This window comes from Lacticaseibacillus huelsenbergensis, from assembly GCF_029726355.1.
Lineage (GTDB): Bacteria > Bacillota > Bacilli > Lactobacillales > Lactobacillaceae > Lacticaseibacillus > Lacticaseibacillus casei.
The window spans coordinates 1-115343 of sequence record NZ_CP120687.1; the positions used below are offsets into that span (position 1 = coordinate 1).

Consider the following 115343-nt stretch of genomic DNA (forward strand, 5'->3'; position numbering starts at 1 on the left):
AGCGTGGCAGCTTCCTACCCTCGCAGGCAGTTTCCCACCAACTACTCTCGGCGTGAAGAAGCTTAACTTCTGTGTTCGGCATGGGAACAGGTGTATCCTTCTTGCTATCGCCACCACACTTATGAGAACTTTGCGCTCTCAAAACTGGCTATCATTGTTGCTGGTTTGCTTTGCTGAGAATCGGCGTATTTCATCGAAACGCGTTCACCGGCGCAGAAGCCTGCGTGTAAGGACCTTGGCCGCCATGGCAAAGACCGCCATAACGTCCAAGCCCGCTTACACTCCGGCTTCTAACCGCGCCGCTTCACGCTCTACTTGGTTAAGTCCTCGACCGATTAGTACTGGTCCGCTCCATGCATCGCTGCACTTCCACTTCCAGCCTATCTACCTGATCATCTCTCAGGGGTCTTACTTCCATATAGGAATGGGAAATCTCATCTCGAGGGGGGCTTCACACTTAGATGCTTTCAGCGTTTATCCCTTCCGTTCATAGCTACCCAGCGATGCGCCTGGCGGCACAACTGGTACACCAGCGGAACGTCCATCCCGGTCCTCTCGTACTAAGGACAGCTCCTCTCAAATTTCCTGCGCCCGCGACGGATAGGGACCGAACTGTCTCACGACGTTCTGAACCCAGCTCGCGTACCGCTTTAATGGGCGAACAGCCCAACCCTTGGGACCGACTACAGCCCCAGGATGCGATGAGCCGACATCGAGGTGCCAAACCTCCCCGTCGATGTGGACTCTTGGGGGAGATAAGCCTGTTATCCCCAGGGTAGCTTTTATCCGTTGAGCGATGGCCCTTCCATGCGGAACCACCGGATCACTAAGCCCGACTTTCGTCCCTGCTCGACTTGTCAGTCTCGCAGTCAAGCTCCCTTCTACCTTTACACTCTGCGAATGATTTCCAACCATTCTGAGGGAACCTTTGGGCGCCTCCGTTACATTTTAGGAGGCGACCGCCCCAGTCAAACTGCCTACCTGACACTGTCTCCCGCCACGATCAGTGGCGCGGGTTAGAGTGTTCATACAGCTAGGGTAGTATCCCACCAACGCCTCCATCGAAACTAGCGTTCCGATCTCTACGGCTCCTACCTATCCTGTACAAGCGGTACCAACACTCAATATCAAGCTACAGTAAAGCTCCATGGGGTCTTTCCGTCCTGTCGCGGGTAACCCGCATCTTCACGGGTACTATAATTTCACCGAGTCTCTCGTTGAGACAGTGCCCAAATCATTACGCCTTTCGTGCGGGTCGGAACTTACCCGACAAGGAATTTCGCTACCTTAGGACCGTTATAGTTACGGCCGCCGTTTACTGGGGCTTCAATTCTGGGCTTCGCTTGCGCTAACTCATCCTCTTAACCTTCCAGCACCGGGCAGGCGTCAGCCCCTATACATCATCTTTCGATTTAGCAGAGACCTGTGTTTTTGATAAACAGTTGTTTGGGCCTATTCACTGCGGCTGACCTTGCGGTCAGCACCCCTTCTTCCGAAGTTACGGGGTCATTTTGCCGAGTTCCTTAACGAGAGTTCGCTCGCTCACCTGAGGATACTCTCCTCGACTACCTGTGTCGGTTTGCGGTACGGGTAGTTTATTTCTCACTAGAAGCTTTTCTTGGCAGTGTGACATCAGGAACTTCGCTACTTTAATTTCGCTCCCCATCACCGCTTGTCCTTATGGTCGCAAGCATTTCACTCGCCACCAGACTTGCGGCTTGGACGCACTTTTCCAGCCGTGCGCTTTCCTTAGCCTCCTGCGTCCCTCCATCGCTTAAACAAAATAAACTAGTGCAGGAATCTCAACCTGCTTGTCATCGACTACGCCTTGCGGCCTCGCCTTAGATCCCGACTAACCCTGGGAGGACGAGCCTTCCCCAGGAAACCTTAGTCATACGGTGGATCAGATTCTCACTGATCTTTCGCTACTCATGCCGGCATTCTCACTTCTAAGCGCTCCAGCCGTCCTCACGATCGACCTTCAACGCCCTTAGAACGCTCTCCTACCGCGCACCCTGACGGGTGCACCCACAGTTTCGGTATTATGCTTAGCCCCGGTATATTTTCGGCGCAGTGCCACTCGACTAGTGAGCTATTACGCACTCTTTAAATGGTGGCTGCTTCTGAGCCAACATCCTAGTTGTCTGTGCAACGCCACATCCTTTTCCACTTAGCATAAATTTAGGGACCTTAACTGGTGATCTGGGCTGTTCCCCTTTCGACAATGGACCTTATCGCTCACTGTCTGACTCCCGGAGTAAGATCGATGGTATTCGGAGTTTATCTGAATTCAGTAACCCTTGATGGGCCCCTAGTTCAAACAGTGCTCTACCTCCATGATCCATCCTCCGAGGCTAACCCTAAAGCTATTTCGGAGAGAACCAGCTATCTCCAAGTTCGTTTGGAATTTCACCGCTACCCACAACTCATCCCAGCATTTTTCAACATACATGGGTTCGGTCCTCCAGTGTGTTTCACCACACCTTCAACCTGGTCATGGGTAGGTCACTTGGTTTCGGGTCTACATCTGCCTACTCATTCGCCCTGTTCAGACTCGCTTTCGCTCCGGCTCCGACTTTTCATCTTAACCTCGCAGGCAAACGTAACTCGCCGGTTCATTCTACAAAAGGCACGCCATTACCCCTTAACGGGCTTTGACTAATTGTAGGCACACGGTTTCAGGAACTGTTTCACTCCCCTTCCGGGGTGCTTTTCACCTTTCCCTCACGGTACTGGTTCACTATCGGTCACTAGGGAGTATTTAGCCTTGGGAGATGGTCCTCCCGGATTCCGACGGAATTTCACGTGTTCCGCCGTACTCAGGATCCTGGACGGAGGGTCCGCCGTTTCGCTTACAGGGCTTTCACCTTCTATGGCGCAGCTTTCCAGCTGACTTCGACTACGTCGAACTTTGGTAACTCCAATGTCCAGTCCTACAACCCCGAGAAGCAAGCTTCTCGGTTTGGGCTCTTCCCACTTCGCTCGCCGCTACTATGGGAATCGAGTTTTCTTTCTCTTCCTGCGGGTACTGAGATGTTTCAGTTCCCCGCGTCTGCCGCCAACAAGCTATGAATTCACTTGCAGGCAATACACTGATGTGTACTGGGTTCCCCCATTCGGAAATCTCCGGATCAAAGCTTACTTATAGCTCCCCGAAGCATATCGGTATTAGTTCCGTCCTTCATCGGCTCCTAGTGCCAAGGCATCCACCGTGCGCCCTTTGTAACTTAACCTGTACTGACTTGCGTCAGCGGTTATGCGATGCGAATTTCTATATTAGAAACTCATACAAATACGCTGTGTTCTCGGCAATTTAAAACATTTACAACAATGATATCCAGTTTTCAAAGAACAAAGTCGCCGACTTGCGTCGGTGAATTGGCCTGATGGCCAATGGAGGATAACGGGATCGAACCGATGACCTCCTGCTTGCAAAGCAGGCGCTCTCCCAGCTGAGCTAATCCCCCATAAGGGTTGTTCAATTAACAAGCGAACGCTTGATGGGCCTAGATGGACTTGAACCATCGACCTCACGCTTATCAAGCGTGCGCTCTAACCAACTGAGCTATAGGCCCGATAGGCGTAAAAAGAGAGGTCGTCCCCTCAAAACTAAACAAAGTTTCGTGTGTGCAGGTTTCCGTCAGACTTTAAGTCTGTTTCCTTAGAAAGGAGGTGATCCAGCCGCAGGTTCTCCTACGGCTACCTTGTTACGACTTCACCCTAATCATTTGTCCCACCTTAGACGGCTCGCTCCCTAAAAGGGTTACGCCACCGGCTTCGGGTGTTACAAACTCTCATGGTGTGACGGGCGGTGTGTACAAGGCCCGGGAACGTATTCACCGCGGCGTGCTGATCCGCGATTACTAGCGATTCCGACTTCGTGTAGGCGAGTTGCAGCCTACAGTCCGAACTGAGAATGGCTTTAAGAGATTAGCTTGACCTCGCGGTCTCGCAACTCGTTGTACCACCCATTGTAGCACGTGTGTAGCCCAGGTCATAAGGGGCATGATGATTTGACGTCATCCCCACCTTCCTCCGGTTTGTCACCGGCAGTCTTACTAGAGTGCCCAACTGAATGCTGGCAACTAGTCATAAGGGTTGCGCTCGTTGCGGGACTTAACCCAACATCTCACGACACGAGCTGACGACAACCATGCACCACCTGTCATTTTGCCCCCGAAGGGGAAACCTGATCTCTCAGGTGATCAAAAGATGTCAAGACCTGGTAAGGTTCTTCGCGTTGCTTCGAATTAAACCACATGCTCCACCGCTTGTGCGGGCCCCCGTCAATTCCTTTGAGTTTCAACCTTGCGGTCGTACTCCCCAGGCGGAATGCTTAATGCGTTAGCTGCGGCACTGAAGGGCGGAAACCCTCCAACACCTAGCATTCATCGTTTACGGCATGGACTACCAGGGTATCTAATCCTGTTCGCTACCCATGCTTTCGAGCCTCAGCGTCAGTTACAGACCAGACAGCCGCCTTCGCCACTGGTGTTCTTCCATATATCTACGCATTTCACCGCTACACATGGAGTTCCACTGTCCTCTTCTGCACTCAAGTTTCCCAGTTTCCGATGCGCTTCCTCGGTTAAGCCGAGGGCTTTCACATCAGACTTAAAAAACCGCCTGCACTCGCTTTACGCCCAATAAATCCGGATAACGCTTGCCACCTACGTATTACCGCGGCTGCTGGCACGTAGTTAGCCGTGGCTTTCTGGTTGGATACCGTCACGCCGACAACAGTTACTCTGCCGACCATTCTTCTCCAACAACAGAGTTTTACGACCCGAAAGCCTTCTTCACTCACGCGGCGTTGCTCCATCAGACTTGCGTCCATTGTGGAAGATTCCCTACTGCTGCCTCCCGTAGGAGTTTGGGCCGTGTCTCAGTCCCAATGTGGCCGATCAACCTCTCAGTTCGGCTACGTATCATCGCCTTGGTGAGCCGTTACCTCACCAACTAGCTAATACGCCGCGGGTCCATCCAAAAGCGATAGCTTGCGCCATCTTTCAGCCAAGAACCATGCGGTTCTTGGATTTATGCGGTATTAGCATCTGTTTCCAAATGTTATCCCCCACTTAAGGGCAGGTTACCCACGTGTTACTCACCCGTCCGCCACTCGTTTTAAGTTGAATCACAGTGCAAGCACCGTTCATCGACCAAAACTCGTTCGACTTGCATGTATTAGGCACGCCGCCAGCGTTCATCCTGAGCCAGGATCAAACTCTCATATAAATATGAGCTGTTCGAATAGCTCGATTTGTTGTTCTAGCGAATTGACTTCGCAAATGTTACTTTTTGCCTCGATACCGGAGTATCAAGGACCCTGCACATTTAAACGAAACTTTGTTCAGTTTTCAAAGGACGACCTTGTCAAAAGACAACTTTGATAGATTATCATGACCAGCAAATCATGTCAACAACTTTTTGAATAAACATGCATTTGTTGAATGTCCTGATGTGCTACCAATTTGACAACGAAGAATATGATAGCAACTTTGTTGAACGCCGTCAATACTTTTTAAATGAGGTTTTACTAAGAAATTGAAGGCCGAACATTCAATCAAAAATGCAGCGAATTATTAACAATTCGCTGCATAAACATGCACTTTTTCAATTAGTCTTCTTGTTTGATGACAGTTTGGCCATGCATGTAAGGAACTAAGACATCTGGAATCTTAACGGTGCCGTCTTCTTGTTGGTAATTTTCAAGAATGGCTGCTACCGTTCGGCCAACTGCCAATCCTGAACCGTTGAGTGTGTGGACAAACTGCAACTTGCCTTCGTCGTCGCGATAACGGATCTGCGCACGACGCGCTTGAAAGTCTGTGCAATTGCTGCAGCTCGAAATTTCTCGGTATCGGTCTTGCGCTGGCAACCAGACTTCAAGGTCATTTGTCTTTGCACTGGTAAAGCTGGCGTCGTTGCTGGCTAACGTGATGACATGGTAAGGCAATCCAAGCTTACGCAACAGATCCTCAGCGTCATGAATCAGATTGGTTAACTCTTTCCATGAATCCTCTGGTTTACAGAACTTCACCATTTCAACCTTATTAAATTGGTGCATGCGGATCAAACCACGAGTATCACGACCGGCGCTTCCGGCTTCGGAACGAAACGCTGGCGTTAAAGCCGTAAAATTAATTGGCAGTTTATCCGCATCGATAATGTCACCACGATAATAGTTTACCAATGGCACTTCGGCTGTCGGAATCATAGTTAATGGCTCGCCGTCATTTGTAATGGTGTAAGTAGCATCGGTAAACTTAGGGAACTGGCCAGTCCCAAACATGGAATCGTTGTTAACCAAGTAAGGGGGAATGATTTCCTCGTAGCCTTCCTTTTGATGTTCATCTAAAAAGAAATTGTAAACGGCACGTTCTAAACGGGCTCCTGCCCCTTTATAGTAAACAAAACGGCTGCCCGAAACTTTTGCGGCTCGTTCAAAGTCCAAAATACCCAGACTCTCCCCGATGTCCCAGTGATGCTTCGGCTTAAAGTCAAAACTTGGGATCTTACCCCATTTGTATTCTTCCCGGGAGTCATCTTCATTAAGTGACATTGGTACGTCATCTGCCGGAAAATTCGGTAACCGCACAAGAATATAAGTCACTTTGTCATTAAGTGCCGCCAATTCTTTGTCTAAAGCACTGATCTTCTGGCCGACTTCACGCATCGCTGCAATTTGGTCATCCGCATTTTCTTTGTTGCGCTTCATGACGGCAATCTTCCCGGAAACTTCATTACGTTGGGCTTTTAGTTCCTCGGTTTGCACTGTCACTTTTCTGCGCTTTTCATCTAGAGCCAGTAGCTCGTCGATTTCTTCACCCTTAATCGCCCGGGCGGCTAATTTCTTCTTCGCCCATTCAGGCTTTTGCCGAATCAATTTCAGATCTAACATACTTTTCCTCCCTCATCATTTTGATGTATCTGACACGTCAAAGTTTGCCTTGCCGCGTTTGCCGGCGAAGCGCCGGTTCACGCTCAACACAAAAAGCCCTTCATCTCCAATGGGACGAAAGGCTTCTTTCCGCGGTACCACCCAAGTTTGGCGTAGAACGCCACCCTCTTAGCCGATAACGGTCGGCTTCCGTGCAGCTCATCACTGCCCACTCATGCGCTGGAATAAGGATGATTGTCAGCTTGCACCAACCGCTGGCTCTCTAAAACATCCACTTAGGCGCTTCAGACGTGTTAACTATACATTGCTAAAATACCGCATCTCGACATAGGATACAAGAAATTTTCGGATTTTTAGGATGAAGATTTTCGGATTTTTAGGATGAAGACGTACCCTACTCCAGTCAATTGAACGGATTGCATCGCGTTCTAGTAGATAAACCGGGCTTCTTTGAGCATCTTTTCATCCCAAAGTTCACGTAGCAAACTATAAAGCTGGCCGTAGTGGTCATTGGTGACATTGATGTGCCACGGGAAAATCTGCGTCTTACCGACATTGTCTTGAATGAGCCCTACCGAAGTCGTGATGACCAGATCAACATCCTTGAGATTAGCATCAGGCGACGCTAACTCAACGAACGGGACTGCATGCAAAAACGCCAAGAGATCGATATATCCAGTCATTGTTTGTTCGATAATCGGAGCAACCAACACTTTTTTGCGTGGCTGAAATTGAACTACAAGTTGATGCAGGCTGCGATAAAATGCCTCTGTCAAAACTTCTCGGCAATTTCGAAACGATGACAGCTTCTTGCGCCCAATCACTTCGTCAAGCGTGACCTTAACCTGTTGGTAAAATGCCGGATCATCCTTGGTTTGCTGAATGTTTGAACTGAACTCGGCTAACAAACTGGTCGTAAAATCCTTATTAAACGCCAGCACACTCACCGTCACACTTAGCATATTGACGAATAGCAAACGGTAAGTATCATCGGGTAGGTGAATATCACGCTTGAAGCTGTATGGAAAATGCTCGAAAAATCCACTGATCAGTTGATAAATCTCGGGATTATAGTTGTTATAGCGCTCGATCATCCGCTTTTCAACTTGCTCATCCGTGATAATATATAGCGGTGCAAAATTAAATAGAAAATAAAGCGCGTCACTTTCGCTCTGTTGCTGCTGGGTGGTCAAATGCTCAAATTGTTTTGATTTATCCAGTAGTCGCGAGGCCGCGTCGCTGAATAAATTGGGAACCGGGTAATGCAGCACCTCCGATTGCGAATCGTGCACCAAAATGTGGCCGCTTAAAATGCGCTGATGGGAAATCGCCACATAATACATTAGTAACTCACGCGTGATGGTGTTGACCTTGCCGCTATCGAAGACGACCAGTAAGCCATCTAGAATCTGGCCAGCTTGCTGGTGCGTTAAATTTTCAAAAGGCCACGCCACGCCATTGGTTGCCAACCAATAAGCAATTGTCATAAACAGCCGGATATTTAATTCCGGGCCGGTAAATGATAGTGTTTCATACGAGAACTGCACTCCGCTTTGCCGCGCATAACCCCGAAGCGCCTTTAAATGGCGCAAAACCGTGGCTTTAGAGCTATCGCAGGCTTTCAAAAAATCATCAAGGTTCTCATACCGTTGATATAAGACAGCGTCTAAAAATTTGTATGGATGTGATTGGGCAACAAGATGATAGCGAAATTCGTCAGGTGGCACCGCAAATAGTGTTTTCACCGAACTATGGTGCCGGCCAAGCATTGCCTGTAATGAACTAATCAGGCCGTTATAAGTATTATAGACGCTGCCATAATTGCGGTTCGTAAGTGCCGCTATCTGTTTGAGATTAACCTCACTTACCAAGGGCCGATGACCACGATAAGCCGCTAATTTTGCCGTAACTGGTGTCTGCGCTTCCCGTACCTCGATAATGGTACGAAACAACCCCAGTTTCTCAGCGTCAGACATTGACAAAAAAATATCATGATTGTCTTTCATAAAATCTCCCTACTTCAGATAATTTACCCCATTTCCCATGATTATACTTCATCGAACATACAGCGTCAGGTTTCAAGCTCGGCACAAAGCTTGTCTATACCATTTTTATAGCAGTTTCTTATCTTAACAGATGGTTTTACGCATGTTTAAAGTTCAATAGTTCACTAATAAAACGTCATACTCGTCATTCTTTGTTATAATTGATATTGAAGCGAACAAAATTGTCTTCAGATTGGGGGATCACGATGCTTTACGAACAAACTTTTCTTGACCGTGCTGATTTCCAAAAATACCAAATGTTTTCAGCTATCAAGGATAGTAATGTCCAAACTTACACCATTAATACCCTCAGTCGGCACCTAGACCTTTCTTATCAGCAGGGCTACAACATCTTACAGGAACTCTTTCGTGATTTAACCGAATTAACGGCGCATCCGGAAAACCTTAAACGTAAACAAATCAACCTTTTAATGGAAATCGACGTAACGGTTGATGATTATCACCTTTATTTGCTAAAACATGCGATTGCGTTTCAATTTGTTGACTACATTGTTCAGGCTAATCATCCCTCTACCGAGCAGTTTTGCCGGGCCCATTTCATCAGCCGCTCGACGTTGGTGCGGAAAACCGTCGCCTTGCGCGCACTGCTCGAACGGTTCCAAATCAAGTTGTCCTTTAGTGATTTGTGCTTTATCGGTGAAGAAAGCCGAATCAGGCTGTTTCTGTTTGATTTTTACTGGCTAGGTTACCATGGTGTTGACTGGCCATTTAAAGTCTTGGATGAAAAGCAAATCGTCAAAGAATACATGGCCTTACCCAACGCCAAAACCAATCCGGTCGATATTCTTGAAGAGATCCTCTTTTGGGCAATTTGTCGGGTGCGGATCAGTGGCAACCATTTTGTTACCGGCAACGAACCGTTTGACCGGATCTTCAAGGATTACCCACCATTTCAGCATTCCGTTTATACGCAAGAAATGTTCCCGGCGTTCAATAAACAATTCATGAAAGCTGAAAATGATTTCTTCTATTTTCAGCAACATCGAACGATCACCTTCTTACCTGACACACCAGCCGACAAAGACTTTATTCATTATGTTCTTAAGCAAAAAACGATTACGGCGGATTTCGTGAAACGACTTTTGGCCTTCTTAGGTGATCATATTCGGCATCACACCGTCTTTGACCTTCAGCATGAACAAGGCTTAATCCTCAATTTAACCCGAATCGCCTTGAACAACGAAATCTTGGGCGGCGACTTCATGCATTTAGTCGACTTTTTCAATCCCCGCGCGCTGAATTACACCAAAACCAATCTTTATCAAGGACTCGAGGAATTTATTGCCACCCTGCCTGATACGCCTGCATATCGGCATTTTCTTGGTCAGCAGCATCTATTCTTACGGACACTTTACTATTTGTTGACACCTTATCTGCGCTACTTCGCCGAAACGCCTACCGTACGGGTCAGATTGGCCTATCTTGATCATAATTTGCTGAACCGGCGCCTCGTCAATTTCCTATCCGATCTGCCAATGGTCCACTTATTGCCAGAACGTGCCGTTTTCAAAACAGCGGACCTCGTCATTACCAGCGTCGATAATGAGCAGGCCATCAAAGCCGCTGCGCCTGCCGGTTTTCACGGGCACATCATTTTGGACAGCCGAAGACAGCGATGACGCCATCTTCCAACTGTATTTGTTGATTCGCCGCTTGTACCTAAAGAAAACCGACGCCTCGTTATCAGCCCAAAATGTCGATCCCCCTTCGTAGGCTCCCGTCGTTCGAATAAATTTTGACAGTTAACCATCAAAAAACGGCTCTAAAACGCAGCAATTTGCGTTTTAGAGCCGTTTTAGTTTAGCGAGAATTCATAACTATGGCGAGAAAAGCTGCAGTCAGAAAGCCAATCAGGTAACCCGTTAATTACGCTCACTTGGTCGCCTGATGCTCGCGGTGAGGTGAAAGATCGACTTTTTCTAGCGGAATCAGTTTGGTCTTATGCTTCACCTTGTACCAAACAAATAAAACGATAAAAAGTGGAATCGACATGTAGGAAATCAGTAGGCGTCCCCATGCAAAATGTTGCACCGCTTGCAAATCCTGACCCACAATCACAATTAAGCTCATGATAATCGCCAAAATCGGGCCAACCGGGAACCATTTTGCATGATATTTTAACTCATGAACATCATGCCCTTGCTTCACAAACGCACGGCGGAAGCGAAAATGCGACACCGCAATCCCAAGCCACGCTAGGAATCCGGTCAGACCGGATGCGGCGACCAACAGTTGGTAAACATGGGGTCCCATGATGCTGGTTAAAAATGTCAAACCACCGACCAGCGTCGTCAGTAGTAAGGCTGCAATCGGAATACCGCGCGTATTCGTTTTTTGAAAAACGCGTGGCGCAAATCCGGATCCGCCCATGGCCCACAACATTCGGGTTGAAGCATACATGCCGGAATTGGCAGACGATAAAACCGATGTCAGAATCACGGCGTTCATCACGCTGGCCGCTCCGGCGAGGCCAATTCGATCAAAAACCAGCGTAAACGGAGAAATTGCCACTTGATCAACACTGGCGCCTAACAGGTTCGGACTGGTATAAGGAATGATGGCGGCAATGACAGCGATAGACAAAATATAGAACAATAAGATCCGCCAAAACACCTGCTTAATCGCCTTGGGAATGCTGGTTTCCGGGGTGGCACTTTCGCCCGCCGTAATTCCGATTAGCTCGGTACCTTGAAAAGAAAACCCTGCAACCACGAAAACCGCTAATGTTGCCGGTAACCCACCAACAAACGGCGCCGCCCCGGTCGTATAATTTTTAAAGCCGATGGGACCGTGTCCGCCCATGATCCCCAGAATGGTCAACAAACCTACGACCAGAAAGACCAGGACAGTGATCACTTTGATTAATGACAGCCAATATTCGGTTTCGCCAAACGACTTAACGGAAATAATGTTAATCGTAAAAATGAGCGCCAAAAAGCCCAGCGAAAACAGCCAGCCCGGCACATCCGGCAACCAGAAGTGCATCACAATGGCCGTTGTTGAAACATCGACGGCAACGGTGATCGCCCAGTTAAACCAGTAGTTCCAACCTAAGGCAAAGCCAAACGCCGGATCAACAAACCGGCTGGCGTACTCTGAAAAGGAACCGGATACCGGCACATAGGTGGCCATTTCGCCTAAACTGGTCATCAGAAAGAACACCATTAACCCGATACCAATATATGCCGCGATAGCGCCGCCCGGGCCGGCAGTTGCAATCGCGCTGCCGCTGGCGACAAAAAGTCCGGTGCCAATACTGCCGCCGAGAGCAATCATTGAAAGATGCCGGGTTTTGAGTTCTCGCTTTACCTGATTCGTTGCTGACTTTGCCACAAATGTACTCCTTTGCTGAATGGGTGAGATGTTAAACGTTGGGTTTGTTACGGTTACAGGGCGTTTAAGCACCAAAAAAACCGGTGGGTGTCAGTAACTAACCCATCGGCTTATTCTACTTCTCGTCATGAATAAACGTGATCCGATTTGTTAGCGCCCCGCGATAGTCGCGACAGTCCAGCAGATGTTATCCACTGACCCAACACCGCCTTACTGAACTAAGCCGGCATTTCGGCACCTTTCCCTTTAACAACTGCGCATCTGGCGTTCAGGCCATTGCAGTTGCGACTGATGAGCGGTGCGACCTCTAATCTTGATTATGGTTCACGTTATCATGTCTTGTTTCTAACGGCAACCGGCTCTCACCCGGTTTTAACTCAATTTTCAGCTTTGCGGATGTCATCGACTAAACTAGCCGTGTCAAAGTGCTGCTTTAAGAACGGTTCGTCATCGGTTGGCAAGTGTAACTGAAAGTCGCTAAACTTTTGTAAAAATAATTCGCCACTGTCGAGCTCAAATCCGAGAATGTGCCCGCCCATGTGATGATCAGCCGACAAAAAGTGCAAATGGAAACCCGGCGATACCGCACCGGCATAAAGATCCGGTGAAAAGTACCCGATCAGCGTGCCTTTGACGTTATCGGCATGGAATTCTTTTTGGCCCGAAGCCGTCTCTGTCAACGTCGGGTAAGGAGGTTGTTGCGGCAACACAGCGCGCGTGTGCATTTGCGTGAAGGTCCCTTCGACCCTAACTGCCGCAAAAAGATTGCTCGTTTGTAACCGATCAAGAACCGCTTTCTGAAACCCGGTCAGATCCAACCCCTGAAGCTTCCCGGCCGAAACATCGTCTTGATAATGAACATTCGCAAACGGCACTTTCTCATCCGCTGCAACTTCACGAACAGTCCCCTGTGCATTCACCTGATAAACTTTGCCGGCTTGAATAATCAACTCGCCATCAAGGCCGGTCAACGTGCCAATACCAGTGTCACCGTGTTGCAACAACGCTTCAATTGTCTGCGTTCCGGCAAACAAACCAGGCACTAACATTGCCAGTGTCCCATGTTGATACAATCGATCCGTTTCCAAAAAGAAGTCCCTCCTTTTGCGCAGGGTTGGGCCTGCAGCCGCCCAGAATCAACCTGCCGCCAACGATTAATAAATCTGGTCAGGCAGCATTGCCGCGCCGAGTTCCGCATTGTCGGAATAATCGACCGGAATGTCAACCAGCACTGGCCCTTTAGTCGCAAACGCTTCATCAAGCACCTTGCCAAGTTCACTCGGTTTATTGACCCGCAGACCCTTGGCACCAAAAGCTTCTGCATACTTCACAAAATCAACCGGACCAAAGTCGACACCTGCTGCCCGACCATATTTCATCTCTTCTTGGAATTTTACCATATCATAATGGCCATCGTTCCAAATAATATGAACCAAATCAGCCTTCAAACGAACGGCTGTTTCTAGCTCTTGCCCCGAGAAAAGGAAGCCGCCATCGCCTGACACTGAAACTGCTTTTTTGCCCGGACGTACCAAAGTCGCCGCAATCGCCCAAGGTAAAGCAACCCCTAGCGTCTGCATCCCATTGGAAAACAGCAAGTGGCGCGGTTCGTAACTCCGAAAATGGCGGGCCATCCAGATATAGTGACTGCCGACGTCCACAGCAACTGTCATATCGTCAGTCACGCGTTTTTGCAATGCGGCCACAATACTGAGCGGGTGTAAGACTTTTTGATCTGAGAGGGCTGGCGGAACATCACTTTCCTGTAATTTGGCCTGTAACTCTGTGAGATACTGCTTGCTTTCAGGCGCAACCTGATAACCCCGCAGTAACGGGACTAAAATATCGAGTGTCTGGGAAATATCACCAATCAGCTCTGTTTCTGGCTGGAAGTTATGATCGATTTCCGCTGGCACATCGTCAATGACGATGATGCGCGACTTGCCATCCGCGTTCCAGTTACGTGGTTCGTATTCAACCGGATCATAGCCGATCGCAATGACAAGATCGCTGTGTTGCAATAACATATCCCCCGGTTGGTTGCGGAACAAACCCACCCGGCCAAAGAAATTGTCGATTTGGCGGTGAGAGATAATACCTGCACCTTGGAAGGTTTCAACAACCGGCAACTCGGTGACTGACAACAACTCGCGAATCTCTTCGGTTACGTCGCTTGATGACGCGCGCATTCCCAAAAGTAAGACAGGCAGCGATGCCTCTTTAATGGCATGCGCCAGGTAAGTCATATCACTAGGACTCGCCGGCCCTAACTTTGGCGCCACCAGCGGCTTAATCGGTTCCGAGTTCACCGGTGAATCAGTGACGTCTTGAGGAATCGACACGAAGCTTGCCCCTTGCTTGCCGGATTCCGCGGCTTGATAAGCATTGGCAATGATTTCACTAACATTGTCCGGATCCTGCACTTCAGCGGCATATTTGGTAATCGGCGCAAAAAGATCGGCGTTACGCATGCTTTGGTGGGAACTACGCAACAGATCCGCCCGCTTTACCTGACCAGACAAAGCCAAAACCGGATCACCTTCAGCGGTTGCGGTCACCAGGCCAGTTGCCAGGTTTGAAGCACCTGGTCCGGAAGTTGTCAGGACAACGCCGGGTTTGCCAGTCAAACGCCCGATCCCGGCAGCCATGAACGCAGCGTTCTGTTCATGCCGTGCCACGATTAATTGCGGACTCTTTTCCGATTTGGGATGCTCCAAGGTTTCAAAAACCCGGTCGATTTTGGCGCCGGGGATACCAAAAACATAATCAATCCCGTGATTTGCCAAACTTTCGACAATTAAATCTGCGCCATAGCGCTTCTCTTCTGCCATTTCGCCACTTCCTAAATTATTGATGTGTTTCATAATACGCTTTTTGTGTTCCGTTTCAAGCCTAGTTTTTTTGAAAAACACTGACTAAACAGAAATGTTCTGTTACATATTTTTCATCAATCTGTATCAATTATAAAATTGGTCGAGTCGGTCGGGAGTCACTTAGCTGATGTTTTTTAGCATCATCTTGATTTTAAACGAAACGGCATAAACTTTGCTTAAAAACTGCTCACAAAGTGCCGTGGGGACGGGTCAGATTATTTGTTTGCTTACAGGTGTTCTATTTTAGGGCAATTAACGGCCAAACTCCGGTTTCTATAACGCGCTCAACGGCGCAGAAGCCTGCACATAAGGACCTCGAGCCAAAATGGCCAAAGACCAGCCATTTTGGCTCGAGGCCACTTATGCTCCGACTTCTTACCGCGCCGGTTCACGCTCATCAAAAAAGCACCGCCACAATAGGCGATGCCAACTCAATCATACAACTTCCAAATAACGACTGCTTTCAAGACTGCATGGAACGACTGATTTTGCCGATGCCGGTCTTGGGGTCTGTCATTTTCATATTAAAACCGAATTTCGTGAAAATGTGGCGTAACTTGGCTAAGTTAACTTTATCAAACGAACTGATCGTGCCGTCGACTAAACCGATATCGGCTTTCATCGCCAAGTTAAGAAATGCTTTTAACGCCAGCTGTGCTAGGCCCAGATTCTCAAAATCGTAAAAAGCCAGCCGACTTTCAGAACCCAGTGTTTCCAAGACGGTGATGTGCATCACATTATCCCAGCGATTGGTTTCAAACAGGAGCTGTGCTTGATAATCCGCTTTCGAATGGCCATACTTGTCAACATTTTCAAATGGTGTGTAGACGTAAATCGAGTTCGTTTTTTGCTTTTGTTCGTCGGATTTAAAGTCAGTGAACACAATATATTGGCTCACTTTCTTTTGCGCCGGATCCTGCGGCTGATTCATGCTTGACAACACGGTGAACTGCGGATCGGCTTCGATTGCTGCAAGCCGCTTCTTATAGGCCTGCTGGTACTCTGTTTGCACAGTCATTTTGAAACCTCCAGACTATTACTCGTTTTTCATTATAGCATTTTTCAATCCGATGCCTACACAAAAGAAAAAAACCGCGTTGAATTCACCCGGCTTTCAAAAACTGATTAAAGAAAATCCTCATTTTTCAAACTGTTTCGGCAAAAGTCGAAAGTACTGTTCATCGCGCGGCTGGTGCTCGGTTAACCCTCGTGGCAACGGCACCTCAAACTGAAAAATAAAGCCTAATCTTTTTAATAAATGAATGGACGCATGATTGCCAGGAAAAACGCCTGCCCAGATGGCCTTGATGCCATGAGCAAATTGATCAGCGATGACAAGCTGCAGGCCCTCGCGCATAAGTCCTTGATGCCAAAAATCAGGATTAAGGATATACCCGATCTCACGCGTCATGTCATCACCTGTTTCCGGCGACAAGGCACGGGGATAGACGCCAATATTGCCAATCACATGCATTTGGTAAACCAACGCCAGATCCTGCTGCTCGCGGGCGAAGCGTTGAACATGATTGGCCGCCGCCTCCCGCGTCAGTAAAGGTGTCATCCCCGCGGCCATGGTCACCTGTTTCAGTCTGGCATAAGCAAAATAATCATCCGTATCTGCCAGTACAAAAGGGCGAACTGTCACCCGTGGTCCTTGTAACATGGTTCCTCCCCCTGACGCTTGTCTCATTTAGTGGAAAATTTTTTCCATTTATTGAGATGAACGTCCTTCCCATTTGAATTAAAGCCTGCATTTTCTTCGGCGGCAAACTATTTATCTTTTCATATTATCGAGTATTCGTGACGCGAAGACAAGCCCCGCCCATTGTGACTCATGCGGTCGCGCAACCATGCACAAGCATTTTATGCTGGATGAACGTTGCTTATCAGTAAAATAAAGTTGTTATCTGAAAATAATTCAATATAACAATCAGACAAGGCGATGCTCGATTTACTAGCAAACCTCACCCGCGTCTGACATGCAGCGATAAATGTGATCGCACTCGGTGGCACCTGTTGCCACCTACATATTACAGACAAAAGGTGAGGACACATGAAAAAGCTTGTACGTAACATTTTGTTACTTTTTATATTCATGGCTTTTATCTGGCCACTCCGCATCGTCAACGCCGCAGTTGCGCCAAAATTCACCGTCACGCCGATTTTACCGGCTAATCAACGTCAGACAGTTACTGGCTATTTTGACTTGGAGGTTCAACCCGGTCAGCAAGAAGACTTACAATTGCGGATCGCCAATCAAACTGATGAAACCCAAACGTATACGCTTGCCGCAAATCCTGCTTACACCACCAATAGTGGCATGATCGCCTTCGATCAGAGCCGGCCGTCGTTGGATCAAAATGCCATTCGCCTGAATACGTTGATTAAGGGACCGACCTCGGCTACGATTGCCGCGGGAAGCAACCAGGTGGTCACCTACCATTTGCAGTCCCCAACTACGCATTTTATTGGCATTATTTCTGGTGGCTTTTATGTTTTGCAAAAAGGCGGCACAGCGGCGACGTCATCAACTGGCGGCGTCCGATTCACAGATCAGTTTGCAATTGGCATCCCAATTATCTTACGGCAGGATCTGAAAACCCCTAATCCGCCACTGTTGGAACTCACAAAAGCCAGTATTGGGACTGCCAACCATTATCCGGTGGTGAACGCCAACATTTATAATCCTTCAAGCAATCAGTTTGGCGAAATCGCGACTGATTATACGTTATTCCCAACAGGCGGGAACAAGGCCGTATTGACCGGACATTTTGCCGGCTTGGCGGTTGCGCCGCATTCCCGCTTCACGCAAAGCATTCCACTAAACGGCAAGCAATTGCAGGCTGGATCTTATACCTTAAAGTGGACAGCGAAATCCGGTTCGTATACTTGGAGCAAGCAGGTTAATTTTCGGTACAACGGCCACCTGCCAAGCAATGCCATCGTCTCCCGACCGCAGACCCCTGCTGCGTCGCAAAACAGTTTAACCCTTCCTTGGATTATCGCCGGTATCGCAACAGGATTGCTCATCATTATCCTGGGTATTTGGCGCTGGACGGTCGTTCGACACAAGCAAAATCAGTAGAAAAGCGTGCCGTTACTGCTTCTTTGGCTTATGATAAAGGTAGCGCACAAACACCGGCCTCAAGGCATCATGGTTTTAGCGATTGCTTAAGACCGGTTGTATTGACTGCCGCATAATTGAAACATGGTAGCGCCAAGAACGCGTCCGCAGTGCTGTTTATTGCCGGAGATTTAGCAAAACTGTCCGGGTTTTGGTTACGCGCTTGGTAACCGGGCTGGCTCGCGCTCACCATAACGCGCTCCCCGGCGCAGAAGCTTGCGTGTAAGGACCTTGAAGCCTAAATGGCCAAAGCCCAGCCATTTAGGCTTCAAGGCCACTTACACTCCAGCTTCTAACCGCGCCGGCTCGCGCTCACCATGTTTGAAGGAGGAGTTTCCCATGTCAAATAACCGCATGCTTGGTAATGAATTTCAAACCGCTTATGAAGATGCCGGCGGGACGGATATTTTAAAGTTTTTGGCGGATGTCAAACAGGCTTACCGCTGCATTAGCGATCTGACCGCGCGGATTACGGCGATGCCGGATTCGGTCAAAACCGAGTCGGTTCCGCAGCTCTTGGTTCAGCAATTGGATCAGACCACGTTTGCCGAAAGTTCCGTTCGCAAATGGGAAGATGATTTGCGGCGATTTGCTGCTTATTTAACGCCGCTGGAACCGCCAATTGCGATTCTTGACAGCTGGGACACACTCACTGATTTTCTCGAAGCCAACCAGGCATTGCTAAGTTCATTGCAAAATGTACCGTTATTGCACCAAGACACACAGGATGTCAAAACGGCCACTCAGCTGCTGGTTTATCCGGCCGAACCGCTTTTCCAAGTTGTGCAAGCCGATACCGGTGAAAGTGACGCTATTGATTTACCTGGGTTAACGGCTGCTGATCCCGATGGTGTGGCTGAAATTGCTAAAACCCATGGCGTGACGCCACTTGCCGCCTTTACGGTTCAGCCTTGATTTTGCCCTGTCAATCCTGTATGCTTGACAGGTTAAATCATGAAAAAGCGAGGTGCTGAAAGATGCGGAACAACATCATCTTAGGTAACAATGAAACCGGCGAACGTATCTATTTAACTTCTAAGAACAAGCGGAACACGCCTGATCGTCTGCAACTCAAGAAGTATTCACCAAAGCTGCGCAAACGTGTGGTCTTTACCGAAGTTAAGTAGGCTATAAGCCGTCAAATGTCAAAAAAGTACCTTCTTACCGAGATTGTCGGCAAGGAGGTACTTTTTTTGAACCCCAAATGGTATGGCTAGCATTTGGCAATTTGTTTAGCATCATTTTTCGTTCAATAGTGTCTCAAACAAAGACGGAATGGGCAGCGCTGCGTGAATTTGCTTTTTTGAAAATGGATCGACAAAGCTTAAACGCGTGGCCTGTAACGCCTGATGGTCAATCAAAGTGCTTGGTTGACCATAAAGCCGATCGCCAATGAGCGGGTGACCGAGACTGGCAAAATGGACGCGTATTTGATGAGTGCGGCCGGTTAACAATTGCACATCAACAAGGGTGTTGGTTGCCATTTTCAGGACTTTATACCTGGTTTGAGCCGGTTGACCAGCATCGGCAATGATTCGGTGAATCCCATCCGCCCCCAAGCCGATAGGAGCATCAATCTCGCCTTCTGATTTCGTGAGCTGACCACTAACAACGGCGACATACTGTTTTTCCAACGTTGCGTGTTGCGCCTGATCAAAACGGCCTTGCGCGTAAGGGTGCTTGGCTGCCAGGACAAGTCCAACAGTATCGCGATCCAGCCGAGTGATGATAGCTGGCTGCGGTTCAGTGATGCCCTGTTGCTGCAAATACCACACGATCCGATTTAACAAGCTATGATTAGGTGCATGCGGGCCGGGAACACTGGTCACGTTGGCTGGCTTGGCTACGATTAGCCAGTTGTCGTCTTCGTATAGCACATGAAGCGGCACCTTTTCCGGCGTGACCGTTTTGGTGGTTGGAATCGCAAAGCGCACGACCTGCCCAGCGTTAATCGCAATATTGCCGACCGCCTGACCATCCACCCACAGAAGCCGATCACTCAGCATCTTTTTGAATAAGCGATGGCTGACGCCTTGCTTGGCCAACAGACGTTTAACCGTGGTGGTGGCTGTCGCTTTTGAATCAAATGTATATCGCATGGTTTTCCCTTCGTCATAATCAGCATTCTGCGCCTTAAAGCCGAACGAATTTTTTGGAAAGTTTGCATTCAAACGGCTTTTGGGACTATGGTTAGAGTATAACTAATGTACAAGAATAAGGAGGAACAGGCAAATATGCAAGTAGAAAAAGATGTGATTTACGATGAGGCCCATAATTTACCCGCTGATATTTATGTGCCAGAGGATGCCAATGGTGCGGCCATCGTGTATGCCCAGGGCGGCGGCTGGTTCCGTGGAGATAAGAAAAATGAAGATGATTTAGGTGAATATTTTGCCAATGCCGGTTATCTCGTGGCGATTCCCAATTTTCGCCTAGCACCGAAGTTTTTGTATCCGACAGCGCAAAACGATTTCGATCATTTTGTCGACTGGCTGCTTGCTTCCCCTTATGACTTCGATCGCAAACGTCTGGGCCTGTTAGGTGCCAGTTCAGGCGGTACCATGGTTTTGCAAAACAGCCTATCTTCCGGCTATCCCGTGGTTGCGTGGTCACCGGTTGTCGACTTTGCCAATTGGGTTCAGAAAAATCAAATGGTGAAAGCATCGGTTGATGCCAAAAGTGAATTTGGTCTCACTGAGATTCATGAAATCCACGATGCTTTTTATAAGTACTTTATTCAAACATATTTAGGCGGCCTGGATCCGCGGCTGTTAACAGCGGTCAATCCAACGAATCATTTGACCGACCAACTCGGGCCAACGTTGCTCTTTAACTCCGCAGATGAGCTAATGCCTCTGCCAAGTGCCTTACATTTCGTGCAACAGGCAGCTATGTTTGGCCGCGACATTTCATTGCATGTGGTGCCAGGTACCGGTCATGCACGCGACTACACCAGTTTCGCATTACCTGAAACCAAGGGCTTCCTTGATGATCATCTCTTTACCAGCGTTGAAGATAAAACGCTCAACAAGGCGACAGATTAAGTTTTTATTTGTAAAATCGGCGAGTTGCCAAATTAAAAAATCGTCTCCGACGTCACACAGACGCTAGAGCCGATTTTTTTATGTCTTTATGTTTAAGCGTTATGGCCGAAGTATCAGTGGGGTGGTCGCTCCCGGTGCAACCCACTGGAGTCCACCGTTTACTGGCACTAAATAAATGGGATCTGCGGCAACATCGGTCGGCGTTAAAATCACGCCGTTTCCCTGTTGTGCTGCCGTGTAACCAGAAGTCGTGTTTACCCCTGCTTGGGTAATGGTCATCTGGTCGCCGGTAATCGTCAGTGTCACGTGCTCATTGTGCCATGTGCCAATATAAAACGGCGCTTTAACCGTGGGCTGACTGGTTGCTGAAAACGCTATTGCACTAGATGAATTGACAGCATCAGTTGAAGTGCTGGCAGTCGTAGTGGCCACATCCGTTTTAACTGAAGTCGTCACACTCGTCTCACTTTTACTTTCTGATGTACTGGCTTGCGCGCTAGTCTGACTGGTCAGTGATTGATGCGTCGCTGTTTTTGTTGACGCAGTTCCGGCATCTGCCGTTCTTACCTCACTTTTAGCACTGACTTGATGCTGATAAAACGCGGCGCCGGAAAGTCCGCCAAGTGTTACCAAGGCTGCTGCTATCATCATCCATTTCTTCATGTCAACCACTCCCACTCAAACCTGATCAGCATTTTGTTTCTTTCAACATTTTTAGTCTAGCATGCAGATCATTCTTAATGTTACAAAAAGATGTCAAAGCAAACAAATCTTAATATTTACAAGGCTTTGGCATGTCATCTTTTTGTAACTTAGTAAAAATAGTACGAATAGCTTGCAAAAGCAAACATATGTTCGTAAGATTGTTCTGAGGTGATTTGAATGACGTATGAAGATAAAATCGGCGAGCAAAAGTTTGCGGCGTTGGTCGACGATTTTTTTGCCAATCGATATATCGACCGTGGCATGCGCAAGTGGCAAGGCTATTACCTCTCTGACCATACCGCAGCGTTAAAAAAGCAGGCAAAAGCCGAAAGCATCACCTATCCGCCGCTTTCTTTACAAGAGCAGCCTTATATTCGCATGATTTTGTTGCGCGCTTATGCTGAAGGCCAATCCGTCACCCTTCAGCTTGATTTGCAAACACCAAATGGCCAGATGTTGCCGCCAATCACCGGCAAAGTGGCCGGATTAAGCGATAGCGATGTGGTCAATGTTGACGGTCAAAACATCAGTATCGACATGATTCGGCATATCGATTTGATTCCTTTTCCGGTTTGAATCAAAAACGGCACCCGCTATTACCACGAGTGCCATGCTTTAGCTTCTTATTTTGGAAACTGAATGATCTGGTCAAGCTGGCTTGGTTCCCAGGAGCGTCAATGCGTCAAAAAAGTATGCCAGACTCAGATAATCGGCCGTACCACCCGGACTCAGATTCAGGGTGATCATTTCGGCGTTCAAGGTGCGCAAGGCATTGGGTAACTGCGTATCGGAAACATGCAGCAACGTCTTCGCCGCATCCTGAACAAATCGCAAACCGGCCGGACCGCCGCGATGCAAAAGATTGGCATCTTCAACTTGCGCCATCAAATGCACCATTAAGCGCAGATAACGCAAATCGCCCTGTGTCGTCGTCTGTCGCAGATATGGCAACATGTGCTCACGAATGGTTGGATAACCGGCCAAAGCCTCACCACGGACTCCTGTGACGCCGTGTTTCACATATAAAGCTTCGCCGTGGCTTAGCTGCGCTTTGTCACCTAAATGGCGAAAATCGCCGGCGACACCTTGTGCAACTTGCGCAACTGCCGGAAAAAGCGGCGCAAATTCCGCCGCCGCCAAATCATGCAAGGAATTCTGCTGCAACAACCAACCAAGTGCCCCTAGTAAAAAGCCAAAAGAAAAGTTGGCACCACGATGCGTATTGACGCCGTGCGTTGCCGTCAGCATGGCACTTTCTGCGTCCATGCCAATCGTACGTAACTCCTGATAAAGTTGCGGCACTGTTTTAGCTGCCAGACCAGCATGCAAGTATTGCGTGAAATAAGGTGCCAACGCGTCAATGCTGGCCTCAAATGTGGTGACATCCATATCCCGGTGGGCCCCGTTAGACTCGGGATCGACTAAGCCTGGCTTGGGTGCAAGCAGCACTTCCGCATGTAAACTGTTCACCGCTGCTTGAGCGATACGTTGTTCATTCAATGTGTTTGGCCTTCATGACTTTTAGAATATATTGCAATGAATGTTCGAGATGTTCCCGAGTGATGAGCTTGATCTGATCATCATCCCGATTTAACATGCCGCGATAAAGCAGCCAATGTTCCTGAATCGCTAAATTCCGCCGATCATCACCATTAATACTGATATCACGAAAATAAATCAAATAATTTTGCAGCTGATTGACAATCATTTTCAACCGCAGCATATGACTCGCATCATAAATAAAGTTGTTAAATTCGGTAAACTTAGCCATAACTTCCGAAACCCGTCCAGCATCGTTTAAGCGATCCGTCTCCTCCAAAAGCGCCCGCATCTGCTTAAATTGATCAGGCGTCATCAGGCGCATCGCCTTACGTATCGCCAGAACATCCAATTCCTTGCGAATATCAAAAATCTCGTAAGCATCATTAATCGAAATACCCTTCACAACAACCCCAATACCGGTCTTGCGTTCGACCAGGTCCTCTTCATCCAGACGTTCAAGCGCATAACGAATAGGTGTGCGACTAATGTTGAGATTTTCGGATAGATTCTTCTCGTTAATCCGTTCACCGCTGGGTATTTCACCCAGCAAGATGGTTTTGCGCAACGCTTCGTAAACCGCTTCTTTAATCGGCCGGTTCTGTGAAAGATCCAAATTTTTCTTAACGGCTGGCACCACTTCATTCATCGTTCGTTCCCCCTCGTCCTGAGGGCCATTATACCAAAAAAAGCCATTAACTAGTCGGTTAACGGCTTGACCCATGTTTCTTCCAGCGAAAATCGATTTATCCGCAAAATGGCACAGGTCATGAAACTCAGTTATGGGTAGGATCAAACGTCAAATCAACTGTTTGAACCGGAACATCGTAGAATGGATCTTCACGCCGACCTAAGAAGTCCTTGGCTTGATCAGGGAATAAAGCATAGCTCAAAACGTCTTCTTCTGAATGAGCGTATTGGGCAATTGCTTTACGGAATCCCGGCATCTGCGGCTCGATTAAATCAGCCGGACGCGTCGTCACGATCGATGCATCACCGATGATTTTCTTGGTTATTTCCGGAGAAATCGGTACAGGCGGGCGACCATAGAGACCGCGAACATAATCTTTGATTTCTTTTGGAATCAACTTATAACGCTCACCGCTCATGACATTCATCAAGCTCTGGGTGCCGACCATTTGTGATAATGGCGTTACCAGCGGTGGGTACCCTAAGTCGGCGCGGACGCGAGGCACTTCTTTTAAAACATCCCCGTATAAGGATTCCTGCCCTTGATCCTTGAGTTGAGCCAGCAAGTTAGACAACATCCCGCCTGGCACTTGATAAATCAATGACTTCGGTTCAACATCCTTGACCCGCGGGTTTAGTTGTCCGGCATCGCGGAATCGATCACGAATCGGGGCAAAATAACTGGCGATATCACTCACTGTATCCAGCTTGACGTCGGTCGGATAACCGAGATCCTGCAAGGCAACCAACATTGATTCAGTCGCTGGCTGACTGGTACCGCCGGCAAATGGGGAAACGGCGGTATCAATGATGTCAGCTCCTGCGCGCACGGATTCGAGATACGTCATTTCGGCCATTCCCGCGGTTGCATGCGTATGCACTTCAAGCGGCACGGTAATCTCCTGCTTAATGCCGGTCACGAGATCAAAAGCTTTCTGTGGCGTCAAAATGCCTGCCATATCTTTGATCGCAATCGAATCGGCACCCATGTCTGCCATTTTCTTGGCTAACTTGATGAAGTAATCAACCGTGTGAAACTCACTGGTTGTATAACTAATCGCCAGTTGTGCGTGACCGCCAGCATTTTTGGTGGCTTCAAGTGCAGTCTTTAAGTTACGTGTGTCATTTAAGGCATCAAAGATCCGAATAATATCAATGCCGTTTTCGACCGACTTTGTGACAAAGTCGGTGACAACATCATCGGCGTAATTTTTATAGCCAAGTAAATTTTGGCCGCGCAGCAGCATCTGGAGCTTGGTATGCTTCACAACTTGACGAATCTTGCGCAGACGTTCCCACGGATCTTCGTTTAAGTAACGGAGGCAGGCATCAAAGGTGGCCCCACCCCACATTTCTAACGAATGATAGCCGGCAGCATCCATTTTGCCTAAAATTGGCAGAATGTCGCTTAACGGCATCCGCGTGGCAATCAGACTCTGCTGACCGTCACGCAAGACGGTTTCCATAAATTGGACTTTTTGTTTAGCCATGTGTGGTCCAACCCTCCTTTATGATTGCTTCAACCACTTGCTGAACTTCAGGCAGCCCGTGACGACGTGATCGAGCACAGGCCTTGGCATCCCCGCCGCAAACCAGGCAGGCGCGCGGCGGCAAGTCAAGATCAGCGCGCGAAATCTGGTGGAGCTGCCCGTTTTTTAACGTCACCACGTCCAGATCCAGTAAGTCGCAAAAACGCTGTTGCTGCTCAAAACCGACCATCAGTCGCTTCAAGGTAATCGGTGACAGCTGAACTGCTAAATAAGCTTCGGGGCCAGTTGCCAAGGTTTCGATTTGGCTTTCCTGCACTGCTTCACCCAGTTGATCCTCTAGCGCTTGCATCGCTGCCGAAAAGACTGCGACCACTCGCTGGCCAGTCTTAACCGGACCTGGAATTCGCAAAGTCACATGCAACAAAACGGTTTCGGGATGAGCGGTCAACCATTCACGTTCCTTGACGATCCTGGCATCTTTAGCTGCGAGCATTTGTCCGAGATCAACTTGTGGACCGTCTAAAACTGACAACTTAAACATTGTGGACCACATCGATCAAGGTACCATCCCGATATTCGATCAACGCAACGACCTTGTCACCATACTTAATCGGTTCAGGCGTTCCGGTAATCTTGTATGCCATTTCTTTAAGCGCTTCAATCGAAAATTGTGGCACTTTCAAGTGTTTGAACATCTCGATCAAGTCCGTCCGCGCCGGGTTAATCGCCACACCGACTTCGGTAACCACGACATCAACGCTGGCGCCTGGCGTCACCACCGTATTGACACTTTCGACGATCGTTGGAATCCGGCCCCGAACCAATGGCGCAATGACCATACTCATTTTGCAGGCAGCACTTGTATCACTATGACCGCCTGATGCTCCGCGAATAATGCCGTCAGAACCGGTAATGACATTGACATTAAAGTCGGTATCGATTTCCAATGCTGATAAGATCGCAATATCAAGCTGGTTAATCACCGCGCCTTTGCTCAGTGGCGATGCATACATATTGGCATCGATTTCGTAATGATCGGCGTTTTCTCCAAGCGAAACCGCTGAAGGATGGTCAAAGTCTTGGACATCGATGATCTTTTCAACGAGTCCTTCTTTCAGGAGTTCAACCATGGAATTGGTAATCCCACCTAGTGCAAAGCTTGCTTTAATGTCTTGCTTCAGCATCGCTTCCCGCAAGAAACGGGCAACGGCAAGTGATGAGCCGCCTGTGCCGGTTTGGAAGGAGAAACCATTTTTAAAGTAAGCCGACTTGGTAATTACTTCTGCGGCATATTCCGCAATTTTTAATTCTTTAGGATTCTTAGTGAAGCGGGTCGCCCCTTTGGCAATGCCGGTTGGGTCACCAATAGAATCAACCTGAACCACATAGTCAACGTCGGTTTGTGGAATGCTGATCGGTGTATTCGGGTAAGGAACCAGACTATCGGTAATGGCAACGACTTGATCGGCATACTTGGCATCAATCATGGCATAACCTAAGGAACCACAAGTTGCTTTTCCTTTAGTGCCATTGATGTTACCGTATTCATCACTGCTTGGTGCACCGAGGAAAGCCACGTCAATGTGAATATCACCGCGTGCAATTGCCCGCGCCCGACCACCATGGGACCGGATCACAACCGGATTTTCCATGATACCGCTGGAAATCGCGGCACCGACTTTGTCACGCAAGCCAGAACTGGTGATGTTGGTGACCACGCCATTCTTAATGTGTTCGATAAGCGGTTCGTGCACGTTGGCAATTGAACTTGGGGCAATCGAGAGATTCTTAATTCCCATTTTGGCAATTTCTGCCATGACCATGTTCATCACATAATCGCCTTCGCGAAAATGGTGATGAAATGAAATAGTCATGCCGTCTTTTAAGCCAGTGGCCACAATGGCATCGTGAATCGAAGCAACCAATTTACTATGATCGGGCTTCACCGGCTTGATGTGGCGCGCGTGTTCATCGTAAGGCTGAATATTGGCAAACTCGCCACCATAAACCCCATACTGATCGGCGTATGGCGCCGGGATCTCACGATTAAGCTTATTCTTGACCATCAGTCTACCTCCATTCCTGATGCCTTAGCGAGCGCAATCGTATATTGAGCCCGTTCGACCACTGGCTTATCAACCATTTGACCATTGACAGAGACAACGCCGGCCCCTTTAGCTTCGGCTTCTTTCAAGCCGGCAACAATTTCGCGGGCTTTTTGTACTTCAGCCAACGCCGGAGCAAAGACACTGTTGATCACTGGAATTTGCCGCGGATTGATGACTGATTTACCGTCAAATCCAAGTTGTTTGATTAACTCGGTTTCATGGCGCAAACCCTCTTCGTTATCGACTTGCGTGTAAACCGTATCAATAGCAGAAATGCCGGCTTCTCTAGCTGCATGCAGAATATAGTTACGGGCAAAAGACAATTCTGCCCCATCAGCAGAACGGTGCGTGTGCTGGCTGGTTAGATAGTCCTCAGCGCCAAGCGCAATACCAATCATTCGCGAAGAAGCCTGCGCAATTTCACGGGCATTCAAAACGCCTTCTGCGGATTCAATCGCAGCCATCATATGCGTGGTGCCGACTTCAATGCCGTATTTTTCTTCAACTGCCGTGATCACGGCATCGACATCGCGAATATCTTGCGCGGTTTCCGTCTTTGGTAACCGGATCACATTAATGCCGCCAAGTACCATCGCTTCGATATCCTGATCGCCACCAGCATCGAGTGCATTGACCCGGACAACTGTTTCAACACTGCTATAGTCAAAAGTTTTCAAAGCTGAGTACACCAACATCCGGGCCGTATCTTTTTCTTTTAATGAAACGGCATCTTCAAGATCAAACATGATGGCATCCGCACCGTAAATGGGGGCATCGCGTAACATTCCCGGGTTAGCCCCTGGGACAAACATCATGGTTCTTCTTAATTTATCCATGCGTTGATCTCCTCCCAGTCAAATGTCTTGTTATCCGCTGCACGGTAGGCTGCCGCAATGGTCCGTGCTTTGATGGTACAATCCAAAGCACCTTTGTCGTTTGCTTCTACCGCAACCCCTTCGATACCCAATTTTGTCAAAGTTGCTGCGATCACGGCACGGATCTGCTCGCCAAACTGCTTTTCAACACTGCTTTGCAGTTGGATCGTGGTGCCGCTATCGGCAGGGGCCAACGTGATTTGGATATCACTTGACTCTAATGTCCCAGCCGTTGCGGGATGATTAATTTTCATGAGTTGATCGCTCCTTTATTTCTGTATAAACCTCCGGATAAACCAGTTGTTCGACCGTGGCCCAGTCATGGTGCTTGATCGCGGCACGAACACGGGTGGCGCTGACCACCGAACCGCCAATCGTCAAACGCGGCACCACAATTAATTCAATGTCATCAGCAAAAGTCGCTGCCAATTGCTGATTGTAAATCGCCGTGACCGGCGAAAGCGGTTCTTCGCCAACATATCGCCGGGTGATGCCAAGAATCGGGGCAATGCGTTGTTTAAAAAGTGCCGCGTCTAGTCCGGCTTGCGCGGTCGCAATCGCCGCATCTGCCCGATCCTTGAGAAAATAACTTGGAAACGTGGTACTGGAGACCATGTAGTCCTGTGTCGGCAAAACCACCACGTTGGACCAGCGTGCCGCCACCTTTTTGACTAAGGCCAGACGCTCTGTTGCCGTGAACATCGATCGTTCGGCTGATAAGACAAAAACGTAAACAACTGCATTATTCTTTGCTGCTTGTTCGATTAAATAGGCGTGGCCGCGGGTGACCGGATTCGCATTCATCACAATGGCTGCAACAGGCTTTCCCGATTGGCGAGATTCTTCCAGCAGCTTGGTATAGTCGGCAAAGTTAGGATAGCCCCGTTCCAATAAAACCACTGAATCGGTGGCCGCCAGCTGTTTAAATCCCAGTGACTGGAAAAACTTCAGCGTGCTCGGTTTGGTATAAACAAAGCTATGCGTGATGGCTTCATCATCCAGCCGATCGAGCAAGGCCTGAATAATTTGCGCCAACAGATTCTCATGTTGAGCTGTCGGTGAAATTGCCACTTCTTTGATAATATTGCCCGACAATGACCCCGTCGCCAGCAAGTCGTCTCCTTCAAAAATGCCAACTGTATAATCGACTTGGCGATCCGGAGTCAAGCCAGCATCAACCAGCAACGTCTGCCAGGCTTCAGCGGCCTGCGGGTTCAAATCGAACCAAATGCGCTTTAACCTCGCCATTTTATTTTGCCGCTTTTTTGGCTGGTGCAAATTTAAGCAATAGTTTGGCGACAATGTAGATGATGAATAAAACAATAAACACGCCGCCCATACCTACCAGCATCAATTCACCAGCCTGTTCAACAGCAGTCGGATCAAATTTCATAACGCAAAACCTCCCAAGGGTGTTCAGACTTCTCAACTGACAGGTGCATTGATGTTAAGCACCAAAGAATGACAGCAAGAGACCGCCAGCAATAACCGAACCGATTTGACCGGAAACATTGGCCCCAACGGCATACATCAATACAAAGTTCTGCGGATCTTCATCCGTCGCCATCTTCTGAATGACCCGGCTTGACATCGGAAAGGCCGAGATGCCTGCCGCACCGATCATCGGGTTAATCTTTTCTTTGCGGAACAGATTCAATAGCTTAGCGAAAAGAACACCGCCGACAGAATCCATGATGAAGGCGAAAAGCCCAAACGCAATGATCATCAATGTTTGAATATTCAGGAACTGATCTGCTTGTAATTTAACCGAAATCGTCAACCCTAACAGGATCGAGACAATGTTGACCAGCTCGTTTTGTGCGGTGTTGGACAATCGATCCAACACGCCACATTCCCTGAGCAGGTTGCCGAACATCAGGAAACCTACTAATGGCAGGGAAATCGGAGCAATAAATCCAGCGATGATGGTGATGATAATCGGGAACAGAATTTTGGTTGTCTTGGAAACCCCTTCTGCGCGATAGGTCATCCGGATGCGCCGTTCATGCTTCGTCGTGACTGCTTTGATTGCCATCGGTTGAATGATTGGCACCAACGCCATGTACGAATACGCCGCGACCGTAATGGCCCCCAGTAAATTCGGTGCCAGCTGGTTAGAGACGAAAATGGATGTTGGGCCGTCTGCTGCACCAATGATCCCGATTGACGCCGCCTCTTTAATGTTGAAGCCGAAGAAAACGGCAACGAAGACGGTGGCGAAAATACCGAACTGAGCGGCTGCGCCGAAAAGTAACATAAATGGATTTTGTAACAACGGGCCAAAGTCAATCATGGCGCCGATCCCAATGAAAATCAGTAATGGGAAAAGTTCGGTGTTGATGCCGGCTTTGAACAGGACATCCAACACCCCTTCCGTCTTAGTGCCGCCAACAACCTGGGTTAAAACCCCGGTTCCGGGGAAGTTCACCAAAATGGCGCCCAATCCCATCGGAACCAATAATGTTGGTTCGTATTCTTTCTTAATACCCAGATACATCAAGAGCGCACCGATCAGCATCATTGCAATTTGGCCTAGCGTAATGGTTGTGATTCCGTGAATGAGCGCTTCCATACCTTCACTTCCCTCCTTTTTATTTGTTAAATAATGCTGATCAGTCCATCACCCGAGTTTACATTTTGATTCAGCGTTGCGATGATCTCGCCAACAGTACCGGCTTTGGGTGCCACAATTTCGTTTTCCATTTTCATGGCTTCGAGAATCATCAGTGGTTGGTTTTCGGTGACAGCATCACCGGTTTTAACCAGAATCTTGGTAACGGTGCCAGGCATTGGTGCCGTTACAACTTCACCTTCACCACTCGGGGCAGCCGGAGCAGCAGGCGCCGGCGCTGGTTCAGGCGTTGGTGCTGCTGGTGTCGGGGCACTTGACGCAGCCGGGGCAGCAGGTGCTGCTGGTGCGGCCGGTGCTGCTGGCGTACCGCCGATTTCTTCCATTTCGACCAGATAGGTTTTACCATCGATCGTGATCTTGAATTTTCTCAACATCTTTTTCAGTCCACCTTTTTCTTAATTGATTTGACCACATAATGCCCATGACCATCACCCGCCGCAATCGCGCTGGCAATCAAGCCAACCCGTTTGGCCTCGGGATTTTCAACATACAAATGTTTAAGCACGAGTTTGGCATCAGGCGCAGCGTCCGCAGTAACGGCAGCAGCGATCAAACTGGCAGTTAATTCGTTAGTTGGATCAACTTCCAGATAATTGGGTACTTCTTCCCATTCATGCACCTGAGCTGCTTCATCAGCATTCACCGATTTAACCGGCGCCGATTCAACTGGCGTTTGCGGTTGTTTTCGCCGATGCAACCATTTAAACATTTTCACACCCCCTAAGCGTGAGCCGGTGCGGGTAAAAGCCGGGAGTAAGTGGCCTTTGACGTGTTACGACGGGGTCCCTTACAGGTAAGCTTCTGCACCAGCAAACGCGTTAATGTAAGCATGAGCCGGCGTTGTTAAATGCCGAATCAAGCGTTATCGTCATGCATTTTCTGGTTCTCATCAACCTTATAATACGGGGAAAAGCCAATCGCGATTGGCTTTTCGGTGTCTTTTTAAATTGGTGCTTATTTTTGTGGTAGATAGAATGGCACATGACCGAAGAGCATAACAGTTACCACGAAGATGGCGAAAACGCCTAATGCATATTTTCCAGCTTCGCGTTGCCACTTACCCATGTCCAAACCGGTGAGCCGGAGCAATAGATAAATGAAAGCAACTAACGGTGAAAGCAAGTGGAATGCTTGCCCCATTAATGAAGCTAAAGCCATCTGCATATTGGTAAAGCCGTATGCGCGTCCCGCAGTTGCCAGCACCGGCATAACACCGAAGTAGAAGCCGTCGTTACTCAAGAAGAAGGTCCCTGGTGCGGAAATCAACGCAATAACCAATCCCCAGAAGCCAGCCATGGAACTTGGGATAATCGCGGTGAAACTCTTGGCAAGTGCTTCGGCCATCCCGGTTCCCTGGAATAAGCCCATGAAGACCCCGGCAGCAAAAACCAGAATAACAACTTGCACGGCATCGCCGCCGTTAGCACCGATTCGCTTGCTTTGGTCGCCTAACTTAGGATAGTTAGCCATCAATGCAATACAGGTACCAACCAAGAAGAGCAACAGCGGCGGCATCGCAATCGCCTTGATAAAGGAACTTGCCACCAGCCAAGCAATCAGCACAATGGTCAAAATGCCGTTAAAGGCAAACATATTCGGACGGCGAATTTCGGAAACTTCAGGATCAACCACTGACGTCATCTCATCGATTTCTTCATCGGTTAATTCCCGAACACCCAAGCGTTTCCGTTCTGCGCGACCCATGTGCGGTGCAACGTAGAAAACAACATAAGCCAAGGCCAGAATCATACCTGGCAATAAATACGTCAAAATGTCGGCATCAACCTTCAAAACGGCCATGGCCCGGGCAGTTGGCCCGCCCCAAGGCAACAGGTTCATGATGGTATTTTGCAAAATAATTAAAACACCGAGATTCATCATATTCATGTTGAGCTTCTTATAGATTGGAATAAATGCCGAGCAGCAGATCAAAGTCGTCGTGGTGCCATCCCCGTTAAGTGAAACTGCCATCGCAACAATCGCGGTTGCCATCAGCACTTTCATCGGGTCGCCTTTCGCGATCTTGATCATCCGGGCTGTAATCGGATCGAACAGACCGGCGTCGAGCATAATGGAAAAATACAGAATAGCGAATAAGAGCATGATCCCTGTGTTAGCGGTCGTTGTCAGACCCTTCAACACAAAATCGCCGATCGTCCCTTTCTTCGCCACGCCTGCCACCATCGCAATAATTGCAAACAGCAGCGGGATCATCACTAAAGAAGTGAATGGTGAAAGCTTCTTGGTCATGATGACGTACATGAAAACAATAATCATGGCGTAAGCAATGACGGTGAGTAACATAGTCCCAACCTCTTTTCATAAGTTTTTGTCGCTATCCACATGATACGTGATTTCTGTCACGAAAAGGCCGATTTTGCGTCTTTAGAACACCAAAAGAACAATTGTACGGTTAAGGGAAAACTAAAATTTTCAAGAAACAGAAAACGCCTTCATTGGCTTAAAATTCGGTTTTAAGTCAACGGAGGCATTTTTAAATGATACGATTGTAACGATTGAAAAAGAACACTTTTCAATTGATACTTATTTCACAATAGACTAACACAGAGACGTTTTTCTGTGTTAGTCTACCAATCCTGAAAGCGTTCGTCTTCCAACTTTTTCAACAGTTGGTGAAAGTTTTCCCGTGACGGAGCGTGGTCCAATGTTTCTTGCTGCAACTCATTAAACCGCTCTGCTAAGTAATAAGCAGTGAGATAAAGCGTTAGTTTTCGTTTGACAATGGCTTCCGGATCTTTGTCGTCCGGTACTTGGTGTGACCCCACAACAAGATTGGCGAACTGTTTCGGATTTAACCGTAAATCATCAGGTGCATCAGCCTTCATGATAGAACCTCCTTTTTTAAGTATGCCTAATACTAACATAAAAAAACGAACGTTTCCGACCAAAAGCGGGCGTTCGTCACGATGTTGGGGATGTTGTTCGGGTTAAAAATGCCGGGGGAACTGCATGCACCAACCAAACCTGACTTCCTGTCGGATAAAAAATTTCACCGGCAGCTGCTGCCGATTGCGCGGCCACGCGATAAATAACCGGATGAGGGTCATGCCGCACGCCAACTTGCCAAGCCATTTTCGGATTCTCGGAAAGATGGACAAAATCGCGGTCCATTGGCTTGAGTCCTTCAATGTCAATCAATGCGGCTGCTTGATGGGATGTGCCATGATATAACCAGATTGGCGGACGCCGCGCCGGCATTAACGGCAAGACCGGGACGCTATGGCCGTACACCGCTCTGATGGTGCTTCCCTCAATCGCAAACCGCTGCTTATCGCTTTGTGTCATAATGTCATCAAGCACCTGGCGATCAAGGTGCATCTGATAATGCGCATTGAATCGCCGAATCAACGTTTCCAGATTCGTGCGGCCATAGCGATCCAATATGATACCGATTTTTTCCGGATGGTGCCGCAAGATCAGGCTTAATGTTTTACTGATTCTGACGAGTCGCTTACCCATTAATGACCACCTCGTTTTTCAAATTGACAAAGCAAAGAAGGCATGACATTGAAATTGCATTTTTCTACAGCGAACTTAACCGATCTTGACGCCATTATGCGAATCGAACAGGCGGGCTTCACACCCCAGGAGGCTGCCAGTCGTTCCAGCATGGCGGCTCGCATCATTCATTATCCTGACACGTTTATTGTAGCGCGGACTGATCAAAAAATTGCGGGCTATATTGTTGGACCAGCCATTTCACAGTCAACCATTACCGATGATTTATTTGTCACCAGCCAGCCAAATTCGCCAGCTGCACCGTATATTGCGATTCTGAGTCTTGCGGTTGCGCCTGCTCTGCAACATCACGGCATTGGCCGCCAACTCTTAGCCAAAATGAGCGATGTCGCGCGCAAGCAAAACCGCATCGCCATTACCTTAACCTGCCTTCAGCGCCTTATCCCCTTCTACGAGCACGCCGGCTTCCACAATGATGGACAGGCAGCCTCCACTCACGCAGGCGAAGTTTGGTTTAACATGACAAAAGTTGTAACACCAGTAAGTGACTCATAAGATAAGAGTGATGTCTTATGTTCCATTAAAATTAAGAATATTTATTTTCTTTCAAATTAAAATATGGGAACCTTGGCCGGCGATCTTCGTCGGCTATTTTGCTTTACACACTAGTCGTTTCGGTTTAAACTACTAGTGTGCAAAACATATTAGGCGAAAGGATGATACTGATGGCGAGAGACGACAACAGCCAGATGCTAAAAGGCATTTTACAAGGGTGCCTGCTCATCTTGCTCGCCCGCAAAGAACAATACGGCTATGCCATCAGCGAATCGCTTAATCTTTTCGGCTTCGAAAATGTTCCTAAAGGGACGATCTATCCCCTGCTAATGACAATGGAAAAGAAGGGCCTCTTGACCAGTCATATGCGCCCATCCCCGGACGGACCAAGTCGCAAGTATTATGCGATCACGGCAGATGGCGAAAAAGCCAGGCAAACATTCATCTTGCAGTGGCATGATCTCAAAAGTCACGTTGATCAAATCATTGCGAACCAACCCAGACTTGTGGTCTGAAGTCAAGGGAGTGATTCAAATTATCTAGACTTGTTTCATTTTTCAGAGGGTATACTTCCCCCAGCCCAGGGATTTAGTAATTTCTCTAGGTGAATCTAAAGCCCTAACTTGACGCTTGGCGCGCTAGACCGCTTTGGCTGGTTTATACAACTCGTGGTTTTTAAGTAATGCATAGATCACGCGTACCAGCTTTCTTGCAGTCATGACACAAGCACGTCGGTGTTGATATTTTGGCACCTCCCGGTATTTCTTGTCGTAAAATCTGGCAAATGTGGGATCATGCGCTCTTACCGAGTTGGCAGCTTCAATTAGGTAATAGCGTAAGTACTGATCGCCGTTATGCGTGCGCGGCGTTAGTTGCCGCTCACCGTTTCCGGATTGACTTCTGCGCCAAACCAGTCCGGCATAGCTTGCCAAACTAGCTTCACTCGGAAACCGTTCAATCTGACCAATTTCAGCCAGTAGTCCAGCCGAGTAGACTGGGCCAACGCCTGGAATACTTTGCGTTGACTGTGAGCCATCAATGACGGCACACAGGTCGGTGATGCTCTTGTCTAGGGCTTTTAGTTGCTTTTGTAACATCCGGATCTGGTTGATGTAAATCGCCATGACCTGGTCAACAGAATCGGCAACCGTCTTGCTCAAGCGATAAGAGCTACGGATGGCTTTTTGTAAGGCCTTAGCGATCGCCTCTGGGTCACCAAAGCGACCGTGGGACAATTGGTTAAGATCTTGAGTAAGCGTCTGTAAGGGCATCTGAGCGATTTCGTCCAGTGTGTACTTTTCACCGCTAAGCACCGTCATCATCGTGTTTCCGAACACAGAAGTCGGTAGCTCAGCTTCCAGTGTGTTCAATCGGAAGTACAGATTGTTGAGGAAGTGGTTTTTGCCATCTGTAATTTGTTTGACGACGTGATACCGTTCGCGGGTGAGCCGCTGTAAGGCAATGTGTTTCTCGTCGCGGGTCACTGGCACTTGATACCGGCCAATGCGCAGAAAGTCTGCGATGTGGAAGGCATCAATGGTATCAGTCTTGTCGTCATCGAACAATTGGCTGTAACGATGAGTCATCTTGGGGTTCAACGTGACGACAGTGGCATCCAACGCACTGAGCGCTGAGCTTTGTTCAAAGTAAAGTGTGGGGTGGATGTTGTACACCGAGGTGGCTTCCATGCCAATCACGATCTTTAGTGAATCATCTTGGCGTTTAGCCCATTCCAGGATTAATTTCTCAATTTGGCCGGCCCCGTCAGGGGTATTCGTGGTCTTGTCCTGGAAAATAACCTTCTTGGCAGAATCCAAGCCACAGTAATCAAGCTTTGCTTTTGAAACATCAATACCAACATTCAAGTTCATCGAATTGGACCTCCTTTCTGTTCTGATTTATGGATAGGCTTGGGCGCTGCGCGATATTCCCTAATTATGAACCTACAGTACTTCCTCGCAGTATGAGCAGTCTGTCTGAGGATCAGTAGCTGCTCGGTGAAACGCGAGTCACCGAACTGATCTCCAGCCCCCGCAGCTTGTGGTTTGTGCTTGTTCGATTCATCTGGGCGGCAGTCTCGGGGTGAAGTCTAGCAATAGCTAGCAACAGGAGGGAAAAGCCTATACCAGTTGGACCCAAATCCAATGAACAACTAGAGAATATCACGCAACATCCAAGTACGGAGCTATCCAAGAACTTGGTTGTAATTTAAATATACGAGGAGGGATTAGCCATGAACAAGCGCACGGAAGCTGTCAATAAAATAGCAGCTGAGAACAATCAATTACGTAAACAACTGACAAAAGCCAACCGCGACTACTACGAAGATTTGCTGGTTTACATGCGGGGCAAAAACTTGTTCCGGGACGACTATCAACTTGAAGAAAGTTTGCTAGGTATTCTCCAAGACCTCATTGACGCGCAAAATGATGGAACGGATGCAATGACTTATTTTGGTCATGACCCCAAACAGACGGCAACTGAATTACTAAAGACAATCCCCCTGCGTATCGGCAATTTTATCTGGTTTAACTTAAAATTGGCAGCAATGATGATGTTTATTTTGTGGCTGCCGCGTCTGACCTATCCAAACGTAACCTTCGATGCCGGAAGTTTGTTGCTGGCTTCCGGCATCGCGATTGTCAGTGCGTGGGGTGCGCTTTGGTACGTCGGCAGCCACGCTTTTGCCAAGCCATCCCGTCTTCAACTAACCGCAATTATTATTCTCGGTGCGATACTGTTTGGCATCATGGTCAGTGTCTTGCTATTTCTCAAAACCAGCTGGCAAATCCGCCTTTCTGCTCATACTTCGTTCACCGTCATTATTTCAGGGTTGATCATTGCGGCAGTTTTGCCGTTTATCCATCACCTCACTGAACTTGAGCGCCCGATTTACTACTTCAGCTTGTTTATACTCATTCTCGGTTTGCTTGTCTATTTGCGAGCCACACGTTCCTTTTTCAGAACCAAGATCGACTTTGGAAAGTGGCAATGGTTGTTTTATGTCTTCATAATCCTCTTGGGAGTCGGCATCGGCGTGTTAATCTGGTGGCTGGGAGAACGACGGCATCGTCATTAAAAAGCCTGTCGTCACCACAAAGTCCTTAACGGTAAGTTATCTTTTCCAACTAAAAGTACATCTCCACCACAATATTCAGCTACAATAGATGGCATACGCATTGATTGAAGGAGTGACCTTCTTGACCCAAAACGAAACCATTCGTCGTCAGCTCCATCACCGCTCTATCCGGCAATTTAAACCTGAGCACCTCAGCCATCAGACGATTCAGACGCTGCTGGATGTTGCCCAGCACACCGCAAGTTCCATGTATTTACAGCTTTTTTCGGTCATCCATATTCTTGATCCGAAAATCCGGGCCAAAATTGCGGCGATGAGTACGCAAACTTACCTGAACGGCCCGGGTGAACTGTTTATTTTCATTGCCGACTTGCACCGCGTCGCCGACTTAACCAAGGCGGCACAGCAACCCCTTGACCGCCTCGGCCGGATGGATAAGTTCTTGCAGGCAAGTGCCGATGCCACCTTGGCGCTGCAGAACATGGTTGTGGCAGCTGAAAGTCTCGGCTTGGGCACGGTCACATTAGGCAGTATTCAAAACGACGCGCAAGCCTTGATCGATTTGCTGCATTTGCCTAAGTATACGTTCCCGTTATTAGGGCTCGCAATCGGGTTCCCGGATGAGCATCCTGATGAAAAGCCACGTATGCCCGAATCACTGGTTGCGTTCACGAATCACTACGGCGAACCGGCACCGGCTGCCGATGCAATGGCTGCTTATAATCGAACGGTCCACGATTATTATGCGACCCGTCACGGCAATCCACGTGAAGAAACTTACACTGATCTGGCGGTCAGCGCAGCCACGCACACGCCAGCCAAACGTGATGACCTATTCAAGGTGATGCGGCGTCAGGGCTTCTTCCCGGAAAGTTGAAAATTGCTTTTTGCATAAAAGTTTTAAAATGCGCACAAATTACCGACACGTCGGCTGCTTGATGAAATGATCAGGCGGTCGACTTTTTTGCCGCGACTTTAAAAGACGTCGGTTCCATAATTTGATGGCTTCCACCCTTCATAGTTGGTTCAGCATGACGCTTTAGACTGCGCCTATCGAAGTTCATTGACCAATCAGTCAATTTCCTATTGACCCGTCAGTCAATCACAACTATACTTCAGGCGAAAAGGAAAATACGACGGAAATATGAGCCGCAATTCCACCTTTCACGCAGAATGCCAGCATCTTTTAAAAAGATCGCATTCATAGGAGGCTACCATGGCAACCAATGTCATCGAATTAGATCACGTTCAAAAAAAGTTCGGCAAGTTTGAGGCGTTGAAGAATGTCAGCTTCACGTTGAGCTCAGGACAGGTACTCGGCTTCTTAGGGCCTAATGGTGCAGGCAAATCGACGACAATTCGCATCATTTTAGGCATGTTAAAGAAAACCGCCGGCAGCGTCACCGTATTTGGTCACGATGCCTGGCGTGATGATGCCGTCATTCATCCCCGGATCGCTTACATTCCCGGCGATGTTTATTTATGGCCGAATCTATCCGGCGGCGAAATTATCGATTTGCTGCTTAGGTTAAACGGCCGCGACCATAACCAGAAAACCGATGACTTAATGCAGCGATTCAAATTTGATCCAACCAAAAAAGCCCGCACCTACTCCAAAGGTAATCGCCAAAAAGTCGTGCTGATTGCCGCTTTGTCGCAAGATGCGGACCTGTATATTTTTGACGAACCGACTTCCGGCCTTGACCCACTTAATGAGCAGACTTTTCAACAGGAAGTCCTTAAACTTAAGCAGGCAGGTAAAAGTGTTTTGCTATCGAGTCATATTTTGTCAGAAGTGGAGCGGATGTGCGATTCGATCGTGATTATCCGTGACGGCAGTGTGATTGAAAGCGGCAATTTAGACCAGATGCAGCACTTGGCGCGGCTAAAAGTCGAAGTCACGACAACAACAGCCAATGATGATTTAGCTCGGGTTGCTGGTGTTCACGACCTGACATTTGCAGCGGCCGACCACACCAAAGCGGTCTTCACCGCCGATCGCGATGAGTTGAGTCGCATTATGCAGACCTTAGCGACCACCTCGATCCTAGACTTGCGGGTCTCACCGCCAACGTTAGAGGATCTGTTTATGCGCTATTACGGAAAGCCAGGTGAGCCCCATGCGGCGGAATAATCGGCATGCTGGCTATCTTTTAAAAGCCAACCTCAAACAAAATCTCAAATTTTCGGTTGTCTGGCTAGTCATTCTCATCATGATGATTCTCAGCGGTGCCGTGAAATTAGAAGCAGCCTTCGTCAACGGGGCCTCCGGTTCAAAAGACATTGTCAAAATGCTGCAGGCACCGGGGATGGCCGCGATGTTTGGCGCAACGCCTAAGGTTATCACTTACAACGCTGCCATCATTTTTGCCAGTGTAATGGTCGTTTCCATGATCATTTTGCAAGCCTTGTGGGTCATGCCGCTGATGATTCGCGACACCCGTGGACAGGAAGAAAGCGGCTTGTTGGAAATGGTCCGGGCGCGCGATGTCGGGCGCCCGGCGGATGTCGTCGCTGCCATTTGGGAGCTGCTACTGGTCAGCTTTGTGCTGGCGGCCGCCTACTTCGCCTCGCTGCTCGCTGTCAACATGGACGGGACTGACATGACCGGCGATTTGTTGTTCGCCATTGCCATGCTGATCGCCAATTTGGTTTTCGGCAGCATGGCTTTGCTGTTCGCGCAGTTAGCCAACAATACCCGCACCGCCAGCATGTTAAGTTATATGGTCTTAGCCGCCGCCTATCTCATTCGGCTCGTCACCGATCTTAACCACCAACAACTCACCTGGCTTTCCCCAATCGGCTGGTTTGAAAAGGTCGACTTTTATACGAAAAATCAACTCATGCCGCTGTATCTCGGCCTTGCTTGCAGCATCCTGCTTTGTGGTGCCGCCATTGCTATTGCCCAAAATCGTGATCTCGGCGCCGGTGTACTGGCGGAAGGAAAAGGTCGCGCCACCGCAGCGCCGTGGTTACGATCGATGCCGGCTTTGATCTGGCGTACCGAACGCGGTCTGCTGTCCGGGTGGCTGATTGGTGCGGTTATTTTCGGCGGCGTCATGGGCAGTGTTCTGGGCGGCGTTGGCGATATTCTTAAAACCAACCCGATTTATCGCCAGCTCTTAGACGTCAAGCAAATTCACGCCGCCAATCAAACCATGGTACTTTCGTTTCTGGCGATGTATATGGCCATTTTTGTCGCTTTGGCCGTCACCGCGGGGGGTCAGATTGCCTTTCGCCTTAAGCACGACGACCGGCTGGGCTATCTTGGCATCATTCACGCGGAAAAGCCAACGCGAACCACGATCAGTACCAGTTACAACTGCTGGGCCTTACTCGTGGGCATTTCGGTGTTTTCTGTCGGGTTGCTCGCCTTATTTTTGACGGGCAATGCGGTCCTAGACCAACCGCTACCGGTAAAGTATCTCGGGCGACTCTTCATCGGTGGTCTGCCTGCAGTCCTGGCATTTATCACGTTAGGCATTGCGCTAGCCGGTTTGTGGCCAAAACTAAGCAGTCTCTTCTGGCTTTATATGGGCGCCGGGCTGATCGTACAGGTCTTTCATGGGTTGTTTTCACTGCCTAAGCACGCTGGCGATTTTACTCCTTTTGGCTGGATTGCTGATGTTCCGATCAAGGCTTTGGGCCAATCGTGGCTTGCCATCATGCTTGTCAGTGCCGTGATCCTCTTCATCATCGGCGTTGTCGGATATCGTCGACAGGATCTGAGCGTATGAAAAAAGTCGTCACCGACCCGCAAAAAGTAACCCGAATTTTACAAGCAGCAACTGACGCCTTCGGACAATTAGGCTTTGCAAAAACCAAAACCGACCAAATTGCTGCAACTGCCGGCGTCTCAAAGGGCTTGATTTTTCATTATTTTGGCAATAAACAAGCCTTATACCTCGACACCTTTAAAACCGCTTATCAGCGGATCTATGCCCATATGGATCCGCACCACTGGCAAGACGCTCCGGGTTTAGCCGCCATGATGTCAGCAGCAGTGAAATATGAGATGAAACTCCAATTGGCCTTCCCAGCTGAGTACCGCCTCATGATGCAGGCCTACGCAGATTTACCGCATTTTCCCCAACCCTTGCAGCAACAAATCCAACAGGAAACCCAAGCCATTTCCGTGGAAGCCAATCGAATATTTCGCGAAAAAATCGAACAATTACCTCGCCGACAAGGGATTTCCGTTGATGACATTTTCAGTGTGGTTTCTGCACTCATTGCCCAACAAACTGCGGTCACAACACAGCTAATCGCCACTGGCAAGTACCGCAACTTTGAAGACCTGCAGGCGGTGGTGGATCAGATGAATCGCCAGTTGAAGATCGTCGAGCATGGCTTTTTGCCAGACTAACTGCTTGTTTAATGAAAAAAACTCAGACAACGCCTCGCAATAGATTTTGGGGTCAGTTGTCTGAGTCTTTTTAACCTGTCATCAAGCTTTTGCTTTCGTCAGTTTAAACAAACGCACGTAAAAGCCGAAGTTGACCAAGCCGATCAAGAGTAGTAGTGCAAAAGCTAATTGACTGCCAATGCCGACGTTCTGGGCATGGGTCAGACCGGGCACCGTGACCGCGGTCATCATCCCGGCCAAGACGGTGGTGCCGATCGATCCGGTGACTTGTTGGCCGGTGCTGTATAAAGCGTTGGCGTCGCTTTGATACTGGTGGGCCATGACCTTCAAGCCGTAAGCCGTGCTGTTGCCAAATGCCATCGACCGACCAATGGCGAAGATCAAATACAGGATCGTCACGCCTAATACACCGATATGGCGACCCCAAATCGTAAAGCCCAGCATCCCGACCGTAAACAGGCTGTTACCCAGCAAAAGCGGCAACCGCCCACCAAAATGATCCAGCATCCAGCCATAAACCGGCTGACCAAGGCCATTAAAGACACTGCCTGGTAGCAAAATCAACCCGCCGACAAACGCACTGGCACCATCTACAGTCTGTACATAATTCGGCAGCAAAAAATTAATCCCCACATTGGAAAACTGCATCAAAATATACGGCAAAAAGCTGTACAAAAAGCCGCCATCATGGAAAACATCCAGCTTAAACAATGCTTTGGCATGATGCTTGGACAACCATAAAAAAGCGCCCATCGCCACAAGCACGACAGCACCGGCCACACCTGCGATAAGCCAGGTATGCTCGCTGATACCGTTTAAAGCGAGCGTCAAACTAATCAAAGCAACACCCAGTGTCGCAAACCGCAGCCAGTCAAATGCAAACGCAGAAGTCGGCGTATATTGCTTAATACGCCCTTGCCCCAATACGAGCAGCAAAGTCGCAAACGGCAAGGTGCTCCAAAAAATCATCCGCCAATCAAAAAAGTTGGCGATGGCCCCGCCAAAAGTCGGTCCCAAGGCTGGTCCGATGAGAATGATGAGATTCGCGATGCCCATATATGTACCCAGTTTGCTAGTGGGCACCGTGTCCAAAATAATGTTGACCATCAATGGCCCACACAAGCCAACACAGCCTGCCTGAACCAGCCGCCCAAGCAACAACACCCAGAACACCGGGGCTAAGGCACACATCAGATCGCCGATGATGAAAAGTAGCGCCGCCGTAATAAAAAGCTGGCGATTGGTAAAGCGCCGTTTCATGTATGCAGAGCTAAGCATCACGAGTGCTGCCGCCAAAAGATACCCTGACGTCACCCACTGCACAGTTGTCAAAGAAACATGAAAGTCATGCATTAACGTCGGAAACGTGACATTCATGGATGTTTCCGTTAAAACCCCGAAAAACGACATAAGCGCCACAATGGTGATGACAAACAAGGCATGACGCGCGTTCTTTTCCTTTTGCTCGATGGTTGTTTTTGCCATGATCGGCCTCCCTTTATCTTCCATGATAAGCCGGGCCATTTTCAGTAACAATATTGAAATTTAAATAATTCCGTGAAAACCAGAATTTTGGCTAGCACTTTTTCTGAAAGTCAGCGCAAAAGTGCGCTAATATGGAATCAATTAATAAAAATTATTTTATCAAGCATGCTTAGCGAAACATGCTGTGCGGATACCCGGCAATCACCGGGCATCCCACTTGGAGGAAATTTCATGACAATCGTTTTGATTCTCCTCGGCTTTTTGGTCGGGGCTTTTATTATGACAATGGGCGGCGGCGGTGGCGCTTTCTACCTCGGCATTATGACCGGTGTCGCACATTTGTCGCCAAGTACGGCTGCCGCAACCTCACTTTTTACCGCCATTCCGGCACTGGCGGTAGGCTGTTACAGTCACTATCGCACCGGCAATATGCGATTTCACGCCGGCAATAAGATTCTACTCACCGCTGTTCCCGCCACAATTGTCGGCAGTTTGGCAGCGCCTTACATTCCTGAACTGATTTATTCATGGGCCATCGCCATCATTTTTGTCGTGCTCGGCGTGCAGATGCTGCGCCAGTCCTTTGCCCGTCACGCCAAAAAGACCGGCCAGCCCACCTGGTTCGCCTATGTGCTAGGCATCATTAGCGGCTTAATGGTGGGCATTGCCGGCTTAAGCGGCGGTGGACCGATTATGGCCGGGTTGATGCTAATGGGTTTGGATATGCCCCACGCGGCAGCCACCTCCTCTTATGCGTTGGTTGCATTGTCTATCATTGGCTGCCTTCTGCACGCGACCCAAGGCACAATTGCCTGGACGGTGGGCGGCTTGCTAATGCTCGGATCGCTGGTAGGCGCCGCCATTACTCCACGCATCCTCAACCGTTTCGATCCGCGGTTACTCACCGCCATCTTGCGCCCGGTTCTCGGTGTTTTACTGATCGTAATGGCTGTCAATCAGGTGTGGTAACCACATTGCGGCAACTTAACCAGCAGTTAAAAATTTTGCCACGAACTTGAAAGCGCCTCCATTGTTTTTGCTGACGCCTCTCTGCATAATGAACCTAAAGATCATTAAAAAATGAGGGGTGAACATCATGCAACTGAGCCAAATAATCCGTAATAAGCGGCTAGCCGCCGGGTTAACGCAAGAAGAACTCGCGCAAAAAGTAGGTGTCTCCGCGCCTGCTGTCAGCAAATGGGAAAAAGGCACATCTTATCCTGACATTACCTTGTTACCTGTGTTGGCGCGTAACCTCGGCACGGACATCAACACATTGTTGGACTTTTCTTCTGACTTAGATCCAGTGGCTCTCCAGGACTTTAACGCCAAGCTAACCATGACAGCACAAAAAGATGGTTGGCAAGCCGCCGTTGCGCTGATTGATCAAGAGTTGCGCGACTATCCATCAGTTTCACAATTACAGATGATGGCGGCACCTTTTCTTGACATGCTGAAGCCCCAGATTCCCAAAGACGACTGGCCTCCTGTACAACAACGGATTATTAAGTTGTACAAGGCGGCTGAGCAAAGCTCCGATTTGCAACAGGCACAACTTGCTGCACTGGGTCTTTTCAATTTTTATCTCAGTGAAGAGCAATTCGACGCGGCGGAAAAGCAACTTGCTGCGTTACCTACCGAAACAGTGACTGCTTGGGCTTTAAAACCTAAACTGCAGTTAAAGCGTGGTCAATTGGCTGAAGCCTATGTTGAGGGCGAGAAACTGTTGGCTAACGATTATGGTGCTCTGGGGCAAGTACTCAGCTTGTTAAGTCAGGTGGCTATCGCTGACCACCAGCTGGCAACAGCTGAGGAATATGTGACGCTTGCAAAGGCGTTGGACCAAGCGATTCACGTGAACAGTCCGTTCGTTTTTGGTGACGAATTGCAACTCGCCAAGGCGACTAAGGATATCAAACGCGCAGTGGCAGTTATCCGGCAATATGCTGACAATTTGGGTCAACCCTTCCCAAAGGTTTTTCAGCATCTGCCCCAACCAAAACCGCGAGAATCGCTAGCTGCGGCACGCAAGCAATTCGTTCAGGACATTGCGCTTGATCCGGACCTAGCATTTTTACAAGATACCCCTGAATATAACGAATTGCTTAAGCAGTACGTCGATTAACGCCTTTTGTTTGAATGTTTTAGCATGCGATTCACGTGCCACCTAAAAAGCATCGTCCGCAATCTTGTGTGGACGATGCTTTTCTACGTTTTACGAATTAATGAACCGGACCATTCAAAAACAATATCGATCTGCCCAGCTTTAAAAAGTCGAAAGATGACACTAATCCAACTGCATATATAAAAGTGGATATGGGTTACCTTGTTCGTCATAATCGGTTCGGTTATAAACTTGAAACCCAAGATGTTCATAAAATCCTTTTGCTTGGGGATTCTGCTCGTTGACCGCCAATCTCTTGATGCCATCGTTTTCTATTCCGAATTGTACAAGCCGCTTTCCCAGACCTTCTCCTCTTTTTGCAGACGCCACAAATAACATTTCGAGCATTTCATTCTCTGTACCCATAAATGCTACTGGAACACCATCTTCCTCTGCGATGATGAGATGCGCAACCTGACGCAATGCTTGTGGAACATATTCTTCAATGCTTTTCAATTCTTCATCAGATAAGAATGAATGTGTCGCCCTGACGGATTGTCTCCATACTGCTAAAAGTTGCTGAATTAACACAGGTTGCCTGTCTTTGACTTCAATTATCTTCATGTACCACCAATTCCTTCTCAACAAATACCGACCAGAATCGCTTATGGATCGGTAATCTTACCCGTGCTCAAAAACTCATACAGATACCGGTTGACCAACGGATTGTGCTCATGCAACTTGCTGTGTTGCGCCTTGCTGTTGGTAATTTCCCGCTCGGAGTAGCTTTTGGCCCGGCCTGCCACAATATACCGCAGTGAGCGAGCGGAATTGACGGGGACGCGGCCATCGGATCCTTTGCCCAGATTGCCAAATAGATTCAAAACTGCCGCTGTCTTGGGAAAATTGCGCCGATTTTCATACATCGGCTTATAACGGTCAGACATCACGCTAGGGCGGCCATCGCTCGCCAACTTGATGTCTTGTCCGCTGTTCATCCCCGGCATACCGGGAAAACCGTTGAACGGACCGGCAATGGTGATGAGCCGTTGCAACGTTGGTTCGCCTTTTTTGTCTTTGGTGACTGCCCAATCGGCCCAAGCCGCGGAACCGGCAGAATGGCCAACAGCATTAAAGTCTTGAATGCCGTAACGTTTTTTCAACTGCTTAAGAATCTTGGTCAGCGTGGCCGCATCTGGCCGCCCGCTACTGAACACAACGGCAATCAGCGGATGACGAACGCTCGGCGACCACGAACCGCTCACACTAAGCTGGCCGGTATTCGTCACGGTGTAACGCAAAACCTGACGATAACCGGGATGCTTGCTAAGGTCATTGATCATATCTTTTTCCGAGCCATAACCGCCACCAAAACCGTGAACAAACAATGTCGGTGTTTGATATGTCCCGGCAACGCGTTTGGTCGAAGGCGCTTCGCCGCGGTTCACCCACCACCACGCGCCGCCACTCACAACCAGAAAGATGCCGATGATGAGCATCACTTTGCCCCATTTTTTCGTCATCCCTCGCCTCACTTTCTCGTGCTGGTTCTTGCCTTGCATTGTACCACGCAGCGGCGATTTTGGAACTTAGAAGCCACTCTCGCCGTTAAAATACTGGCTATTGATACTTGGCAAACAAGAGGATTATTGATACACTGTGTTAGATAGCTAATACACTAATAAGGAGGCACACCGTGGAATTTGACGATAAAGTTCCGATCTACTTGCAAATCAAGCAGTACCTTTACCAAGCCATTATCACGGATCGGCTCAAGTCCGGTGCGCAATTGCCGGCTGTTCGGCAACTGGCTGCCGAGCTAACAGTGAATGTCAACACGGTTCAACGCGCATTAAGTGAACTGATTCAAGAAGGCGTGCTCGTCACCCGCCGCGGCCGCGGTAATTTTGTGACCGACGACATTAAGGTCTTGATTGAGTTGAAAAATCGCGTCATCGCCACCGAACTCGGCACCTTGTATCGCCAACTGGCTGACCTGAATCTTAGCGCCGCGGAAATGAAAGACGCTTTTGCCCAATATGTTGATGAACAGGAGGCTCACCATGACCACGAATAAGATTTCCGCAGAACACCTAACCTATAAACGCAATCGTCAACTCATTCTGGATGATCTCAATCTTGAGGTCCAGCAAGGTCATTTCATCGGGTTACTGGGCGCAAACGGTGCTGGAAAAACCACGTTGATGCGACTTTTAAACGGCGTCGCAACCAATTTTACCGGCACCATCCAAATCGGCGCCTCGGAAAGCATTGTCGACCGCAAGCAACTCAGCAGCTTTAGCGAATCGCTTAAAGGCGTCAACGCCCACCGCACGTTGCACCAAATCGCCACCGATTACGCCATCATGTATCTCGACTTTTCGGAAAAGGCGTTTGAAAATTTCACCAATAAGTACGAATTGGACTGTCACCAAAAATTAAGTGCACTCTCCAAAGGTAATCGGAAAAAATTTGCGACCGCCCTCACCTTGTCCCGCCAAACCCAACTCTATTTACTTGATGAACCATTTGAAGGCATTGACAGCATGACGCGCAAACGCCTTATCAGTAACATGATCGCTTGGAAGCCTGCTGCGGCCACGGTGATGATCTCGGATCACCATGTCAACGATGTCGTGAACATTCTCGACGAAATTGTTGTGTTAAAAGACAAGCACGTTGTCGCGCATCGGAATACGGAACAACTCCGCGAAGAAACCGGCATGAGTGTCGAGGCTTACTATGAAAGTCTCTATGAAGGGAGCACCACAAATGACTAATACTTGGACCATGACAAAAGTCTTGATTCGACAGCGAATTCAAACCGTGGTCAACACATTGGTCGTCACGATCGTTGCAACCATCATCACGGCGATTTTAATGTATTTTGGCGGTAGTGCCCGCTTCTCCATCGAACTTTTCTACTATGCGTTTCAACCATACTTAATTATTGGCGGACTTTACTTATTTATTCGACTCGCCATCAGGCAGGAACATACCTGGGTCGATAATTATTACCGGTCTGTGCCGATTACCAACCTAAAACTCTATTTGGCCAACCTTTTCAGCACCATCTGCAACTTTGTTATTTACTGTCTGGCCCAGAGTCTAATTTTCACCATCCTGCAAGTGGCCAGTCATGGCATTCACTGGCCAGAGACGTCTGTCTGGATGGATGTCGCGGAAGGCGTGATCATTCTTGGCTTAACCTGCCTATTCATTTGGACATTTGTCAGTCTGGTCCACCTGCTCTCCGTCACCATCATGGCCTTCTTACCCGAAACCCAGATTCGTCTCGCACAGTGGGCCATTTATCTAGTCGTGATCATCACGGCCTCTTACTTGTTCAACCAGCTATGGCAGCTATTCTTAATGCCTTTTAGCAACTACAACATAACCGCCATTCTCGGCGTTTTCCTAGTGATCTTCGCCCTCATTTCCAGCCTTAACGTCTACCTGTTGGACAAATGGGTTGAGACTAAGTAGGTCGGGTATTGGCATATGCCATCGTTCTGCGCTAAAAGCTTTTATGAGTATTCACATAATAAAAATGGACTTTCAAGCGGCATCAGCTGTCACTTGGAAGTCCATTTTTGTGATAACCCGTAAAAGATCTTAAGCCTAAAGCGCCAACACCCAGTGGTCTGGTGCCGCCTCGGTTAAGGCCGCACCAGCCGGAATCGGTGTGCGATCAAAATGAACACGTGGCTTTTGCTGCTCAAACAGCGGATCTGCTTGTGGCACCGAAGCGAGTAGCGTCTGCGTATACGGATGCAACGGATGACGGTAAACGGCTTCGGTAGCACCGGTTTCCACAATTTGCCCTTGATACATAACGACGATCTGGTCGCTGATGTAGTGCACCATGGACAGGTCATGGGCAATGAAAAGATACGTTAGATGCTGGGCTTGCTGAATCTGCCGCAACAGGTTCACAATTTGCGCTTGGATTGACACATCCAAGGCAGAAATGGGTTCATCCAATACCAGAAATTTTGGTTCAACCGCCAATGCCCGGGCAATGCCGATACGCTGCCGCTGACCACCGGAAAATTCATGCGGAAACCGATTAATCGCATCCGGCGGCAAACCGACTTGCTCCAGCAACTGCAAAACCCGATCAAGCCGCTCCTGTGTTGATGATGCCAAATGAAAATTATCAATGCCTTCCGCGATAATATCGGCCACTTTTTGGCGCGGATTCAACGATGCAAATGGATCCTGAAACACCATCTGAACCTGGCGCCGAAATTGCTTGCGTTCAGCATGCGAAAAATGTTGAATCGACTCACCTGAAAACAGTACATCCCCGCCTGAAATCGGTCCGATGCCGGCAATCGCACGGCCAGTGGTCGTTTTTCCCGAACCTGACTCGCCCACCAAGCCAACGGTGGTGCCGGAAGCAATTGTAAAATTGATGTGATTCACTGCTTTGATGAGCCGCTGATCTTTCCGGAAGTTGACGCTTAGATCTTGAATGGCAAATAACGGTTCTGTCAAAAATAACCATCTCCATTTGTAAAAGGCTTTGAATTAGGCCTGATTCACCGCGACCGCCAACGACGGCTCCTTGGTGAGTTCGGCAAACCGCGCCCACCGTTTTTGAATCGTGACCGGCGGCTGATAACTCGGCGTTCGCGGATCAAGCAGCCAGGAACGGACAAAATGGGTAGGTGACACCTGAAACAGCGGTGGCATTTCCTTGAAATCAATTGCCAGCGCATAGGGATTGCGGGGTGCAAATGGGTCGCCTTTGATTGGCTTCCGTAAATCCGGCGGTGTCCCCGGTAAGGTAAATAGCTCCTTACGCTGATCGTCCGAACTTGGCACCGCATCCAGCAAGCCCCAAGTATACGGGTGCTGCGGATTATAAAAAATTTCATTTGCCGTGCCAGTTTCGACAATTTTACCGGCGTACATAATGGCTACCCGATCGGCAATATTTGCCACCACACCTAAATCGTGGGTGATGAAGATCACGCTTAAATCGCGCTTGGCCTTCTGTCGCTTGATCAAGTCCAGCACTTGCGCCTGCAGGGTCACGTCCAAAGCAGTGGTTGGTTCATCGGCAATCAGAACCTTGGGCTGCATGATCATCGCCATGGCAATCATGGCACGTTGTCGCTGACCGCCCGACAGTTCATGCGGGTACTTGCGCGCTATCAAGGCCGGATCAGGCAAGCCGACATCTTGAATCGCCGCGTTGACCGCCTGTTTTAAAACGGCCCCGTGCAGGTGTCGGTGCGCCTTAACCCCTTCGCCAATTTGCCGGCCGATACGCATGGTTGGGTTCAGCCCACTCAGCGAATCCTGAAAAATCAACCCAAGCTCCTGTCCGCGCAATCGCGTATAAGCCTTCTTACTGGCGTGCAGCAGATCGGTTTCACCATATTGCATGGCATCAGCCTTGACCTCTGCATCTTTGCCAAGTAAACCCAGTAGCGCATGCGTGGTCACTGATTTACCCGAACCGGACTCGCCAACCAATGCGAGCGTCTCGCCTTGATGCAGCGTTAAATCCACCCCATTGACGGCATAGACATTTTCGTTGGCCTCATGAAACGTCACGGTTAAGTTTTTAATTGAAACAATATCAGTCATGCTGCGCCCCTTTCAAAATTCATTTTTAATACAGAAGTAAATCAATCACGGTGCCGCCAATAAGATTCACGGCGACCCAAATGCCTAATTGCAAGTTGCCAGGCAACGCCCGGAGCATCTTGCTGGTTAAGTTAGCATGCGGGCGGCGGGTGTGCAGCAGCAATTTAATCCCCACGGCAAGGATCGCCAAACCCACCAGCAGCCAAAACGTCTGGTGTAGCCCCCACAATATGGCCAGGGTCAGGCCTTCGCGCGTTAACGACAGACCAGTGGTGACGACCAGCAAGCCAATGAAAAGCGCAGCGCCGACCTGCCAAGGATGTTTTTGGATCATTTTGACACTTCCTTAAAAAGGTTGTGCTGACTACCAATGCAGCGGCTTTTGGGTGAAGCCTGCAAACAAGCTTCTCGCTGCTGGCAGTCAGTTGAGTTAACCTTGAAATTTTGGATCAAGGGCATCGCGCAAGCCGTCACCTACGATATTAAACGCAAAGACGATCGCGACTAAAACCATGATCGGAATGTAAAGTTGCAGGGGATGTTGAAGCATCTGATCCTGACCACTGGCAATCAGGATGCCAAGGCTCGTGTTCGGAGCCTGAATCCCCAGTCCCAGAAAACTAAGGCTGGCTTCACCAAAGATGTTGCCGGGGATGCTTTGGCCAATATCCAGAATCAGAATACTCATCATATTCGGTACCAGATGCCGCGTCATAATCCGCCACACCGGCGTATCCAGCATCACGGCAGCCGTCACATAATCGAGTTGCCGCAATTGCATCACCAGTCCCCGCGCCTGCCGCGCCGCATCTGACCAACTGGTGAGCGCAAGTGCAAACAACATCGTCCACATACCATTGCCTAAAACGACCATGATCAGCATGGTGATCAACAGCCCCGGAAGCGAATTAAACACTTCAATAATCCGCATCATGATTTCATCGACCCAGCCACCAAAAAACGCCATGACCATGCCATAAATTGTCCCAAAACCAATTGCCAGAACGGTACTGAGAATCGCCACCAAGAGCGAAACCTGAATGCCGATGCAGGTGCGCGTAAATAAATCCCGCCCCAAGCGATCAGTGCCAAACCAATGAGCCGCACTCGGCCCCACATTTCGCGCATTGACTCGAATCAAATTGGGGTCATAGTGCTGAAGTTGCGGGCCAATTAAGGCCACTAACACGATGAGAATCAAAATAATACCCCACGCGACTGCTAAGTGGTCTTTTAACAATTTCTGCCGCGCTGATGCCCAGAAACTGATACTTTTGGGTGCATTCGCCTCATCCACCGAGATGGTTGGTTGTTTCGTCAGCACAGTTGGCATACCGGCGTTGTCGGTTCCTTGAACAAAATGAAAATCCGTATCACTGACAGCCATTCGCCTGACTCCCTTCAGTTGTCATATAACTTAATCCGCGGATCAACCACGGTATACAGCAGATCGGTGATGAACATCGTGACAATGTACAAAATCGCCAGCAACACCGTTTCGCCCATAATAATCGGCACATCACGATTCGTCAGCGCCGTCACAAAATACTGCCCGATGCCGGGAATCACAAAAATGCTTTCAATGAAAATTGATCCGGTGATGCCAAAAGCCAACGTCACTGGCAACGAGGTAATAATCGGAATGAACGCATTTCGCACAATATGGTGCAACACGATTTGCGGTTCCGATAATCCCTTGGCGCGCGCCGTCATGACATACTCGCTTGAGGCCACATCCACCATTGAATTTTTCAACAATCGCGCGTAACCGGCAATGTAGCCGACCCCGCCGGCAATCGTCGGCAAAATGGTGTAAATCCAGCCGCCCCACCAGAGTTGATCGCCACTGGGCCACCCGATAATCGGGAACCAGCCGAGTTTGCCGCCAAAATAACTTTGCAGTAACAGTCCCAGCACCAGACTCGGAAACGACATCAAAAACAGTGCCAGAATTGTCACCACCCGATCAATCCAGGTGTTTTTATACACAGCCGCCAGAATCCCCAGCAGTAGCCCCAGCGGAATGCCTAGTAGCATTTGCTGGATACCTAGACGCGCCGATGCCGGCAGACGATCGCGGATCAAGTTCGACATGGTCACAGACGGATCGGCAATTGACTCGCCAAACTGTCCATGCAACATGTTGTTCATGGTAATCACATACCGTTCCATCACAGGTTTATTGAGGCCTGTGTTCTTGTAAACCTGGGCGCGGGTCGCCGCTGGTAATTTATCGGTTTGGGCACTCAGCGCATCACCAGGCACCGCCGAAATCAGGAAAAAAGTTGCCGTGGCAATTAGGAACGTCGATATTAACAGTTCGATAAAACGTCGAACGATCAGCTTGATCACGGTTGCAGCCACCTTCTTCTTGAATCAAAATGAGTCATTTTGCCATCTCCTATTGACCTTATGTACATTGGCCGTGTTTATGGCCAATGTGGCTAGCTAGCTATTCTTTTGACGCATAAGTGTAGTTGAACGTGGCGCCAAAGACGGTTGATTGAAGGTTTTTAACTGACTTGTTGATATAAATACGTGATTCCGAATTGGTTAACGGCACGACGCCGAAATCCTTGGCAACCAGTTGTGTCTCCAGTTGCTTATAAAGGGCCAGCCGTTCTTTCGTACTTAAATTGGCATTTAACTTGGCGTCGAGATCGTCAAACGTCTTGCTGTTATACCCGCCGAAGAATTGCTGGAAGCCGTTATTTGAATCCCACAGGCTCAAATACGAATTCGGATCGGCGCTTCCTGACCAGCCATTGTCAAGCAAATCATACTGATTATCATTTCTGGACTTCACAAAGCTAGGTACATCGGGGGCAGTTTTGATCGTGACTTTGACGCCTAACTGTTGATCAAGCTCTTGTTTCAGCCAAGTACCGGTGTCATCATCATCGACAGTCAGGTAAACAAAATTCAGTTTACTGAGATCCGTTGACTTACCCAGTTCCTTCAAGCCCTCTTTCAACAAGGCCTGACGCTTAGCCTTGGTGTTGTACTGTGCCTGTAAATCTTTCAGTGGATTACCGACATACTCACCGTAGTTTGTTGATCCAACGTTCACCGATTGCGGCACCATGGTATAGGTTGGCTGGTCTTTGCCGTCATTGACCGCCTTGTTGTAACTTTGGCGATTAATCGAAAGTGAGACTGCTTCACGCACCTTCGTATTTTTGAAAAGTCCCTGCGTCCCACCATTGTGTTGATTCATGATTAAAACGGTCGTCCCAGAACCATCTTGTTTTCGCGAGACCAGTTTGTTACTTTTAGCCAATTTGTTGAAGTCACTGATCTGTTTTCCGGAAGCAGACAAGGCGTCCAACTGGCCACTTTGCATTAACGAAAGCACAGTCGACGGCTTGTTTGTCGTGGTGTAGGTGATGGTTTGCAGCTTCACCTTTTTGGCATTCCAATAAGTGTTGTTCTTCTTCAGCGTGATCTTGTCATTCTTTTTCCAAGATGTCAGCTTGAATGGGCCGTTAAAGACCTGATCCTTCACATCCGTTTTCCACTTTTTATTGCCAACCTTATTAATTTTGTCGAGGCGGACAGGGTAATAAGTGACAGATGCAAAGTCGGACAAAAGAGACGGGTAAGCATAAGCGAGCTGAACCTGGAGCGTCTTGGCATTCAAGGCTTTCACACCTAAGTCCTCAGCACTGCCTTTACCAGTGTTGTATGCTTCAGCACCCTTGATGAAATAAGCATTCGTCGCCTGCGAAAAGGCATTCTCCTTTTTCAAAAGCCGGCGGAATGAATCCACATATTGTTGGGCGGTGACTTTCTTGCCGTCTGACCATTTGGCATCGCGCAGCTTGAATGTATACGTTAAGCCATCAGCTGACTTGGTGTAGGATTTGGCCCCAGTTAAAACGACTTTATCTTTGCCGTTTTTCGATTCAATCGTGGTCAAGCCTTCTTGAACTTCTGAAAGAATATCGTTCTCGTTAGTATTGCGCATATCATTCACATCTAACGTCGTCGGATCAAGCTCTTCGGTTAAATTCAACGTCTGAGCGCTGCTTGATGATGCAGAACCTTTACTGCCGCAACCGACAAGTAAGGTCGCCAGCGCAACGCCGGTAATAAGAGCTGTGAGCCAATGGGACTTCTTCATACATGCCATCTCCTAAAGTAAAATAAAAACTGGCGGTGCATCTAGGATTCTAGATACACCGCCAGTTTTGTCCTTCGTTCAAGTCACGTTTGTCCGTCACCCAAGCCGATATCCAGCCATGTAAATAGAACCGCTATATTGTTCATAGCAGCAGCACATGGACATGAACATGACTTGGTTGAACTGGGTCATCACATTGACTCCTCTCGAAGAAATTAGCATTAGCATACTTTTAAAAATATTATTCGTCAACGGGTAATTTCTTAAAACCTGATTGGCACTTGGTGATTTCATGGCGTGATGCCGCGTGGCTACGGGGTTTTAGCTTACTCACAGAATTTTAATTTTGGTTAACTGCCGTTGTGATTGAGTGGTTGTTAAGAAAATAATGGCAATGGCTTCGGGAATGGCTTGACCGTGGCAGCAAAGTGAAGAAGAAAAAGAAACGCCATAATATAGTTTCAATTAAAACAGTCGTCTCTAAACTAGATCGATATCCGGCTTTCATTCAAGTTTGCTGCGTAACTCATATCTGCATTTCCTGGTATTAACCATTTGTTTACGGTTAAATGGGCAAAACATACTGCGCGCATATGATTCATTTGAAACTATTTTAAATTTTGCAATCACAAAAACAGCCAACCGGGACGACTTACTTTCCCAGCCGACTGTTTTCAGTTTAACCAGACACGCACGTTATGCTTCTGCGCGGTGATGCATCAATACCCACAGAAGTGCAGCGCCGGCGCCGATAAACAGCAACGCCGATACCCCGTTGGCTGCGGACAACATGGCAAATGCCATCGTTGCAAAGAGGCCGCCAATCGAAAGGCCAATCCCCCATTTTTGAATCGGTGTCAGGCTGGCAAATGAAGCGCGGAACCCCAGTGCTAACAAGAGCGATCCGACAAATGAGATCAGGCCAAAGATAATGTGCCCTAAAATCAACCAGTTAAACATCTTATTCCCCCTTTCTGATAAGCAATTCGCTACGTTCAGAAATTGGTGTCAATGGCCTCAAGTTCGGCGACCGTTCATCCAGTCACAGTGCCCGAAACCAACACCCAAGTCTTTGCGCAGGGAATCGCGTCAATACGCTTTTACTATACGTGAGATAGTAGCGGTTGCCAACTATTTTGGCTTAGCGAGACTTTCTTCGTTTAAGCGGCCATTTTCTAGGCGCAAGGCCCGATCCCAAAACCGCGTGATATCCAGTCGATGGGAAATAACCATCATGGCAATTGGTAATGACTTTAAGCCTTGACTCAGTGCTTTTGCCGACGCGGCATCTAAGTTGGCAAACGGTTCGTCTAGCAATAACATCGCCCGTTTTGCGACAAGCGCCCGCGCCAAGCCGATCTTTTGCAATTCACCTGCCGACACATTGGCTTTCGCCTGGCCGTGCAGCTGCGTGGTGAGTCCTTGCGGCAGACGGTCAACGAATGCCTGCAAATCGGTTTGGGCGAGCACCGCTTCAATTGCTGCCTGGGTAACCGGGCGACCGAGCGTGATATTTTGTAACAAGGTATCATCAAACAGCGCCACGACTTGCGGAACAAAACCAATCTTGTCGGCTAGTCGCTCCGAAGCTACGCCTGCCGGTTGCCCTTGAATCATGCCGGCTTGTGGAATCAGCAAGCCTAAAATAATCTGAATCAACGTCGACTTCCCGCCGCCACTTGGGCCCGTGACCAAAATCTTTTCATGGGCCGCAACATCAATCGTTAAATTAAGTTGCTGCAACACTGGCTGGTGCGCAGATGGATAGGTGTAGCTTAGATCCTGTAAAACCAGTTGCTCTCCAGAAAAGGAGGAGGCAGAGGTGTACTGTCCGGATACTTTTTGCGTTAGATCTGAATGTTTTTGTTCCGGCAATGTCACTAATGCGAGCAAGCGTTTGGCGGCGACCACCTGCCGTGAAAGTTGGGCATACTGGCCTGGCATGCTGTAGAACAACCACGTAAAGCTCGGTGTTAACATGGCAAACGCCGCAAATTGACCGACCGTGATCATTTTGAAACCGACAAACCACAATTCAACGCCTAAAATTGCAATGTCAACGAACAACCCCAGCGCAAAGCCAAGTACAATGGTTCCCGTTTGCTGAATGCCCATGTGATATTGGGAGTCTGCAAAAGTTTGGTAAGCCTTCCGAAAAAGTTGTAAACCAAACTGTTCACTTTGATAGTCTCTTAATAGTGTTCGTCCTGCAAGTACTTCCAATAAAGCTGATTGCATGCGGCCATTTTCGACTTGTTGGGTGTCCTGTGCCTGAGTTAAGCGACCAGCCATGAAGCGTGGGATCAATAAGGCAGTCAGGCACAATCCTACGATCACGACCATCAGCAGCCATGAGCTCAACCAACCGAATAAGCTGGCGGCAAGGAACGAAAAGGTCCCAACAGCAAGTGCAGTTACCGACTGAATAAACAAGGGGGCGGCCAAGGACGCTTCGGTTGTCATACCATTGAGTCGTTCACTACCGGTTTGATCGTCCGTTGCAACCGGGCCAGTCATGAGTGCGGCCATTTGTTGCGTTTGAAGTCGCTGGACCAGCCGATACTGTGCTTGCGTCTGCCACCGCCCAATCAACCAGCGTCCGAGCCCTATCATTAGCGCCGCACCAAGCGCAACGACAAATAATCTGATCGTTAACATGCTTTGTTGGGTCACATTTTGAATGATACGCGCTAACGCAAACTCGAAGCCGGCGCAGATTAAGGCAATCAACCATAAAAGCGGCGCGATCCGCGTCCCGACCAGTTGCCAGATTTGTTTTAGCTTAGTCATGCTGCTCACCCACTTTAATGATGTGATCGGCGGCCGTGACAAAATCGAAAGTATGCGTGATCACGATAATCCCGCGTCGTCGTGCTTCTTGCCGCAGAATCTGCATGACCATCGCCTGATTCACCGTATCAATATCGGAAAAAGGTTCATCCAAAACCAGCCAAGGCCGCCCCGAAAGCAGCGCACGCGCGATCCCGAACCGCCGCTGCTCGCCTGGTGAGAGTTGCGCGGGATGTAATATTTGATCGACATCATCCGCATATTTTTCAAGCCCAAGTTGGTGTAGTAGTGGCATGACCCGTTGTGACGAGTGATCTTCAACCAAAAGCAAGTTGGCTGCGACAGACGCCGTGAACATCACGCTGCGCTGCGGGACGAATGCCACTAACTCGGACGGCGAGGTGGCAGTTGGACGGCCGCGAATGTCGATGTGTCCGGAAGTAGGCAGTAACTCACCTAAAATCAGCTTCATTAGCGTTGTTTTTCCAGCACCGTTTGCGCCAATGATAAAAGTGATGCCGTGATTATCAATCTGAAAATTCAGATTGTGCAACAGCTGTCGTGAGCTGTTCGGGTAATGAAAAGTCACCCGCTCGCCGACAATCGTCATGGGCTGATCATGAGTCACCGCTATTTTGGTGTTAGTCGTGATCGGAACTTCAGACGCGACCTGTAGCCGCGGCAAAATGCGTTGTAGCGACGTTTTCTGTTGGGCAAGATACGCAATTGTCGGTGCTAACCCTAAAAACGGCCACAAAATCGAGCCGACACCGGCATTCCACGCGCCTAACACGCTCGCTACCGACTGCTGCGTCAGTGGCAACAAGGTAAATCCCAGTACCAGCGTTAACACTTCCGCCAAATAGATCCCGCCGTTAAAAATACCGGACAAGGTACCGGCAGCACTTGCCAACTGCATAAGGCTTGGCGTTGCCTCCTGGAAAAAAACCTGATGCCGCTGCTGGATATACGAAAAAACATGAAGATTCCGCACCATCGCAAAATTCGCCAAGAAATCATTGAAGAAGCCTTTATGGCGATCATCAATGCCAATCAAATTTGTCTGCGCCCGATTTTGGTAGCGAAAAAGTTGCCGAGAAACCACTGCGAAACCGAGACCAATCAGGATAAAAACGACTGCTAATTGCCAGGACTGAGTGGCAACATACGCGATGCCCAAGATGACGGTGATGCCAAAATCAACCAGCGGCAAGACGCCGGTATCCAAAAACTGCATGATATTTTGGGTGTCAGTTACCATTAAGTTCATCGCTAAACCACTATCAGGTGCCTCATCAGCCTTCCCAGCCAAAAAGCTACTCACTAAAGCAGTGGCAATGGCTAGGCTCAAGCGCCGTTTTAGCCGTTCCACAACCACTCCTGATAACCAGTAAACACCCGTATAAACAACCGATGCACCGAGCATCCCACCAAAAATACCCAGCAACAAGCCAACCTGACCGGCCAGCGCCGCAGTTAATCCTAGCTGAATCAACATGGAAATGGCGACGTTGAAGCCATCAACCGCGACCCGCAAGCCAAGCAACCCTACTAACCACCGTTTTTTAATTGAACCGATTTGAAAAATTGTTTGCATTGAAATCGTCTCCTCGTCGTGACTGGAGAATCCAGTCAAAATTTTGGGGACTACGTTGTCACAAACATGAACGTATGCACAAAAAGACGGCCTCCTCAGCCGTCCTTTTAATACATCCTATTTGATCCGACTAGAAGCTCATCCGCGACGCACACCAAAGAACCCTGCACCAATCGCAGCCCCTGCATTCAATTTTGATGGGGTAAATCGGTCTTTGATCCGCATGTTAGGATGCCTCCGTTCGATTTCGGTTTTGATAGCGTTAGCATAACAGGTGGTTCCTGAAAAATCAATGAATTATATCTGTGTTTTTTTAATTTTTCATCGAGTTAACAAAAAAGGCACTAGCGCCAAAAATTGATCCGCTACTAGTGCCGATTATTTTAAAAATTCAGTTACCAAACAAATTATAACTTGCTTTGACTCAGCAAGTCGCGCCGCTCATCAGGATGCCCTTTTTGAATGCCGCTAACACATCTGACCCCTTTGCAATGCGAACGCTGCCGTCTAAATAAGCATGCGCGTCATCTTTGATACTGATGGCGCCGTTTTTAAAGTCCATGGCCAAACCGCTGGCAAAGAAAATCATGTCATAGTCCGAAGTGTACAGCTTCAAACCGGCGTCATTGTCCAACTTCACTTGATAATCCGGATCCGGCTGATCGAGCACAATCAAGGTAAACTTCGTGCCGATGCTGCAGGCACCGCCTTGTAACGAATACCGCCCGCCGCCGTCATCGGCAATCAACAGCAAAACCTTCTGATCAAAATGCTTCTTCTTCATCAAGTCAACAAACGACTGCGATAACTTAATCGATGCCATCATACCGTCACCTTTCCTGTTACTTACTTTTAGTGTGACACTTATGCGGGACAAAATCAATTGTGCGCGGTTAATTACCTTGTATTATCGTTGAGCACCCGCTGCATTAATGAGAACTCCTTTGGCACGCTCAGTCTTCATCGCGATAAAGATCCTCAAATTCTTGCAACGAATGGAGTTCTTGAATGGGAACGTGTTGTGTAGCATTGATCATCCGCACATTAACAGTTTCTGTATCGGCATCTGTATGACTGTTAACTGCATTTTCAATTCTTTTCTCGTTATCTGCCTCGGCCATGTTGCCTATCTCCTTTAACTTCGCGATATGAAGTGTCTCTTTACTTGACAACTCTCATTATGCAACATCACGAGATGGCATGGAACTCTTTTGCAATCATGATGATAAGTTACCAACCAACTGCACTCGATCCCAAAAATTTTGAACATGTTCCGGCGCTTTCTCCACTGCAACTAACATCCCCTTTACTAGCCACAACTGAACAGTCGCCAAAAAGATGTGCTGATCCTGCTCCTCGATCCCCGCCAAGTCGCAAAAACGATCCTTGTACACCTTGACTGCATTCTTTTCTCGCGGCATGAAGCTATCAAAGAGTGCGGCAAAGTCCAGAAACCGAGGGCCGCGACGTGCCTCGCCAAAATCGATAATCGCAACTTTTTCGTTGGCCAGCGAAAGTAAATTCCAACGACCGAGATCGCCATGCACCCACGTTCCCTGCTGGCGGTCAATTGTTTCGAGTTGCGTGATCATCGGTGTCAGTTGTTCATAAATGCCGGGCCAATTTTGGGCTAAGCTAGCTCGCTGACTCTCCCAAAGTCGATCCAACGACTGGGAATCGTCAGTCGACCAAGCATATTCAAACCGATCCAGTGCAACTCGAATCTTTCGGTAACATGCTAACGTTGCAGCTAATGACGGTTTTGTCGCGGCTTGTTGCCAATAATTCTGGACGCGATAGACCTGGTGATCTACCATCACAAACGGGTGTCCCTCTGTGGTCGACAAAATTGCTGGCGTTACATCGCGGTCTTCTTCCTGAATCGCCTGTGTCAAGGCAAATTCGAGAGAAGCGCGGGCGGTATCGGCAACCGTCTTCACCAAAACAGTGGACGCATCAGTCTCTACACGCCACGCACGACCACTTTTTCCATTGGTCATCGGCGCCACTCTTTTGATTTGTCCAAGGTCATAAGCATTTACAATCCGATCCAAATCACTCATGATTCTCCTCCATACATTTCTGCTAATGGCCGTGGCGGAGCTTTTCCCATGACGAATAAGCCGTTATCAGGTATGATCGTCCCACCACTTGCCAATCGAAATGTCTTTCAAACATCAGCCTAAAGCTTCACGACAAGTCTTCCAAATTAGCATAGAATAACAGTAGATCTTCGGCAAACTTCTTTTAGAAACGAGGCCATCCATGAAACACCGCAACCGCTTATTCTGGGTGATCGTGCTTGTGGCGGGAGTCTTCTTAATTTATAGCACAGAGAGTCCGCTGCCAATTGCGACGCGCGAAACTGTCAAAAACGGCATCGCCCAAGTCTGGAACACCGCCACACGCACGGTCTCTGGATGGTTGAATGACAATAATCAAGCTAACCAGGCCAGCCAAGCCTCATCTGGTAGCCTGATAGCCAGCAACACCAGCCAATCAGCCACTTCGACCAGTACCTCAGCCGACACCACCCCTGCCTTAAATATCGTTCAAGGCCGTCACCTCAGAAAAACTTATTTCTATCACTTTGACGCCAACTTGCCGCAGTCAGAACACAACGTTTTCAACGAAGCTGTCCGCGCCTATAACGCAACCGGCATCGTCAAACTCATCCCTGGCAAGGGTCAAAAGAATGATAACCAAATTACCTTTTCAAGTTACCAAAAAGGCATGAGCGAACAAGACCTCGGTGCCACCGAACTTGGCGAAGGCGGCCCGACCATCATTGTTGAAACCATGGGTACGCAGGTCACGGTCATCAACCATGCCCGCGCCAGTCTCAATCTCACCTATCCGGCCCAATCCATCAACGAAGCCGTTGCCATGCACGAATTGGGCCACGCGCTCGGCTTAGATCACAGCAAGTCCCTCGACTCGGTAATGTACCCGATCACGCGCGGGGTCACGCAACTCTCAAGCGGTGATATTGCTGGGTTGAAGGCGATATATGGGCCATGAAAAAGAATGGGTCAAAAAAGGCAACGTCACCGGCTTTTCCAGCTGGCGGCATTGCCTTTTTATAATTTCAGGGATGCTAAGACAGAAGCCTTTCATCAGAGCATCTTTTAAAAACAAACATCTCTACAACAATCCATTAACCCCTGTAGACACTGTCATCACCTGTCGCAACAGTAGACGAAGCAGCGTAGTAGAAACCGTTGTCGGTCACATAGATCCCAATGACGATGTTCTTGTAGTTAGAATTAATGATGTTTTGATAGTGACCACCTGTCTGCCCATTATTGTTTTCAGGACGTTCATCAATGATGTACTGCTTGAACATGGCGTTGGCAATCAACGTACTCAGCTTATCGGCATTCCCATCGACGTCTGACTTAAGAATAGAAGAAGTCGAAATATTTTCGGTGTTCAGTTGCATATAACCTTCACCATCAGCATAGCTAACAGCCTGAGTACCTGATGGCGCAGGATTGGTTGGACGAACATGCGCAAACTTGTACATGACCTCGACTGCCCGCTGTGCCACAGTTTCATAGGCTTTTTGATAGGTGGTCAGGGTTGTTTGTACGTGGCCTGTTCGTGCCTGTTCACCGTTTACCAAAACGTTGAATTTCTTTGCCACGGCCATTGTTAAGTCATTGTCCGTATACTCTTGTCCCTGCTCAACAGATACTCGCTCATCCTTGACTTTGACTTGATCTTGAATGAGGGTTGTCACTGCATCGTTGACACTCTTGATTTTGCCAATAATAGTCCCGGCAGCCGCAACATTTCGCCAAACATTGGTTGTGGTAATCGTTGTCACCGTATCCCCATTGTTAGGATCAGTGGTAGTGACCGAGGTTGGCGTTGAGGAAACCTTTGTATAACCAGTGGTATTGGTTAACGTATAACCGCCTTCATCCACGTCAACTTCTTTATTAACGGTCTTGGCTCGCGGCTTGTGGTAAACATAAGTTACAGTAACCATCTTCCTGGTCCAATTACCGAGAGTAAGCGTGCTCGTACTTGTTGATGAGCCGATGAGACGATAACCGTCAGTTGAGGTTAATACATTTCCCTCGTCGTCTTTATTGACGAAGCTGTTGGTAATCGTCATTCCCGGGTCTGTGCTCTTTTCCCAAACAATGGTGATTGTGTATGTGGTCGTCACATTTCCAGATTTTGGATCGGTATCCTCTGAAACCTGAACTGACCGACTAACTTGTTCGTAATTATCAGTATTTGTCAAAACCTTGCCAGTCTCATCAACATTTACCATGACATTACGGATAAAATGCGTTGGTGTTGTTTCATTCTTCTTCCAAACAACCGTTGTCGTAATGGTGGTGGTAACATTTCCTGTTGTTGGATCGGTTGTATCAGACGAGCTCTTAGAACTGGAGACTTGTGTATAGCCCGTTGTATCCGTTAAGACATTACCCTTTTCGTCCACATTCACGGTCTTGTTGACGGTCTGATGAGTCGGGGCCGTATTCGTCTTTCTCCAAACAATCGTGGTGGTAACGGTGGTGGTGACCTCACCGGTATTTGGATCAGTGTCATCAGCAACCTGCCTTGAAATGGACACTTGCGTATAACCCGTTGTATCCGTTAAGACATTACCCTTTTCGTCCACGTTCACGGTTTTGTTAACTGTTTGATGAGTTGGAGTGGCATTCGTCTTTCTCCAAACAGTCGTAACGGTAACGGTCGTAGTGACGTCGCCAGTTTTTGGATCAGTGTCATCAGCAACCTGCTTCGAAATGGAAACTTGTGTATAGCCATCGACATTGGTCAAAGTATGACCAGCCTCATCGACGTTCACCGTCTTATTAACGGTCGTGTGAACAACCTTGTGATAAGTATTCATTGTCGTATAAGTGGTGATCGTATCACCATTAGCAAGTGTTTGGACAGATTTAACCGGTGTCCCTGTCTTCACTAATTTATAACCATCTAAATTAGTGATTGTTTGGCCACTTTCATCTTGGTTAATCGTGACATTCTTTTCAGTGTCATGTGGTACATGAATAGTTGGCACTGTCTTTTGAACTTCAGCCACTGTCTTCTGGCCTTCTGCCAAAGTGCCATTATGATCGGTGGCATCGACTTTAGCCGTTTGATCTTTCGTCTTCGCGATATTGGCATTTGCCGTATCAACATTGGTTTGCGCCGTTGCTAACTGTTGCTGCCAAGCTGCGATCTTCTCGTTCAAACCGGCAATTGTTTGATTCAGTTGATCTAATTTAGTATTCAAATCAGCTAAATGCTGTTTAACAGTGTTGGCCGCCTGACTATCGGCACTTGTGACTGAGGTTGGCAAACTTTGTAATGTTGTCTGCGCTTGATTAAACTCATTTTGAGCGGCCTTTGCTTCATTGTCGACAGCTGTCAGATTCTGATTAGCCGTCGTCAGATTTTGGTTGGCTTGACTCGCTGCCTGTTGCGCTTGCGTTAATGCACTCTTTGCATCAGCTAACTGGCCTTCATAGACCGTGATCTTTTCTTGAGCAACTGCGAGTTTAGCCTTAACATCGACAACTTGGGCTTGTGACGTTGGATCGTTTTTGACCTGACCCGCCAATGTATTCAGCTGTGTTTGGAGACTCGTGATCTGGTCGGTTAGATCCTTGACAGCTGAATTTGCCTGATCAACCTCGTTCTGCTTCGCGGTCACGGCAGCATTAGCCTGATCAAAAGCAGCTTGGGCTTGCTTGGCCGCAGCTTGGGCGTTTTTCAACTTGTTTTGGGTTGCATCGACTTTAGCCTTCGCAGCATCAACCGCGGTTTGTGCTGCCGTGCGCTTGGACTGTAGCGACGTTAGCGTCTGATTGTTCTCTTCATTGAGCAGAGCGGTTAATTTAGCTTCTGCTTCTGCCTTGGCTTTTTCTGCAGCCGCCTTTTCAGCTTCGGCTTTTGCTTTGGCTGCCGCTGCCTCTTCTAGTGCCTTTTTGGCTGCAGCGTCATCTGTTGGCGTTTCTCCATTGCCAGTCGAATTAGGCGTCGTTGTCGTGTTCCCTGATTGTCCAGAATCAGCTAAGTTCGTGGTTCCAGTCGGGGATGAGCCGTTCGATCCGCCAACAACAGTGTATCTTGTTTCCGACTGTTGTGCGCCACTTGCGATCGCCGGTTTCGCTGGATTTAAGTTAAAGGTCTGATTCGTTCCTGCCGCATTTTGTGTGGTGACGGTTGCGTTTGCGCCATTACCTTGTAAAGCTAACTTAGCGCCAGCATAAATCAGGTCAACATTTGCAATTCGGTTAATCGCTGCCAGTCGCTCAACTGAGGTCGTGTAACCACTGTTGTTCATGGCCTCGCTGATGGTTGAAAGGGTATCGCCCCACTGAATATCATAAACCGTGTTGCCTGAAGCCTTGAGTTGCGCCTCGATTTCACTAACAGGCCGCAACTTCCAAACCCGGACATTATTTGTTTGCGTTTGTTGCGCGGAAGGCTGTTGCTCACTGGCATGTACGACTTGCCCTTGATTCGATAAGCCAACACCAGTAACCCCCAATGCAAAAGCCGTCAAGCCAACTGCTAACCAGCCATGATGTTTGCTGTGAACCAAGGTGACTTTATGTGCGCGATCCCCCACTGCTGCCAAAAACCGTTGCTGTCTTCCCATTTCTTGCTCCTCCATATCTTAATGTTTTATGAAACATATACGGTCACGTTAACCAACCCCTGTGACCAAGAACATGATAGCATTTACAAAACAAAATTTATGAAAATTATTTGTAAATTTGTCAAAAAGGCTAATGCTACTTTTTCTACCTAGTGTATCCGGTCATGCTTGTGCAAACTTCTTTTAATTTAGCAATGCAAAATAAAAAGGCTTGAGACAACGAGTCCAAGCCTCTTGATGATGATTGACGAGGTATCTTTTATAAGTAAAAACACATAGCCCTGTCAAACATCTTGATGTTGGCCAACACTCAGCCTAATGATGCATAAGGCTCTTTTTAAGAATGACTAATCAGTATTCGCAAAAATAGTGGCCAACATAAATGGTTAAAGAGACCGATCCGACCTTAAGCGATTTAACTTGATTATGTCAGCTAAAATGACCTGACGGATTACCTCTATTAACCCCCCTTTTTTATAAATTATTTGATGAGCGCCTCATAAACGGTAGGCAACATTCGCCCCAAGCGATGTTATTTTCCAGTAAATGAGATTTTATTTATGTTTAGTGACCAAAAGCAACGCAACAATCGTCAACCCCCTGTTGACTAAAATCGTTGCCATTAACCACCACCAAATGGAAGTACCCACTACTATCCCAGCAGCATGTTAACCTGCCCCACGCATGATTAACATGCAAAATACAGCTTCAAAGTATGATTTTTTGGTTAAATATTGTATCCATAACCAGGTCAAACGCTTCGTGATGGTTTCTCATCACAATCGTTATTATACGTCTTTATGGTCTAATAAGTCTATTTATTTTTTAAATATGTGCCAACCAGCACTAATCCTTCAATCCGGAGTCAGGTAGCGTTGATGTAATGAGCGAGCCAAATAGGGGGTTAAAGGTTGCCACTACAAGAAAGAGTTGCAAAACGGATCCACGAATTAAGACTCAGCAAAGCGATGACCCAAGAGCAGTTAGCCGAAAAAGCCAACATGGATGTTTCCATGCTGGCCAGAATTGAACGCGGCAGTCGCGGTGATATTCGAATGGGTACCTTAGACCGGATTATTAACGGCCTGGGTGTCACTTACCAAGAGTTCTTCACGTTTGGCGATGACGAAAATCAGGCAACCCGACTTGCTTCTTCAATTGCTTTAATCCAAGATCCGGATATCCTCACTGCTTTGCAGAAAATTGTTGATTCGATTATTAACCCGTCAGGCAAACATTCATGATGACGGTTTTTAAAACATTTGAAAATATTCATATTTTCCAGATACCAATCCATTCAAAAAAGCGCTAAGTCATCGCAGCAACAACAACCGTTGCTAGCGTCATGACTTAGCGCTCCTTTTTTGGCAGAAAGCATTCATGTCACAGAACTGTTCGGGCGCCACGTGAATCCCACCGCATCTTAACTTGGTTAATAAAGTAAAACGATCCCACTGCAATATAGACCATCTCGTCATCAGCATTCGCACTTATATAGTCAACTGCGGCACTTGCGTTGGGTGCGTTGTAAACCTCATGATCCTGACGCATTTTGTCATTCTCGTCAAAAATACGATACAACTCATCAGAAGACATTGCGCGCTCCGGGTTGTCTGGCGTTGAGACCACAAAAGTCGCATGAGGTAAATCAAGCAGCCTGTCCACACACAACGCAACTTGTTTGTCGCACAAGAAACCAACGAGAACCGTCAACTTGCGGTTGGGGACGGCTGCCAGAAGCGTCTTAACCAACGCATCAATCCCGTTAACATTATGCGCGCCATCAATGACGAGCGTGGGCTTGCTGGAAAGCTCCTCCATTCTGCCTGGAAATGCCACTGAGTTGATCATCGCTACAATCGAGTCGTCCTTAATTTTGCACGGTTCACTTGCATTAAAGGCGCTGCACCATTTAAGCACCGTCGCAAGATTGTTGATTTGATATTTTCCCGCCAACGAGAACTTTAAGGCGCGATGCCAGTGATCATTGAGGCGAACATCAATTAAATTAGACGTTAGATCACTGGAAACTAGGTTGATTTCGAAATTCTGATCCACCCACAACTTTGCGTGCTGTTCTTCTGCACGCTTTGCGATGATATCATGAGCAACAGATGCCTGCGCAGGATAATCGATCACGATCATCGAATCCGACTTAATAATTTTGGACTTGGCAGTCGCAATTGCTTCAATTGTGTTGCCGAGAATTTTCATGTGGTCGAGCGCAATTTTGGTGAAGACAGCGAATTTGACATTGCTCGTTGCATTCGTCGCATCAAGTTCGCCACCCAACCCGCATTCGATAACGGCATAGTCAACGCGCTTCTGCGCAAAAAAGATAATCGCCACCAAATACCACGTTTCAAAAAAAGAGATGTCAGCCTGCGTCAGATTCATCCCAGCCATTCCCTGAATCAAAACTTCGTACGCAGCGAGAAACTCATCTTCAGCAATCATCCGCCGATTGTATTGAATATCCTCACGCTCATCAAGAAGCGATGGACTCGTAAACAGGCCGACCCGATACCCCTCATTCTGCAGTATCTGGGCAATCATGGTTGACGTTGAACCTTTGCCATTCGTACCGCAGATATGAATAGTAGGAAACGTCATATCCGGGCTTCCCAACTGCTTCAAAATCCTTCTAAGCAAATCAACCCGGTTCAAGGAATCATCATACAGCATCACGCGGGGAATACGCGCTAAAAACTTACGATAGCTATCATGCTCAGTCATGAGGTCACCTCATTGATTTTTGATTTCCTGCAAGAATTCCATTCGGTTGTCCTTATTTTTAAACGCGCCAGAGAAGAAGGACGTGAGCGTGTGACTGTTCGCCTTCTTGATGCCACGCATTTCGGTGCACATATGCCGGGCCTTCACGACCACCGCTACGCCTTGTGGATCGACTAATTTTTGCAGCTCCAAGCCAATTTGACTGGTCAGGTTTTCCTGCACGTTAGGCTTTTTGGCAACATAGTCGACGAGTCTGGGAATTTTGCTAAGTCCAATAATCCGGCCATTCTTCGGCATGTAGCCAACCGAGACACTGCCGAAAAAAGGAAGTAAATGGTGTTCACACATCGAATAAAACGGAATATCAGCGACAACCACCAATTCCCCATCATTCGCCAGGGAACTGTTGAAGACTTTGCTTTCGGTGAAAGCTTTCTGATGCAGCGACGAAAACATTTCTTCATAGGCGCTCGCAACTCGTGCAGGTGTTTCCTTTAAGCCCTCCCTATCAGGGTCATCCCCAATCGCAATTAAAATATTGCGTACGCTCGTTTCAATTAACGCCCGATCAAACGGCTTCATGTGAGCACCTCTTTAATTCTCTATTTTTCTAATCTGCTGTGTCCCCTGAATCTTCGTGATGGCATCATGTATGCGACGGGCCGTTTCAGCGTTCCCATCGTAAACTTCTTCAAGTGGCTCTAGAACAAACAACCGATTAAACATTTCATGGTGAGGAATCTCGAGGCGCGAAGTTCGGATCGTCTCCTCATCATAAAGTTCAATGTCCAAATCCAATGTCCGTGGCCCCCAATGGATCGTGCGCTCGCGTTTGAATCTTTTTTCAATTTGATTTAAGGCATCCAGTAGCTCGAGCGGTGTGTAACTGGTCTCAATTTTGATGACACCATTAACAAAATTCGCTTGCGCTTCATAACCAACGGGGCTGGTATCATACCACGAAGAGCGGCCGGTAACTTCAATTTGCGGATCCGCGTCAATCACATCCACCGCCGCCCCGACCGTTTGCAGGGAATCGCCGAGGTTGCTGCCAAGGCCAATAAAAGCCGTATGCTTCAAACCAGCGCTCATATGGTGATGCACACCTCCGCATTATCAACGATGCCGTTAATTGGAAGGGCGATTTTCTTAATCGACAGTGTCAGCGAACTGAATTTATCCGCAAATCGGGCCTGCAGCGCTTCAACGATTCTGACGCCCAACGTCTCCAGCAACTTGTCCTGCGACAAAGAAACCTCATGCGCGATAATTTTATAAACCTCGCCATAGCTGATGGTATTGGCTAACTCGTCAGCTTTTAAAATCGCAAGATCCGTTAACTTCAGCGTGATTTCCGCCGATATCGCGATATCTTGGCCGATAGTGCGTTCTTCCGGATAAACGCCAATGTGCGCATGGAATTTTGCCGAATTGAGCCTGATCACAACTGTCATCCTAAGCCCTCCAAATCTGATTCAGCATGGTCAAAAGCTGCTTGGCCTCTGCCACTTCATGCACCCGCACAAAGTCCACGCCTTGAGACGCCAAGTGCGCCGTGATAGCCTGCGTACCCGCCAATCGCCCGGGAGCGATATTTTCGGTTAAATCGCCGATAAACTGTTTTTGGGAATAGCCATAGAGCATTGGAAAATCATCACTTAACGTCTTGGATTCGTTGATGACTTTCAAATTCCCGGCCAAATCCAGTCCATAGGCATAGCCAAGTGCCGGATCAAACAAAACCCGCTCGGCCCCAATGCCATATCCTTGCAAAAGCTGTTGTTGCGCATTGAAAAAGTCTTTCAACTGCTCAAGCGCTCGGTCAGGATCCAACATTCTCGGGAATGAACTGTGAGCAAGCACCAACCCCATCGAAGTATCCGCAAGCATGTCAAGGATGACCTTTTCGGATGCCTCATCCTGAAAAATCAAGTTGATCACATCGACGCCAGCCTTGATCACACCCTCGACCACTTGCGGCTTATAAGTGTCCACGGAAATCGGAACGTCCAGCTTCCCTTTTAACGCCGAAATCACCGGTAAAATACGCGCCAATTCGGTTTCTGCGCTAATCGGCTGGCTTCCGGGCTTCGTTGTCTGCCCGCCAATGTCGATCATGTCAGCGCCTTGCGCCACCAAAGATAAGGCATGTTCAACCGCCAACTCAGTGCTTTCATACTTCCCGCCATCATAAAAAGAATCCGGCGTGACATTAACAATTCCCATAACCTTCGTCGTGCCATCAAGCGGCAGTTTGAAGCTGTTCGCAGTAAAATAATCTGGTTTCATCGTAAACTCCTTTGAGACCCATATGGATTGATCAGGACGTGTGCCATAATTCTGGAACGAAATTGCAATGGTGATCGGTGTAACAGGACTTGTGAAGCATTTGTTGCCAATTGTGGTGAATTGAAAAGCATCCCTCTTCATCCAAAAGTGACAGGAAGCGAACTATCAGCCTAAACAGCAAATATCAGCCATTTTTATAATCAATTGTCCACAATGGAAACAAGAATTAATGTACCATGCAAAAAGAGTTACCGCAATTTTTTGATTATTTTTTTAATCATAAATGGCGGAACCTCGATCCTGTATAATGATCTATAAGGGTAATAACTTTGGAGGAATATCATGAAAAAATCAATGATCGGCGTTGCCACGCTCCTTTTCGCATTGGGCTTATCAGGGTGTGGCAGTCAGCAAAAGACAAGCCAAAAGACAAGCACACCGAGCAAGACACAGGTCTCCAGCAGCAAGGCTTCCGCTTCATCGGCATCGAAGCAACCATCTGCATCAAGTCAAAAAGCAGCAAAGTCCAGTCAGAGTGTCAGCTCAAGCAGCGAACAACCCGTGTGGTCAAGCGCCAAGGGTCAGCAACTTGCCGCGTTCATAAGCGAGTGGGAAAAGACAATGGGCCAGCAATACGAAAGTTACTGGCAGGGAAATAGTGCTGATATGTACGGTCTGAAAATTCCTGACGAATTATCCCAACCAGATGGCACAAACGGTAAGATGGCGATGGCAGTCGGCGACAAAGCCGTCACTTGGGCACTAAGCGCAAACGGCCAAAGTAATGCCGAATATACCATTGTCGCCATCTATTCAAACGCAGCGCATGCACGTTACGGCGGTAAATACGTCTACCTATTTACGTTGCACAATGGCCAGCCTGAGGTACTTGTTACCGGGCAAAATCAAGGAAACGAGAATAACTGGATATACTTTGGTGAAACGCGGAATGAGGCGTTGCGTGAGGGTTTTGCTAAGATTGTAAAGGGTGATTAAAGCCGTACACGTTTCGTTTTGGACCATTAATGTACAAATGGCTCGGAGAACTTGTTGCCCGGTCTCCTAAATCTGCCCTGCTTTTTCTTAAATCAAACAAACACTTGTAAAAATTTTTAAGAGAACGCAAAAGAGGATCCGCAACGATTCCTCTTTTTGTGTCATTTCATTAATTTTTCTCGCATTTAAACAAAAGAGCCAGTCTCGAGAGTTCCGAAAAATGACGCTCACAAACAGTGGGACATCTCTATGCCTTAAGTGAATTCAACTTTGAGTTTCTTGCCAAGTGCAAAGGCAATTTTGCTCACAAGCCACTGACTTTAGTCAGTGGTGATTGACAGATTGACTCCTTGGATGCCATTCGTATAGGTCCAAGCCAATATTTCGGCCATGTCCCCGCTGCGATAATATTGGCTGATGAGATTATTCCAGTCCGGCCACTTATCAAGCGGTACGTTGATTAGTCCTACGCCATGGTCAATCATCAACTTATTAACCGTTAGCATAGCGGTGCGCTTGTTTCCATCCCAGAAAAGTTGCCCACGCATGTTGTGATAAAGCAATCTTAACGCCCGCTCAGTGTCACTCATGGCGGCATCATTGAGCAAGTCCGCCAACCACTTTTCTTCAGCGGCAACGTCAACATCCGGTGGCACAAAGTCTTCTTTGCTACTGATTTGGACCGTGCTATTACCTGTGCGAAAATGACCGGGATCCAGTGAGTCATGTAACGCGACGATTTTGTTGATATGGCGTTCCACCTCAAGCGTGAGCGGGTGATCGTCCGTGGTGATATATTGCCACCCCCGTTTGAGTTGCACAATCACGTTGATGTCATCAATTGGCACACCATTGACACCCAATCCGTCCATGATCGTCTGCGTTTGGGACAGCGTGGTGGTGACGCCTTCAAATCGAGCGTCAGTGTGCACAAGCTTAACAAAGTTAGCTCTGGCAAATCGTCTATTTTGGTCTGGCGCGATTTGAAATTTGTCCCGGATCATTGGTACACTCCCAAAGAATTTTCTTGAACATAGTTGAATTATACCGCATATCACCGGCAGTCGATGATTACGGCATCCTTGCAGTTTTTCACCAGATACTACTTATTCATCTAAATTAAATCTTAAAGATGGTCAAAGTGATATCTGATAACTGAAAAGTTCTTGTCGCTATCAATAATCTTATACTTACGAGTAACAGTTTGACGTTTGGAGGAACTATTCTTAATTTCTTCAAACAAGTAAAAGTCTTTTGAATGTGAAAATTTTCCTTTTGCCAAAAAGAAGTTTACACTGCTGACGGATTTATGATTTATACTAATAAAGTTAGCTTCTAGTTCCTCTGAAGTGTTATATCGGAAAGTGTTTGTCCCTTCAGAAAGAAAAAGCGCACGCAAACAATACCAGGCCAAAACACAAACATTCCCCCAAAAGAAAAATGTGTCACCTGTAAGAAAATTGTTGAAGGCAAATGCTCCTACACTCGTTTCGGATTGCATAAGTAATTTAATACTAAACTTTATGATCCACAATGATCCGGCAATCCATATAACAAAACGAGTTAATCTTTTAATTGCAGCAATAGCACTGTAGGCTCGCCATTCTCCATACGCTGTCTCAGTTGACTTTAATTCGTATGCCCACTTACTGCTAGCAAAATTTATTAAACCGAGAGAAAAGACAAAGAAGGAAAAGAACACCCATGGATTACCACATATTTGATAGAAAGAATCTATTAAACTAATGAATGCATTGCAGATATTCTTTGGGAAATATTTCTGAATCTTCAATGAGTTCAAAAACGATGTTTGAGTTGATATGACAAGTAAAATTAAAAACCAAGCATAAATGACGGGAATATGAATTCTTTTGGGAATCTGTTTAACCATTTTACTATCTGCCATGCTGTTTATTAGCGATATTAGTGTGCTCACGTTTATTTTCTCTCCTTACTTAGTGGCTGATGAACTAGCCTGCCAATTTTGCCTCAGATCCCATCATTTGGTACAAAACATTGATTGTTTGGCGTCCATCACGCACGCAAATTAAAAATGGGTCGCCAAGAAGATCCAACAAGAGATCAAGATTGGCGTCGACTAGGGCAAAATCGATGGTAACGGCAATGCTTTCAATGCGTTTTGCCCTCACCAAACTAAGCCCGTCTTGAAACTTCAAATGCGAGATACGCCGCTCGATGGCGCCGCAGCGATTCTCAGCTTCAATCATGGCTTTCTTTTTGGCGGGATCAAGGTGTTTCGGCGGACGCCCCGGCTTCGACCCTGGCATTTCAATATCGCGTTCCTTGCAATAAGCGCGATTAGCCATCGTGCGATAGATTTTGTCCACCAAGACGCGTTCCGGGAAGGTGCCGTAGATATCCCAGTGATGGTCAATGGCGGCTTCTAAGTCTTGGCTTTCCTCGTTTAATCGGCCGAATAAATGTCTGGTTGAGACTGATAATTCGGTCTTCGACACGGTGGGTCTGGTTTTCAAACATGTAGCGTTGTTGGGCGTAAACTTTTTGAATCGTTTCGAGGCGCTCTGCTTGCCAATCGGTCAACTTACCGCCTTGTGCGCGGAGTTCCTCGACATGGCGCAGATCGCGTTTGACGTACCGTGGTTGGTGCTGGATGATGGTCCGGCGATGCTTGCGCTGCTGCTTGAGATGACGCGAGTAGTTGTTCCATTCTTTCTGCGAAATCCGCTTGTAGGTGCATGGTGGCGCGACTTTCAACTGTTTCCGCATATCGTCGATCAGGGCTTCAAGATTGAGGCGGATTTGATTGAGCAAGTGGGTGTCCTGAGGAAACTTGATGTTAACCGGAACTGCGGTCGCATCAATGATTAACTCACTGACATCAACACCGTGGGCAACCAGCCGTTCCCGAATATAATCCGTTGAGATTTGCCGAAACAGCTCCGGGCGCGATCCGCTTGCGGAACTTGGCTAACGTAGACGGTTCGAACGGCCGCTTGGCTTGGTAAGTATCAATCCCGACAAAGTCCTGGAGTGCCGGCATATCACGAATCACTTCAACCAGTTGCACATCTGACCAACCGCTCTTTTGTTTGATCAATTGCGCACCGTATAAAAGCCGAAATGGTTTAGCCGCGCGACCCAATTTAGAAGGGAAGAGCGACTGGTACACCTCTTCCAGTTCAGCCCACGGAATGGTTTCCGCCAAAAGGACCCAGCGGTTATTGGGGCTGAGAGGCGTTCCTAGTGCCGCTCACAGCGATTCAAATGAAGTGTTGAACGGTCTTTTTGCGATAAACCATGTGACTTCTCCTATCATTGTTGGCTAAACTGCAAGCATCCTTCCCGGCGTTATGCGGTTTCCAGACATTTCCACCTGTATTTATTTTACCATGATAACGGCGAAAAGTCTTTAGTAACAAGCATTCTAGAATTATTCAACAGCCACTTTTTAGCTAGTTTATGCATCATAATCGCTGAAAACATCAAATATTTCAGTAGAAATTTCTGGCTTAAGCGCCTGGATCTTCGTTTCATCAATAATTGATGGTAAATTCACCTTAGTTCGAATAAATGATGAATCCCATATCGAATAGTCATGGTCTCTTACGGCATTACACATTTTTCCCGAAAGCGTTGGTTCTGAGCCTGAAAGTAAAGACAGTCGTTGCAACCATACATCCAAATACTCTAGATTTGGAGTATTTTCAAGCTTTTTTGTTATTTTAGATACTATATCAGCAGATTTACTGAGTTCTGTGTGCCCTTTTAAGAGTAATTTACTTAGCACCCCTACTCCAGATGCAATAGATTTCGGGTTTTTGCTTATTATTTCTGCTATAATACTTACCAGTGGCATAATAGACTTATCAATAGATTTTTGCTGGTCTAATCTTTTGGCAAACGATGTTAACGCTTTACTGACGCTCCCTGAATTTGGAAATTTCTTAGATAACCAGAGAATTTCCAACAAATGTTTTTGTAATGTCAACTGATAATTAATTCGGCAATACTTCCCATCCCAAACTTTTGGCATTATGATTGGCACTCTTGAATTCCAGTAGACCTTATCAGGTTTAATAGCCGATTCTATGATATCTGTGACCAATCCTGTCTTCTTAATATTAAAATGCATATTCAGACCAGAAAGTATATCAGCAATTGTTTTTACAATTTTTTCAGCAACTTCCTTGCTGTTTGAGAATATTCTGTAATCATCACGATATCTAACTACTAGCCAATCCAAGTCGTTGATATCTTTCAATTCTTCCGACAGAAGAAGGTCAGAATACCCTAGAACTATCTCAGCAATGAAATTAAAAAGTTCTCCGCCTTGTGGAATTCCATTTGTCTGATTACATTGAAGCTTTTCCACTGTCCAATCCAGCATATGTGCAAACGACCTGTCTTTGCGTTTTGTAGTTGCTTTCTTTGCAACGTCTTTCCCCCGTATAGCCCAATCAATCGTATGTGTGTAAATCGACCCATAACAGTTTGTAATGTCCGTTCTGATGCAATACGTGTACTCAAGTGACTTTACAATTGAAGTCTGTTCTAACTCTTCCCACCAATTCAAAATAGTCTCTGCGGTATCGCCTTTTTTCCCAGTTGATTTAACTGGTAGACTGATACATTTGATTTTAGGGTTCGATTCGAACAGATCAAATCTGGCAAGTAATTCCTTCCAGTGCTCCTCCTCCGTTATTTGTTCAACTAAATCAGCATATAAGAATGGATGTACAATTTTAACTTCTCGCCAATCGTATCCTGCATCCTTGTTCAATATAATGGAGTAGTTATAGCGTTTTCAGACGTTTTAAGAATCTGGAGATCAATCATTGATTTCAGCCTGCTGCCTGAAACTTTTGAAAAAGCAAAGTCAAGCACCGGCTGAAAGTCAAAGTATTCAGGCAATACTATATTTACATAGCTGCTTGATTTAAGGAAAAAAGCACGTGCTTCTGCAGCCGTCATTTCAAGTACACTTTTTCTTTCAGAGGACATCTTAGTCATCACCGCCATCAATTCGTTTTCATTTATTTTACCACGAATTAAAATCATAAAATTTGTTAAAAAAATCCCCGCCAGCTCAACCTTCAATCGGCCCAACCTTGGCGGGAATTTTGGCAGGGAATGCAACACATTCCCTGCCAATCATATCCATCATATTTTCCGAAAAACTGTTAAACCAGCATTTCGGTTCCACTTTACTTGTTTTTACTCCCACTCAATCGTTGCCGGCGGCTTAGACGTAATATCATACACAACTCGATTAACGTGCTTCACCTCATTGACAATCCGACTTGAGATCTCCTGTAATACATCCCAATCGATTCGGGCGAAGTCGGCGGTCATCCCGTCGATGGAGGTGATGGCGCGGATGCCGATGGTGTAGTCGTAGGTTCGGCCGTCGCCCATGACGCCGACGGAACGGAAACCTGGCAACACCGTGAAGTATTGCCAAATATCCTTATCCAAGCCGTGCTTAGCAATTTCTTCCCGCAAGATATAATCGGAATCGCGGACGATTTCCAGCTTATCTTCAGTAACCTCGCCGATAACGCGGATGCCGAGGCCCGGGCCTGGGAATGGTTGGCGCCATACTAGTGCGTGTGGCATGCCAAGCTTTTCGCCGAGTTCGCGGACTTCATCTTTGAAGAGTTTGTTGAGTGGTTCGATGAGTTTGAACTTGAGGTCTTTTGGTAGGCCGCCGACGTTGTGATGGGACTTGATCGTTTGAGCGGTGTCGGTGCCGGATTCCACGACGTCGGTGTAGAGCGTGCCTTGGGCGAGGAATTCGATGCCGTTGAGTTTGGCAGCTTCTTCATTGAAGACTTCGATAAAGTCGCGGCCGATGATTTTGCGTTTCTTTTCGGGATCGGTGACGCCTTTTAGATCATTGAGGAAACGATCCTTGGCATCAACTTTGATGATGTTGAGGCCAAACTTGCCTTTGAGGCTGTCCATGACCTGTTCTGCTTCGCCTTTACGAAGTAGACCGTGATCCACGAAAATGCTGGTCAATTGCTTGCCGATTGCTTTGTGCAGCAGAACGCCAACAACTGACGAATCAACCCCGCCGGAGAGGCCGAGCAGAACGCGTTTGTCGCCGACTTCGGCCCGGATTTTGGCGATTTGCTTGGTGATGAAATCGTCCATGCTCCAGTTGGCTTCGGCGTGGCAGACGTCGAAGGCAAAATGATGCAGAATCTCGTGGCCGTACTGGGTGTTTTGCACTTCGGCGTGGAACTGGATACCGTAAAATTTGCGTTCGTCGTCATCCATGGCGCTGATCGGGCAATTAACGCTAGTGGCCGTGCTACGGAAGCCATCTGGCACACGGGTTACCAAGTCGCCGTGGCTCATCCAGACGGTTTGATCTTTTGGCAGGTCACGGAATAACTTGGCTCTATCGTCAGTCACTTCAATGTCGGCTTTGCCGTATTCACGGTTATCGGCCGGCTCAACATCCCCGCCGAGCCGCTGAGCCATCAGCTGCATGCCATAACAGACGCCCAGAATCGGGATGCCGAGTTTAAAGATGTCTTCGTCAACGCCAAGCGCGCCTTTGTCATACACACTGTTGGGGCCGCCTGAGAAGATAATCCCTTTTGGCGCGATTTCTTTAACTTCTGCCGCCGTGATGGTATGAGGCTTTAATTCAGAGTAGATACCAAATTCCCGGATTCGCCGGGTGATTAACTGATTATATTGACTGCCATAATCGAGGACGATGATCTTGTCGTAATCCTTGTTCTGGTCATTTGCCACAGTCCGCCACACTCCCTTGTTTGAATGCACTAATTTTACAGAGTTTTCATAAGCTGGTCAATCGTGAGTGAGAAGCCTCTCATCTAAGAAATTGCGAAGCCGCCGCGTGATTGGCCAAGTTAGTGCCAGATTGTCTGGCAAGTTGTCCCCTATTTTTGAAAAAAGCATGCGCCCACCGTCACCATTTTCGTAATGCGACCTGATCGATTTTGTGGCCGGTCGTTTTATGCAAAATGATGTCCGCCCGATTTTTAGTGGGCAGGATGTATTCCTTCAGATTCTTAAGGTTGACATCCCGCCAGACCTTCCGTGCCATGTCAAAAGCGTCCTTGCGATTCCCGATGGCATATTGATAGTAATAATTGCTCGGATCCGTGAAGGCCGTGTCCAGCAAAATGCCGAAGCGCTCCAGATACCACTGTTCAATCAAGGTTGGATCGGCGTCGACATAGATGGAAAAGTCAAAGTAATCACTGACATAAATCGGTTGCTTGCTAGGCAGCTGCAAGACATTGATACCTTCCACAATGAGAATATCTGGCCGGTCGATGACCTCGTACTCATTAGGCACAATATCGTATATCTGGTGACTGTACTTCGGGGCCCGCACCACGCCGCTAGCATTTTTGACGTTGTTCATGAAGTGAATTAGCAACTGCATATCGTAGCTTTCGGGGAACCCTTTTCGATCCAAAATGCCGCGTCGTTCTAGTTCGGCATTGGGGTAGAGAAAACCGTCTGTGGTGATTTGTTGGACGCGCTTGTCCGGATATGCTCGGCTCAGCAGCAACTGCAGCAGGCGCGCGGTCGTGCTTTTGCCGACTGCCACCGAACCGGCGATACCGATGATAAACGGCGTGTGCGGATTGCGCTGCATCCCCAAAAAGCGGCTCAAGGTAAACATGTCGCCTTGGTAATCCTCATAGCGAATGTGAATCAGGTGGCGCAGTGGTGAATAAATGGTTTTGACATCATCAAGACTGATTTCATCATTCAATGAACGTAACTGCGCCAGCTCGGCATCGGTTACGCTGGTAAAATTTTGCGAGTGAAACTGGGACCATTCTGCCCGATCAAACTTATAAAAATTCATTTCGGATTGCATAACTTACCGTGTCCTTGCGTTTAATGCTTTCATTTTAGCATAGAAACGACCGGTTATTTCGGCCAATCGGTTTTGCTTGACAGTCGGGAAAAGGTTGTGCACAATGAGAGCAATTAGTTCATGCCGCTTACCATCGTGTGCTCACCACCATCGGAGGGTTGCTATGTTTGAATCTCTTTTGTCGCTTATTCCAGAAGTTGTTCTCGAGTCGATTTTCATACCGATTTTTAGGCCTGAATTTAACCTTGAAGCGTCGACTAAGTTTAACTGGTTTCGTTTTTTACTAACGCTTGCAGTCAGTGGACTTTTTGCTGGTGCTGGCATTTGGCTTTTGCTTCAATTACTGACGGATTCACTTAATCCAGTGTCCCTGTTTGGCGGATTGCTGCTCTTAGCATCAGGCAGTATCCCGGCTGGCCGTGCCGTCATCGATTTTATGGACTATCGACGCCAGCGCCTCGCTAAAATCGAAGCAGAAAAGCCTTATCAAGAACTTTGATACATCTCCAAGTTTGCTAATCATTCAATCTCCAAACAAAAAGCGCCCGAACCCGAGCGCTTTTTGTTTGCTACCAATCATTAATCGTGCAAGGTAAACTGCAACTTCATCTTCGGTGCCGCAGCTGCGACCATCTGTCCCAGTAGCTCGTTGCTGTTGGCCATGGCCAAGTCAGCCATCTGTTCGTTCGCTGTGGTCAGATGTTCGCGAATGTTTTTGGCATCCTGAACCGCCTTGTCGGTTTGCAGTTGCAGATGGCGGCAAGCCGCAACGGTCTTTTGTTCAAAGACGTCTTCCTGATCCTTGAACAAAGAGAAGTCGTAATCGCCAAACGTTGCCAGCAGGTTGCTCAGCCAGTACATTTTGGAAACATCAAAATGATCCCCTGAGTCGCGATAAGCCGCCGGTGTGTCATTCACGTTGGCATAAAACGGCACAACGGCATTGAATGTGTTGGGGCCAAATGCGAGCCAGTGAATGCCGGCGACTGCAGCTGGCACGTCATTGCGAATCTGCAAAATGTGGAGTTCCTGATTGCGGTTAATACCGATCGGCCGATACAGCTTTTTCTGCGCCGGCGTGCCGGTCGTGCCGTAAACATCGTAAGGCGTGTTTTCGTAATGTGAGCTTTCGACAAACTTCACGTCCTCGATGCTGATCTTTTTGGAGGTGCGGCAGATGAACGGCAGGTCCTGATCGATCGGGGTGGTATCAAATTCCGGATTGAAATACTTTTGGCCGTACCATGCCCGCGGATTGTTGTAGCGGGTGTCTTTGATGGTGGCTGAGCCGAAAATGTGGCGCAGGTTGTAGCCTTCCGTGTCCGGATTGAGGTGATACGTCTCGATCAAGTCACGCAAGTCCGCGCTGCTCATCGTGTCATCGCTGGTAAAATCAAAATCGGTGATGTTGAAGCGGTTCGGAGCGATCACGTAGGCGTCGTCCGGAATCCGAATTGCTGCCCAGTGATGACCGCCGATGCTTTCGAAGTACCAGACTTCATCTTTGTCAGCAAACGCGATGCCATTGCTTTCATAGGTGCCATATTGCTGAAGGAGACTGCCCAAGCGTTGAACGCCTTCGCGTGCGCTATGAATGTACGGCAATACGATGGTCGGCATGTCTTCTTCGCCAATTCCAGCCGGTACCAACGGATCAACGCCCAGAATCCGGCTGTTGGTCGTGATCGTCTCAGTTGACGTCATCGCCACATTGTCGCTATTAATCCCGGCTGCGGCCCAAATACCATGGCCATCTTCGGCTTCCGGCGTGGACGTGTAGCCCAATGGATCAGCAGGCAGGTCAATCGAAAACTTGCTAAGCACGGAATGATACTGACGCGGCTGATCTTCAGGTTTGACATAGACAAACTTTTGCGGATGCAACGGCGATTCGCCGTCTTCGTTACGCGCAATAATCGTCGAGCCGTCAATCGAAGCCTTTTTACCTACTAACACCGTGGTACACGAGCCGACATAACGTTTTGCCAAAATAATCGTCCTTCTTTCAAAATAGTCTCGCCTGCACAACGCCCACAAGCTTGATTTAAAGTTAACTTTACCGCGCAAAAACGGGTTTGCCAATAGTTGGCAGGAAACCTAGGTAAACAAAATCGCCTGTTTGAGATGATTGCTCTCAGAACAGGCGATTAATATTTTAATTAGAAATTTGTTTTCAGGCGGATTAGGAGTTTGGCACGGCGTCTGTCAAACTAATCCAAAGGCACCTCACCAAAACTGGCATTAATCTTGCGATAATCCGCACGCCGCTCATCGTAACCAGCTAACAACCGCTTTTCGAAATCCGATTCTGCTTCAAGCGCTGGCAGCGGGCCGTCTTCTTTGTGGCGCGCCACGAACGTTGCAAAAGCCGTACCGACCTGAAACCGTTCGCCGGTCGCCAGATGTTCGCCAATTAAATGAATAAACACTTCCAGGGACCGGTGACCCACGCCGCTGACCATACACTTAATTATCAACGCATCCCCTAAAGTGACCGGTGCATTCAACCGCACCATGTCAAGCGAGCCGGTCGCCAACCCGCGACGGCCTAATCGTTGTGCCGCAATCGAACTGACATCATCGATCCAGGTAAAAATCTGGCCGCCAAACAGTGTCTTGTGGGCATTTAACATGCCGGGAAAGACCCGATAACTCGAAACCGCCAAAGTGTCGCGCATTTTAACCATCAACTTTACCCCCGCTCATACAGATCTGCCGGAACCTTATCCAACAACGGTGTGACATCCGGGCTGGCAAGCATCGTCAGCCGGTGCATCGCCCGAGACGCGACCGTATATAGTAATTCCCGCTCGTCTTCTTCGTGGTAGTTCGCCGCGTTGACCTGCCAAAGGACCACGGCATCGAATTCAAGTCCCTTAGCCAGGAAACTCGGTACCACAATCACGCCGGCTGCTAACCGCTGATTTTCGGACTTGATGAGCGTCACCTTAATCCCCGCCGCTTTCATCTGGTCGTAAATCGCCTCGGCATCCTCGAGCGTCTTGGCAATGACCGCGGTTGTCTGCTTGGCTTCATTGTTCACTTTTAGCTGTGCCCCAAGTGCCGTCATCAATGCTGCTTCATCAGGCCGCACGACCAACTTAGGCAGCGGTCCTTGGCGGTTGAAGGCCACGATTTTCTGCCCCGAGGTCAAAATGGCTTTGGTGAAGTCTGTCACCTGCTTGGTTGACCGATAACTTTGCGTCAATTGCACGACCCGGGTCTTCTCCGGATCAAACAACTTGCTGGTTTCGTTGATCAGCGTCCGTGAGTCATCCTTGGTGAAAATGGCCTGATTCAGATCGCCTAACAACGTAAACTTAGCCCGCGGGAAACTGTCCTTGAGGTAAGCCAACTGATACGGCGTATAATCCTGAATTTCATCGACAAACACATACCGCATCTCGCGCTCGCCATGTCGGCCGGTGATCAAGTCGTAAAGATGCAGGTACGGCGTTGCATCGGCCATTGGCAACTGCCGCTGCTTGAACACGTCGATGAAATGATCGACTTCCGCCTGCCATTCGTCTTCAGAAATGCCTTCTGCCGCTAAATCATAAATCGCCGGCACTTCCCGCAAAAAGCTGACGTACTGGCCGCGAATGTTAATGAACCGATTCCGGACAATATCCTGCTGAATCTCGTCAAAGCCCTTCATCACCAACTGCCGGGCAAAGAAGCGATATTCATCATCGCTATTTTTAAATTCTTTCGGGCCATCTTGTTGCATCGAGCGAATCGTTTCGTCGCTTAAATTCTGCACCGCTTCTTGAACCCACTGTGCTTTGGTTTCGGATTCAATTTTCCGATTCAGCATTTTGATCAACCGCTCTTTGGTGGCGTTCAGGCGATTGCCCATATGATAATTTTCGTTGTAACTATAAAAAATCTCACGGATACGCTTGCGGGAAAAGAACACTTCGCCACGGAAACGAATATCGCGGAAACGCAAGCCGGAACGTTCCAGGCTGGTGGCATATGTTTTGGCTGCGTTGAAGAAATCCAGGCTACCCTTGACGCGGGCGATTTTCTTTTGCACCGGCGTCAGTTGCTGCTCGAACTGGGAAAAGAGATTTTGGACGTCAATGTGCGGCAACCGGCGCGTGACATATTGATAGTACGTGAACTGAACCATGTTCTGCTCGCCTAATTCCGGCAAAACGTTGCTGATGTAGTCGGAGAAAAGCTGGTTCGGGCTGAACATGATTACCTGGCTGCTAGTCAGATTGCCGCGGTAGCGATAAAGCAGGTACGCAACCCGCTGCAAAACGGCGCTGGTTTTACCGGAACCCGCAGCACCTTGCACAAACAGCAAATCGGCTTTGGTGTCGCGGATAATCTGGTTTTGTTCGCGCTGAATGGTTGTGACGATGGTCTTCATCTGCGTATCGGACTTCTCGCCCAAGACTTCCAGCAACATTTGATCGCCGATGGTCTCGGTGGTGTCAAACATGGTCTGAATCCGCCCGTTTTTGATCACAAATTGCCGTTTCAAAGAGACGTTGACCTGCTGCGGCCCGTCCGGCGTTTGATAAGTGACTTTGCCTAAGCCGCCATCATAATAGATGGAACTGATCGGCGCCCGCCAGTCGTAAATAAGAAACTTGCCGGCCTCATTAGTAAACGAACCGAGGCCGATGTAAATCGTTTCCGGCTTCTCCTGGCCTTCCTGAAAATCAATTCGGGCAAAGTACGGGTTGCCCGCCAATCGTTTTACAGTCGCAAGTTGCTGGGCGCTTTGCTTCCATGCATTGGTTCGCTCATCAAGCACGCGTTGCTGTTGTTGGATCGAAGCGGCGGTTTCAATGGTTTCCGCATCATTACTGAAGTTGAGGGAAAAATCATTGAAGAAGTTGTCGCTAATGCTTTTCTCTTCGGTTTTGGTCTTGGCCATCTCTTTTGAAAGACGAACCTCGGCACTGGAGAGCTCCTTCATGATGCCATCTAAATGTTGCTGCTCTTTAGCCTGCTCAATCTCGACCACGCCATCATCTCCTTAACGGTTATCAAATAATCGTTATAACATCTTATCACTTATGAGCCTGCGCCGCAAAAGCGACTATAACTACTTTAACTGAGCGACTCCCGATACGCCGAGCTGGCTCCGCGGCGATTGGGATGGAACGTGGTGGGCACGACTTTGAGCCTCAGCAAAACCGGCTGAGTCTCAAAGTTCGGCCTTGTACTACGCTGGGAAAACCGCCCAGCTAGTACAATCTCACCACTGATCCCATCGCCGCTCCGCCCGCTCGGATTCTATCATCCAAAAACCATTTCAACTTTTGATTTATTGTTTCTTCTCTATTTCAGCTTTCTCCGCAACAACGGTGTCCACGCTTCGAGTACATACCCCACTGCCAGGCCGATGGCGACGCCTAGTAAAATGCGTTTGAACGGCAGGCTGATGAGTAGACCGACTAAGACGCAAGTACCAACAATGACGGCCCTACGATTGAAGAAAGATTTTCCTTGACGTGGCGGCTTTTGATTTTGTATCATACGCATTCCTTTCATTTATTCATACTTTTCGTTACGATTGACTCATCCATTATCGCTGATCGGAGGTCATTATGGAATCTATTTCACTTTTAATTGTCCTGACAGCTGCCCTGGTAACCCCGCTGTTCATGGCGCATTTTCACATTAATAGTATCCCGACTGCGGTAGCCGAGATTCTAGTTGGTATTGTATTAGGCAAAAGCCTCTTGGGGTGGGTGCACACCGGCGGCAACGTGCAATCGTTGAGTGAACTCGGGGTCACCATCCTGATTTTCCTATCCGGGATGGAAATCGATTTCTCCTTGTTCAAGCCGCAGCCTAAGACGACAAAAGGACCGCAGCCAGCCAATCCCGTGATACTTGCTGCAGTGGGATTTGCGACGGTAGTGCTGCTCAGCCTTGGCTTTAGTTACCTGCTGCAATTGATTCATTTCTTTAGCTATCCGATTTTTGCGACCATCCTTTTTACAACGATCGCACTCGGCGTTGTCATTGCGGCGTTAAAAGAAAAAGAACTGCTGCACCAACCGCTTGGCCAAACGATTTTGTTGATTGCAGCTTTAGGCGAAGTGATTCCTCTTATTAGCTTGACGATATACTCCGCTGTGAATGGCAGTAGCGACAGCAATCTTTGGCTGCTGCTGTTACTGTTACTGGCAGCTTTGGTGTTGTTGGCGCGATTCAAACGGGTCTACAGCTTTTTTGCAGCGATCGATAAAAGCACCACGCAATTAGACATTCGCCTAGCCTTCTTCTTAGTCTTCACCTTAGTCACAATTGCTTCACAAGTCGGGGCTGAGTCCATTTTGGGGGCTTTCCTTGCCGGGATGGTGATGAAGCTGCTCGGACCGCGACAGGAAACCCAAGATAAGCTGACATCCATTGGCTACGGGTTCTTTATCCCGATTTTCTTCATCGTCACCGGCGCCAATCTGAATTTAAAGGCCTTAATTGCCGATCCTAAAAGCCTCTCATTGATTCCCTTAGTTCTAGTCGGCTTCTTTATCACCAAAATTGGCCTCTACCCGGTATTGCGCCGCCGTTTCAAGGTATCAAATGCATTGGCCGGTACTTTCTTATCAAGTGCTACCATTACGTTGGTGATCCCGACGTTAACCGTTGGCCGCAACCTTGGCATTGTGACGGAACAGCAATCGGGCGCCTTCACGCTGGCGGCTGTGATTGCCTGTGTCAGTGGTCCGATTCTGTTCAATCGCCTTTTCAAACCGGAGCCGGAAACATTCAAAAAAACGCGCGTCACTTTTATCGGCGGCAATCTGTTGACTGTCCCAATTGCTCAACATCTAAGTTCGGACCGATATGACGTCCAACTGTTTACCGATAAGGCGGAAAACTTCCGCACCTATAATTCTGAAGTCGCCATCTCTCTAGCCGATTATCAGGAAGATGCACTGAAGGCGGCTGGCGCTTTTGACTGTGACATCATCGTGCTCGGTGATTTCGACGCAGACACCAACTACGCACTTGCCAAAATGGCACTCGCCCAAAAGGTGCCGCGTATCATTGCCCGGTTTGCTGCCAAGGATGCTACCACTGATCGCTATGATCGCTTGCGGGACGAAGGTGTCGAAGTCTTCAATGCGCTTGACGCCAACATCGCCCTTCTCCGCAGCCTGATCGAAACACCGTCAACGCTGCAGATTCTAGACGATACGATCGCCGGAATTTACGAAGTGACCATCCGCAACTCGCGCTTTGCCGGTCTCGAACTCAAGAACCTGCCATTCATCGACGACATCACCGTCAGCCAGATCTACCGCAACAAAAAGTTCATCGCACCGCACGGCGACACCCAGTTATACCTGGGCGATCACCTCATCTTCTCTGGCGACAAACACTTGATCCGCAACATTCGGACGCAGGTGGAAAAGCTTAATTAGCTGGTTGAAGTAGGGTCGTAGTGCGCAGGCATAATATAAAATTGTCCAAGATATAGTTTGTTTGTTGGTTTCTAAGGACAATTCGTTGGGCTTATTAGGATATCAGTGCCAAAGCGGAGCAATCGTAGGCCAGCTGGGGCTCAGTGGTGAGATTGTACTAGCCGGGCGATCTTCCCGGCGTAGTACAAGGCCGAGCTTAGAGCCTCTGCCGGTTTTGCAGAGGCTCTAAGTCGTGCCCACCACTCTAGCTTCGCGGTCGCCATCCCTCAGCTGGCCGGAGATTGCGGAGTTTGGCACGGCACAGAACTTTTAGCCTAAGTTTTAACCTCCCCTGCGATCATTTTCAATCAGGCTTTCGCTTCCTGACGTGGTACAATGAGATTATTCTAAGAAAAAAAGGTGATCAAATGAAACAAGGAACAACGATCCTGACCTTAGACAACGGCTACCACCTGTGGACCAACACGCAAGGTGAAGGCGATATTCATCTGCTGTGCCTGCATGGCGGCCCTGGTGGCACTCACGAATACTGGGAGAATTTTGGCGAAGAGCTCGCTGATCTCGGTGTTCAAGTGCACATGTACGATCAGCTCGGATCGTTTTATTCGGATCAGCCTGACTATTCTGATCCGGAAATTGCCAAAAAGTACCTCACCACGGATTATTTCTTGGGTGAAGTCGAAGAAGTGCGCAAGAAGCTGGGCTTGGACCATTTTTACTTAATCGGTCAAAGCTGGGGCGGCGCGTTGACCCAATTGTATGCGCTGAAATATGGCCAACATCTTAAAGGTGCCATCATTTCATCCATGGTGGATAACATCAATGAGTACGTGGAGCACATCAACTTGGTCCGCGAAGAGGCATTGCCACCTTCAGCCGTTAAATACATGAAGAAAATCGAAAAAGCCGGCAAATGGGATGATCCGCAATATCAAAAATATGTCGATGTCCTCAACCGAGGGTACGTTGATCGCAAGCAGCCGCCTGCTATTTCCCATTTAATTAGCACCATGGCGACACCCGTTTATAACGCTTTCCAAGGCGATAACGAATTCGTTGTCACCGGCAAGCTGAAAGACTGGGACATCAGCGACCAAATCCACAACATCAAGGTACCGACGCTGCTGACATTTGGCGAACACGAAACCATGCCGCTAAAAGCCGCGCAACGCATGGCCGAAGTCATTCCGCATGCGCGTTTGGTCACCACTCCTAATGGCGGTCACCATCACATGATCGACAATGCGCCTGTTTACTTTAAGCACCTAAAGCAGTTCATTTCCGATGTTGAAAACGGCACTTTCAATGACTAGTTGTAAAAAGCGGTTTGCCATCTGCGGCACCGCTTTTTATATAAAGGAGCTTTCTGATGGCCTATACCGTTGATTTTAAAACCGTCAGTACGACTGGCCTCGAAAGTTCGCCTGTCGCCCAATCGCTGGCTGGTTTACGTGCCAATGAAGCGCGCTACATTTGGAACAAATTCAAAGTGCCTTATGTGACGTATCCGATTGCAGCCAGGCCGGACAGTCTTGCTTGGCTGCAAACGATTTTAGCCGAACGGGCGTTGACTTTTGCGGCCAAGCCGCTGGAAATCTGCGACTTGGCATTGCCCGACATGCGCTGGGTCGAAGCCTATTATCAAGACGGACTTGTTGTTAATGTCATGTATTCGTTAACGGACCCGAAAAAACGGGCAGTCGGCTTCAAACTCAGTGAGGGCATGGCTGTTCCCGATGAGCTCGCCGGTAAGTTCAAGTTTGCCCGCCAAAAATCAAAACTTGCCGGCACGATTCGCGGTTCCTTTTTCGTGATTAAAGGCAGTTATTGAATTTATCGTCAATTGCTTCACAACCATTTAATGCAAAAAACGCTTGCTGCCAGTAGCTTGAAAATTCAAGCTGCTTGGACAGCAAGCGCTTTTAATTGGGTCACGGCACAAAGACGGACACGATCAGTTGCAGATTGAGCAACGTGATCAACCCAGTCAGCAAATACCCGACCCAGCGGACTCCTGGGGAATTGACGTGATCCCCCATCAAATCGCTCCGATCGGTTAAGGCGACTAAGGGAAAAAGCGTAAACGGCAGCGCGATGCTTAAGGCCACCTGCGCATAGACAATCACCTGTTCAAAGTTATGCTCGCTAAAGCCCATGATGAAGCCGATGATCATGATTGGAATCAAGGTCACTGCCCGCGTCAGCAAGCGTCGTTCCCACAGTGGCATCTGAATGTTAAGGTAGCCTTCCATCACAATTTGTCCGGCTAAGGTGCTGGCGATCGAACTGATCAATCCGGTAATCAGTAAGGCAAACGCGAACAAAGTGCTCATAATCGGGCTGGCAAGACCGCCGACAATGGCTGGATTTTTCAGCCCGTTATACACGCCTTGAAATGCCGTCACGTGGCCACCAACGCCATAAAACAGCGTTGCACCTAACACCAGCAACAACGCATTGATCAAGAACGCCGCCACGAGATGCACGTTGGAGTCCCACTTGCCAAACCGCAGTGCCTCGGTCACCTGCGCCGGAATATGTTCATCGTACCTGCGACTTTGCGCTAGCGAGGAATGCAGGTAAATATTGTGCGGCATAATCGTCGCGCCCATAATTCCCAGGCTAAGCACCAGCATCCCATGATTCGTTAAAATCTCCGTATGCGGTACAAAACCACCAACGATCCCGCCGACTGACGGATGCGCCCGCAGCACCTCGATGCCGAAAATAATGCCTACCGTCAAAATCGAGGCCAACACGATCAGCTCAATGCGCCGTATGCCAAAACGCAAAAAGAACAAGACAACCAGCACATCGGCAATCGTCAGCAACATCCCCCACATCAAAGGCAGCCCGAACAGCAACTTCAGCGCAATCGCAGTGCCCACAACGCCGGTCATATCCGTCGCCATCATCGCCGCTTCATTAATCAACCACAGGCAAATGCGCGCCCATTTTGGCACAAAGGCCGCAATCGCCTGCGCCAGATCCAGCCGCGCGACAACCCCGAGCTTGATCGACAGACTCTGCATAAACATCGCAACTAAAATCGTCATCAACAACACTGACAACAACGCATCATGGTATTTACTGCCACCTTCCAACGCTGTCAGCCAGTTCCCCGGATCCATGTAGCCAACCGCTACCAGCGCACCGGGACCGCTATAAGCCAGAAACTTTTGGAAAAAAGAAGTTTCGTAAACGCCCGGCACCTGCACACTGCGATTAATGTCATCTAGACTGCGCTTGGCCTGTTGCGCCCGCAGTCGGTCATCTTGTTTCATCGTCTTGGGCCTCCGCTGCAACTTTTTCCTTTGCAAGCGATGCCAGTAAATCACAAAACGGTGCACACCCATTCATCGGTCGCACTGATTTAAAGACTTTGCCGCCATTAGCCCGAAATGTCTGGTAGTTTTGAACGTCATTTTCTTCTAGGGTCTCCAGACAATCTGCCACAAAGCTCGGCGTGGTCACCAGTACCCGCCGCTTGCCCAACGCCGCTAACGCCATCAAACGGTTGCGCAAATAAGGTTTTAACCACGGGACCGGGCCAAATTTGGACTGGTAACACATTTCGACCTTCTCCTGTGGTACTTTCTTTAAATAGCGTTTAACGCCTGCAGTCGTGGCTTCACAGGCTTGCTGATAAGGATCACCGTGGCGCACCATGGATGTTGGAATCCCGTGGTAACTCAGGATCACGGTGTCATAGTCATCTTGGCTGTAGGCGTCGTCTAGCTGTTTCGCCAGCAATTGCAAATAAGCCGGCTGATCATAGAATTGATCAATGACCAGCGTCTTAACCCCGGACGCTGCCACTTTGTCTAAAATGGTCTTCGTCGTGCTTTGCGTATACTCGGGAAACAACGGAATGACCACAATCGGATGATCCCCGCGCGCCGCCATATTCTGCAACGTCTCGCCAATGGGGTATTCACCGCCATAAGTCATCGCCATTTGAACATCCCAATCCGGCAACTTCTTTCGCAAACGATCGCGTGTCACCTGGGTATAAGCAATCAGCGGTGACCCGGCTTTGGTCCATTCATGCTGATAAAAGGTCGCTGATCGCCAACTGCGAAAAGGCAGAATGAAACCGCGTAAAATCGGTTGCCACAACATTTTAGGCATCGTGATGACATTCTGATCACTTAAGAATTCCTGCAAATACCGGCGCACATCCCGCGTACTCGGCGAAACCGGCGAACCCAGATTTACAATTAACAACCCTGTTGCCATTTTACTGCCCCCATCATGCGTCAAAATCATAAATTAAGAATAACACAGTGCGCGTTCTTCTGAGGGCGTTTTCTTGCCTATAACCATTCGTTCAAAGCTAACCTCCTCGTGTTTCTATGCTAAACTATCTTTAGAAGTAAACTTTCGAGGAGGCAGCAGGATGGCTACGAAGGGTATTACCGTTTATCTGGTGCGTCACGGCCAAACATGGTTCAATCATTTCAATAAAATGCAAGGTTGGTGCGATTCACCACTGACCGAAAACGGGGTCAAAGACGGCACTAACACTGGTATTATTTTGCGCAATGTCGCGTTCACCCATGCTTATTGCAGTGACACGATGCGGGCAACGCGAACAGCTGATTTGATTTTAAGCAAGAATGTAACCGGCAAGATTCCGCTGACAGTCACGCCATTTTTCCGGGAGCAGTTTTATGGCTATTTTGAAGGCGAGGATTCCGGTCAGACTTGGTACATGGTCGGCTTTCCGCATGGGGCAAAAACGTATCCGGAGATTCTGGAACAATATGGCGTCGATGCCTCAAAGGACTTCATGCACGATGCCGATCCATTCCATGAAGCCGAAGACGCGCGGACTTACTGGACCCGACTTATGAAAGGCTTCCGCCAGTTGCGGTCTGAAAACAAAGAAGGCGACAAGGTGCTCATGGTCAGCCACGGCACCACCATCCGCAGCATTGTCGATAAGTTCGGCAAAAATGATGGCTTTGTGGTCACCGATTCGCCGCGTAATGGGTCGATTAGCAAGATTCTGCTGACCGACACGGGGATTAAAATCTTGAGTTATAACGAGTTTGAGGCTTGATTGTTTCTTGCCGTGCCAAACTCCGCAATCTCCGTCCAGATCGGGGCTGGCGACCGCGAAGCTAGAGTGGTGAGCACGACTTTGAGCCTCAGCAAACCCGGCTGAGTCTCAAAGCTCGGCCTTGTTTTAGGCGGGGCAAAAAACGCCCCACCAACAACAATTTCACAGCTGAGCCCCATCTGGCCTCCGATTGCTCCGCCTTGGCACTAGGATAAAAAAATCACTAAGTATTATAACGGCACGAAATTCATGGTTCCTCTTTGCCTTTTAGTATCAAAAAAGACCACGCAACGCCAAAACTTGGTTGCGTGGTCTTTTACTGTTCAACTGGCAAACATACTAGTTACGACTAGTGTACCAATTCCTTTTCCTTGATTAATGAATCGCCGTGGATGAATTCCGGATTCGGGGTTAAGTCAAAGCGCTGTGCCAACTGTTCCAGATTTTCATCGGTAATTTCGTTGACGAACTTGCCACCTTGCGCCTGAATGGCGGTGTAGATGGTCGCGGCCTTTTCAACGGTTTCGATCAAGCCATAGGTTTCATCAATGGAGTCGCCTGCGCCGAAGATGCCGTGAAGTGGCCAGAGCACGATGCGGTAGGTGCCCATTTTTTCAGCGGTTGCCTGACCGATTTCATTCGTGCCTGGGGTCATGTATGGCAAAACGCCGACACCTTCAGGGAAGACAACAATTGATTCAGCCTGCATCTTCCAGAAGATCCGGCTGAAGAGTTTCTCTTTCCATGGCAACGTGAAGGTCATGGCAATCGTGTTGGTTGGATGGCAATGCATGACAACGCGCTGGTTAGGATCCTTCTTGAGCCGCTGGATGTGAGTCATCAAATGTGCCGGGAACTCACTGGTTGGCTGGCCGCCGTCAGAAAAGCCCCACAGTAAGTCAACACTGTGGCCGTCTTCGGCGATGCGAACAAGCCCTGTGTCACGTTCCGGGAAATCCTTAAGATTCTTGAAATAACGGCCAGTGCCGGTTACCAAGAAGTATTGGCCGGCCAATTCGCTGGCATCGAATTTGATCGGGATGTTGCGCTTAACTTCATGCACATCACCATACTGACTAACTTCCTGTTCAGTCAACCGATAGCTGACATTGCCGCCGTTACGCTCGTCCCAGCCATGTTGATAAAGGTTCCAGGTCACCTTTTGCATTTGTTGAACAAATGGTGAATCAATAAACGCCTGCGTATATTCGGGATTCAAGAAATCCTTTTTTGAATCTGCCATGAAAACGTTCCTTCTTTCCTTATGGTCATCGCCCCGATTGCTTATGAAAACAGTGACAAATAAACAGATGATTCGCTTCGACCCTTGTCAGAAACGGTCAACTGCACTGAATCAGTAGCGCTCTCGGTTTGATTTGTTCTTTATCTTTCTTACAACCCCTATTTTACGAAGCAATGTAAGCGCTCGACCAGACCAAATGTACGCATCAAAATAGCCAAAACGGAACAGATATACATATCGGGAGGCTATATTGTGATGTCAACGGAGGCTGGTTCGGATGATTATAAAAGATGAAAGGCTTAGGCAATAAGTTCCATGCCGTGCCAAACTCCGCAATCTCCGGCCAGCTGTGGGCTGGCGACCGCGAAGCTAGAGTGGTGGGCACGACTTAGAGCCTCTGCAAAACCGGCAGAGGCTCTAAGCTCGGCCTTGTACTACGCCGGGAAGATCGCCCGGCTAGTACAATCTCACCACTGAGCCCCATCTGGCCTACGATTGCTCCGCTTTGGCACTAAGAACTTAATATGCCTAACAAAATTCTACGCAGAAATAAAAGTAATCACACCATCTTTGAAAAGTACGTTTGTCTTTAATATTAAATTATGTCACAACCCTGCTTACGCTTTAGCCGCCAGATCCTTGTTAATGACAATGCTCTGATAGATCCAGACAGTTGCCAAATAATAAAGACCGTACAAGACGATGAATAAGCCAAACGGGACTAACAAATTCGCGTAAGGCTGACTTAGCAAGGTCTTAAACATCTGGAGACCGAATAAAACGTGCACAATGCCGACCAGTCCCGGCAGCAGGAATAGTGCGCCGATTTCCTGGCGAATGGAACGGCGTAGTGCTTGCGGACGGGCGCCGATTTTTTGCAGCATAAGATAGCGACTTTGATCATAATTGGCGCCAGACAAGATTTTGAACATGAGCGTGGACGCCAGCATTGCCAAGAACGCAATGCCTAGGAAGAAGCCCATGAACGCAAGCCCAGAATACATGCCATTGATAATGTCGTAGAAGGCAATCTTTTGATCGGTGTTACTATCGCCAAGCCGCGGATATTGATGCTGCTGCATCGTCACAATTTTTTGAATCGTATCATAATTCTGGTTAAAATCTTTGACTTTGATCGTCGTCAACGTCTGTGCATTTCCAAGCTTGGCAAACGTTGCAGCGTCTGCCACTTTTAATTGCTTGCCGCGATTATTGCCGATGAACACGCCAAAAGCAGTTGGGTAACGCTCGATAACCCGATCGAAGTTGCGGCTGGTAATTTTGATGGCAGGCGCGTTGAGTCCTTTGTCATTCGCTTTGATTTCCAACGGATGGGCATCAATCGCCGCTTTGCTGATGTAAACCGTTTTGGCATCCGACTTGAGCGTGTACTGATGTTTGGCGGTGACACCTTGTAACTTATTGACCTCCGCGCGGGTTGCGGCGTTCGGTGATGTCACCGTCACATCGTAAACCGTGGTTTGATTGACCAACATCGGAATGTCATGGGTAAAACCAAGTCCGACCGTAATCGCGCCTAACGCCAACGCGAACAAAATCGACACGACCGATAGAATCCGGGTATAATCACGAATTCGAAAACTCAGTTGCGATAACGTGAAGGTATGCAACTGCTTAGCTGCGAATTTCTTGTTGCGTTTCATGAGACTAATCAACGCCACAAACACGGAATTAAACAAGAAATAAGTCCCCGCCACGATCGTTACTAGCGCTATCGGAATCGCCATTAACTGGAAAACGGCAATGTTAGCCATGCTATAGTAACCGATCGCCAGCAGCACCAACCCGAGTACAATCTGGATGACAAAGCTAGCCTTGCGCTGCTTAATCCGATTAGGTGTCTGGGCTTGATGTAACAGTGCCATCATCGGCGTTTTCAACAATTTTCCGGCATTGTAGATGGCCGAGAAAATAAACAGAATAATAAAGAAGCCCAGCGTCCATAAAATTGCCGGCACCCAAATTGCGGAAAAACCGGTGGCCGGGGCATGTAACGTTTTGATTAACCACTGGCCGATAAAGGTCGTGCCAACCATCCCAATCGCAATACCGGCAACTGTGGCGAGTAAACCGATCACAACGGTTTCAAGAAAAACGAGCTGACCGATCTTGCGCCCCTTTGCTCCCAGCATCATAAACATGGCGTAATCACGCTGCCGCATACTGAGCAAGAAGCTATTGGCATACACGATATAAACCAGCGTAATGATCGCCAGTAAAATCGCTCCGAACCCAAAGATAAATGGCGTAAAGGCGATCGGAGAATTTTTCGTCAAAAAGCTGGTGTTGGTGGCTAATGCCATGAACATATAAAACACAGCACTGGCAATCACCAAGCCAGAGAATAGCACCGCATAATCGCGAAAACGGTTCTTTAAACCGCCAAGCGCGAGCTTTGTTAACATCATTTTCGCCTCCTACTTCTGGAATGTTCCGAGTGTCTCAAGAATCTCCTGATAAAAGGCTTCTTGACTTTTGTCCCCATGTTTCAGTTCAGAGCCGATCTGCCCGTCTTTAATAAACAAAATCCGACTGGCATAACTAGCCGAGAACGGATCGTGCGTCACCAGCAAAATCGACACGCCTTCATCCTGATTCAAATGGGCCATGGTATCCAGCAATTCGCGGGCCGCGGTGGAATCGAGCGCTCCAGTCGGCTCATCACCAAATAGAATATCGGGCTGCTGAACCAATGCCCGCGCTGCCGCGACCCGCTGCTTTTGACCACCGGAAAGCTCGGTCGGGTAATGATCCAACACCGGTTCAATGCCCAACGTCTGCGCAATTTTATCCACCGCTTCCCCCTGCTTCTTGGCGCTCACGTTCTGCAACGCCAACGGCAACGCGATGTTTTCCCGGCCGGTCAGATTCTCCAGCAAGTTGAAGTCCTGGAAAATGAAGCCGATGCGTTTCGCGCGAAAGTCAGACAGTGCGTTCCCTTTAAGCTTGGTCACGTCATCCCCTTTAATCCGCACGGAACCGGATGTCGGGGTGTCGAGCGTACTCAAAATATTTAATAGGGTGGTTTTCCCCGAGCCGGAAGCGCCCATAATACCGACAAATTCTCCCGGTTCAACTTCAAAACTGACCCCTTTTAACGCGGGGGTCTGCTTCTCCCCGCGTTTACCATAAGTCTTGGTCACATTTTCAACGGTGACAATTGGTTGTTGTTTAGCCATGATGAACCCTCCATTCGCCAAGTCACGGCGCTTGCTTGATTAATTTAATAATAGTAGTTATTAATCAATTTCTCCTGTCCATGCCCTAACAGTTGGCCTTTGAAAACTAACGGGTTTGTTAGTTCCATTAGCTTTTCTTTACTTTTTCCACCAAAATGCCCCGAATCCTTGCTATAATCACTATTGATTCATGAAAATACTTATGAAAGTTGGTTCGTCGTGGGAAAATTTCGCAACAAAGCTCCGGGTCTAGGTTCGCAGTTAGTTCCGCACTCAACCTAGTAAAGGAGTTTGTTTTATATGAACGATTTAGAAAAACCGCAGAAACAATATATTCCCTGGATGGTTGTCGGCCTCATGGATTTTGTGACCGTGATCGGGTTCGACGACATCATCTACAACTTCCAGAATCAAGGCTTAGTCGCCTTCACGAGCTGGATCATCATGACCTTCTTTTATGTTATCCCGTACAACCTGATCGTGGCGCACATGGGATCGACTTTTTCCGAACACGGCGGCGGAATCACCAGCTGGATGCGCGAGACCAATGGCGATACGGTTGGCTACTACGCCGCGTGGTTCTACTGGATTACCGGCCTGCCTTACGTGGTGGACGTCGCCAATTCCGTCGTCATCTCATTTGGCTGGATCACCAATGGCAACGGCAATATTCAAGCTAATCTCGGCAACGCATGGTTCGGCATCCTCACCGCAGTTATCTTCGTGATCTTTATCTGGCTCCAGCACTTCTTTAAAAATAAAAGTCTTGAAATTATGTCGACCATTGGCGGCGGTGCCATGTTTATCATGACCATTTTGTTTGTGGTGATGACGTTTATCGGCCTGTCCAAGGGTGCGCCGATCGCCACCCGCCCGTTTGACTTCAAGGCCTTCATCCCCAAAGACTTCTTCTCGCTGAGTTTCCTGTCGACTTTTGGCCTGTTCGTGTTTGCCATGAACGGTTCGGAACTCGCCGCGCCTTACACCAAGGACATGCGCCATCCCGCGCGTGACTTCCCCAAAGCACTGAAAATGATTGCCATTATGACCATGTTTCTGACCTTATTCGGCACCTTCTCACTAGGGGTCTACTTCAACGCCCATCATCTGCCGAATGATTTGAAAATGAACGGTTCCTACTATGCGTTTCAGGCGATCGGTCGTCAATTCGGCCTCGGCAACAGTCTCATGTATCTTTTCGCCGTGGTTCAAGGCATTTATATGCTCGCCCAACTGGCGGTGATTCTAGATGCTTCTACGCGCGTCTTCCTATCTGACGTTGCCAAACGCTTCATGCCGCGGCAGTTGACCAAAATGAACGAAGACGGCTTGCCGATCAACGGCTATTGGATGACGACAATTCTCTGCGCGTTAATCATGGCGTTGGGCGCTTTGCTGCCGAAAATCAACGATATTTTCAACTGGTTATTGAACCTCAATGGCATTGTGAGTCCCTTGTCGACGTGCTTCCTATTCTGGTCCTACACGATGGTTCGCCTGCATCAGGATCGCTTCCCGACGCCGGATTATACGTTCCTCAAAAATCGTAAAGTCGGCTTGGTTGTCGGTATCTGGATGCTTGGCATTACTTTTCTGCTCGGCACACTCGGCTTCTTCCCGACCGATGCGACGGCTGATACTTTTGCCTTGATGCTGGTGCTGAACATTGTGGTGCCAATCGGGATGGTGGCGCTCGGCGTCTTGATGCCGTGGATTGCCAAGCGTCAGCGTAATGCCGTCAGTGGCCTTGCCTTCAGTCGCAATACCTGGCTCGTCTTTACGGCGCTTAGTCTGGTTGGGCTGATTGCCGCCGCGACCTATGGCATGCATGTCAACTTGCTTAACCACTTAACGCCGGTCATTCAGTGGGCCATTATTATTGCTGTTGATCTGGCCATTGCTGCTGTGGTGATCAAAGTCACCGCAAACGGACGGCATCAACTGTTGGCAACACCGGACGACGAAGCGTAAAACTGCTTGCTGACCTTTTTAAGTGCAAACAACTTTAAAAAATCATGCTCCGGAGACAATTCCGTATCTTCGGAGTTTTTTAATCTGATTGCTTGCCGGTCAGACATTTGGGGCAGCAAGGCTTGCTCGCTGTTATGATGGTTTCCACTGATTTAGCTGTCAACACGGTGATCACTGTCGCGGCGTGATAAGATTAATAGTAAAGAGCGATATTGTTTTTAATTTGTGATGATGCCATTTCTTTTAACAATCGTCACATGTCTTGATAAGTAGGAGGCTGCTATGCTTAGCTACACGATCATTTATAATCCCGCTTCAGGTCACGCAAAGGGCCCAACAGCGGCAGAAGTGCTCAAAGCAAAACTCGAAGATCGCCAGCGGCTGGTCACGATGAAGCCCACAAAAAATGCCGATGATGCGCGTGAGTTTGCTGCCCGGGCACACTCGGATGTTGTTGTTGCAGTTGGCGGCGATGGCACGATTAATCAAGTCGTCGCCGGCCTAGCGCCACGACAACAACCGCCAATCCTAGGCATTTTGCCAGAAGGAACCGTCAACAACCTGGCCAAGGTGCTGCACATCCCCTTACTATTACCCCTCGCTATCAAGAACATCCTCGAAGCCAAACCCCAGCCGCTTGACATCGCGCAAGTCAATGATCGCTACATGGTCAGTACGCTGACGCTTGGCGTTTTGGCCAATGCCGCGCTGTCAGTCACGCAAAAAGAAAAACGCCACTTCGGTCCCATCATCTACTTACTAAAAGGCTTTAAAGTTCTGGCGCAGCACCAGCACTGGCAGTTGCAACTAGACACCGCCCATCACCAATGGAAAAAGGACACCCAATTTCTGCTGGTGACCATGACCAATTCAGTTGGTGGTTTCACCAATGCCGTTCCGGATGCGACGCCTGATGACGGCCATCTACATGTCTTCATCGCGCCTAAACTGGCTTGGTGGCGTTCGCTGCTAGCAATCCCTTACTTCATCACCGGCAACTTTCAGAAACTGCCGGGCATGACCTATTTTAAGACTGAACAGCTCACGATTCAGGCACCTAAAACCCTGCAAAGCAGAGTCGATGGCGATCCGAGTGCGAAGACCCCGCTGAAGCTGGCCGTAATTGCCGATCATATTCAGGTGCTGGCGCCGCCACTTAAATAAACGAACGACGCGTATAACTGCAAACAAAACTTTTCACAACGCAATTCGCTCGCCAGCTAAAATACCGCGTGTTACACTAGTCTTATTCAAATGAAAGGGGTGAATCGCCATGCGGTTACGCAAGGTTGCACCATGACTGATGATCCGTTAGCACCGATCCGCGGCGATGACGCCCGGATCTATGAAAGGAATTTATGACTGAACAAATATCCAATGAAGTAACATCTGAGAATGTTTTGATCGCAGGCATTTCCCGCCAGCAAGCCGATTTCGATTACACCATGACCGAACTCGGTGAATTGGCCAAGGCTGATAACTATACGGTTGTCGGCGAGGTCCGGCAAAACCTTGATCGGGCCGTTGCCGCTACCTATTTTGGCTCCGGCAAAGTCGAAGAAATCCGCGAGCTCGCCAATGTTCGTGACGCCACCACAGTGGTCATTAACGATGAACTCTCACCATCGCAACTGCGCAACCTTGAGAAGCAAACCAAATTGCACGTCATCGACCGCACGCAGCTGATTCTCGATATTTTTGCTGATCGGGCGCGTAGTAAAGCAGCCAAAACGCAAGTCGAAATTGCGCAACTGCAATACGCCTTGCCACGACTGCATCCCAGCGCTAATCGTCTCGATCAGCAGGTCGGCGGCGGTGCCGGTTTTGCAACTCGTGGCTCCGGCGAAACGCAACTTGAACTCGATCGCCGAGTGCTCAATAAGCGCATTAGCCACCTGCGTCAGGAACTCAAAGAAGCCAGCGTTGGCGATCAGGTTCGCCGCGCCCGGCGCGAAGACAATGCAATTCCAGTGGTCGCCTTGGTTGGCTACACCAATGCCGGCAAAAGCACCACGATGAACGGACTCCTGCAACTCTTCGCCGATCGTCCGGAAGACAAACAGGTCTTTGAAAAGGACATGCTATTTGCAACGCTGGACACCAGCGTGCGGCAAATCACCTTGCCAGACAATCGCAAGTTCCTGCTCAGCGACACTGTCGGCTTCGTCTCCAAACTGCCACACAACCTGATTGACAGCTTCAAAGCCACCTTGGCAGAAGCCGCCAACGCCGACCTGCTCATTCAGGTTGTCGACTACTCCGACGAGAACTATCCAGAAATGATGGCCATCACCGAGAAAACCCTCAAGGAAGTGGGCATCCACAACATCCCGATGATCGAAGCTTACAACAAAGCCGATCTACGTGAAGGCACGCGGTATCCGGAAGCCACCGGCCAACGCCTCATCTACTCGGCCCGTGACAAGCGCTCGCTTCAGGCACTCACGCAACTTATCAAAGCTGATTTATTTGGCCAAGATGAAGAACACACGTACCTGATCCCATTCGATCAAGGGCAACTCGTCAACTATCTGAATCAAGAAACTGTGGTTAAAGCCACCGACTACACGGAAGACGGCACCCGCATCACCGCGGTCGTCAATCCGGTTCAGAAAGGTAAGCTGGCTAAGTTTGCGGTTAAGGAAGAAGTTTGAAGCACCTGAGTTAAATCGAATATGAAAAGAGCCTCGCTATCGCTGCTTGAATGTCTCAAGCGGCTTAGCGAGGTTCTTTTTAGTCGATTTGATGCTTTCGTACGGATCATTTGCAGAATGCCAAAGATTATGACAAAATGCCAAACTCATACCCGTTACTGCGGTAATAATCAATAATCCTCGGTAACGTCTTCACAGTCATATCCTTCCCGATAGCATCATGCATCAACACGACCCGCACGTTACTGGTCGGATAAACCGCTAACGACCGCAAATGGTATTGCAACATCGCATCTTCCGTTTTCGGCTCCTGCGCCGGACTCAACGCATCGCCGACCGCCGCGTTCCAATCAACCCAATCAAGCCCCAGTTGCGTCAAACCAGTATCAGCTGCCGCCAGTCCTTTCCAGCTAAAATGGCCACCAGGATAACGCCACAGATGCGTCTCAAAATCAGCGCCTAACACCTGCTTCACCGCTGCCTGCTCCGTTTTGGCCTCATTCTCAATAACCGAAGCGGCGCCGGTTCGTCCCGGATAAAGCAAATTGTAATTGTGCGTCATGCTGTGCAACCCGATACTATTGCCGGCATCATATTCTGCCTTCAACACCGGTGCCGTCTCAGGCGAAAGCTGACGACCTACCACAAAGAATGTGGCATGAACACCTGCTTGATTAAGAATATTCAGAACCTGCGGCGAATTGACCGTGTTCGGGCCATCATCGAAGGTTAAAAACACCACTTTCTTCTTGATGTTGCTGGTATAAGGTGCCGTCATTTCTTTTTTAACTTCGGCGACGGGATAGGCGTAGGCGGTGGCGGCAGGAATGTGGGCTTGACCGATGTTTGACGGCAATTCAGCTGAAGCTTGTTCTCGTTCAGCTTGTTCCGCTGCTCTTCGCTTTCTGCTTGAAGATGCCCGCCGAGACGATGCTTGCGCTTTAGATGTGCTGATGCTGTCAGCCACAGCACGTTCATGACTCGCCTGGCGTGCCCGCGCCTCAGCTGCATGCCGGTCCACCAATGACTTAACGGAAAGCGCCCCCGCCAAAATTAAAGTCAAACCGAGAACGACCAACCACCACTGCCATTTGAAGCTGCTTTTCATGTTTACCCCGCCTATCTTTTAAACGATATCCGGTTTTGAGTTTACCATGAAGGTTGGGGGTACGGGGTAGCGGAAGGCTTGATTTTAATAGTGAGGTCATCGGATTTTCACTTTAACCGCGAGTTTAGCCAAAAATCACTTGAGCTGCTTCTGATTCATCATATAATTCGACTTCATGTAGTATTGAATATCCTCGAACTTTTTAATAGCCTGTTTCTGGCTTTTCCCTGGCTTAGTAGTCAGCTTGCCATTGATCATATAATGATTCTTCTGACCAAATACCGGAACCTGTCCCTCAAGATTCTGCAAAACCTGCATGTACTGCGAACCCTTCCACCCAGCATGAGTAAAGATTTCGGGCAATACGTACATTGGACTGATGGTTGGACCAGTGCCCGAAAAGTCTTTCGCCATTATTTTCTTTGCAGCTTCATTGGCCCACATCACATAAGGCGTGTTGTAGTAATTCTCATAGCCCTCTTGGGTGGATTGCTTTAGATTAATGCCAAGCATTTTGTAAGTCGAATTTTGGTCGCCACCCCACGGATTGTGATCTCCCCAAAATGCCAGAACCACGGGTTGATTTAACCGATCAAGTTTATTTGTCAGCTTTAGAAGTGCATCCGATGTCTCTTTAACGCCGGTTAGATAATTGTTGATGATGGCATAATCGTCTTTGTTGTACCCTTTCTTCCACGGCAACAAAGGATCACCATCGAACTCAGTTGAATACGGGCCATGATTTTGCATGGTCACAGTTTGATTGAAGAACTGCTTACCACTCGCATTCACCTTTTTCAGTTGTTTGACCAGATCATTGAAAACCTTCGTGTCAGGAACAACATCGACGTCAGCAACATGTTGGTCATAGTAGTTATCCCTGAACAATGTCTTTTGAAAGCCTAGATAGCGGTCGATATTCTGCCGGTTGTAGAACCATGCGTCACCAGGATGCATAAATCTAGTGACATATTTTTGTTCATTAAAATACTGAACAAAAGAATTGGTCATGCCATTGATTGGGCTTAGTTCAGAAAAACCGGTCAATACCTTACGTTCAGTATCAACAGTGCCACCACCAAAGATGGTTGTTGTTAATTGACCTGCCATTCCTTCAGAGGCCACCTGATGAAGTCCAGCATAAACAGAGGGATCAATTTCCAAATCTGACCATTTTGAAAAATCTTGAAAAGCTTCCAACTGAATCGTAATCACATTGAGCCGTTTATCTGCAGGGATATCTTGGTACTGATAAGCGCTCAATGCCTTCTTTGCAGTGGCGGCATTATAACCTTCTGGCACAATCACCCAGTCATTTTTGACCGAATGAATGAACGAGAACATATAACCATTGACGACATACCGATCGGCGTCTGGCCCCCAAGGATCGTTGTTAGCTAAAGTGTAGTAATCATCGACTAGATAATAATGATTCATCATAAATACGGAGCTTATAAACACCAACCCCAGCGTTAGCAGGCGAACCCACCAGCGAAGCGTTGTTGTTTTCAAAAAACGACCTACAATCACTGCCAGAATCAACAAAACAGCTATAACCAAAAAGTATTTGACGGGTGGAATATAGCTGTATCTTGAACCCATGTTACTAGCCTCTGACGCCAACGAAATATCCGAATACTCAAATGGATAATCGCGATATTGCAACATAAAATAGTTAACGAGCGCAACGACGATCGCTAGAACCTGCCCCACAAGAATTGCGATTGTTACGCGATTAAATAGCAAATATCCTATCAGCATGAAAACAAAAATAGGCAGAATGTTTAATAAAATTAAACGCAGGCTCTTAAAGACAACATTAGTGAGATCGAGGTTATAGGCGGCTGAAGCCATATAAATCGTGACCACAGCAGTGAAGGTTGCCATAGCAAACAAAGCCACCACGTTTCTTAAAAACAGAACAGTTTGATAGCGGTTGAAGCCTTTAAAGCTGGAAAAGAAATGCTGATTTGCATAGATTCGGGTTATATTTTCAAACGAAGTATGATGCACGAACGTTTTAAAAAAACGCGGCGACACCACTAACGATTCCGGCTGTAAAAAAGCTATTTTAGCACTGAGCGTTCGGGCTTTTGGTAAGCGTAAGCCTTTCTCATCAATATCCAAACCGACGATGCGTGAATCTGGTACTAGCCAATTCAACATGAATACCGGCACATCAGCAACAATAAAAGTAGTAGCTTTGACACGACGTCGACTGCGGTTGCTTAAACGTCGGCCAAATTGTCGCCACTTTTTTTCCGGCAATGGTTCATTTATGAAATAGCGCCAGTATTTGACCTGATAATCCAGTTCGTCTAACCGATGCAACCAAAAAAGCAACCTAGTGATTAGTATGGGAAAGACAATCCAGAATCGCCACGGCTTATAGCGCAAGTAAAAGGTAAGCATCGCAGTTTTAACATTCAATCGATTGAAACGCGTATCCAGATCAATCACTTAACAGAACCTCCCATAAAAGACGGCCGTCCCCCAACGGCCTTTATAAATAAGTTTATAAAAGAAGCGTAGACAGTATATGAAAATAATCATATCATGTTCATCTTGCAAAAGGTACTGCAACTCTTAAAGCTGTCACATGATGCCGATATCTTGGCCCACCTGACTTATCCAAAAACGACAAAACGTTCAGACACACAGAAAACCTCGGGCGCTCCGCTATCTAAAATATTATTTCTGAAAACACAAAAAAACGATTACCTTTCTTAAAGGCAACCGTTTCTGATAAGCCACTAAAACGCCATCTGGTAAGGAATAAACGTCTTATAGGCCCCACTGATTAAGAAAATGAGGACGAAGATCACACCGCACACACCAACCATCGCCAAAGTCCGCGTCCGTTTTGGCATAATCGAAAACACAATCGTTGGCAGCACAATCGTCTCGGTCGTTGTACCAATAGTCGACAGACGGCCCCCAATGGTTGATAACTGCGAAAGTGACAACAGCGTCAGGGTGGCAAATAAGTATACAATCATCAAGAATTTAAACTTAGCGCTTCCGCCAATTAAGGTATCCGCAATCATACCACGCTTTAAGATATAGAATCCTGTGACGCAGATCAATACCTGCATGAGCGTCACCGGATCAAATAAACCCGACGAGAGATAACTCGCGTTTGTCACATAAGGTGCATATCTCGGTAACGTGTGGACAATAATGACACTCAGAATCTTAGGTGCAACGAAGCCCACAGCTGCACCAAGGGCTAAGAATCCGATCACCCATTTAAAGTTGATTTTACGGAACAGTAACCAGAATGGGTAAATTAACAAGAAGAACAACGCTGAAATATGGATCGTAGCCGACAAGCCAACAATCAGTACAAAAGGAAGCGGCTTCTCGTCATATACAAACTTTAATGCCAGCATACAGGTCACGCAGACAAGCGAAGCCCGAATCTGTCCCATATCCCGCATGAAGAAAAAGCGGCTCATGTAGTAAGCAATCGGAATGATTGCCGGACGGAAATATTCCCTTGCAAAGAAATAAAACAGCACTAAGGTCACTGTTGCCCATGCCAGTAAAAAAAGCCAAAAAGGGGCATGCAATCCGTTAAAAATATTTCGTAAAAGCAAAAATCCAGGTTCAACCTGCCCTGCCGAATAATCACCTGCATAAATGGTCTTGTATGGCAAAAAATCGTTACCGGTTTCATAGCGTAATCCGGCAACCAGCGCGAGCATTATAACACCTAGCCATGCCCAGACAGACGACATTGTGACACGTCCGAGTAGCATGAAAATGATCATAATTGCAAAGAGACCTAAATAAAAAGCCACAACATCATTCTCCTATTGCCTTTATGCACCCAGCGTCTCATAGTTTCGGCGGTGAAGCCGTTTCTCTTCCAAGTTTCGACACTAGGCCTGATTCAACACAGTCCCGATTAAGGCTGCCGGTAGTTGTCGAACCTGTGCGATCGTTTGCGCGACATCACGCTTCGATGGTCCATCAGCCTTCGCAACAACTACCACGCCATTAGCAAGTTCCGCAATAAGTCCTGCTTCACTCGCATCTGCCATCGCCGGCCCATCAATCAAGACGACATCAAATCTATCTTTAACTTGATCAAGGAATGCTTTGAATGCTGAACCAGCCAACAACGTTGCCGGATCGGCAAGGGATTCGCCTGCAGGTGCAACCGTTAACTTTTGAATCTTGGTTTCTATAATCAAATCATCAGCTTTAACTGATGCGGCGTCTGCGCCTACCAAGGATGAAAGACCTTTATTAGGCTGAAGATCAAAAACCGCTGCCAAAATTGGGCGATGCAGATTACCTTCAACCAGCAACGTCCGCTTCCCTTCCACTGCAAAACTAGCAGCAAGATTCGCCGCAACATAGGACTTACCTTCACCAGCAGTGGCAGAGGTGATCAGCAAAACAGAGACATCGTGACGACTCGTCTGTAATGACAGGTTGTTTCTAAGCGTCCGAAACTCCTGACTAGAAACGGATGTATCACTAACAAATTGATGTGCAAGTTCGTTTGTCATGGAAAACTCCTTCAAAATTGGATGTGCTCAAGTCAACATAGCAATATCAACGACTGCAAAGCTTACAGTTTCTTAGCAGAAATAACCCCGAGAACAGGTGCTTTGGCGACCTGTACAAGCGTTTCTTTAGTCTTGATCGTTGCCTGTTTGATTTCTCTGAGAACAATCCAGGCTAACCCAACCAAAAAGCCGATTATTGCGCCAATCACAACCAAAACAACCGGTTTCGTACCGGCTGCCACATCACTCGGCGTCGCCTTTGCCAAAATGGTCACCGTGTCCGTGTGGTTGGTGATCGTACCGACTGTCTTTTGAAAAGCAGCTGCAACTTCATTTGCGATCAAAGCAGCATCCTTGGCATGTTTAGATGTTGCATGAATTGAGAAGGCTCTAGAATTGTCTTCATTGTCAACTTTAACCTGCTTTTGAAGATCACCACTTGTGATATTGAGATGGTCTTTTTGTGCTAGCTGCGTTGAGGCCTCATCAAAAACTGCAGCTGTTTTAAAAAGGGATTTGCCAGTGGCCAGCAGCTCCGAATCATATTGATTCTGGTTCAGCATCTGGCTAAGGGACTCGGTGTTGTTTTTTTGCTGATTGATGACGGTTAGCGCCGTCGACGAATAGGAAGGCTTCATCATTCCAAAAGCAAAAGCACCAGCTAACACAGCACCCACCAATAAGGTGCAAAGTGCCAGCCACCAATTCTTGCGAAGCGAAACCATTAGTTCTTTCATACTCAATAAGTTATCCATGATTCCTCCATCATAAACTCATTTCTTGATCAACAGATATCGGCCATGTCTGCTGCGTTTTTATCATACCGCAGCGACAGGAAAAGTCATACGTTTGAACCGGATTTAAAGAAATTTGCAAAGGTTTTTCCCCACGCAATCGTACCTCGTTTGATGGAGGCCAATAGCGTACTATCAATCATCTTATAGTAATATGTTGGCCATCGCCAGTTGTTGTACAGCCCCTGAACCAGAATCGGGAAGAAAAGCAAGAAGTAAATATTCCCGCCTGTCAGCTTAAGACCGAGCCACAACCCAACTAAGTTAACGCCAGCCGAGATGAGAAACGCTTTTGTATACGGAATAATATTAGCATTAGCAATATATGACGCATGCACTGAGTGTTGCTGGTAAAGAAAATAGTAAAGGATTAACGGCAAAAACACCTGTAACGTCGGAACTGATTCAGGCTTTATCAACTTCAGTAGCGGGAAGATCACTAACAAGGTTCCAACAGAGGCAATGCCAAAAAGCCAAACATAAGCAGCGACCGCTTTCGATGTTTTCTCTCGGATCGAATCAAAATCCTGCTTAACAAAGTTTGATTGCAAAATCGGATTATATGCCCCGTTGATTGCTGAAGAAGCTGTTCCGATAGCCGAAGCAAACTGGACGCCGACCGAATAAACACCTGTCACCGACAGCGGCAAGAACGCACCTGCCATTAGTGACATACCTTGGGAGGTGACATAATTCGACATGCTGACCAAGCCGTCGCGCCAAGTGTTCGGCCAAATGAACAGAAAGATTTCTTTAATTTCGTGCCAGTTCATTGGCGATTTAAGCTCTTTGCGATGAGCCCGCACCTCATCATCCTGCCAGTAAAAATGACTGCAGATCGTTCGAAAAATAATGCCATACATAACCAAGCCGATGACCGGCGACAAAATCGACGGGTAGACTAGGAAGCCACCAAGTGTCAGCAGAATCTGTAATGAACGGGAAAATACCTGCGCTTTGTTGACTGAGTCGATTTTGCCGGAGCCGCGGAGCAACGCCGAAAAGTAGCCAAAATACAAATTAAGGAAAAGCGAGAAACAGAAAACCAGCCAAGTCCACTTATATTCGGCGGCAGGTAATTTACTGAACACAAAAGTGTTCATGTAGATCGTGCCGAAGATGCCGACTAAGACAACAGCAACAATCGCAAGAATCATGTAAATAGCCCTGGCAGCGTGAATTGTCGAAGCCAGCAAGTGGTAGTTCACAACTGTGTGATCATGTTCCTTATCAACTCCGCGCGATTTTAATGTTTTCGCACCAGACCAAATATACGCAATGTTGCGGGCAAATGCTGGGTCAAATCCAAAATCAAACAACGCGATGAGACCGTTGATACTTAAAATTAAATACCAATAGCCAATCTCTTGAGGATTAAGGAAATGAAAGATGATCGGCAGTAGGAGAAAATTGCTTGCCATCGAAAAAATGGTCCCCGCATAACTCCATACAATACTTTTTCTGGTCACTTCAAACCGATTTGGCAACTCGTTTCCTCATTTCACTTAGTTTCAAAACTTGCATAAATGTGGCGTAACCGCTGTTGCATCAGCGGCCACGCAAACTCTTTTTGATAGATATTGCGCATCAGATTAGCTTCTTTGGCCCAGTCCTGACGCTTATCGATCAGTTGCTGGAGGCCAGCACCAATGCTCTTCTCAGAGGTTCCACAAACAGCCCCAAAACCATACTTGGTTAACCAATTTGACATGCCGGATTTCTCGACCATTAACAGCGGCTTGCCAAGTTCCATAGCTTCAAAAAATTTATTCGGAGAAGCATATAGGTGATTCTTAAGCACCGGATCATAGAGCGCGACCAAAATATCCGCTGTCTTCTCGATGCCATTCACCTTTTCATAGGGCACAACGCCTAAATAGTCAATTCGTGATGAGCGTTTTGCGGCGTCGGCAAACATCTCCTGATATTGACCCTGACCGGCCACAGTCAAGGATAATGCCGGATTTGCCTCAACCGCGCCTAATAGTTCTGGCAGACACCTATATGGACTCAGCCCGCCAATATAGACGATTTTAAAATTCTTTTGCGCCGGATCAAATTTCTCGGCATCTGCTGCAATAGGACTATCTAACGGTGAATTATAGATCACTGCCAAATTTTTCGGCTTGGCCGGTTCAATTTGGCGGCGGCGATCCTCCGAACAAATTAACGTCCAATCGGCTGTCGCCATCGCTACATTTTCCCAATGAACGACCATTTTGCGATACCATCCCGGATAGTTTCGCGTGTCAGGCGCATAGTCAAAGATATCATAAACAAATTTAGTTTTGGTCTTCGCTACGACCTTGGCCGTCACATATCCCGTATGCACATTACATGCCTGAACCGCGTCATACTCGCGTAAATGCTTACGAAGCCAACGATACAAAAATGCCTCAAACCGCATAAATGCGTAAATCTTAAAATATTTAAAAGAATATGACAGCTTGATGCCCGTGAAGATTGCCTTCAGACGCTGACCATCGAATTCAAAGGTATCTGTCGTCATTCGGCCATGCGGGTCTTCGCGCCAGCCAAGAATCGTAACGTCATGCCCAGCGGCTTGCAGCGCCGCACTCTCCTTTAGTAATCTTGAATCGTCATCGACGTGTCCGGTCGACACAAACAATATCTTCATGGTTCCTCCTGATCCGTTCACTTTATTCTCCCAGCAAGCAGTATCTGTCTAATAGAAGTATTTTAACAAGAACGGGAAAACATCTAATATTCTGAATTTATATAGTAATATTTTGACCATCAATTTTTTGTCGTGACTGAATGATAGCAGTTGTTTCCAAGAGTACTGCTTCATTTTTTTGCGAATATGCTTCTTAACCCATGGATCCTTTGCTTCGGCAAGATTTTGAAAATAAATCGACAGCCGCCTGCGGAGTATGTACTCATCAACATCGTTCTTAGGAGCTGTGCCATTTGAACGAAGCCGCTGTTCAACCAAATCCATAACCTTAGCATAATCTATCAGTTTGTCTGCCCTGATTTTATGCACAATGGAATTGGCATGCTGATAGTAATCATACAAAGTTTCACGTAATCGGTAAATATGCTTCGCACGAAACAAAATCGGGACAAAAAAAGCCATATCTTCGGCAGATTTAAAATCGGGGAAACGATCTGCTCCAATTAGACTCCTTGCAAAAATCTTGTTATGCGGAAAGCCTCCAATCGGATCATGCGCTCCAGTCAGCATTTCATGGAGAACAGCAGCTAAATCGGTCTTCTGCGCAGTCTTGGGCGTTTGATCGTCAGATGAAGCGGTATCCTGTTCAGTTAATGAACGGTAGTCAAAAATCAGTAGGTCAAAATCAATGTCATTAATAACTTTTAGAATTCTATTGATGGCGTTTGGCTGAAGTGTATCATCAGCGTCTACAAACCAGATATATTTGCCGTGAGCGCGTTCGAGTCCAGCATTACGCGCAAATGCAACACCTGCGTGAGCTTCGTCGATCAATAAACTATTTGTGTGCACCTCATGGAAGTGCTGAAGCAGTTGGGCACTGTTATCGGTCGAACCATTATCAACCAAAACGACTTCCACCGTTGGGGGGATTGCGCCTAGACTCTTAAATAGTCGGGGTAAATAGTTCTGGCTATTAAATACTGGAATAATGATGCTCAGTTGATCGTTCATGGTGCCCTCCGTTTAATGTTATAGCGCCTTACTTGCTTTACTAACTTTAAGGCATAGCAGACCAGAACTGCGCCTGACGCCATAAAAATAAAGCCCTGCACCCCGGTGACAGAAACACCGCTAAAACAGCTCGTGACTTTCTCGAGCATTATACCACAGCTTGGTACCTTTCCTGAGACAATCTTGCAGATCCTTGCGGCGTCTGAATGAATAAATCCATATGTGCTTTCATAAACTCACCTAATCCAAACCATGCCTATGGTAAAATATTTTGGTCATATGATTGATAGCTTGCTAAAACTCGATCACCGGGGCGAAACACATTGGTCATTTCCCAACCGTGTTTGTATGACACGATATCAATTGAATGCTAGCTCTGTTTCTAGGCACGATATACATAATAAGGGGTAAAAATCAACCATGAAAATCGACAGTAAACGCTTGATCAAGAGCGTGACCATCATATTAATCCTATCTGTGGTTAGCTTATTCAATGTTCTTCCTGTTCTAAAGCTTAACTTTGCGACTGCATATCTAGGCGATGATTTCTTTTTCCACGTTGAGAGGGTCCTAGCGCTGAGCAACATCTTCCAGAGTCCAGTAAACTTTAACGTCTTTGGGCAAGCAGCGACGATGGCCAATATCTTTTATCCTTGGGAAACGGTCTATCCGCTTTATCTTATTTATGCCGCCACTGGTGACTTTATCTTCAGTTATAAGCTCTTCTACTTCCTGTTAACGTTAGTAACTGCGCTATTAGCTTACTGGTGCATCTACAAAATATCAAAGAACACATTTAGCGCATTGTGTTTTTCCGCTCTTTATATTTTCTCATTCTACAGAATCTCAAACTTCTTCGTTCGAGCGGCACTTGGCGAAGTTGTCAGTATGACCTTCTTGCCGCTGGTACTATTAGGATTATATTATGTTTTGTTTGCAGACTTTAAAAAATGGCGCGTACTCACGATCGGCATGACACTAGTGACGTACTCGCACGCGTTATCGCTATTTATGACAAGTGTTCTCATCATTGTGGCAACAATTGCCACGATTGGCTTTACAGACGACAAAATGAAACGTCTGATTAATCTTGTTAAAGCGGGTTTCTGGACATTCTTACTGTGTTCGCCTTATTTATTTTTGGTCGCCAACACATCGCTAAAAAACGATCTTTATATTAACTGGACCCAGCCGCTAAAAGGCATGTCACTTCTGCCGTGGCTGGCTAACTCATTGGGCAATCAAATGTATCCAAATCCAGACGTTAAAAGCAGTCTTGGCGCCTCAGTCGTCATTGCACTAGCCGTCGCATTAGTCATCTTCGCATTTTCAAAGAGCGTTCGTACACCCTTCAACGCATTTTGTTTATTTGGTGGCGTTGGCATTCTCCTGCTGTCAACTTCCCTCTTCCCCTGGGCTTTGACAAACCAAACACTCTTCAGCCGAATTCAGTTCGTGTGGCGATTAAACGCCTATACGTCTCTGCTAATTTTAGCCAGCTTCAGCATGCTGGTTGGCATGATGATGCCTAAGAAAATGCCGGCGCTAAAACCAATTTTGCTGGTAGGATTAGCTGTTTGCCTAACGATTAGCAGCGGATCTGCTTTTGCGACTTTTGCCAAAAATAAGGCAGAAAAGACGCCACGCGATCCCCAAATTGCCAAACTAGCGCGAAATATCTTTTATGGTGATTATTCGCCTAAACAAGTGCTCGACACGAAAAATCTCCAACAGGTCTTGCAAAAACAATATTTTCTTAATCACCGACCAATCCAACCCACTGCCAGCTACACAGACAGTATCTATACAATAAAGGTCTCTAATACAACTGGTAAAGATGCAATTTTGAAAGCTCCTGTGTTCTGGTACTCCTACCAAACTGTTACCGTCAACGGCCAACCCGCAACTTCAAAAATGTCTGCTGCAGGAACGACCATCGTCAAAATTCCAAGCGGTGAAGTGACCGTTACCATTTCATATCATTACCCGAAGCTTCTTTTAGGATTCATCTTAGTCGCATTATTGAGCTTGTTTCTTCTAACAATGTCGACGGGGCCCGTCAAAAAAGTCATGACCAATGCCCCTTTCACCAAAATAGTGCACTAGGTTAAAAATTGTAAACTAATTATTTTTGAGAAATATTCGTCAATAAGCATATAAAAACTGCCTGGAATGTCATTAATTCTCCCAGGCAGTTTTTGCGTATGTTACTTTTGAACACTTTTATTTTTTGAAAACCTCATCTTAATTTTCATACCGCAATAAACCAGCAGAAAGATAACTGTAAATGCATTAACCCAAACGGCAAGCCAGAACAGTTTAAAAGGTTGATATCCCACTGTCACGGTGTTCTTACCTTTGTGTGAGGTTACAATCAACGCCCCGATGTTACTGCGTTGGTATTGCGAAGAACGCAATACTCGCCCATTCAATCTAACTGTAGAATGTTTATAAACAATCACCGGTACGAGCGTTTGTTTCCGACTTTTTGCCTGCCATGTCATCACAAGTTGGCTCTCCGCATTAATGGCTTTTTTGATATTCAACGGGTTATTTAAAATTTGATTTTTGTAAGCATCGTAGGCAAAAGTGGTATTTCCTGCCGTTGCCACCGGTAAATAGTCCGGCGTGTTTTTGGTGACAACACTGAAAACATTGGATTGATC

The 115343-nt window shown here is 47.9% G+C and carries 99 protein-coding genes, 2 tRNA genes, 3 rRNA genes, 2 pseudogenes and 1 riboswitch (1 of these 107 running past the window's edge); of the genes and pseudogenes, 30 read left to right on the forward strand and 76 right to left on the reverse strand.

The window, feature by feature from the left end; genetic code table 11:
* Position 1 precedes the first annotated feature (1 nt).
* The 7 genes from rrf to LHUE1_RS00035 form a co-directional block, all read right to left on the reverse strand.
* Positions 2–118: ribosomal RNA gene (gene rrf, locus LHUE1_RS00005) — 5S ribosomal RNA — on the reverse strand.
* A gap of 197 nt (positions 119–315) precedes the next feature.
* A 23S ribosomal RNA gene (locus LHUE1_RS00010) occupies positions 316–3233 on the reverse strand.
* Between the two features lie 161 nt (positions 3234–3394).
* Positions 3395–3467 (reverse strand) — tRNA-Ala (locus tag LHUE1_RS00015).
* 34 nt (positions 3468–3501) lie between these two features.
* Positions 3502–3575, reverse strand: a tRNA-Ile gene (locus LHUE1_RS00020).
* 90 nt (positions 3576–3665) lie between these two features.
* Positions 3666–5235, reverse strand: a 16S ribosomal RNA gene (locus LHUE1_RS00025).
* Together the 16S, 23S and 5S rRNA genes with 2 tRNA genes alongside form the textbook arrangement of a ribosomal RNA operon.
* A 382-nt stretch (positions 5236–5617) precedes the next feature.
* On the reverse strand, positions 5618–6901 hold the full coding sequence (gene serS / locus LHUE1_RS00030) for a serine--tRNA ligase (protein WP_049172621.1): 1284 nt from the start codon (positions 6899–6901) through the stop codon (positions 5618–5620).
* Positions 6902–7329: 428 nt separating this feature from the next.
* The gene (locus LHUE1_RS00035; protein ID WP_049172620.1) at positions 7330–8907 is read right to left on the reverse strand and encodes a helix-turn-helix domain-containing protein; all 1578 of its coding nucleotides are present in this window, start codon (positions 8905–8907) and stop codon (positions 7330–7332) included.
* 245 nt (positions 8908–9152) lie between these two features.
* Between LHUE1_RS00035 and LHUE1_RS00040 the strand changes: the two are divergent.
* Positions 9153–10680 (forward strand): annotated as a pseudogene (locus tag LHUE1_RS00040) (helix-turn-helix domain-containing protein).
* 159 nt (positions 10681–10839) lie between these two features.
* Here LHUE1_RS00040 and LHUE1_RS00045 read toward each other — a convergent pair.
* From LHUE1_RS00045 to LHUE1_RS00065, 5 genes are all read right to left on the reverse strand, one after another.
* Entirely contained in the window at positions 10840–12300 is a 1461-nt protein-coding gene (locus tag LHUE1_RS00045; RefSeq protein WP_277848359.1) for an amino acid permease, read from the reverse strand.
* Between the two features lie 143 nt (positions 12301–12443).
* Positions 12444–12618: riboswitch (Lysine riboswitch) on the reverse strand.
* A 59-nt stretch (positions 12619–12677) separates the two neighbouring features.
* A complete protein-coding gene (budA, locus tag LHUE1_RS00050; protein ID WP_049172613.1) occupies positions 12678–13388 on the reverse strand; it encodes an acetolactate decarboxylase in 711 nt (236 codons plus the stop codon).
* A 66-nt stretch (positions 13389–13454) separates the two neighbouring features.
* Positions 13455–15131 (reverse strand): acetolactate synthase AlsS, encoded by a 1677-nt coding sequence (alsS, locus tag LHUE1_RS00055; RefSeq protein WP_049172611.1) that lies wholly within the window; start codon positions 15129–15131, stop codon positions 13455–13457.
* A 505-nt stretch (positions 15132–15636) separates the two neighbouring features.
* Positions 15637–16191 carry a hypothetical protein gene (locus tag LHUE1_RS00060; RefSeq protein WP_010491332.1) on the reverse strand — a complete coding sequence of 185 codons (555 nt, stop codon included), beginning with the start codon at positions 16189–16191 and terminating at the stop codon, positions 15637–15639.
* A gap of 120 nt (positions 16192–16311) precedes the next feature.
* Positions 16312–16836 carry a GNAT family N-acetyltransferase gene (locus tag LHUE1_RS00065; RefSeq protein WP_049172609.1) on the reverse strand — a complete coding sequence of 175 codons (525 nt, stop codon included), beginning with the start codon at positions 16834–16836 and terminating at the stop codon, positions 16312–16314.
* 390 nt (positions 16837–17226) lie between these two features.
* Here LHUE1_RS00065 and LHUE1_RS00070 point away from each other — a divergent pair, with 390 nt between their 5' ends.
* The 3 genes from LHUE1_RS00070 to rpmG all read left to right on the forward strand — a co-directional run bounded on the left by LHUE1_RS00070 (position 17227) and on the right by rpmG (position 19424).
* Positions 17227–18258, forward strand: a complete 1032-nt coding sequence (locus LHUE1_RS00070) for a DUF916 domain-containing protein (RefSeq protein ID WP_049172607.1) — start codon at positions 17227–17229, stop codon at positions 18256–18258.
* A gap of 378 nt (positions 18259–18636) precedes the next feature.
* Positions 18637–19212 carry a hypothetical protein gene (locus LHUE1_RS00075; RefSeq protein ID WP_025013110.1) on the forward strand — a complete coding sequence of 192 codons (576 nt, stop codon included), beginning with the start codon at positions 18637–18639 and terminating at the stop codon, positions 19210–19212.
* Positions 19213–19274: 62 nt separating this feature from the next.
* Positions 19275–19424 carry a 50S ribosomal protein L33 gene (rpmG, locus tag LHUE1_RS00080; RefSeq protein WP_003566154.1) on the forward strand — a complete coding sequence of 50 codons (150 nt, stop codon included), beginning with the start codon at positions 19275–19277 and terminating at the stop codon, positions 19422–19424.
* Positions 19425–19535: 111 nt separating this feature from the next.
* Here the strand turns inward: rpmG and LHUE1_RS00085 are convergent, their stop codons facing one another.
* Positions 19536–20396 (reverse strand): RluA family pseudouridine synthase, encoded by an 861-nt coding sequence (locus LHUE1_RS00085; RefSeq protein ID WP_049172625.1) that lies wholly within the window; start codon positions 20394–20396, stop codon positions 19536–19538.
* 135 nt (positions 20397–20531) lie between these two features.
* Between LHUE1_RS00085 and LHUE1_RS00090 the strand changes: the two genes are divergently transcribed.
* Complete coding sequence (locus LHUE1_RS00090) at positions 20532–21341, forward strand: alpha/beta hydrolase (RefSeq protein WP_277848358.1); 810 nt, start codon at positions 20532–20534, stop codon at positions 21339–21341.
* 99 nt (positions 21342–21440) lie between these two features.
* Here the strand turns inward: LHUE1_RS00090 and LHUE1_RS00095 are convergent, their stop codons facing one another.
* Positions 21441–22004, reverse strand: coding sequence for a hypothetical protein (locus LHUE1_RS00095; protein ID WP_049172603.1), 564 nt, complete (start codon positions 22002–22004; stop codon positions 21441–21443).
* Positions 22005–22223: 219 nt separating this feature from the next.
* On the opposite strand from LHUE1_RS00095, the gene LHUE1_RS00100 reads away from it, so the two are divergent.
* Positions 22224–22622, forward strand: coding sequence for a hypothetical protein (locus LHUE1_RS00100; protein ID WP_049172601.1), 399 nt, complete (start codon positions 22224–22226; stop codon positions 22620–22622).
* A gap of 72 nt (positions 22623–22694) precedes the next feature.
* On the opposite strand, the gene citG is transcribed toward LHUE1_RS00100, so the two are convergent.
* The 15 genes from citG to LHUE1_RS00175 all read right to left on the reverse strand — a co-directional run bounded on the left by citG (position 22695) and on the right by LHUE1_RS00175 (position 34860).
* The gene (citG, locus tag LHUE1_RS00105) at positions 22695–23546 is read right to left on the reverse strand and encodes a triphosphoribosyl-dephospho-CoA synthase CitG (protein ID WP_049172599.1); all 852 of its coding nucleotides are present in this window, start codon (positions 23544–23546) and stop codon (positions 22695–22697) included.
* Positions 23539–24234, reverse strand: a complete 696-nt coding sequence (locus tag LHUE1_RS00110) for a GntR family transcriptional regulator (protein ID WP_010491343.1) — start codon at positions 24232–24234, stop codon at positions 23539–23541. The genes citG and LHUE1_RS00110 overlap by 8 nt, the downstream gene beginning before the upstream one ends.
* Before the next feature lie 127 nt (positions 24235–24361).
* On the reverse strand, positions 24362–25765 hold the full coding sequence (locus tag LHUE1_RS00115) for an oxaloacetate decarboxylase subunit alpha (protein ID WP_277848357.1): 1404 nt from the start codon (positions 25763–25765) through the stop codon (positions 24362–24364).
* Entirely contained in the window at positions 25758–26306 is a 549-nt protein-coding gene (citX, locus tag LHUE1_RS00120; protein ID WP_049172596.1) for a citrate lyase holo-[acyl-carrier protein] synthase, read from the reverse strand. The genes LHUE1_RS00115 and citX overlap by 8 nt, the downstream gene beginning before the upstream one ends.
* Positions 26299–27831, reverse strand: coding sequence for a citrate lyase subunit alpha (gene citF / locus LHUE1_RS00125; RefSeq protein WP_049172593.1), 1533 nt, complete (start codon positions 27829–27831; stop codon positions 26299–26301). The genes citX and citF overlap by 8 nt, the downstream gene beginning before the upstream one ends.
* Positions 27831–28709 carry an aldolase/citrate lyase family protein gene (locus tag LHUE1_RS00130; RefSeq protein ID WP_010491347.1) on the reverse strand — a complete coding sequence of 293 codons (879 nt, stop codon included), beginning with the start codon at positions 28707–28709 and terminating at the stop codon, positions 27831–27833. Before LHUE1_RS00130 ends, citF begins: the two co-directional genes overlap by 1 nt.
* Positions 28697–29002: a citrate lyase acyl carrier protein gene (citD, locus tag LHUE1_RS00135; protein WP_032958725.1), complete on the reverse strand. Its 306-nt coding sequence runs from the start codon at positions 29000–29002 to the stop codon at positions 28697–28699. Before citD ends, LHUE1_RS00130 begins: the two co-directional genes overlap by 13 nt.
* Positions 28992–29996: a [citrate (pro-3S)-lyase] ligase gene (gene citC, locus LHUE1_RS00140; RefSeq protein WP_049172591.1), complete on the reverse strand. Its 1005-nt coding sequence runs from the start codon at positions 29994–29996 to the stop codon at positions 28992–28994. Before citC ends, citD begins: the two co-directional genes overlap by 11 nt.
* Position 29997: 1 nt before the next feature.
* A complete protein-coding gene (locus LHUE1_RS00145) occupies positions 29998–30141 on the reverse strand; it encodes an OadG family protein (protein WP_049172589.1) in 144 nt (47 codons plus the stop codon).
* Positions 30142–30195: 54 nt separating this feature from the next.
* A complete protein-coding gene (locus tag LHUE1_RS00150; protein ID WP_039639198.1) occupies positions 30196–31320 on the reverse strand; it encodes a sodium ion-translocating decarboxylase subunit beta in 1125 nt (374 codons plus the stop codon).
* A gap of 26 nt (positions 31321–31346) precedes the next feature.
* A complete protein-coding gene (locus LHUE1_RS00155; RefSeq protein WP_025013101.1) occupies positions 31347–31754 on the reverse strand; it encodes an acetyl-CoA carboxylase biotin carboxyl carrier protein subunit in 408 nt (135 codons plus the stop codon).
* Positions 31755–31759: 5 nt separating this feature from the next.
* Positions 31760–32089, reverse strand: a complete 330-nt coding sequence (locus LHUE1_RS00160) for a hypothetical protein (protein WP_049172587.1) — start codon at positions 32087–32089, stop codon at positions 31760–31762.
* 245 nt (positions 32090–32334) lie between these two features.
* The gene (locus LHUE1_RS00165; protein ID WP_010491356.1) at positions 32335–33684 is read right to left on the reverse strand and encodes a CitMHS family transporter; all 1350 of its coding nucleotides are present in this window, start codon (positions 33682–33684) and stop codon (positions 32335–32337) included.
* A 284-nt stretch (positions 33685–33968) separates the two neighbouring features.
* The gene (locus tag LHUE1_RS00170; protein WP_010491358.1) at positions 33969–34226 is read right to left on the reverse strand and encodes a hypothetical protein; all 258 of its coding nucleotides are present in this window, start codon (positions 34224–34226) and stop codon (positions 33969–33971) included.
* 76 nt (positions 34227–34302) lie between these two features.
* Positions 34303–34860, reverse strand: coding sequence for an RNA 2'-phosphotransferase (locus tag LHUE1_RS00175; protein WP_049172584.1), 558 nt, complete (start codon positions 34858–34860; stop codon positions 34303–34305).
* A gap of 48 nt (positions 34861–34908) precedes the next feature.
* On the opposite strand from LHUE1_RS00175, the gene LHUE1_RS00180 reads away from it, so the two are divergent.
* The gene (locus LHUE1_RS00180) at positions 34909–35415 is read left to right on the forward strand and encodes a GNAT family N-acetyltransferase (RefSeq protein ID WP_049172582.1); all 507 of its coding nucleotides are present in this window, start codon (positions 34909–34911) and stop codon (positions 35413–35415) included.
* A gap of 170 nt (positions 35416–35585) precedes the next feature.
* Positions 35586–35930: a PadR family transcriptional regulator gene (locus LHUE1_RS00185; RefSeq protein ID WP_277848356.1), complete on the forward strand. Its 345-nt coding sequence runs from the start codon at positions 35586–35588 to the stop codon at positions 35928–35930.
* A 123-nt stretch (positions 35931–36053) separates the two neighbouring features.
* Here the strand turns inward: LHUE1_RS00185 and LHUE1_RS00190 are convergent, their stop codons facing one another.
* Positions 36054–37286: an IS110 family RNA-guided transposase gene (locus LHUE1_RS00190; RefSeq protein ID WP_039639065.1), complete on the reverse strand. Its 1233-nt coding sequence runs from the start codon at positions 37284–37286 to the stop codon at positions 36054–36056.
* A 362-nt stretch (positions 37287–37648) separates the two neighbouring features.
* On the opposite strand from LHUE1_RS00190, the gene LHUE1_RS00195 reads away from it, so the two are divergent.
* The 5 genes from LHUE1_RS00195 to LHUE1_RS00215 all read left to right on the forward strand — a co-directional run bounded on the left by LHUE1_RS00195 (position 37649) and on the right by LHUE1_RS00215 (position 42860).
* Complete coding sequence (locus tag LHUE1_RS00195) at positions 37649–38494, forward strand: DUF1129 domain-containing protein (RefSeq protein ID WP_277848141.1); 846 nt, start codon at positions 37649–37651, stop codon at positions 38492–38494.
* Positions 38495–38582: 88 nt separating this feature from the next.
* Positions 38583–39371: an NADPH-dependent oxidoreductase gene (locus tag LHUE1_RS00200; RefSeq protein WP_049172578.1), complete on the forward strand. Its 789-nt coding sequence runs from the start codon at positions 38583–38585 to the stop codon at positions 39369–39371.
* Between the two features lie 339 nt (positions 39372–39710).
* Positions 39711–40628, forward strand: coding sequence for an ABC transporter ATP-binding protein (locus tag LHUE1_RS00205; protein WP_049172576.1), 918 nt, complete (start codon positions 39711–39713; stop codon positions 40626–40628).
* A complete protein-coding gene (locus LHUE1_RS00210) occupies positions 40615–42231 on the forward strand; it encodes an ABC transporter permease (protein ID WP_277848142.1) in 1617 nt (538 codons plus the stop codon). Before LHUE1_RS00205 ends, LHUE1_RS00210 begins: the two co-directional genes overlap by 14 nt.
* Complete coding sequence (locus tag LHUE1_RS00215; RefSeq protein ID WP_049172572.1) at positions 42228–42860, forward strand: TetR/AcrR family transcriptional regulator; 633 nt, start codon at positions 42228–42230, stop codon at positions 42858–42860. The genes LHUE1_RS00210 and LHUE1_RS00215 overlap by 4 nt, the downstream gene beginning before the upstream one ends.
* Before the next feature lie 81 nt (positions 42861–42941).
* On the opposite strand, the gene LHUE1_RS00220 is transcribed toward LHUE1_RS00215, so the two are convergent.
* Complete coding sequence (locus LHUE1_RS00220; protein ID WP_049172570.1) at positions 42942–44345, reverse strand: MFS transporter; 1404 nt, start codon at positions 44343–44345, stop codon at positions 42942–42944.
* A gap of 231 nt (positions 44346–44576) precedes the next feature.
* Here LHUE1_RS00220 and LHUE1_RS00225 point away from each other — a divergent pair, with 231 nt between their 5' ends.
* Both LHUE1_RS00225 and LHUE1_RS00230 read left to right on the forward strand, forming a co-directional pair.
* Positions 44577–45314, forward strand: a complete 738-nt coding sequence (locus LHUE1_RS00225) for a sulfite exporter TauE/SafE family protein (protein ID WP_049172568.1) — start codon at positions 44577–44579, stop codon at positions 45312–45314.
* Positions 45315–45441: 127 nt separating this feature from the next.
* Complete coding sequence (locus tag LHUE1_RS00230; RefSeq protein ID WP_049172566.1) at positions 45442–46470, forward strand: helix-turn-helix domain-containing protein; 1029 nt, start codon at positions 45442–45444, stop codon at positions 46468–46470.
* Between the two features lie 162 nt (positions 46471–46632).
* On the opposite strand, the gene LHUE1_RS00235 is transcribed toward LHUE1_RS00230, so the two are convergent.
* Positions 46633–47073 carry a GNAT family N-acetyltransferase gene (locus LHUE1_RS00235; protein WP_049172564.1) on the reverse strand — a complete coding sequence of 147 codons (441 nt, stop codon included), beginning with the start codon at positions 47071–47073 and terminating at the stop codon, positions 46633–46635.
* Positions 47074–47114: 41 nt separating this feature from the next.
* A complete protein-coding gene (locus LHUE1_RS00240; protein WP_049172562.1) occupies positions 47115–47972 on the reverse strand; it encodes an alpha/beta hydrolase in 858 nt (285 codons plus the stop codon).
* Positions 47973–48145: 173 nt separating this feature from the next.
* Here LHUE1_RS00240 and LHUE1_RS00245 point away from each other — a divergent pair, with 173 nt between their 5' ends.
* Genes LHUE1_RS00245 through LHUE1_RS00255 form a run of 3 tightly spaced genes read left to right on the forward strand, consistent with a single transcriptional unit; the run spans position 48146 to position 49935 of the window.
* A complete protein-coding gene (locus tag LHUE1_RS00245) occupies positions 48146–48526 on the forward strand; it encodes a GntR family transcriptional regulator (RefSeq protein ID WP_049172561.1) in 381 nt (126 codons plus the stop codon).
* Entirely contained in the window at positions 48513–49229 is a 717-nt protein-coding gene (locus LHUE1_RS00250; RefSeq protein ID WP_049172558.1) for an ATP-binding cassette domain-containing protein, read from the forward strand. The genes LHUE1_RS00245 and LHUE1_RS00250 overlap by 14 nt, the downstream gene beginning before the upstream one ends.
* Positions 49222–49935, forward strand: a complete 714-nt coding sequence (locus tag LHUE1_RS00255; RefSeq protein WP_049172556.1) for a hypothetical protein — start codon at positions 49222–49224, stop codon at positions 49933–49935. The genes LHUE1_RS00250 and LHUE1_RS00255 overlap by 8 nt, the downstream gene beginning before the upstream one ends.
* Positions 49936–50070: 135 nt before the next feature.
* Here LHUE1_RS00255 and LHUE1_RS00260 read toward each other — a convergent pair whose 3' ends face one another.
* The 12 genes from LHUE1_RS00260 to LHUE1_RS00315 form a co-directional block, all read right to left on the reverse strand.
* Positions 50071–50949: an ATP-binding cassette domain-containing protein gene (locus LHUE1_RS00260; protein WP_049172554.1), complete on the reverse strand. Its 879-nt coding sequence runs from the start codon at positions 50947–50949 to the stop codon at positions 50071–50073.
* Positions 50950–50982: 33 nt separating this feature from the next.
* The gene (locus LHUE1_RS00265; protein ID WP_049172552.1) at positions 50983–52050 is read right to left on the reverse strand and encodes an ABC transporter ATP-binding protein; all 1068 of its coding nucleotides are present in this window, start codon (positions 52048–52050) and stop codon (positions 50983–50985) included.
* Between the two features lie 25 nt (positions 52051–52075).
* A complete protein-coding gene (locus LHUE1_RS00270; RefSeq protein ID WP_049172550.1) occupies positions 52076–52384 on the reverse strand; it encodes a hypothetical protein in 309 nt (102 codons plus the stop codon).
* Positions 52385–52480: 96 nt separating this feature from the next.
* Positions 52481–53383, reverse strand: coding sequence for an ABC transporter permease (locus tag LHUE1_RS00275; RefSeq protein WP_390882702.1), 903 nt, complete (start codon positions 53381–53383; stop codon positions 52481–52483).
* 68 nt (positions 53384–53451) lie between these two features.
* Entirely contained in the window at positions 53452–54402 is a 951-nt protein-coding gene (locus tag LHUE1_RS00280; RefSeq protein ID WP_049172544.1) for an ABC transporter permease, read from the reverse strand.
* Between the two features lie 100 nt (positions 54403–54502).
* On the reverse strand, positions 54503–56173 hold the full coding sequence (locus LHUE1_RS00285; RefSeq protein ID WP_049172543.1) for a peptide ABC transporter substrate-binding protein: 1671 nt from the start codon (positions 56171–56173) through the stop codon (positions 54503–54505).
* 696 nt (positions 56174–56869) lie between these two features.
* On the reverse strand, positions 56870–57133 hold the full coding sequence (locus LHUE1_RS00290) for a hypothetical protein (protein WP_010491405.1): 264 nt from the start codon (positions 57131–57133) through the stop codon (positions 56870–56872).
* Positions 57134–57304: 171 nt separating this feature from the next.
* Entirely contained in the window at positions 57305–58963 is a 1659-nt protein-coding gene (locus LHUE1_RS00295; protein WP_049172541.1) for an ATP-binding cassette domain-containing protein, read from the reverse strand.
* Positions 58956–60560, reverse strand: coding sequence for an ATP-binding cassette domain-containing protein (locus LHUE1_RS00300; protein WP_049172539.1), 1605 nt, complete (start codon positions 60558–60560; stop codon positions 58956–58958). The genes LHUE1_RS00295 and LHUE1_RS00300 overlap by 8 nt, the downstream gene beginning before the upstream one ends.
* Before the next feature lie 424 nt (positions 60561–60984).
* Positions 60985–61383 carry an iron-sulfur cluster biosynthesis family protein gene (locus LHUE1_RS00305; RefSeq protein WP_049172623.1) on the reverse strand — a complete coding sequence of 133 codons (399 nt, stop codon included), beginning with the start codon at positions 61381–61383 and terminating at the stop codon, positions 60985–60987.
* A gap of 130 nt (positions 61384–61513) precedes the next feature.
* Positions 61514–61681, reverse strand: coding sequence for a hypothetical protein (locus LHUE1_RS00310; RefSeq protein WP_277848143.1), 168 nt, complete (start codon positions 61679–61681; stop codon positions 61514–61516).
* A gap of 96 nt (positions 61682–61777) precedes the next feature.
* Positions 61778–62623, reverse strand: coding sequence for a phosphotransferase (locus LHUE1_RS00315; RefSeq protein WP_049172537.1), 846 nt, complete (start codon positions 62621–62623; stop codon positions 61778–61780).
* A gap of 202 nt (positions 62624–62825) precedes the next feature.
* Here LHUE1_RS00315 and LHUE1_RS00320 point away from each other — a divergent pair, with 202 nt between their 5' ends.
* Positions 62826–63581 carry a matrixin family metalloprotease gene (locus tag LHUE1_RS00320; RefSeq protein ID WP_049172535.1) on the forward strand — a complete coding sequence of 252 codons (756 nt, stop codon included), beginning with the start codon at positions 62826–62828 and terminating at the stop codon, positions 63579–63581.
* Between the two features lie 136 nt (positions 63582–63717).
* Here the strand turns inward: LHUE1_RS00320 and LHUE1_RS00325 are convergent, their stop codons facing one another.
* Entirely contained in the window at positions 63718–67194 is a 3477-nt protein-coding gene (locus LHUE1_RS00325) for a LysM peptidoglycan-binding domain-containing protein (RefSeq protein ID WP_277848144.1), read from the reverse strand.
* A 911-nt stretch (positions 67195–68105) separates the two neighbouring features.
* Between LHUE1_RS00325 and LHUE1_RS00330 the strand changes: the two genes are divergently transcribed.
* The gene (locus LHUE1_RS00330; RefSeq protein ID WP_049172531.1) at positions 68106–68438 is read left to right on the forward strand and encodes a helix-turn-helix domain-containing protein; all 333 of its coding nucleotides are present in this window, start codon (positions 68106–68108) and stop codon (positions 68436–68438) included.
* Between the two features lie 139 nt (positions 68439–68577).
* Here the strand turns inward: LHUE1_RS00330 and LHUE1_RS00335 are convergent, their stop codons facing one another.
* The 5 genes from LHUE1_RS00335 to folP are packed head-to-tail and all read right to left on the reverse strand — an operon-like array spanning position 68578 to position 72219.
* Positions 68578–69930 (reverse strand): bifunctional folylpolyglutamate synthase/dihydrofolate synthase, encoded by a 1353-nt coding sequence (locus LHUE1_RS00335; RefSeq protein WP_049172529.1) that lies wholly within the window; start codon positions 69928–69930, stop codon positions 68578–68580.
* Between the two features lie 9 nt (positions 69931–69939).
* Positions 69940–70512, reverse strand: a complete 573-nt coding sequence (folE, locus tag LHUE1_RS00340) for a GTP cyclohydrolase I FolE (RefSeq protein ID WP_049172527.1) — start codon at positions 70510–70512, stop codon at positions 69940–69942.
* Between the two features lie 12 nt (positions 70513–70524).
* Entirely contained in the window at positions 70525–71022 is a 498-nt protein-coding gene (folK, locus tag LHUE1_RS00345; RefSeq protein WP_049172524.1) for a 2-amino-4-hydroxy-6-hydroxymethyldihydropteridine diphosphokinase, read from the reverse strand.
* A complete protein-coding gene (gene folB / locus LHUE1_RS00350) occupies positions 71019–71384 on the reverse strand; it encodes a dihydroneopterin aldolase (protein ID WP_217774524.1) in 366 nt (121 codons plus the stop codon). Before folB ends, folK begins: the two co-directional genes overlap by 4 nt.
* A gap of 1 nt (position 71385) precedes the next feature.
* Positions 71386–72219 (reverse strand): dihydropteroate synthase, encoded by an 834-nt coding sequence (gene folP / locus LHUE1_RS00355; RefSeq protein WP_049172521.1) that lies wholly within the window; start codon positions 72217–72219, stop codon positions 71386–71388.
* Between the two features lie 342 nt (positions 72220–72561).
* Between folP and LHUE1_RS00360 the strand changes: the two genes are divergently transcribed.
* Positions 72562–73215, forward strand: coding sequence for a DUF4767 domain-containing protein (locus LHUE1_RS00360; protein ID WP_049172519.1), 654 nt, complete (start codon positions 72562–72564; stop codon positions 73213–73215).
* A gap of 320 nt (positions 73216–73535) precedes the next feature.
* Here the strand turns inward: LHUE1_RS00360 and LHUE1_RS00365 are convergent, their stop codons facing one another.
* The 7 genes and pseudogenes from LHUE1_RS00365 to coaA form a co-directional block, all read right to left on the reverse strand.
* Positions 73536–74219: a Fic family protein gene (locus LHUE1_RS00365; RefSeq protein ID WP_049172517.1), complete on the reverse strand. Its 684-nt coding sequence runs from the start codon at positions 74217–74219 to the stop codon at positions 73536–73538.
* A gap of 122 nt (positions 74220–74341) precedes the next feature.
* On the reverse strand, positions 74342–75151 hold the full coding sequence (locus tag LHUE1_RS00370; RefSeq protein ID WP_049172515.1) for a hypothetical protein: 810 nt from the start codon (positions 75149–75151) through the stop codon (positions 74342–74344).
* A 34-nt stretch (positions 75152–75185) separates the two neighbouring features.
* Positions 75186–76496: pseudogene (locus tag LHUE1_RS14340) on the reverse strand (transposase).
* 158 nt (positions 76497–76654) lie between these two features.
* Positions 76655–77977 carry an RNA-directed DNA polymerase gene (locus tag LHUE1_RS00390; protein ID WP_241484832.1) on the reverse strand — a complete coding sequence of 441 codons (1323 nt, stop codon included), beginning with the start codon at positions 77975–77977 and terminating at the stop codon, positions 76655–76657.
* Positions 77974–78348 (reverse strand): hypothetical protein, encoded by a 375-nt coding sequence (locus LHUE1_RS00395; RefSeq protein WP_241484831.1) that lies wholly within the window; start codon positions 78346–78348, stop codon positions 77974–77976. The genes LHUE1_RS00390 and LHUE1_RS00395 overlap by 4 nt, the downstream gene beginning before the upstream one ends.
* Before the next feature lie 63 nt (positions 78349–78411).
* Positions 78412–79965, reverse strand: coding sequence for a glutamine-hydrolyzing GMP synthase (gene guaA, locus LHUE1_RS00400; protein ID WP_049172514.1), 1554 nt, complete (start codon positions 79963–79965; stop codon positions 78412–78414).
* A gap of 178 nt (positions 79966–80143) precedes the next feature.
* A complete protein-coding gene (gene coaA / locus LHUE1_RS00405; protein ID WP_277848145.1) occupies positions 80144–81070 on the reverse strand; it encodes a type I pantothenate kinase in 927 nt (308 codons plus the stop codon).
* A 163-nt stretch (positions 81071–81233) separates the two neighbouring features.
* On the opposite strand from coaA, the gene LHUE1_RS00410 reads away from it, so the two are divergent.
* Positions 81234–81569, forward strand: coding sequence for a hypothetical protein (locus LHUE1_RS00410; protein ID WP_049172510.1), 336 nt, complete (start codon positions 81234–81236; stop codon positions 81567–81569).
* 80 nt (positions 81570–81649) lie between these two features.
* On the opposite strand, the gene LHUE1_RS00415 is transcribed toward LHUE1_RS00410, so the two are convergent.
* From LHUE1_RS00415 to LHUE1_RS00430, 4 genes are all read right to left on the reverse strand, one after another.
* Positions 81650–83059, reverse strand: coding sequence for a C69 family dipeptidase (locus LHUE1_RS00415; protein ID WP_277848146.1), 1410 nt, complete (start codon positions 83057–83059; stop codon positions 81650–81652).
* 221 nt (positions 83060–83280) lie between these two features.
* Positions 83281–83757 carry an acyl-CoA thioesterase gene (locus LHUE1_RS00420; protein WP_277848147.1) on the reverse strand — a complete coding sequence of 159 codons (477 nt, stop codon included), beginning with the start codon at positions 83755–83757 and terminating at the stop codon, positions 83281–83283.
* Between the two features lie 5 nt (positions 83758–83762).
* Positions 83763–86054 carry an RNA polymerase recycling motor HelD gene (gene helD, locus LHUE1_RS00425; RefSeq protein WP_277848148.1) on the reverse strand — a complete coding sequence of 764 codons (2292 nt, stop codon included), beginning with the start codon at positions 86052–86054 and terminating at the stop codon, positions 83763–83765.
* 317 nt (positions 86055–86371) lie between these two features.
* Positions 86372–86569: a hypothetical protein gene (locus LHUE1_RS00430; protein ID WP_049172504.1), complete on the reverse strand. Its 198-nt coding sequence runs from the start codon at positions 86567–86569 to the stop codon at positions 86372–86374.
* A 71-nt stretch (positions 86570–86640) separates the two neighbouring features.
* Between LHUE1_RS00430 and LHUE1_RS00435 the strand changes: the two genes are divergently transcribed.
* The 3 genes from LHUE1_RS00435 to LHUE1_RS00445 all read left to right on the forward strand — a co-directional run bounded on the left by LHUE1_RS00435 (position 86641) and on the right by LHUE1_RS00445 (position 90301).
* Positions 86641–88470, forward strand: coding sequence for a monovalent cation:proton antiporter family protein (locus LHUE1_RS00435; RefSeq protein ID WP_049172503.1), 1830 nt, complete (start codon positions 86641–86643; stop codon positions 88468–88470).
* Positions 88471–88877: 407 nt separating this feature from the next.
* Positions 88878–89783: a proline-specific peptidase family protein gene (locus tag LHUE1_RS00440; protein ID WP_025013446.1), complete on the forward strand. Its 906-nt coding sequence runs from the start codon at positions 88878–88880 to the stop codon at positions 89781–89783.
* A gap of 56 nt (positions 89784–89839) precedes the next feature.
* Positions 89840–90301 (forward strand): phage tail protein, encoded by a 462-nt coding sequence (locus LHUE1_RS00445; RefSeq protein WP_087912450.1) that lies wholly within the window; start codon positions 89840–89842, stop codon positions 90299–90301.
* Positions 90302–90401: 100 nt separating this feature from the next.
* Here LHUE1_RS00445 and LHUE1_RS00450 read toward each other — a convergent pair whose 3' ends face one another.
* Together LHUE1_RS00450 and hemH are read right to left on the reverse strand one after the other, a co-directional pair.
* A complete protein-coding gene (locus LHUE1_RS00450; RefSeq protein ID WP_277848149.1) occupies positions 90402–91754 on the reverse strand; it encodes an Nramp family divalent metal transporter in 1353 nt (450 codons plus the stop codon).
* Positions 91741–92709, reverse strand: a complete 969-nt coding sequence (gene hemH / locus LHUE1_RS00455) for a ferrochelatase (RefSeq protein WP_049170998.1) — start codon at positions 92707–92709, stop codon at positions 91741–91743. Before hemH ends, LHUE1_RS00450 begins: the two co-directional genes overlap by 14 nt.
* Before the next feature lie 160 nt (positions 92710–92869).
* Here hemH and LHUE1_RS00460 point away from each other — a divergent pair, with 160 nt between their 5' ends.
* On the forward strand, positions 92870–93535 hold the full coding sequence (locus LHUE1_RS00460; RefSeq protein ID WP_010491473.1) for a histidine phosphatase family protein: 666 nt from the start codon (positions 92870–92872) through the stop codon (positions 93533–93535).
* A 349-nt stretch (positions 93536–93884) separates the two neighbouring features.
* On the opposite strand, the gene rhaD is transcribed toward LHUE1_RS00460, so the two are convergent.
* The 3 genes from rhaD to LHUE1_RS00475 form a co-directional block, all read right to left on the reverse strand.
* A complete protein-coding gene (gene rhaD / locus LHUE1_RS00465) occupies positions 93885–94778 on the reverse strand; it encodes a rhamnulose-1-phosphate aldolase (RefSeq protein WP_277848150.1) in 894 nt (297 codons plus the stop codon).
* A 617-nt stretch (positions 94779–95395) separates the two neighbouring features.
* Positions 95396–97204 carry an FtsX-like permease family protein gene (locus LHUE1_RS00470; RefSeq protein ID WP_049170220.1) on the reverse strand — a complete coding sequence of 603 codons (1809 nt, stop codon included), beginning with the start codon at positions 97202–97204 and terminating at the stop codon, positions 95396–95398.
* A 12-nt stretch (positions 97205–97216) separates the two neighbouring features.
* Positions 97217–97978: an ABC transporter ATP-binding protein gene (locus LHUE1_RS00475; RefSeq protein ID WP_277848151.1), complete on the reverse strand. Its 762-nt coding sequence runs from the start codon at positions 97976–97978 to the stop codon at positions 97217–97219.
* A 300-nt stretch (positions 97979–98278) separates the two neighbouring features.
* Between LHUE1_RS00475 and LHUE1_RS00480 the strand changes: the two genes are divergently transcribed.
* The 3 genes from LHUE1_RS00480 (at position 98279) to hflX (ending at position 102603) form a co-directional block, all read left to right on the forward strand.
* Positions 98279–99949, forward strand: a complete 1671-nt coding sequence (locus LHUE1_RS00480) for an APC family permease (protein WP_025013441.1) — start codon at positions 98279–98281, stop codon at positions 99947–99949.
* A gap of 282 nt (positions 99950–100231) precedes the next feature.
* Positions 100232–101113: a diacylglycerol/lipid kinase family protein gene (locus tag LHUE1_RS00485; RefSeq protein WP_049170218.1), complete on the forward strand. Its 882-nt coding sequence runs from the start codon at positions 100232–100234 to the stop codon at positions 101111–101113.
* Between the two features lie 194 nt (positions 101114–101307).
* A complete protein-coding gene (gene hflX, locus LHUE1_RS00490) occupies positions 101308–102603 on the forward strand; it encodes a GTPase HflX (RefSeq protein WP_049170216.1) in 1296 nt (431 codons plus the stop codon).
* Between the two features lie 127 nt (positions 102604–102730).
* On the opposite strand, the gene LHUE1_RS00495 is transcribed toward hflX, so the two are convergent.
* The 8 genes from LHUE1_RS00495 to LHUE1_RS00530 form a co-directional block, all read right to left on the reverse strand.
* On the reverse strand, positions 102731–103711 hold the full coding sequence (locus LHUE1_RS00495) for a polysaccharide deacetylase family protein (RefSeq protein WP_049170214.1): 981 nt from the start codon (positions 103709–103711) through the stop codon (positions 102731–102733).
* Between the two features lie 135 nt (positions 103712–103846).
* On the reverse strand, positions 103847–106171 hold the full coding sequence (locus LHUE1_RS00500; RefSeq protein ID WP_049170212.1) for an LTA synthase family protein: 2325 nt from the start codon (positions 106169–106171) through the stop codon (positions 103847–103849).
* 293 nt (positions 106172–106464) lie between these two features.
* Positions 106465–107514, reverse strand: coding sequence for an EpsG family protein (locus LHUE1_RS00505; RefSeq protein WP_277848152.1), 1050 nt, complete (start codon positions 107512–107514; stop codon positions 106465–106467).
* An 81-nt stretch (positions 107515–107595) separates the two neighbouring features.
* A complete protein-coding gene (locus LHUE1_RS00510; RefSeq protein ID WP_049170208.1) occupies positions 107596–108231 on the reverse strand; it encodes a CpsD/CapB family tyrosine-protein kinase in 636 nt (211 codons plus the stop codon).
* Between the two features lie 62 nt (positions 108232–108293).
* The gene (locus tag LHUE1_RS00515) at positions 108294–108986 is read right to left on the reverse strand and encodes a YveK family protein (protein ID WP_025013850.1); all 693 of its coding nucleotides are present in this window, start codon (positions 108984–108986) and stop codon (positions 108294–108296) included.
* An 86-nt stretch (positions 108987–109072) separates the two neighbouring features.
* Positions 109073–110512, reverse strand: coding sequence for an O-unit flippase-like protein (wzx, locus tag LHUE1_RS00520; protein WP_049170207.1), 1440 nt, complete (start codon positions 110510–110512; stop codon positions 109073–109075).
* A 14-nt stretch (positions 110513–110526) separates the two neighbouring features.
* Complete coding sequence (locus tag LHUE1_RS00525; RefSeq protein ID WP_049170205.1) at positions 110527–111663, reverse strand: glycosyltransferase; 1137 nt, start codon at positions 111661–111663, stop codon at positions 110527–110529.
* 48 nt (positions 111664–111711) lie between these two features.
* Entirely contained in the window at positions 111712–112677 is a 966-nt protein-coding gene (locus tag LHUE1_RS00530; protein ID WP_049170203.1) for a glycosyltransferase family 2 protein, read from the reverse strand.
* 420 nt (positions 112678–113097) lie between these two features.
* On the opposite strand from LHUE1_RS00530, the gene LHUE1_RS00535 reads away from it, so the two are divergent.
* Positions 113098–114783: a hypothetical protein gene (locus LHUE1_RS00535; RefSeq protein ID WP_277848153.1), complete on the forward strand. Its 1686-nt coding sequence runs from the start codon at positions 113098–113100 to the stop codon at positions 114781–114783.
* A 101-nt stretch (positions 114784–114884) separates the two neighbouring features.
* On the opposite strand, the gene LHUE1_RS00540 is transcribed toward LHUE1_RS00535, so the two are convergent.
* On the reverse strand, positions 114885–115343 hold the 3' end of the coding sequence (locus LHUE1_RS00540; protein ID WP_390882703.1) for a hypothetical protein. It continues 1233 nt past the right edge of the window; the window shows 459 of its 1692 coding nt (coding positions 1234–1692); the start codon falls outside the window, past its right edge; its stop codon occupies positions 114885–114887.

Bases quoted from the DNA above. Each gene is read 5' to 3' on its own strand.
- LHUE1_RS00525 (WP_049170205.1), bottom strand. From the start codon at position 111,663: ATGAAGATATTGTTTGTGTCGACCGGACACGTCGATGACGATTCAAGA.
- folP (WP_049172521.1), bottom strand. From the start codon at position 72,219: ATGAAACCAGATTATTTTACTGCGAACAGCTTCAAACTGCCGCTTGAT.
- folB (WP_217774524.1), bottom strand. From the start codon at position 71,384: ATGACAGTTGTGATCAGGCTCAATTCGGCAAAATTCCATGCGCACATT.
- LHUE1_RS00325 (WP_277848144.1), bottom strand. From the start codon at position 67,194: ATGGGAAGACAGCAACGGTTTTTGGCAGCAGTGGGGGATCGCGCACAT.
- LHUE1_RS00035 (WP_049172620.1), bottom strand. From the start codon at position 8,907: ATGAAAGACAATCATGATATTTTTTTGTCAATGTCTGACGCTGAGAAA.
- LHUE1_RS00225 (WP_049172568.1), top strand. From the start codon at position 44,577: ATGACAATCGTTTTGATTCTCCTCGGCTTTTTGGTCGGGGCTTTTATT.
- LHUE1_RS00335 (WP_049172529.1), bottom strand. From the start codon at position 69,930: ATGACTGAGCATGATAGCTATCGTAAGTTTTTAGCGCGTATTCCCCGC.
- LHUE1_RS00460 (WP_010491473.1), top strand. From the start codon at position 92,870: ATGGCTACGAAGGGTATTACCGTTTATCTGGTGCGTCACGGCCAAACA.
- LHUE1_RS00220 (WP_049172570.1), bottom strand. From the start codon at position 44,345: ATGGCAAAAACAACCATCGAGCAAAAGGAAAAGAACGCGCGTCATGCC.
- LHUE1_RS00130 (WP_010491347.1), bottom strand. From the start codon at position 28,709: ATGGATAAATTAAGAAGAACCATGATGTTTGTCCCAGGGGCTAACCCG.
- LHUE1_RS00165 (WP_010491356.1), bottom strand. From the start codon at position 33,684: ATGTTACTCACCGTCATTGCTTACGCCATGATTATTGTTTTCATGTAC.
- citD (WP_032958725.1), bottom strand. From the start codon at position 29,002: ATGAAAATTAATCATCCCGCAACGGCTGGGACATTAGAGTCAAGTGAT.
- LHUE1_RS00300 (WP_049172539.1), bottom strand. From the start codon at position 60,560: ATGCAAACAATTTTTCAAATCGGTTCAATTAAAAAACGGTGGTTAGTA.
- LHUE1_RS00410 (WP_049172510.1), top strand. From the start codon at position 81,234: ATGTTTGAATCTCTTTTGTCGCTTATTCCAGAAGTTGTTCTCGAGTCG.
- LHUE1_RS00150 (WP_039639198.1), bottom strand. From the start codon at position 31,320: ATGGAAGCGCTCATTCACGGAATCACAACCATTACGCTAGGCCAAATT.
- LHUE1_RS00485 (WP_049170218.1), top strand. From the start codon at position 100,232: ATGCTTAGCTACACGATCATTTATAATCCCGCTTCAGGTCACGCAAAG.
- LHUE1_RS00255 (WP_049172556.1), top strand. From the start codon at position 49,222: ATGACTAATACTTGGACCATGACAAAAGTCTTGATTCGACAGCGAATT.
- LHUE1_RS00235 (WP_049172564.1), bottom strand. From the start codon at position 47,073: ATGAAGATAATTGAAGTCAAAGACAGGCAACCTGTGTTAATTCAGCAA.
- LHUE1_RS00470 (WP_049170220.1), bottom strand. From the start codon at position 97,204: ATGTTAACAAAGCTCGCGCTTGGCGGTTTAAAGAACCGTTTTCGCGAT.
- LHUE1_RS00305 (WP_049172623.1), bottom strand. From the start codon at position 61,383: ATGGCATCGATTAAGTTATCGCAGTCGTTTGTTGACTTGATGAAGAAG.
- folK (WP_049172524.1), bottom strand. From the start codon at position 71,022: ATGAGCGCTGGTTTGAAGCATACGGCTTTTATTGGCCTTGGCAGCAAC.
- LHUE1_RS00065 (WP_049172609.1), bottom strand. From the start codon at position 16,836: ATGTTACAAGGACCACGGGTGACAGTTCGCCCTTTTGTACTGGCAGAT.
- folE (WP_049172527.1), bottom strand. From the start codon at position 70,512: ATGAAGCCGTTTGATCGGGCGTTAATTGAAACGAGCGTACGCAATATT.
- LHUE1_RS00475 (WP_277848151.1), bottom strand. From the start codon at position 97,978: ATGGCTAAACAACAACCAATTGTCACCGTTGAAAATGTGACCAAGACT.
- hflX (WP_049170216.1), top strand. From the start codon at position 101,308: ATGACTGAACAAATATCCAATGAAGTAACATCTGAGAATGTTTTGATC.
- alsS (WP_049172611.1), bottom strand. From the start codon at position 15,131: ATGGCAGAAGAGAAGCGCTATGGCGCAGATTTAATTGTCGAAAGTTTG.
- LHUE1_RS00240 (WP_049172562.1), bottom strand. From the start codon at position 47,972: ATGACGAAAAAATGGGGCAAAGTGATGCTCATCATCGGCATCTTTCTG.
- LHUE1_RS00170 (WP_010491358.1), bottom strand. From the start codon at position 34,226: ATGAAGGCTGATGCACCTGATGATTTACGGTTAAATCCGAAACAGTTC.
- LHUE1_RS00200 (WP_049172578.1), top strand. From the start codon at position 38,583: ATGGCATACGCATTGATTGAAGGAGTGACCTTCTTGACCCAAAACGAA.
- hemH (WP_049170998.1), bottom strand. From the start codon at position 92,709: ATGGCAACAGGGTTGTTAATTGTAAATCTGGGTTCGCCGGTTTCGCCG.
- LHUE1_RS00195 (WP_277848141.1), top strand. From the start codon at position 37,649: ATGAACAAGCGCACGGAAGCTGTCAATAAAATAGCAGCTGAGAACAAT.
- LHUE1_RS00110 (WP_010491343.1), bottom strand. From the start codon at position 24,234: ATGAATGAAGTGGTGCCAGCCGTTAAGAAAAATTTGGATCTTTCACAG.
- LHUE1_RS00085 (WP_049172625.1), bottom strand. From the start codon at position 20,396: ATGCGATATACATTTGATTCAAAAGCGACAGCCACCACCACGGTTAAA.
- LHUE1_RS00450 (WP_277848149.1), bottom strand. From the start codon at position 91,754: ATGAAACAAGATGACCGACTGCGGGCGCAACAGGCCAAGCGCAGTCTA.
- LHUE1_RS00285 (WP_049172543.1), bottom strand. From the start codon at position 56,173: ATGAAGAAGTCCCATTGGCTCACAGCTCTTATTACCGGCGTTGCGCTG.
- LHUE1_RS00480 (WP_025013441.1), top strand. From the start codon at position 98,279: ATGAACGATTTAGAAAAACCGCAGAAACAATATATTCCCTGGATGGTT.
- LHUE1_RS00185 (WP_277848356.1), top strand. From the start codon at position 35,586: ATGGCGAGAGACGACAACAGCCAGATGCTAAAAGGCATTTTACAAGGG.
- LHUE1_RS00090 (WP_277848358.1), top strand. From the start codon at position 20,532: ATGCAAGTAGAAAAAGATGTGATTTACGATGAGGCCCATAATTTACCC.
- citF (WP_049172593.1), bottom strand. From the start codon at position 27,831: ATGGTCAAGAATAAGCTTAATCGTGAGATCCCGGCGCCATACGCCGAT.
- LHUE1_RS00100 (WP_049172601.1), top strand. From the start codon at position 22,224: ATGACGTATGAAGATAAAATCGGCGAGCAAAAGTTTGCGGCGTTGGTC.
- LHUE1_RS00440 (WP_025013446.1), top strand. From the start codon at position 88,878: ATGAAACAAGGAACAACGATCCTGACCTTAGACAACGGCTACCACCTG.
- LHUE1_RS00290 (WP_010491405.1), bottom strand. From the start codon at position 57,133: ATGTTTAACTGGTTGATTTTAGGGCACATTATCTTTGGCCTGATCTCA.
- LHUE1_RS00360 (WP_049172519.1), top strand. From the start codon at position 72,562: ATGAAAAAATCAATGATCGGCGTTGCCACGCTCCTTTTCGCATTGGGC.
- citX (WP_049172596.1), bottom strand. From the start codon at position 26,306: ATGTTTAAGTTGTCAGTTTTAGACGGTCCACAAGTTGATCTCGGACAA.
- LHUE1_RS00205 (WP_049172576.1), top strand. From the start codon at position 39,711: ATGGCAACCAATGTCATCGAATTAGATCACGTTCAAAAAAAGTTCGGC.
- LHUE1_RS00430 (WP_049172504.1), bottom strand. From the start codon at position 86,569: ATGATACAAAATCAAAAGCCGCCACGTCAAGGAAAATCTTTCTTCAAT.
- LHUE1_RS00535 (WP_277848153.1), top strand. From the start codon at position 113,098: ATGAAAATCGACAGTAAACGCTTGATCAAGAGCGTGACCATCATATTA.
- LHUE1_RS00265 (WP_049172552.1), bottom strand. From the start codon at position 52,050: ATGACTGATATTGTTTCAATTAAAAACTTAACCGTGACGTTTCATGAG.
- citC (WP_049172591.1), bottom strand. From the start codon at position 29,996: ATGGCGAGGTTAAAGCGCATTTGGTTCGATTTGAACCCGCAGGCCGCT.
- LHUE1_RS00060 (WP_010491332.1), bottom strand. From the start codon at position 16,191: ATGACTGTGCAAACAGAGTACCAGCAGGCCTATAAGAAGCGGCTTGCA.
- LHUE1_RS00315 (WP_049172537.1), bottom strand. From the start codon at position 62,623: ATGAGTGATTTGGATCGGATTGTAAATGCTTATGACCTTGGACAAATC.
- LHUE1_RS00210 (WP_277848142.1), top strand. From the start codon at position 40,615: ATGCGGCGGAATAATCGGCATGCTGGCTATCTTTTAAAAGCCAACCTC.
- coaA (WP_277848145.1), bottom strand. From the start codon at position 81,070: ATGCAATCCGAAATGAATTTTTATAAGTTTGATCGGGCAGAATGGTCC.
- LHUE1_RS00445 (WP_087912450.1), top strand. From the start codon at position 89,840: ATGGCCTATACCGTTGATTTTAAAACCGTCAGTACGACTGGCCTCGAA.
- LHUE1_RS00365 (WP_049172517.1), bottom strand. From the start codon at position 74,219: ATGATCCGGGACAAATTTCAAATCGCGCCAGACCAAAATAGACGATTT.
- rpmG (WP_003566154.1), top strand. From the start codon at position 19,275: ATGCGGAACAACATCATCTTAGGTAACAATGAAACCGGCGAACGTATC.
- LHUE1_RS00230 (WP_049172566.1), top strand. From the start codon at position 45,442: ATGCAACTGAGCCAAATAATCCGTAATAAGCGGCTAGCCGCCGGGTTA.
- LHUE1_RS00495 (WP_049170214.1), bottom strand. From the start codon at position 103,711: ATGAAAAGCAGCTTCAAATGGCAGTGGTGGTTGGTCGTTCTCGGTTTG.
- LHUE1_RS00250 (WP_049172558.1), top strand. From the start codon at position 48,513: ATGACCACGAATAAGATTTCCGCAGAACACCTAACCTATAAACGCAAT.
- LHUE1_RS00070 (WP_049172607.1), top strand. From the start codon at position 17,227: ATGAAAAAGCTTGTACGTAACATTTTGTTACTTTTTATATTCATGGCT.
- LHUE1_RS00515 (WP_025013850.1), bottom strand. From the start codon at position 108,986: ATGGATAACTTATTGAGTATGAAAGAACTAATGGTTTCGCTTCGCAAG.
- LHUE1_RS00270 (WP_049172550.1), bottom strand. From the start codon at position 52,384: ATGATCCAAAAACATCCTTGGCAGGTCGGCGCTGCGCTTTTCATTGGC.
- LHUE1_RS00510 (WP_049170208.1), bottom strand. From the start codon at position 108,231: ATGACAAACGAACTTGCACATCAATTTGTTAGTGATACATCCGTTTCT.
- LHUE1_RS00420 (WP_277848147.1), bottom strand. From the start codon at position 83,757: ATGGTTAAAATGCGCGACACTTTGGCGGTTTCGAGTTATCGGGTCTTT.
- rhaD (WP_277848150.1), bottom strand. From the start codon at position 94,778: ATGGCAGATTCAAAAAAGGATTTCTTGAATCCCGAATATACGCAGGCG.
- LHUE1_RS00295 (WP_049172541.1), bottom strand. From the start codon at position 58,963: ATGACTAAGCTAAAACAAATCTGGCAACTGGTCGGGACGCGGATCGCG.
- LHUE1_RS00310 (WP_277848143.1), bottom strand. From the start codon at position 61,681: ATGGCCGAGGCAGATAACGAGAAAAGAATTGAAAATGCAGTTAACAGT.
- LHUE1_RS00275 (WP_390882702.1), bottom strand. From the start codon at position 53,383: ATGCCAACTGTGCTGACGAAACAACCAACCATCTCGGTGGATGAGGCG.
- serS (WP_049172621.1), bottom strand. From the start codon at position 6,901: ATGTTAGATCTGAAATTGATTCGGCAAAAGCCTGAATGGGCGAAGAAG.
- LHUE1_RS00115 (WP_277848357.1), bottom strand. From the start codon at position 25,765: ATGGCTAAACAAAAAGTCCAATTTATGGAAACCGTCTTGCGTGACGGT.
- LHUE1_RS00530 (WP_049170203.1), bottom strand. From the start codon at position 112,677: ATGAACGATCAACTGAGCATCATTATTCCAGTATTTAATAGCCAGAAC.
- LHUE1_RS00215 (WP_049172572.1), top strand. From the start codon at position 42,228: ATGAAAAAAGTCGTCACCGACCCGCAAAAAGTAACCCGAATTTTACAA.
- LHUE1_RS00160 (WP_049172587.1), bottom strand. From the start codon at position 32,089: ATGTTTAAATGGTTGCATCGGCGAAAACAACCGCAAACGCCAGTTGAA.
- LHUE1_RS00190 (WP_039639065.1), bottom strand. From the start codon at position 37,286: ATGAACTTGAATGTTGGTATTGATGTTTCAAAAGCAAAGCTTGATTAC.
- LHUE1_RS00155 (WP_025013101.1), bottom strand. From the start codon at position 31,754: ATGTTGAGAAAATTCAAGATCACGATCGATGGTAAAACCTATCTGGTC.
- LHUE1_RS00145 (WP_049172589.1), bottom strand. From the start codon at position 30,141: ATGAAATTTGATCCGACTGCTGTTGAACAGGCTGGTGAATTGATGCTG.
- LHUE1_RS00435 (WP_049172503.1), top strand. From the start codon at position 86,641: ATGGAATCTATTTCACTTTTAATTGTCCTGACAGCTGCCCTGGTAACC.
- LHUE1_RS00320 (WP_049172535.1), top strand. From the start codon at position 62,826: ATGAAACACCGCAACCGCTTATTCTGGGTGATCGTGCTTGTGGCGGGA.
- LHUE1_RS00075 (WP_025013110.1), top strand. From the start codon at position 18,637: ATGTCAAATAACCGCATGCTTGGTAATGAATTTCAAACCGCTTATGAA.
- LHUE1_RS00175 (WP_049172584.1), bottom strand. From the start codon at position 34,860: ATGGGTAAGCGACTCGTCAGAATCAGTAAAACATTAAGCCTGATCTTG.
- LHUE1_RS00095 (WP_049172603.1), bottom strand. From the start codon at position 22,004: ATGAAGAAATGGATGATGATAGCAGCAGCCTTGGTAACACTTGGCGGA.